Source organism: Klebsiella africana (genome assembly GCF_020526085.1).
Classification (GTDB): Bacteria; Pseudomonadota; Gammaproteobacteria; order Enterobacterales; family Enterobacteriaceae; genus Klebsiella; species Klebsiella africana.
The window spans coordinates 3125472-3239358 of the sequence record NZ_CP084874.1; the positions used below are offsets into that span (position 1 = coordinate 3125472).

The following is a 113887-nucleotide window of genomic DNA, read 5'->3' on the forward strand; positions in this document are numbered from 1 at the left end:
GACAGCACCTTCCATCCCTTCAGGAATATTATTTAGCTCTTGAATCATTGAACCTATTCTCTGTTTTCGTTGCTCAACGGCGACAGAACTAACCTCTATGTCGTATTCGTCATGAATGTCATCTGCTGCATCAGAGGTTATCTCTGATTCATGAACACCAAGCGCCAACCAATAACATGGATGAATCAACAATCTTGAGCTAGAAGTAAAATCCTTATCAGGTTCTTTACCATCATGGCAAAAAATGAATGATGACGATTGTTGATTATATAAACCAAAGAAACCAACACTATACAATCTTTTTATTACTTGGACTGGATCTTCAAACAAAAGAAGATCTTGCAATTTTAATTTATTATTAATCTCCTTAATTTCAAATGCCTGATTTATAACTTCTGATGCTTCTGAAATACTAAAATCTGATTTACTATTGGAAAATAACGAAGTGAAAATATCTAATGCTGGGAAAACATTCTCGTATTCTTTAAGTAAATCGTTCAATCTATTTTGAGATATAGTATTTGCCGTGGCTTTAATATCTTCTATTACTATCTTTGATCTTGCATGTGTCGCAGCTCTTAAAAATGCGTCATTCAGTAAAACCAAAATATCTCTAGGCCTATATAAGGTTAACTTTAATGTTTCTTTAAATCCCGTGTTGGATTGTAATTCATTAGCTGTATATGCATTCCAGACTCGCGTGTTGTTCTCTATTGTTGAACCAAAAGCAACTCGCATTCTATTACATACAAGATTAAAAAGATTATATTCATCCCAATGTAACCTTAAAATTTGACCTTCGATATTTCTTGTGAAGTCAGGGTCCATTTTAGATATTGCTCTATGAATATTATCTCGGACAAAAGCAAAAGCTATCACCTTTTCTTGTAGATTTTGTTTAATGTCAATGACAGATTGAATAAAGCCATCCACAATCGCAACGCCAAGATCATCGGGAGTATAACCTTCATCTAGCCTATCCGCAAAAATCACAAATTGATTCTTAGATTTATCAATAGCTTCAGAAATAACTTCTTCTAATAAATCTAATTCAAATTCATCAGATAAATCAGATATCCTTGTCGAAGGTTTTACATCCTTACCCATATCTAAAATTGATAAGAGTTTTTTCCTTATCTTACTACTAATGTTTTGTTTTTTTGGTCCCCAAGATAGCAAATGTTTCTCAACACTTTTATAGTCCAAATCATTTTTCATTTTATAATGATTCGCTATTTCGGATAAAATCTCCATATAAATTGCATAGCGCCAGGCTAATTTACTTCCTGCTTTTATATGTAAATAATTTTCACCAAAAAGAGATACAACATCTCTAAGACCAATAATTTGCTCTTCAATAGGACTGATAGTCATAACATAAGTCTTAGGCTTCGCCTTCCAGTGCTTTGATAACATATGTACTAAGGCGCTCTTACCTGTTCCTCTTCGACCAACTACTATGCACCTATCGTATGACTCTAAAAGAGCTTTGTAGTCAGTGGTTTGCCAAAAAGATGCTTCAAGCATTCTTTCATCATGTTCAGCACGAATATCGCCAAGCACATTACCTTTCATGTATCATCCTTACCAAGCTTTAAGGGTTAGTATCAATGTTATTGTAACAACACATCAATTAGTTAGCTAAGTAACTTTTAATCATGGCTGATAATTGATAAGGTAACATTTCCACAAAGCAAGGCAATGTGTTTAATGGTGAAGTAACACCACTTTTCTATTTCAATTACTGCTTCGCTTCAGTATGTAATCTCTTCGCAGACTTAGGTTACTGCCCCAATTTCACGTATTTTGGTACTATTTTGTCCCTTTTTTTTAATATCTAGTGGGAATTTTTATTACTCTTTGCAAATCAATGCAGCTTCTGCTTCTGATACATTGCCGAGGCGGCAATGTAATGTTCTCTGCAACCCGCAATTGCTGCGTAGCAGCATAGCTTGTTAGCTTCGTATGCTTTCCTGTGGCAACTTTTGGCCCCATAGCAATACAGCCTCATCATTAATAGTCCATTGCGGGTTCCATGTGTTGCGTGCAAAAGCTTGGGCTGAGCTTTCGTGAGAGTCATTCCTTATCCTGTCCGTGGCCTTAAGTCTTTGTTGTCGTGAATATCGTCTTAAATCTAGGATATGTCACGGGAGTTCTGTCCTTTCTGTTGATGTTTTTTTCGGCCGAATCATTGTACTCCGTACAGTTATTGACAGAACTCCAAGGGGCCGCGTCGCGGCCTTCTAAGGTCAAATTCTCGACCGACGATGGCTTATGCTTCGGTACGATTTTGTAATCGTTGGTGCGGGTATAAATGACCGATTCACTGACCGTAAAAGGACAATAGACGCCGCTGATTTTGGCGACTGTGTCACCATAATCATTGCCGTTTTCGGTGTATTCGTAATTGAGACGAACACGCAAACAATCGCGAGTTACAAACGGGCCGCCCTGGGCGTTGACGTATCCCGGCCAGTCGGGCGCATCAGCAGCAGCACGGGCAGCTTCAAGTTCCGGGTGCAAGACAAGCTCACGACTTCCTAGGCGCCTTAGCTCGCGCCATGTGGATACAGGCGCGCCGCCAATCTGTTGAAACTGGCGAATACTCCAGCGTGAAGCCCACGCCCGCACGCGCTTTGCCATCTCTTTAACGGGTTTGCCTGACTCGTGATCAAACTCGCCATCCATTCCATAACCGTCGATATTTTTTGAGATGTACTTTGCGATGTATCCCGTTGCCGATCCAAACTCTTCATCAATTGGTTTGGCAGTAAAACGATACTGAGCCGCGCCGGGTTCGCTTCCATCCACCTGGAGGGCGTACTCATGAAAAATATCAGTGGCAAGCTCCACCTCTTCCGGGCGGAGAAATAACAGCAGGTGCCAGTGCGGCGTTCCGTCGTGGTGTGGTTCGGCTACACGGAAACCAAATGTGCGGATGCCTTCCCTTCCCCATTTGGCGCGTACACGTGACCAGACGTTGCAAAGGTACTTTTGAGTTTTGCGTGGGCTGGCATTGCAGTATTTATCGTTGCGCTTGCCGGAATGCACATGTGTGGCGTGATAACGTGACGGTGCGGTCAACGTGTAGAACATGCCAACCAGTCCCATCTCGTTAGCCATATCCTCAAAACCGCGCATGCGCACCATCAATTCATGACGGGCGATCTTCGGGTTGGAAACACTGCCCATGACCTTATCGAGCAAGGAGGTACGCTCCCCAGTGTCCTGGTCTTCCAGCTCCATCGCCTGAAGGTATTCAAAGTTGGCTTTTTTTTGTGCTATCCACTCCCTGAAGCAAGGCTCAGAGCAATAGGGTGATGCCACTTTGCTGACGTAGCTAGTGGCGATCAGGAGGTGCTCGCGCCAGCGGTCATGGATTTTGCGGAGCTTACCTAGCCACCACTTTTCCTTTTGAAGTCTAGCAATGACACGTAATGCATCTTCTGCTGTCAGTACTTCATCGCAATACTGTTTCCAACCAGGGATTGCAATGTTGAGTGAGGTCGCTTTACTGGCAATGGCGCCGTAAGCGTAGATCGTGGAAAACTCCACATCTGCCGTTTTCTCGTACCGAAAATCAAACTCGCGCATAAACTCGCTTTTCATCAGGTTCGCGAGCTTATACGCCAGTCTTTTCAGGCGCTTTTTATCTGCCCATGGCAGCAGATGAAAATCATTACGTAGCGGAAAGAGAATTGCAGGCAGATTACCTTGTGGCAGATATTGTGCGTTTACCGCATCAACTCGACGCAATACATGGCGCTCAAACGTATTGAATAACCAGCGTACAGCCTCTTTCTGGTTCCTACGGTCCAGAGTTTCCAGGTGCATTGAAAAACGCTTGCGGATAAACGCAGGGAGAGCCTGGACGCGGCGCCGCAGATGACGCTCCAGTCTTGTGCGATCAAATGCCCTGCGCGCCTCCCCATCACGAGGGCGCAACGGTACCCGATAAACAACATCAACAAGATCGCTATAGGCAAGTGCCTTACGCTCGCCTTTTGGGGTGAGATACTCAATTGCAGACTCTTCGGCGTTGCTTGGATTAATAGCCCGCCGTTGGGCATTCCAGCTCCATGCCAGGGCTGTGGAATCAGGCATAGCTCACCGTCGTTATCTTATTTTGCCTGGGATACGCCACAACAAGCCGGCACGCCAAACATTTCGGCATATGTCGCATCACCCATCACCGCCCCACAGTCCGGACAACCGCCACCACCAGAACGACCGCAACCACCACACACGCGAAGAACGCCAATCACTTCACCGGCCATATCGCGGGTTTTGGCGCTAACGGAACGTCGAACTCTGAAGGCGTGGAGATTGAAAGCGGAGTAGATCTGGCGTGTTTCTGGTGTGTCGCTATTCGAGATGGCAGATCGCGTTCCATGCTGGCGATTAACGTCCAGCAACGCCGTAACCAAAGCGCGGTGATCATCCAGGGTAAATGGCTTGCCGTAAGCGGTAAAATTGGCTGTTTTGCTAGTCGGGATGTACGGTGGATCGCAGTAAATCACGGAGTCCAGGCGATTCCTGGCGACGTACGGAATGGAAGTACGAAAATCATTACAAAGAAAGAGCGCGTGAGTATCCCGCGCCTTTTCGGCAAATAGGCGCATTTCTGCTTCTGGAAAATAAGGCGCCTTATAGCTGCCAAATGGAACATTGAAACCGCCATCCCTGTTGGTGCGATAAAGCCCGTTAAAGCAGTGGCGGTTCAGGTATAAAAATGATGCAGCCCACCGTACAACGTAATCATCTGCACACTCGTCATCCCACGACAGGTGGTTGAACAACTTGCGCTCTTCGTAATAGCTATCTTCGTTATCGCCATTTCTGAATACGTTCCTGGCGATCAGTATCAATCTTTCAGGGTCTTCCCTGAGCGCGAGGAAGAAATTGATCAATGCGCGATTGCTGTCACAAAGCACATAGCGGCGGTATTCCGTATTCATAAAGACTGTGCCACTGCCTACAAAGGGCTCAATCAAGCAATCAGCTTTAGGTAAGTGCTTCAGCAGCTCCGGCAACACGCGGGTTTTACCGCCAGCCCACTTAAGAGGTGATTTAATCATTTGCGGCATTCCTGGTTATAGGTTTCATGGGTCATCAGTCGCCACTGCTTACCACCGTTTTTGCTGAGCAAACGCCAACGGAGGCCAATGCGGATCACGAGATAGGCGTGTGGCTTGACGCGGGTGTAATTACGCTGTCCACGAGCAAAGCAATTCAGGGCGGCAAGCGCCCTCTTACAAACCGGCAACGGCGCGTTACAAACCACAGATAAATGCGAATGCATGGCGGCCCTCACAGCGATCCAATGTGTGGGGAGGTTAAGCGCTGCCAGATTTCGCAGACTTGCTCCGCTTGATATCGCGCGTCAGTGAGCGTGTAACATGCCAGGGCGCTTCTCGCATGAGGCGCATAGTCTGTGGCAGCAGCAAGGTCGAGAAGTGAACGAATGCAGCGGTATTTTGTGCCTTCAGGGAAAATGCCTGACACCTCTAAGCGATCCACGGCATAACGAAGTGAAACCAGTTTTTCCGGGGCATCTTTGAACCATACGAATAACGCCGCGTTCCGGGGACAGGTATTGTCGGCGATGAAAGCAGCAAGGCTGCAAAGTGCATCTTCTTCAGCTTCGGTTGCGCTCATTACTTCGGCGCGCCAGTGAGAGTCTTTTTTCATCCAATCGAATGCCGTACTAATGCTGATACGGCCCTTCAAGCTTTCAGATTTACGAATGTCTATCGAAGAATAAAAAACCTTTCCGATCTGCCCTGTTGAGGGTTCAAAAAACACAGCTTCAATGGCACACAGATGTGATGACGGTTTCTTACTAACGTTAATCAAATCGATCATTACGTGATTCATGGTCTACTGCCCTCGCTGGTGATTGTTTCGTGGTTGGCTATCCACTGCTCAAGTGCTGAATAAATCTCTTCGGGGGTAAGGCCTTGCTCTTTCAGCAGGCCCATACGGATGCGCAGCAATCCGAGTAAGTGGGCGCGCTCGCCTTTGCGCGCATTGGTGCTGATTCCCATAAACTCTGGATCGCTTATTCCGCCTTCCGGCTTTATTGACGCAACCGACATGCAACCTCCTGAAAAAGGCAAAACGTATCCCCGGCAAAGTAAATGCCGTTATTTTTGAAACGGGTTAATTAATTGTTTTAGCGCGATTTTCTTTTAATCTGCTTGAATATCCTTTCATGCCAGTAATACATGAAATCAATAAAGGTCATTCGCGCGCGATCGTGATTACCGCGAATTGCTTTTTCGAGCCCGTAAATTATTAAATCTTTAGACGGGCTTTTTGAACTAATGGTGATACGAGCGCCATTTTTTAGATGTACAGTGAACCCCTGCTCGGCACTTTCCACTGCTTCTCGAATCAGCATTTCCTGTTCAAAGGATGTTTTTTCTTCGGTGAACATGGCGTACTCCGATGATCAGTTAAAGCGAGGGGGCTCCAGCCGCCAGGAGGCTCTAGCTCCCAGTTTCAGGTGTTCCAGGATCTCCGGTGTAACCTCTACGGTTACCTCCTGCGGCTGAACAAACTTCATAGCCTTCTTCAGTTGCTCAGCGTCCAGAGATAGCAGGTCGTATGGTTTAGGGATATCACCATCGGTGACGGAAATAATGATGTTGCGGAGTTCTTCAAGAGTGCATTCATCATTCTCGCCTTGAAGCATCGCGAAATGATAGAGGTGGGATACGCCGTGGCGTAAAAGCTGGAGAGAGTAATCATGATTCCATTCCAGAAACTCTTTATTGAAATGGAAGCATTGTAAAAGCGAGTTAATTTTTTCTGCATATTCGAGTTTCATTTTCGCCCCCAGAGATTAAAAAGCAATGAAGTGCTTTTTACTCATGATTCTGTCAATCGTTCGACATGCTTCTGATAAAGCAAAGTCGATGCCGTAATAATGGCCTGTGTGCGTAATTTGATAGCGCTGGCGGCTGTACGGTTTTTTGCGTGGGAGTTTCAGAATAGTAAAACCACAGTAGAGGCTGGTTTTGCTATTGAGCTGTGATACTGATCCGCGGCTACCGTTCTTCATGTTTCCTCTCCTGAAACCGGCTATCGACCTGGCTCACCGAGACCAAGCCACATCAACCACCCTTCCCTGATCTCCTTCGGACGACTTTCGTAGGCCAGTTTCATGCCGTTGTTCCAGGCTGGAAGGTAAACCCAGTACTCGCCCGCACGGCCAGAAGTTGACTGGGGATCGGTCATCTCGATTACAGGAAGCTTCCCTTTTTCGATCATGCCCTTCACCGCTGCAGGGGTTTTCCCGATGAGTCTGGCGAACTCCTGATAAGGCACAGCATCCGTGCTACTTACAAGCTGTTTGCTCATCTGTTACATTCTCCTTTAAGGTAATTAATTGCTCTTAATGGGTTTTAATTGCCCGTTAAGAGACTTACTCAAATGAAAATTTATTATCCATACGCGTAATATTTTCCCAAAGAGGTTTTTATGTCAATCCCTATTTCAGAGAAGTTGAAGCTTATCAGGGAGTCAGAACGGCTTAATCGTAGGCAATTCAGCGAGTTAACAGGAGTAATTTACAGCACACTTTCTGGCTATGAGGCTGGTACAAAAAGTGCGAGCCTTGAACCAATCATGAAAATCTTCCAACACCCTAGATTCGTGAAATACACACTGTGGTTTATGACCGATCAGGTTTCGCCTGAAGCCGGTCAAATCGCACCGGCCCTCGCACACTTTGGGCAAGACTTAACAACCTCGCAGCACTCAGACCAAAAGACTGGTTAACAATTAACCAGTCCTACATACATTTCAAATGTCTATTATTGGTCGAAAAGTATTCATCACATAATTGCAACGCGTTGAGGCCGAAAGGCAAACGCACCCATCGGAGGGTTTTCTTATGACTATTAAGAAACTCGATGATGGTCGATATGAAGTGGACATCAGGCCTGCTGGTCGCAATGGAAAGCGTATCCGCAGGAAGTTTGATAAGAAAAGTGAAGCGGTAGCTTTCGAGAAGCATATCCAGTTCAACCACCACACCAAAGAATGGTTATCAAAACCGACGGATAAGCGGCATCTGTCTGAACTGATACAGCTTTGGTGGAATTTGAAAGGCAAGCATGAGGAGCACGGTCGGATAAACCGCAACAAGTTAGATATTTTTTGCAGGATTACCGACGATCCTTGTGCTTTTCAGATTACAAAAGCGCTGATTAGTCAGTATTACGCGGCAAGAAGAAGCCAGGGCATCAAAGCTTCCACCATTAACCGTGATCTCAACAGCATCAGTGGTATGTTCACAGCTCTTATCGAGGCCGAGTTGTTTTCAGGTGAACATCCGATCAGAGGGCGGAAGAAGTTGAAAGAAGATGTCCCCGAAACTGGCTATCTGACAGAGGACGAAATCAAACACTTGCTCTTTAAACTGGATGGTGACAACAAGAAGATAGCTGTTCTCTGTTTAAGTACTGGTGCTCGCTGGGGCGAAGCGGCTCGACTCAAGGCGGAACACATCATACAGAACCGTGTGACGTTCGTTAAAACCAAGAGTAACAAGCAGCGGACTGTTCCTGTTTCAGCGGAAGTGGCAAAACTCATAGCTGATGGTAAGCGAGGGTTGTTATTTGGTAAGGCGTCTTATTCTGACTTCAGGCAGATACTCAGGGAAGTAAAACCTGATCTTCCGACCGGCCAGGCGACGCATGCACTACGCCACAGTTTCGCGACGCACTTTATGATTAATGGGGGAAGCATCATTACGTTACAGAGGATCCTTGGGCATGCGCGAATTGAGCAAACTATGGCCTACGCTCATTTTGCGCCGGAATACCTTCAGGACGCGATCTCACTTAACCCGCTGCGAGGTGGCGCTGATGTGCGAAATGTCCACATAATGTCCACAGATGGGTAATGTGTTATGGCTTTCAACGGTCTTGCGTGCCGCGCAATCCCGCATTGCACCGTTGAAAGCCGTTATATCTGGGATGGCTAACGCACCCGACGGGGCTTTTTTCCCACCGCGTGGACAAGTATTCCCCAGTAAGATGTGATAGATTTAAAAATATCACTGTTTATTCGACGCTGATGTCCGTTTGCAGCCCAATATGCTGGGGTGACGTTTGGCGTGCTGGAGCTGTATTATTCATGTCAGATTTTATTCTTGCCCGGGTGTCGCAAACCCTCGCTGCGGAACAGTCCCTGGAAACCCTGGTGCGCCAGCTTCTGGAGATGCTGGAGGCGGTGACGCGAATGGAGTCCACCTACCTCACCCGCATTGATACCATCGCCCAGCGGCAGCAGATCATGTTCGCCCATAACAGCAGCGAAATGCAGATCCCGGAAGGATTTTCCGTCCCGTGGAATGAATCCCTGTGCAAACGCGCCCTTGAGGATCAGTGCACGTTTTGCAATGACGTTGCCCGTCGTTGGCACTCCTGCATCGCCGCCCAGGAGCTGGGGATCGCCACCTTTTTCAGCATTCCCGTCCGCCTGGCCGACGGCTCGCTGTTCGGCACCCTCTGCGCCACCAGCCGGCAACAACAGCCTTATAACCTTGAAGGTGAACAGGTCATGGGCCTGTTCGCGAAGCTCATTTCCCACTACGTGGAAAAAGACACCCTGGTGCAACAGCTGCAGGCGGCTAACGTCGCGCTGGAGCTGCACTCGTCGACCGATGAGCTCACCCAGCTTCCTAATCGCCGTGCGCTGTTTAAGCAGCTGGCGCTACGCTTTGCCGCCGCCCGCGCCCAGCAGCAGCTGGTTACGCTCATTTTTATCGATCTTGACGGTTTCAAAGCCATTAACGATCGGTTCGGCCACCCGTGCGGCGACAGCTTCCTGGTGCAGGTCGGCGAACGGCTCACCGCCGTCGCGCGCCGTGAGGATATCGTTGGCCGCCTTGGCGGCGATGAGTTTTTGATTGTCGGTAGCGCCCAGGACTCCGCGGCGCAGCAGACGTATGTTGCCGCACTGCGCGATGCGCTGTGCGGCGTCTACTCCCTCGGTGCGCAACGGATCGACTATGCCGGAGCCAGTTTTGGGGTAATTACCTGCGATCCGCAGAGTATCGATGTTGAAGCGGCTTTGCGCGCCGCCGATGAAGCAATGTACCTGGATAAGAAGTCCCGCCGGCAGGAGAATTTCATTCATATTGACTAAAGTCGCGCGATATCCAGTATCATGCAGGGCATCACTCGTGGGTACAGGGACACTATCATGAAATTGGGTATTCTTTTTCCGGTGGCGATCTTTATTATCGCTGTCGTTTTTCTCGGCTGGTTTTTTGTCGGCGGCTATGCGGCGCCGGGTGGGGCATAATGAAAAAAAGCACCATTATTATGCTGATTGTCGCCATCGTGGCGGTGGCTGGCACTCAGCTCGGCTGGTGGTGATCGCCGCGGCGATTTTGCGGATTTATCCTATCCCATCAATAAGTTAACCCTTTACACTCACGTTATCCACTGTGGCATTTTCTGCCCCGGGGAAAGAAGAATAGCGGGAGAAGTAAGGGATGAAAAAACCGATCGTGTTACCGGTGATTATTGCGCTATGCACGCTGTTATCGGGATGCATTATTGACGACGGGTACCACTCCCATCGCCATCACCACCATCATCACTATCATGACGATGATTAATCCTTCACGCTGTTGATGGGCGAATAAGACAGGGCGAACCGCGGTTCGCCCGTTGACGCTTAATCCTGACGATCGGCGCCGAGAAAAATAAACCCAAGAGGAATAGCAAAGAGCGCGGTAAACACAATGCTGTAAACCGTCACCATCGCCCCCTGCAGGAAGAACATGGACGTTGTCCACTCCGAGTATGGCATATTGTACTCACTCACCACGCCCCCGAAGGTCGCCCGCCCCACCACCGCCAGCGCGATAGCAAACACCGCCGCAAGCGACAGACAGTATTTTTTGCAGTTTTTATTGCTGAGGAGTTTTTGCAGAATCATCCGGGCTTCCTTTTTGCTGAGCGATAAACGGCTGTATATGTAACACCAATGCAATAAAAAATGAAGGGTTTTTGTTACAGGGCAGAATAAGCGACAGCGGGCCGGTCAGCGGGTAACCGGCCCGTGGAGATCAGGACTGCAGGGTTGCCAGGCGCGCGGCGAACCCGACGAAAACCAGACCAATCAGGCTATTGCCAAGTTTGGCCAGCTTTTTGCGGGTTTTGACGTAGCGGGTGACAAACGAGCCGGAGAGGATCAAAAAGCTCATATAGCAGAAGCTAATCACCTCGAGGGTCAGCGCCAGGATAAAGAACGCCACGCCGGGCGTTTTGGCATTCACATCGATAAACTGCACGAAAAACGACACATAGAACAGAATCGCTTTCGGATTGGTCAGGCTCAGGGTCAGGGAGCGCTTAAGGATCGCGCTCGCCGGCTCCGCGCTGGCATCGGACTGGCCGTCGCGCTGAGTGAGCACCGCATAGAGCATTTTGCCCCCCAGCCACAGCAGATAAATTGCCCCGAGGTAGCGCACGACGTTAAACAGCACCGGCGTGGTTTTAATCAGCGTCGCCACGCCGGCAAAGGCCAGAAACATCAGTACCGCATCGCCAATAAAGACGCCAGCCGCCGCCAGATAGCCTTTCTTCACGCCGTGGGCAATGCCCGTCTTCAGCACAAAAAACGTATTCGGGCCAGGAACGAGGATGATAAATACCGCCCCGACCAGATAGGTCAAATAATTCAGAACACCAAACTCAGCGAACACTCTGCACTCCTTCGCGCACGACTAAAACATGATCCGGCTCACGTTACCCCAACTGTCGGGATTTTGAAAGCGCAGCCTGTGCGGGAAGGTTAATAGACGGAAGGTTCACCCAGCGGGCGGGTTTTAAAACGACGGTGCACCCACAAATACTGCTCAGGGGCGCGTAAAATTTCGCGCTCGATGACCTTGTTGATATAGCCGGCAGCGATCTGCTTATCTTCACCCGGATAATCATTCATTACTTCGCTAATATGCAGGCTGTAGCCCTTACGACCCAGCTTGCGCACCATACTGATACTCAGCATTTTCGCGCCCGATAGACGGGAAAGGACATAGGTGCCGTTGGTGGTCGCCGCCTGGGGGACGGAGAAAAACGGCGCAAAGACGCTGCCCTTGGGACCGTAGTCCTGATCCGGCGCGAACCACACCGCTTCGCCTGATTTTAAGGCATGCACCAGGCCGGTCAGGTTGTTACGATCGATCATTGCTTTGTTCGAGCGCAGGCGTCCACGGGTTTGCACCCACTCCATCAGCGGGCTGTTGTGCGGACGATAGGTGGCCATCATTGGACGGCACAGCCCCATGGCCCGCCCACCCAGCTCCAGCGACATAAAGTGCACGCCGACCACCATCACCCCTTTGCCGCCGCTAAGCGCATGATTAAGGTTGGCAAAGCCCTCGACATCAAACCATTTTTTGACCCGCTCGTCGCTCCAGAACCAGGCCATGCCGGTTTCGATAAGCCCCATTCCCAGCGACATAAAGTTTTGATCGATCAAAGTTTCGCGCGCCGCCGGCGACATGTCCGGGAAGCAGAGTTCGATATTACGCCGGGCGATATGTTCGCGGCGTTTGAGAAAGCGTCGGGAAAGACGTCCGACGCTGGTGCCGATAAAATGCAGCAGCGGATAAGGCAGTTGCACGATTAACCAGAGGATGCCGAGCCCGAACCAGGTCAGCCAGTTACGCGGATGTAAAAGTTGTTTATTAAATACGCAGGCCATGATTTTTCCTGTAAACATTAATTATGTGGTAACGCTTAAGGAAAACAGAATCCATTTATCATCATTAGGCGGTACGTACAGCAAGTTCGACAATACTAATCCGCTGAAATTCCCTCCGGCAAGTAAAAAACAGCAAGCTGACAAAAAAACATAATTGCGGCACAAATGTTACTAAATGTAAACTTAAATCTTATCTTCCGCTTAATATATTCATCATGTATATCATTTTCACGCTAATTATCAGCATTACTATCGGACATAACCGAAACCCTGCTCGAGAACGCCTTGTTTGCCGGGGTCTGAGGCCCGCTCAGCCACGCGGCCCGCCGCCTGCTCGCGTCCCTAAGATCGTCGTCTGTAGCGCAAAAGAATAAAAGCGCTCCTGCTTCAAAGAGAAGCATCTTTTATCCGTCGGTAGCAGGAATATTAAAATCGCCTTAAGGGAATAATTAAGAATAGACTTATTTAAAGATGCTTTAAAAATAAGCGCCTTGCCAGTTATTTGCACTTTAATACCGCCCTCACCCACCGTTAGAAAAATATTTCTTTACGCCTTACATGTATAAAGCACTGACTTTAGCGCGGACAGTGACCCGACGTCGGATCACTGTAGGCAAACCGCCGCGAAGGCGTGAAGGACGTTCCGGCGGCAGAAGATCAGTAGGTGTGGAAATATTGCTGGATCAGCTGCGGATCTTTAGTCTGCGTCAGCGCCGTCATCAGCAGAATACGCGCTTTCGCCGGGTTGAGGGAGTCGGCCACCAGCCCAGGCTGGCTGTCATCCGGCGGCACCACGCCGCTACCGGTACGGGAGGCGCGTACCACCACGATGCCCGCCTGCTGCGCTTTTTTGATGCCCGCAGCGCTTCGTACCGACACCGACCCCGCCCCGGTTCCCGCGTAGATAATGCCGTCAGCATGATGGGCGATCGCCGCGTCATACATATACTCCGGGTCATCCTGGTAACCATAAATGATCACCACCTTCGGCAGGGTCTTCAGCTGACGCACATCAAATACCGAGCGCAGAGTGTGAATTTTATCTACCCGCGTCTCGAACTGGGGTTTCCCGCCCACCACGACACCGAGGTAGCCCTCCTCTGGCGCCCGGAAGGTATCCAGCGAAGTGGCATTGGTTTTGGTGACAAAGCGCGCCGCGCCGATGCGGTCGTTAAGCACCACCATTACCCCGCGTCCTCGGGCATCAGGATCGGCGGCGACCGTGACCGCTTCCAGCAGGTTCATCGGCCCATCGGCGCTGATCGCTGTCGCCGGACGCATCGCCGCGGTAAAGACCACTGGCTTGTTGCTTTTCACCGTCAGATTGAGGAAATATGGGGTTTCATCCAGCGTGTCCGTGCCATGGGTGATCACTACGCCATCGACATCATCCCGTGCCAATAACGCATTCACCCGCTTCGAGAGCGCCAGGATAATGTCACTGGTCATATTCTCACTGCCGATATTCGCCACCTGCTCGCCCTCGACGTGAGCGATTTTACTCATTTCCGGCACGGCGTTAATCAGCGTCTGCACCCCAATCGCCCCGGCTTTATAGCCGGTTGTTTGGGTATTGCTCGCCGCCGAACCGGCAATCGTTCCACCGGTAGCTAAAATGACGATATGCGGTAAGCGCGTTTCGCTGAACGCCACGCTGCTTATCGTCAGTAACGCGATAGCCAGTAATGCTCTAAAATTCATACAGGTCACTCCCTTCATAGACATTAATCAAACTTACGCTTGCTTAATGCAAAGGGCTTGCCAGTATTTATTTATTTTTTGGGGGGGAAATGGTTAACTATCAGACAATAATAAGGTTCTTGCCTGCACATTGCCCAAATATGGTGCACGGCTGTCTCCAGTTCGGGCACATGACATGAATCCATACATTCCGAGTATTTACCGGTACAGCCACACATCACACAACACGCATTGCGATCAGATTATCGACACTTCCGTCACCAGGGTGGTCAGTCTTGCCGCCAGGTAACGCGTACGGAGAACAGAAATGCGTATTGCCCTGAGGTCAGCCTTGATGCTGACCACCAGAGTCATTCAGATCATTAACCCTGAACTGCACCGGCATATGCAACGAACAGCCTTAATCGCCCTGATGCTGGCGCAAAGGCTGGGACTGCCCGCCGAGCGGCAGCAAACCATTTTTTGCGCCGCGCTGCTGCACGATATCGGCGTGCTGGGAGATAAACGCCCCATTCATTCGCTGGATGCTATCGATAACATCCATGACCCGCATCAGCGCCAGGGCGTGGCGATGCTGGAGGGATTAGCGACCTTCCAGGCCATCGTCCCTTTTATTCGCGATCACCATTTTAGTTCGACCCACCGGGGCTCCCGCGAACAGCATATCGTCTATTTTGCCGATGCCTTTGAACGGCTGCTGCCGGCCGACAGCCACGTTGCGGCCTGGCCCACGCGGGCGGTGGTGGAACAGTTCGTCTCCCTGCACCGGGAGATCGACCCACCACTCTGCGATACCCTGTGCGAGGTCGCTGAAAATGCGAACTTCTGGCAGCACCTTCATCCCGGCCATATTCAGCGGCTGCTGGAGATCATTGCCCCCATCAACACGCGCTATCTGGATATTCACGGTCTGAAAGATATCTGCCTGCTGATTGCCAAAATTGTCGACACCTACAGCAGCTTTACCGCCAGCCACAGCATTATGGTAGGGGAAATCGCCCGCCAGCTTGCCGGCTGGATGCAGTTGCCGGAGCCGACCTGTCTGCAAATTGAGATTGCCGGCTATCTGCACGACATTGGTAAGATTTATGTCCCTCTTTCTATTCTGGAAAAAGAGGGCGAGCTGGATGACGACGAGCTGAATCAGGTACGCGAGCACAGCTACATGACCGGCGAACTCCTCAGCGACTACAGCGAGCTCGGCGACATTATTAACTGGGCGTCGAATCATCATGAAAAACTGGACGGCAGCGGCTACCCGCTGCATCTCGACAAATATCACCTGACGCTCGCCGACCGGATTATTTCCATCGCCGATATTTTTACCGCCCTGACCGAAGATCGCCCGTACCGAAAAGGAATGGTCTGTCAGGAAGCCTTACAGATTATGGAAGCGGATGTTATAAATGGCGCTCTGGATAGCGATGTCTTTCTCGTTTTACGCCGCCATGCGGCAACGCTACATGCCATCATTCTTCAGACCCTCGAACATCCTGGCCGTGAGAGCCGCTCCTGAAGCGGGTCGCCGTCATGGCGGGGACGGGTTCTATAATTAAAACAGCTTCATCTGCATGCAAGGAAATACAGGGTGAGAATCGCCACCATCACCAACTGGGCTTACGGGATCACCGTCGGCCTGACGCTGGCTTCCGGGAGCGCTATGCTCATGGCCTCCAGCGCCGATCGCGCCGAACGCCAGGCGGTACAGCAGCGCCAGGTCTTTGATACCCTCTCCGACGAAGTGGAAAACGACGCCTGGGAGCAGTCTGACCTCGCGCGGCTGTACGTGGTTAAGCCTACGCCAGAAACGCTGCAGCAGTATCAACAGTTGCTGCACACCGACAAGAGCATTGAACACCGGCTGGCCGGGCTGAAAGATAATGGCGCCAGCCGCGAGGAGCTGGCGCTATTGCACGACGGTCTGCAGATCGCCGATGAGCTACAGGATGAACAGCAGGCCGCCTTAGCGCATGTCGCTCGCGGCGACGCGCCAGCAGCCATTGCGGTGCTGTACGGCAAAGCGTACGAGACCGAACTGGAGCGCATGCAGACGCAGATCGATCGCTTCCGCCAGATGCTTGAGCATCGCGCCGCCGTCGCTATCGACCAGGCCACCGAGCGCTCGCGGATCTGGCGTACGCTGTCGGAAATCATGGTCGGCCTGACCGCCCTGATGTTTTTGTTCGTTCTCGGATTCATTCTCAAACGGCGGGTGCTGTACCCGGTGGTTCGCCTGAGCGACGTGGTCCAGCGTCTCGCTTCCCAGGATTATGCGGTGGAGACGCCGCACTTCACCCAGGTGGATGAGATTGGCGATATGGCCCAGGCGATCCGCATTTTTCGCGAGAACGGCCTGGCCCGCCAGCAGCTGGAACAGCAACGCGACGCCGACTGGGCGATCCGTGAACTGTTGGCGCGCATGACCCAGCGTCTGCAGGGCTGTGAAACCATTGAGGATGTGATTAAAGTGGCAGAGCGGTTTGCGCCGAACATCGCCCCGACGATCCCCGGGAAACTGTATGTTCTGGATACCGATCCGTGGCAGATGCACTGCGTGGCGCAGTGGCTGTCGCCCGCCGGGGAGACGACGTCCTTTTCCCCCGACGACTGCTGGGCAATACGCCGGGGACTCAGCCATCCGCCGGTGCAGGGTGAGCCCGATATCACCTGCTATCATCTGCCGGAGGCGCACGCCGGTCAGTCGCTCTGCGTACCGCTCATCGCCCAGGGCGAAGCCATTGGCCTGCTGACCTTCCAGAATGTCACCGCCAGTGACGCCCCTTCCCGGGCCTACCTGGAGCTGATGGCCGAAGCGCTGGGCCTGGCGCTGGCCAATCAGCGTTTGCGCAGCGCCTTGCTGGAAAAAGCGCTGTTCGACTCTCTGACCGGCCTGCGTAACCGCCATCATCTTGACGAAGCGCTGCATTCGCAGATGGCGCTGGCAGTTCATACCCACACCCCGCTGAGCTGTCTGATGATCGATATCGATCACTTTAAAGCGATCAATGACCGCTACGGTCATGAGGCCGGGGATCTGGTGATTAAAAGCGTGGCGACCATTGTGCAACGCGCGGTGCGCGATACTGGCATGGCTTTCCGCTACGGGGGCGAGGAGTTTTTAGTGCTGCTCCCCGGTATTGACGAAGCCGGGGCGCACCAGTGCGCCAGCGAGATCTATACCCAGGTACATAATATGACGCTGCGCGATGGTCTGACCGAGATAGGTCAGGTGGATGTATCGATTGGCATCGCCAGTTACCCGCAACACACCCAAAGCGACAGTCTGCTGCGCGCAGCGGACGCCGCGCTGTACCGGGCGAAAGAGCTGGGCCGTTCAAGAATTGTCAGCTTTGGCCGCCTGAAGACCGGCTAACCAGGATTATTGCTCACTGGCATTGAGCAGCGAAATAACCTTCCGTACCACCGCCGAACGGATATGGCGGTGGTAAACCATGCTCAGTTCACTCTCCGCCAGCCGGTCCTGGAGATCGATATACACCACGTTATCAAGGCGTAACGCCCGCGCCGAGACCGGAACCAGCGCTACCCCCACCCCGGCGGAGACCAGGCTAATCATCGAAGTGACGTCGTTGATGCGTTGCACCACCTGCGGCGTAAAGCCCGCCACGCGACAGGCGCCAATAAATACCTGCTCCAGCCCGGTGCCCTGCGGATCGTCAAGCGAGATCCAGTTGTCTGTTCGCAACGACGCCAGATTAAGGGCTCCCACGCCCGCCAGCGGATGCTGCTGATAGAGCGCCAGACAGAGCTTTTCCCGCACAAACGGCCTGACCACCAGCTCGTCTGGCGGCGAGGCCAGCGGCGCGCGGATAATGGCGATATCCAGGCGCAGGTCCTGCAGCGCTTCGTAGAGCATCTGGACATCGCCATGCACCAACGACAGCTCAATGCCCGGCCAGTCAGTGCGCAACGCGCGCAACAGCCCCGGCAGCTTACTGTCATACATCGCGCTGGAGACATACCCCAGATGTAATCTACCCTGTTCGCCTCGCGCGGTGCGCTGGGCGTCGAGTACCGCCTGATCGGCCATTTCCAGCGCCAGCCGCGTCTTGTGTAAAAAAGCCTCGCCCGCGGCGGTGAGGGTCAGGCGGCGGTTAGCGCGGGAGAAAAGCACCACGCCCAGGCGCTGCTCCAGTTGTTTAATCTGCTGGCTGAGGGCGGGCTGGGCAATATGTAACCGCTCCGCCGCCCGGTGCATATGTAACTCTTCGGCAACCACGACAAAATGGCGTAACGAACGAAAGGACATCGTCGTACTCCGTAGGCTTTATTGATAATAAAAAACTTATCAATAAAGCATGAATGATGCAATTGATAATACTTAGCCTGCAAAGCATACTGACGGCATTGACACGCTAAGGAGAACATCATGACCGCACCGATTCAGGATCTGCGCGACGCCATCGCGCTGCTGCAACAGCATGACAATCAGTACCTCGAAACCAATCATCCAGTTGACCCTAACGCCGAACTGGCTGGCGTCTATCGCCATATCGGCGCGGGCGGTACCGTTAAACGCCCCACCCGTATCGGTCCGGCAATGATGTTTAACAATATTAAAGGCTATCCGCACTCGCGCATTCTGGTAGGGGTACACGCCAGCCGCCAGCGCGCCGCGCTGCTGCTGGGCTGTGAAGCCTCTCAACTGGCTCTGGAAGTGGGTAAAGCGGTCAAAAAACCGGTCGCGCCGGTGGTCGTGCCGGCCAGCAGCGCCCCCTGTCAGGAGCAGGTATTTCGTGCCGACGATCCGGACTTTGATTTGCGCAAACTGATCCCAGCGCCCACTAACACCCCGATTGACGCCGGCCCCTTCTTCTGCCTGGGCCTGGCGCTGGCCAGCGATCCTGACGACGCCTCGCTGACCGACGTCACCATCCACCGTTTGTGCGTGCAGGGCCGGGATGAGCTGTCGATGTTTCTCGCCGCTGGCCGCCATATCGAAGTGTTTCGTCAAAAAGCCGAGGCCGCAGGCAAACCGCTGCCGATTACCATCAATATGGGGCTCGATCCGGCTATCTATATCGGCGCCTGCTTTGAAGCGCCAACCACACCGTTTGGCTATAATGAACTGGGCGTCGCCGGCGCGCTGCGTCAACGTCCGGTGGAGCTGGTACAGGGCGTCAGCGTCCCGGAGAAAGCCATCGCTCGCGCCGAGATCGTAATCGAGGGTGAGCTGCTGCCGGGCGTGCGCGTCAGAGAGGATCAGCACACCAACAGCGGCCACGCGATGCCGGAATTTCCTGGCTACTGCGGCGGCGCTAATCCGTCGCTGCCGGTCATTAAAGTCAAAGCGGTGACCATGCGAAACAATGCGATTCTGCAGACGCTGGTAGGGCCGGGTGAAGAGCATACCACCCTCGCCGGGCTGCCAACGGAAGCCAGTATCTGGAATGCTGTCGAGGCCGCTATCCCGGGCTTTTTACAAAATGTCTACGCCCATACCGCGGGCGGCGGTAAATTCCTGGCCATTCTGCAGGTGAAAAAACGTCAGCCTGCCGACGAGGGGCGTCAGGGACAGGCCGCGCTGCTGGCACTGGCGACCTATTCCGAGCTAAAAAATATTATTCTGGTTGATGAAGATGTCGATATCTTTGACAGCGACGATATCCTGTGGGCGATGACCACCCGCATGCAGGGGGATGTCAGCATTACGACAATCCCCGGCATTCGCGGTCATCAGCTGGATCCGTCCCAGACGCCGGAATACAGCACGTCGATTCGCGGCAAGGGCATCAGCTGCAAGACGATTTTCGACTGTACCGTGCCGTGGGATCTGAAATCGCACTTCGAGCGTGCACCGTTTGCCGAGGTTGATCCACGTCCGTTCGCGCCGGAGTATTTCGCACGGCTGGAAAAAAACCAGGGCAACGCAAAATAAGCCATAGCCGCCGGTAAACGGCGGCTTCTTCACATTCAGTGTCATCGGGGACGAATGGCTGAGACAGCGTTAGTTGATAGCGGCAGCGAGATCTTTTTTGACCTGCTCACGCTGATCAGGCGTCAGCACCTGGCTTACGTCGAAGTAGTATTTCACCCGATAATAGCGCACCTGCTGATCCAGCTGGCCAAAGGCGGCCAGCTGCTGTTTGACTTTAGCATCATCCCATTTTCCGGAGTGAATAACCTCAGCCAGAGCGCCGTCCTGATAGCCGCTGATTTTAATCTGGCTCACATTGTTTTCGAACCCCTGACGCAGCGCCTGGATTTTGGCGACCTGCGCCTCACTTAGTTTCAAATGCTGGACAACCGGATCCTGCGAGACCGAGGGTACGTCAGCCGAAGTCGACGCCTGACTGGCTGCGGTAAAGCTGGTGGTCAGAACAAGGGCGATCAGGGTGTTACGCAAGCGAGTATTCACAGTGAGTTATCCTTAAGGCAAAAAAAGAGACTGGATTATCACTGTGCTAATAAAGACTATCTGTAACAAAGGGTTAATTTAAAACTGGACAAATAAAGCGTGGCAAGTAAAAAAATCTGCTTACCGGCAACTCAGCAGTGCAAAAAGATGTATTTATCTTTCCAGTAACGACCCTGACCGATGATATTGCCGGCCGATCTGATTAGCCGTTTTTGCTTCTCGGTTTCCACCCCCTCGACAATGACATGGCGAGTCAGGCCAGAGATAGCCTGTAACAGGCCGGGCAATCTGGGGTCGTCTTCTTTATCCCAAAAATAATCTTTATCCACTTTGACACAATCGAAGCGGAATCTGTCCAGTAAGGCGAAAGAAGTGCGTCCGCGACCAAAGTCATCCAGCCAGACCGGGCAAAGCGCCGCCAGCGCGCTCAGCGTGGTCAGCTCACGCCCGGCGCTGAACTCGTGAAAATTCTCGTTGATTTCCAGCGCGATATGCTTACAGGAGCGTAAGAAATCACAGAGGTAGCGGTCCGCCAGAATCAACTGGCTTAATAAATCATCAATATTCAACGATACTGGCTTATTATCCAGCCGGGAAAAATCAAATACAGCAAGCAGCTCGATTTGGCGAGTGAATAGTGAAATCTTGTCGCGGTCGGTAAGCGTGGAGAAAGAAAACGTTGGCGATGAGGTGATATTTTGTGCCGGTGCTATAATGTCTTTAGTGAGCAATTCCCACGAGTGGTAGCCGCCATCATCGCTAATAGCCGGCTCCAGTACGAAGCGATATAAGGTATTTTTCACATTTTCTTCAAGCATTTAAAAAATACCAAAAATAAGAAAGGGTTAAAGCATGTCATATATTTCCCGGCAACAAAAATAGTTTAAAATGATCGATAAGGATCATTCAATAGACAAAATCTATCAACTTATAATTTATTGATCGGTAAATTGAATTAATATAAATTAGCCACTGCTACAACACCTGGCGAAACAGCAATTAAAATATTGTTTCAAACCAGGTAGTTACCACGAATCCCCTGTAGTAAAAACTGATATCCTGCTTTCCGCCACTACGCTAAAAAAAGCGATGCATAATAAAAATGAAAAATACAAGCCGCCAGTTTTCGCTCCCGGGTGATGCCCTGAAGCGATAAACGCATCGCCCTCTTCTCCCCGCCTGTTACTTCATGCTACCAATGGGAAAAACATTTCAGTCACTGAACCGTCATACTTTCCCATTACCCTGCTGCCAGGCAACGTGAAGTGGGTGCTGGGCAGTGAAAAGAATAAACGTGGTTACGCTGGCGCTGATGCTGTTCATGCTCATCGCCAGCACGTGGCTGGCACCCGCCCCACGGCATGCCGCCAGGGGGCGATGTGTCTGGTTTGATGGGGCAGTGGTGAATTGTCTGCAAAGACAGCGGCTGGGCGAAGGGTTGCCTCCTCATACGCTGGCCAGGCGATAAACTGGTACCCGCCGGGTGGTATTGAACAGATTGTCGCTGACCTCAACCTCTTCAGTGACAATCCGCATACCGGATCGCCGCAACTGCGCAATATCTGCCGCCACCCGCTGGCTGCCAAACCAGAACAGGGCATCGAGAGCGGTGACCGGTAAACCGGCGCGAAGCGCCCGCTCAAGTCGCTCCCGCGCCGGCTTTATCTCCCGGGCGATCTGCTGGTACGGGGAGGCCGTCAACCCAGTCGGATCGACACGACGAATGCGGTTTGACAGGCGGTAATGAAAGGCCTCCGGAATAGCCTGTAAATCTTGTTTCAGGCTGTAGACGCAGCCATAGCGCTTACCATTGAATATGGCGGCTTTACGATTGAGCTGTAATGCCTCGCGCACACTGGCGATAAGCTGCGGCGCCCGGACCAGTAGCAGGCGAAATGGCAACTCGAAGCTGGTGACATAGTCGACGTTCAATAGCGCAATACGCAGGCGCTCCTCTGCCCCGGCCTGCAGCTGGCGACACTCCTGGTATACCTCGCGCCACTGCGCCCGCAGTCGCGGTGTCTCGTCGGCTTCGGTAAACTGGTATTTTTCAATATCGTAATCAATTCTCCCGGCCACCGTTTGTTCCTTTCTCATTTAGCCCGGCGCTATTCTATCATTCTCCGGCGCCGTCCCCTATGCTCCCCGCCACGGCCCTTGCCGCTTATTTACGATACAGATAACGAGTGATGACCACATCCAGAACAAACAGCAGGAAAATAACGCAGCTTAACCATAATAATCCTGCGAATAAATCAAGTAATTGCATCATTGTTCCCTCGCCGTTGGCCATAACAAAATGACACCCCATTACCTTAAAGTAGTTAAGAACTGCCTTAACAGCCACAACATAAAATGGTATAGCGTTTTAAACGCCCGCTCTCCTTCATGGTTCATTTTATTGTCATTAATTTGTCATCATAAAATGTCTATCATCAACCGGGCCGCAGGATTGTCCCTCTCGTTCTGACCTTGCAGGGAAACGAGCGGCAACAGGTTTAACAACAGGATAATATCGCCCCACCCTAACCAGAAAGTCATTGCATAATCTTATATCAGATATGATTGTCATCCTGCTGAATAATCCGTAAAAGCGCCGTAAGCAATAAATACCCTGCTGATTGATTTACCATGGAGAAATAAGATGCCTAGCGAAAAAGCCCGCAGCCTTGATCATTTCTATGAATTACTGGCAACCGGACAGCATCAGAAAATCGAACTCGATTTTGATGTCGCCGCTGACGACTTTTTTAAAATCGCCAGCGAGTTTGGCGAGACGGGTGCGAAAATCACCCGGGTTAACGAACGGTTTATTATTAAGATCCCCTCCCCGAAGGCATAAACACCCGGCCCGAGAAGATGCAACAGATCGCCGGTTTGTCCGCGCCCCTCCCGGTCATCCCTGACCGGGAGGGGCGCGGCAAGCCGGTTACTCAGCTGCCCGCTTTTGTTGGCCTCTCAATGATAGCCTTCGCTGCCGGACACTTTGCCGCGAAAGACGTAATAGCTCCAGGCGGTATACATCAGGATTACCGGGATAATAAGCAGTGCGCCCGGTAGCATAAACACCTGGCTCGAGGGCGGCGCAGCGGCATCCCAGAGGGAGATATGCGGTGGGATGATATTCGGCCAGACGCTGATCCCCAACCCGCTGAAGCCGAGGAAAATCAGGCCCAACGTCAGAATAAACGGGCGGGCGTGGCTGGCGGGGCGCGCGCTCAGACGCCAGATCCACAGGCTCAGCGTCAGCACCAAAATTGGCACCGGCACGAACCAGAAGAAATTGGGCAGCGTAAACCAGCGTTCCGCCACATAGCGCCAGCCCAGCGGCGTCCAGACGCTGACCACCGCAATCACCACCATCAACGCCAGCAGTACCTTGCGGGTCAGCTCGCGCATCTGCTGCTGCAGCGCGCCTTCGCTTTTCATGATCAACCACGTGGTGCCAAGCAGCAGATAGGCCACCACCAGTCCCAGACCGCAGAACAGATTGAAGGGGGTGAGCCAGTCCAGCGTCGAGCCGGCGAAGCGGCGGTCAGCCACCGCAAAGCCATTGATAAACGCGCCAACGACAATCCCCTGGCTGAAGGTCGCCAGCAGCGAGCCGCCGGCGAAGGCGTAGTCCCAGAAGGTACGGTGCGAGGGGATCGCTTTGAAACGAAACTCAAACGCCACGCCGCGAAAAATCAGACCAATGAGCATCGCCGTCAGCGGGATGACCAGCGCATCGGTGATCACCGCGTAAGCCAGCGGAAAGGCGCCAAACAGCCCCGCCCCGCCGAGCACCAGCCAGGTTTCGTTACCGTCCCAGACGGGCGCCACGCTATTGACCATCACGTCGCGCTCTTCGCCATCGTGTACCACGCTGAACAACATGCCGATGCCTAAATCGAAACCGTCCATCACGATATACATCAGGGTGGCGAAGACGATGATGACAAACCAAATCACCGAGATATCGATGCTCATGATGCGTTCTCCTCATCGCGCACCGGCTCTGCCGCCGAGAGCGGACGCGCCGGCGTGCCCGCGGTGTGTGAGGTCAGCTCCGTCACCGGCTGCGGCCCTTTTTTAATCAGCCGGAAAATATAGTAATACCCCACGCCAAACACGGCGCAGTAAACCACAATAAATACCAGCAGGCTGATGGCCATCTGCAGTGTGCTGTGCAACGACACCGCATCCCGGGTGCGCAGCAAACCGTAGATCACCCACGGCTGGCGGCCCATCTCGGTGGTCACCCACCCGGCGACCAGGGCAATAAGGCCGGCGGGCCCCATGCAGAGCGCAAACCACTGGAATGCCCGCGAGTGGTACAGTCGACGTCGATAGCGCAGCCAGGCGCTGCAGACCCCTAAGGCGATCATCAATACCCCCATCCCAACCATGATGCGGAATGACCAGAAAACGACAGGCGAATAAGGCCGATCCTCTTTAGGGAAATCTTTCAGGGCCGGCACCTGTTTATGCAGGCTGTGGGTGAGGATCAAGCTGCCGAGAGCGGGGATTTCCAAACCATAACGGGTTCGTTCTTCTTCCATATCCGGCAGGCCAAACAGCAGCAGCGGCGTGGCCTCGCCAGGGCGGTTTTCCCAGTGCCCTTCGATGGCCGCGATCTTTGCCGGCTGATGCTCAAGGGTGTTAAGACCATGCATATCCCCTACCACCGCCTGGATCGGCGCGACCAGTAGCGCCATCCACATCGCCATCGACAACATTTTACGGATAGCCGGCGAGTCATTCCCGCGCAGAAGATGCCACGCCGCCGAAGCCCCGACGAACATGGCGCTGCTGAGAAAGGCGGCTATCGCCATATGGAACAAGCGATATGGGAATGAGGGATTAAAGATGATCGCCAGCCAGTCCTGCGGGATAAGATGGCCATTTTCGATGGTAAAACCCTGCGGCGTCTGCATCCAGCTATTGGAGGCCAGGATCCAGAAGGTGGAGACCAGCGTGCCAAGCGCTACCATGCAGGTGGTGAAAAAATGCAGCGCTGGCGGCACTTTGCTCCAGCCAAACAGCATCACCCCAAGGAAACCTGCTTCAAGGAAAAAGGCGGTCAGTACTTCATACAGCAGCAGTGGGCCGGTAATACTGCCGGCAAACTGCGAAAATCCGCTCCAGTTGGTGCCGAACTGATAGGACATGACTAATCCGGAGACTACGCCCATGCCAAAATTGACGGCAAAAATTTTCAGCCAGAAGTTGTAGAGTGAGCGCCAGACGTTATCCCGGGTTCGTAACCACAATCCTTCAAGCACCACCAGGTAGCTGGCAAGACCGATAGTGATAGCCGGAAACAGGATATGAAAGGAAACGGTAAAGGCGAATTGCGCTCGGGCAAGATGAAACGCGTCGAATTCAAACATATTTCACACCCATCATTGTGAAGCGCCCCGGTCGCAACCGGGGCTCATGCGAACATCACTTAGCCGATGATGAGGTGTTTTGCTTCCCGGCACCAAGTTCGGCGCCGGTCAAAGGATCACCCTGCGGGTCAGACTGTGTTCGCTTCAGCATCGCTTTGCACAGCGCTTCCTGCTCTGGTGTGAGGCTGACAGAAGCGCCGCCATCGCCACCATCCACCGCCGGCTGCGGATCCTTGACATAATCAAAGTGTTTGTCACTGTTCCAGCTGCCGCGTACTTCTCCACCTTCAGACATATTGTAGTAGGTGTTAGCGTACTCGCTAATGGGGGGCAGTTTGCCCGGTGGATAGTTATTGCGAATCGACTGCAGCGCCTTCTCAAACGAGAGCTGGTGCGCCGCTTCGCGGGTCATCAGGAATGCCAGGGCATCTTTCACCCCAGGATCGTCGGTGACGTTGATCAGGCGTTCATAGACGATCTTCGCCCTCGCCTCCGCCGCGATATTCGACCGCAGGTCGGCGGTGGGTTCGCCGATAGTATCAATGTAGGCCGCCGTCCACGGCACGCCCGCCGAGTTGGTCAGCGGAGTACCACCGCCGTACAGTAACGAGGTAATATGGCTATCATTGCCGTTGGCAGTGAGCGAACGATACAGTTCCGCCTCACTCTCGGTGCCCTCCGCCAGCTCCCCTTTTGCGCCTTTATTTAGCATGCCGACCAGCGTGCCAATGATCTCCAGGTGGCTCAGCTCCTCTGTTGCGATATCCATCAGCATGTCTTTGCGGCCAGGATCGTCATCGCTTAATCCCTGGGTGAAATAACGACACGCAGCGGCCAGCTCGCCCTGAGGGCCGCCAAACTGCTCGAGCAGTAAATTCGCGAGCCCCGGATTGGGTTCAGCAACGCGTACGGTGTACTGCAACTTTTTCACATGACGAAACATAAGCCTGCCTCCTGGGTTATTTTTTCGCTTCTACGCCGTCAGCGTCCGACCGCAGGAGAAACTGCTCCGTTGTCTGGGGTATATGTTTAATCAGCCAGTCGGCCATCTCCCGCTCTTCCGCCAGAATGGCTTCGATCGCCGGGATAGAGGCGGTATCGCCCGCTTTTTCAGCCGCCGCCAGCAGAGAGGTATAGCAGGCAATCTCAAACTGCTCGAAGACGTAGCCGCTAATCGAGCCTTTGACGATTTCATCGGAAGGAAACATCCCGCCGATGGACTGGCCAAGGGCCGCCATTTTACTCATCGAGTCCTTTATCACCGAACGCGAAATTTCGTTGCGATCGAGGATCTCTTCCAACACGGTAATTTGCCGTTTGGTCTCATTAATATGCTGTTCAATTCTGGCACGGAGATCGGGATAATTATCGATACGGCCAGCCATCGATTCCAGCATGGATTCGGCCTGCTTTTCCATGGCATGCGCATCGCGGAGCCAGTCATGATAATGTTCAACGTGATTCATCGTCTTTTCCTCGTGTCAGGGAGCGTTTATTTTTCCGCTTTTTTATTAATATTACCTACCGCCAAATCGGTTAATTTAACGTCGGTTTGTTTTTCTTCTTCCAGCGTTTCGGCCAGCAATTTGACTGCTTTTTTGTAACCCAGCTGTTCTGCGAGAGTGACCAGGGTACCGTAACTGGCAATTTCGTAATGCTCGACCTTTTGCGCAGCGGCAATTAGCGCAGCATCTCGCACCTCATTTTTTTCCGTGCTCTCAACGACTTCATTGGCCTCTTCGATTAATCCTTCCATGGCCACGCATTTCATGCGTTTGATTTTCAGGCCGGATTCCTGCTCAATAATCTGGTCAATACGTTCAATCTGGCCCTGGGTTTCTTCGAGATGAGCATTGAACGCCGCGCTGAGTTTTTCACTGGACGCCGCTCTGGCCAGTTTAGCCAGCCCGCGGGTTAATTGTTTCTCTGCGCTGTAGGTATCTGAGAGCAGGTGAATAAATACATCTTCAATGCTTTTCATATTCATAGAAATACCTTCTGGAGTCAGAAAATAACTGCGAGTCTATACAGACTCGCAGGAGATACTTTCACTTCAGGGTGCAAGGAAAAGGATAATCAGGAATTATCGGACTTGCGGCCACCGCCGTGGCTGTTTTGTCCACCTTTTTTACCCGCTTCGGACGCACGCTGCGGATCATTTTTAAAGTTCCCGCCGCTGTGCTGACCACCTTTACGACCTGCTTCAGAAGCTTTTTCACGGTCTTCAGCAAAATTACCGGAACCACCACGATGCTCTGCCATATTTCACCTCATGTATATCGGTTATGTCAGTACGATACGAAAATATTCCGTATCACTCGTCGTTCGATATTTAAATCTAGCGGGTAATGCTGGTTAGTCAAATTATTATTCCGTTTTTTCGATGCCTTTCAGCAGTAATTCGGAATAATTCTACAAGATACCTTAAAAATAACCAGGCGGTACTTTTTCCGGTAACCCACTGTGTTCAGGGAAATAATACCCGTTCCCCTCCCATTATTTATACCTGTGGAGTAGTCCGATTGAGTGATATAACGAAGCGGCACCGATACGCTTCGTCAGCCTGAAATTCAGAACTTTTCTAAAAATTATCAATAAAAAAAGCCGCTGGGGGAGCGGCTATCAAATAAAAAATGGAGCGAATATCATGCATGATTAAGGCTAGTACGCTTAATGAAAATAGGAAACTAATTTAAACAAACCAGACGTGAAATAAGCGAAGCGTAGAATACGCTCAGCGACTTGAATATCACGCAGCTACATTATTTGTGCTCTACGCTTTATTTTTTAAGGTGACTTGTCGGCGGCAAGCGCGTCGGGTCACGATACCCTGGGCCTTAGGCGATCAGTCGTACTCTTCCGGAGAATATACAATGAAAGCACTCACTTATCACGGTCCCCATCATGTCAGTGTCGACACCATGCCTGACCCGGCTCTTGAGGCACCGGACGATATTATTCTGCGCGTCACCGCAACAGCGATCTGCGGTTCCGATCTGCATCTTTATCGTGGCAAGATCCCCGGCACGCACCATGGCGATATTTTCGGCCATGAATTTATGGGTGAAGTGGTGGAAGCGGGTTCCGCGGTCACCGCGGTCCGCAAAGGCGACCGGGTGGTTATCCCGTTTGTCATCGCCTGCGGAGACTGCTTCTTTTGTCGCCTGCAGCAATATGCCGCCTGCGAAAGCACCAATAGCGGCCAGGGGGCAACGCTCAACCGCAAAGGGATCACGCCACCTGCGGCCCTGTTCGGCTACAGCGATTTGTACGGCGGGATCCCGGGCGGCCAGGCAGAATATGTTCGGGTCCCCAAAGCCAATACCGGACCGTTTAAAGTGCCGGACACCTTACCCGATGAAAAGGTGCTGTTTCTGTCAGATATTCTGCCCACCGCCTGGCAGGCAGTAAAAAACGCCGAGGTCAAACCCGGCAGCAGCGTGGCTATTTTTGGCGCCGGCCCGGTAGGCCTGCTGTGCGCCTCCTGCGCCAGGCTCAATGGCGCAGAGCAGATATTTATCATCGATCATAACGATTACCGACTCGATTTCGCACAGCAGCGCTATGGCGCGATCCCGATAAACTTCGACACCCATGACGACCCGGCGCAGTGGATTATCGATAACACGCCGGGACATCGCGGCGTCGACGCGGTGATTGACGCCGTGGGCTTCGAGGCGAAAGGCAGCCTCACGGAAACCGTCCTCAGCAACCTGAAAATCGAGGGCAGCAGCGGCAAAGCCCTGCGCCAGTGCATCGCCGCCGTGCGCCGCGGCGGTATCGTCAGCGTGCCCGGCGTGTACGCCGGTTTCATTCACGGTTTTATGTTTGGTGATGCCTTTGATAAGGGGCTGACCTTCAGGATGGGGCAAACCCACGTCCACGCCTGGTTACCGGACCTGTTGGCGCTGATTGAGCAAGGGCTGCTCACCCCTGAGGAGATCGTCACTCACCATATGCCGCTGGAGGAGGCCGCGCGCGGCTATCAGATCTTTGAGAAACGCGAAGAGGCATGCCGCAAAGTCATCCTTGTGCCGGGGATGCAGCCCGGGAAGGCAACGCTTTGAGGCGGAAGTTAATCCGCCCTCCTCGGCAGCCAGTCCGGGCCGTGATATAAAAACAGCATACGTTGACCCGCCGTCGCTGATACCGCCGTTAACCACAGGAGAAGTTAATGCTCGAGTTACGCCCGAATTGCGAATGCTGTGATAAAGATCTGCCGCCAGACTCACCCGAGGCGTTTATCTGCTCGTTCGAGTGCACCTTTTGCCGGGACTGCATGACGGCGCGGCTGCACGGTCGTTGCCCAAACTGTGGCGGCGAACTGGTGCGGCGCCCTGTGCGTCCCGCAGAGGCGCTTCGGCGACACCCCGCCTCTACCCTGCGTCGCCATGGGCAGTAGGCACGAGACAGGTATCCTGGCCGTCGTGAAAATAAATGTGAAAGGAGAGCAACAAGCCAGAAGGCGCGACCCATGGCTGACAAACGGGATCCTTTCGGCTATTGCTCTGGCCTGTTCAAACCGTAAGGCCGCAATTCGCACCAGGGCATCAAACGCTTTCTTTTTTTGCCGTTCACAAGCGCGAAAATATACTGGCAAACTGCCATTACCATCGCTTATCTGCCAACTGGCATATTTCGTTGCCCACCGAAGCTTCCTGCTCCGGCCGTCAGTAGACTGCAGGGACATTCACCACGGAGCAGACTTATGATTGCGGTACTTTTTGAGGCCGACGCCTTACCACAAGCACAGGAAAGATATCTTCAGCTGGCGGCCGGGCTGACGCCTTTGCTATCAGACACGCCGGGGTTTATTGCCATTGAGCGCTTTCAGAGCCTGAGTACGCCCGGCAAAATCCTCTCGTTATCCTGGTGGGAAGATGAAGCTTCGGTGGCCCACTGGCAGCAAAATGAGCGGCATCTGGCTGCCCAGCGCGAAGGTAAAGCATCGATTTTTTCTTTCTACAGAATACGCGTAGCCCGTGTGTTCCGGGATTATTCATCGGATCGAGGAGCACAGCCCGATGTATGATATTCATGTCATTCTCAGCAACTCGCCGGGCTCGCTTGGCGCAATGGGTAAGACGCTGGGTAACAACGGCGTGGGCCTCGAAGGCGGCGGCGTGTTCTCCACGCCTGATGCCGGACATGCGCATTTTCTGGTGGAAGACGGCGAAAAAGCCCGTAGGGTGCTGACCGAGGCTGGCTTTACGGTCAGCAATGTGTGCCGCCCTCTGATACGAAAGTTACCCCAGCAACGCCCCGGGGAACTGGGGGAAATCGCCGCGACCCTTGCCCGCAACGGCATTACTATTCTGGTACAGTACAGCGACCACCGTAACCGGCTCATTCTCATTACTGATGATGACACCCGGGCAGCGGAAGTGACCGAAAAATGGGCCATATTTTCTGAATGAATCTCCTGAAAACGCAGCAAGGCAGTGAGCCAGAGGAGGCGCTGGAAACCGCTATGGCGATGGTGGCCTCAGCCCTCTCTGACCCGTCAAGGGTCAGTATTCTCTGCGCGCTGATGGACGGGCGCGCATGGACTGCCACTGAGCTTAGCACCGTCGCCGAGGTGTCCGCCTCCACCACCAGCGGCCATCTTGCCCGGCTGCTCAACAACGGGCTGGTAGTGTGTCTCGCGCAGGGGCGTCACCGCTATTACCGCCTGGCGGGCCCGCATATCGCCGGGCTGCTGGAAAATCTTATGGGCGTCTCAATGCAGGCGTATAAGGCGCTGGCCACCAGCACGCCGGTTACGCTTCGCTACGCCCGAACCTGCTACGATCACCTGGCGGGCGAACTGGCGGTCAATATTTATGAATTTATGCTGCGGGAAAAATGGCTGGCGGCAGATGGCCTGGCCCTGACGTCAGCCGGTAAAACTCAGCTTGAACGCCTTGGCGCAGTACTGAACGCCCGCCCACGGCGTAAGCCCTGCTGCCCCTGTCTCGACTGGAGCGAAAGACGTTTTCATCTGGGAGGCGACGCCGGCTCGGCGCTAATGACGCTGTTCCTGCAAAAAGGATGGATAACGCGCGCGCCGGGATATCGGGAAGTACAAGTGACGGATAGCGGCAGAGCGGCGCTGTCCCGGCTGTTTAATCTGAAAGTGAGCAGGTAGTGAATACTGAATCTGGGCAAGGAGGGTTAACCATAGCAATCCGCTTTTTTAGTCACTTCGTGTCAGTCCAGCAGCCTTCCGGCAAGTCACGTAATTTAGTAAACAGCCGTCAGCTGTCAGGCGATTCCCACACAGGGAGTAACAGCACTATCAGCAAATTACCGGTTGACGCCGTCGCTATTTTTATCAGAACTGATAGCTATAGTTCACGCTCGCGAACCATAACCATGGATGGGTGTATTCTCCCTCAAAGGCGGTCGTTTTCACCTGAGACGTTTGCATATGGAGATATTCAATGGCAACCCCGATATTACTTGCCGGTGTAAGCTGGTATTGTGCGCCGGTAGCAAACCGCCACTCATCACCAGTAGGTAATGTGAGCGCCACGTCACGTTGTGAATGATAGGGGGTAGTGTCAAAGGCGACACCGGCGTTAATTCGCCATTGCCGATCGGGCCGATACTGTACACCAACGGCGGTATGCCAGGTATCCTTCAGACGATTAGTTTGGCTACCCGAACTGCCATTGATAGTAATTTGCGGACTGCCAAACTGACTCCAGTCCTGCCATCCAAGATCGCCCATTAAAGACCACTGCCTATCAATATCATGCACAATACTCACCATCAGCTGTTGTGGTGCGCGGATCTGCGCCGAAACAGGCAGGTCATACTCGACGTTTGGCAGATGAGGGAATCGAGCCTTACCATCAATATTAAAGTGATAATCTGTTTTACTGGTCCATGTCATTCCCATGCGCGTCTGGTCGGTCAGCGCCATCAGCAAGCCGAGGCGATAGTTCATTGCCCAGTCATGGTCGCGTTGTTTTTCGTCGTTGCCATCGACATTACGCGTTAAGGACAGCAAGCCGTAGTTCAGCCCGGCGGCTGCACCAACAGAAATTTTATTATTGATCTGCCAGGCAATCCCGGGGCTGAGCGTCATGGCAACCATAGTGCTTTTTTTAATAAGACGATCGCCTGCCCAGTCGCCAAAATCGATCCCCAGTCCATAGTTACCATAAAGGCCGAGACCAGCAGATACAGTATCGCTCAGATGCTGTGTATAAAACATGCTCGCATTGGGAAACAGCTTCATGACATTGCCAGGACTCTGGCGTCCGCCGGACTCGTTATCCAGCGTATAGGTGATATCCCCCCCCATAGCCTGTAAGCCGCCAGTGACCATATGGTCAGGTAAGCGAGTCATTCCTGCAGGATTGGTTAACAGCGTTGAGGCATCCTGAGCTCGGGCTGCTTGTCCGGCACCGGCCAGAGCCGCATCTTCCGTTGCGACCTCATAAAAATAGAGGGCGCTGGCATGAGAAAATGATGAAGCGAATATTCCCGTTAATATAATTGATTTTATTTTCATTGAAGCACCTGGATAGGTAAGCGAATGCACTCCCCGTTAAGGATAAGCAAGGGTTGGCCAACCTGGATAAGTTTCTAATCTGACTTAAAAAATAATGTGTGAGCACATCAGTGATGATATGTATCTTACTTGAATAAGATGGGTGTTATGCCACGCAGAAAGCATGGCATAACACCTGATGATTATTTCGCCGTTTCTATTTTAGGTGGCTGCCAGCTGCCATCCAGAATCGGTTTTTCACCCCAGTATGCGCGGATATAGAGCGAAAACGTGCCGTCAGGAGCCGGAAGCCAGTTGTTGATTTTGTCCTCCGCAGGACGTGTTTTGCTGACATAGAGCGTCAGAGAACCATCATCATTAAATTTAAGGTTCTTATTCTTGGTACCCAGTGAGTAGCGATTCAGTTCATTAGGGCTAAAGAGGTGCTTACTGTTATACAGCGTTAATGACCAGAACCCTTTCACTGGCGGAAGCTCACCTTTCGGGAAGGTCACAGTGTAACTATGCTCGCCGGACAGTTGCGCTCCAGCGGCATCATTATCGGTGTAGAAATACTGGGTCTCGTTGGGTTTATTATCGAACATGTTCGATTTAGCCGTGCCGGTACGATTGTAATAATCGACACCAAATTCCGCATTATTTTTCGAACGATTCCAGCCATTGCCTGCAGGCACGCCGTTATTTTTCCATTTGAAGAATTCGGCAATAACGGTTTTATCTGTCTCAATTGCCGCTTCGTCCATCCACTTGCGGATTGCCGGGTTTTTCTTTCCGGCCTCAACAAGCTGGCGATACTGAGCATACATTGCTTCTTCGCCGGGAAGCGGCGGTACATTATTTAGAACATTCACAAACTGATCGAAGAATTTCTCAGGAACAACCCATTTGGTTTCGCCCGCACTGGCATCTGGCTTATCGCCAATGGCGGGGATGTTCGCGTAATCATAGGATTTCATTTTGCCGTCAAACTGGCTGAGCGGATAGGTCATCACCTCTTTGATCGGCGCCTGAATCGCTTTTCGATCTTCGGGAGTGTCATCCATTTGTACGCGCGGGATCACGTTGGCCATTTCTGTGGATGACCGGATGACGCCGTTAAATCCTTTCGGTGTCTCACCTGTCCACTTAGGCCCAACCAAAAGATAAAAGCCTGGCTTGGTACCATAGGGCTTACCGACATTGCCGATCTGATTAGTGCGGGCATCGTAAATAGCGTAGACCCAGAAACGATCTTTAAAATCAGGAACCTGAATAACAACAGGCTCTTTATCCAGCTCAAAGAAACCCAGCCCATAGGCGACATCCTGGTTTGGGCAGGTAACAAAGGTTTCTTCCGGCTTGATGTAGTCAGTCAGCATGCTTAGCTGACCCATCGGAGCAACCGGAACCATTCCACCGTTGAGGGCTGGATAAGGCGCCTTAGTGATAGTTTCGCGCCTGTTGAACTGGTTGACCATCGGCCAACCCCAGATGTAAGCCTGCTGCGCGACAGCCTTAACATAGGCTTCAGGCATCATCACGTCAGCGGACGGTTGGGTAAGTTGATCAAACTTTGTCGGGTGAGGGATTGTCAGTGGTGCACTCTGCGCAAACACTCCTGTACTGAGGGTTATGGCTGTAAATAATGCAAGATGGCGTAATTTCACTTTGTTTCTCTCAGTTATTTATTGGTCTGGATCAGGTCATCCGGGACCCATGTCTGATCGTAGAATCCATCTTCTGTACCATAGAGGCGCAAGGCCACCAGGAAGTTACGATCGGGTACCGTTTTTATAAATGCGCTGTCCTCTACACCGTCTGGCTTACTGGGACCAAACCAAAGATCGATAGAGCCATCTTTATTTTTTGGAATGTTGTAATAACCGTTCGTTGAGGGGAGTAGCTGATCGGTTTCAGGCATGGTGCCATCGGTAATATTGTACGCAGTGACAGCCCAAAACAGCGCCGCAGGTGGATTAGGCGGCAGGTGTAACTTATAGGTATTGCTGCCATTCAGAAACTTGCCGGTATTATCTTTGGTGGCATAAGGATATTTAGAACCTGCGCCGGTAGTATGCATCACCATTGCAGCTGCACTGGAATACGCTATCTGGAAGAACGCCGCACGCTGATTGGTATCAAGCGTACCGTACTGCATCCATTCTGCAGTTGCACCTGCCCAGGAGTTCTCCCATTGCCTGTCTTTATAGTAAAGCTGTCTCTGGTCGTCACGTCCAACCTGGCGGCGGGCGAGGATCATTCGGGGAGCAGTCACGACGGCTTTGTTAAGCATTTCCTGCTGTTTCGCCGTCGGATTGAACGGTTTCCCTTTTACAATACCAATGCTTAACAGTGCACTGCGGGTTGAGTCAGGTATGGCAGTAACAGGTTCGTAATCGACAAATGCTTTCAGCTTCTGCCAGTAGCTGGCATCCGTGGGATACATCATATTGACGCGCTTACCGCTGGCATCCGGAAACTGCATCGGTTTCACATCTTTTTCCACATCCCATAACGGATAGATTCGCGTTGTTTCTGCGCTTTTCACTGCAGGAATGGGGTCTGGCTTCCCATCGCCCTTACCCATGATCGTTCTGAAAAACAGGAAAACATTGTAAGTGGAAGATTTAAAAGCATAATAGCCCTGTGGAACCGGACCATCATAATCTGGAGGTAGCAGCAGGTAGAGACCACCTCTGGCGCGATCCGGGCCAATAGCCCCCACGTCAGTGATGGTTTTCTGGAAGAAATCCGTGAACATACCGATGACGTTTGGCGGTGCTTTAATGACCAGCGGGCCCGTTTCCTTTAAATCAAGGTAGCTCATCGAGTAGATCACGTCACCGTTAGGCGTCGGAACGACGGCACGGCTATCCATTCTTTCTTTCCAGATAGGCAGAACGTTATAGCCTTTACCAAAAGCGGCCTCTGAACCGTCACGCAGCCCAATAGTGTTAAGCAAAGGAAGCGTCTGAATATATGCCTGAATGGCATCCTGGTAGTAAAGCTCATCACTGAGTGACTGAGCTTCCTGCTGCGGCAGCCAGTTACCATTATTCAGTTGCTTCATCAGCGGAGAAAGTGGTGCATCAGCGAACGATACTTGCGGTGAAAACATCAGCGTTAGTAGAATCGCTGACGACAGGATTCGTAGTTTCATTAGGTTTCCCGGTGTTCATTGTCAGATATTCTGATCGAGCGGCCTCCAGATATTCTGGAATACACATTAACCCTCAACCAAGGAAATTGGATGCCAGATAGAGTATAGTCATTGTTTGAACAAGTAATGTATAAAATTGTTTATATATAAATTTTTTCAGGGCGCGGGAATTTATAAGAAGAAGGGGCAACTTTCTCTCCCCTACACTACGGTTTTAATACATCAATCACCCTCAATACCTCGATAACATCACCAGTTTCATTTTTATTGTTCAGTAGATCACTCTCCGCATATCACCAGTGAAATCAGTATGCTGTCATCTTTTTTCAAGGGAAGGAGATTCTCATAACGACATATCCTGCTATTACCTTGCTGATTTCCATAGTGACCCAAACTGAATATGTCTTGCATCGCCACGGGTAGCGAATAAATCCGCCTGATTAAACTTCAGCGCTGGCCAGGGGCTTTCTGATTTAAATGCGGGAAGTCAATTTCCCGCAGAGATGACTTCAGGAAGCGAACTATTGAGCATATTTATTTAAGAATTTGTGGGCACCTCATATCGTAAACAAGGCAATGATCCCCCGATCCTGTTAGGTCATAAGACAATGAAAATGACGAACAGATACCGGGATGACCGTGACAAAGAGTGGATAGTCGTTGGTAAAAAAGCAGAATGATCTTCAACCAGTTTTGGGGAAAATTGTGGGGAAGCTCCGCACCCGCCCAAAAAAACGGGAGCCCATCGGCTCCCGCTTTTACTTAATCCACCAACGGGATTACATGTTCGCGATAATCGCGTCGCCAAACTCTGAGCATTTCAGCAGTTTAGCGCCTTCCATCAGACGTTCAAAGTCATAGGTCACGGTCTTGGCGGCGATAGCGCCTTCCATGCCTTTGACGATCAGGTCTGCGGCTTCGAACCACTGCATGTGGCGCAGCATCATCTCTGCGGACAGGATGATGGAGCCCGGGTTCACTTTGTCCTGGCCGGCATACTTCGGCGCAGTACCGTGAGTCGCTTCGAACAGCGCGCACTCGTCACCGATGTTGGCGCCCGGGGCGATACCGATACCGCCAACCTGCGCCGCCAGGGCGTCAGAGATATAGTCGCCGTTGAGGTTCATACAGGCGATAACGTCGTATTCCGCCGGACGCAGCAGGATCTGCTGCAGGAAGGCATCGGCGATCACGTCTTTCACCACGATCTCTTTGCCGGTGTTCGGGTTCTTGATTTTCACCCACGGACCGCCGTCGATCAGCTCGCCGCCGAACTCTTCGCGAGCCAGCTGGTAGCCCCAGTCTTTGAACGCGCCTTCGGTGAACTTCATGATGTTGCCTTTGTGCACCAGAGTGACGGAATCACGATCGTTGGTGATCGCGTATTCAATCGCGGCACGCACCAGGCGTTTGGTGCCTTCTTCAGAGCACGGCTTGATGCCGATGCCGCAATGTTCCGGGAAGCGAATTTTCTTCACACCCATCTCATCGCGCAGGAATTTGATCACTTTGTCTGCTTCCGCAGAGTCGGCTTTCCACTCGATACCCGCATAGATATCTTCGGAGTTTTCACGGAAGATGACCATGTCGGTCAGTTCCGGGTGTTTAACCGGGCTCGGGGTGCCCTGGTAGTAACGTACCGGACGCAGGCAGACGTAAAGATCCAGCTCCTGGCGCAGCGCCACGTTCAGAGAACGAATGCCGCCGCCGACTGGGGTGGTCAGAGGACCTTTGATAGCAACGCGGTAGTCACGAATCAGATCGAGGGTTTCAGCTGGCAGCCAGACGTCCTGGCCATAGACGTGGGTCGATTTCTCACCGGTGTAAACTTCCATCCAGGAAATTTTACGCTCGCCCTTATAGGCTTTCTCAACGGCGGCATCAACCACTTTCAGCATCGCTGGGGTAACGTCAACGCCGATGCCGTCACCTTCAATGAACGGGATAATCGGATTGTGAGGGACGTTCAGTTTGCCGTTTTGCAGGGTGATTTTTTGACCTTCCGCCGGAACTACTACTTTGCTTTCCATTAACCTCTCCTTCGAGCGCTTCTGGTTCTGCTCTTCCCTCTTCACGCGAGCCTGGTGTTGGCTGAGTCGGCCAGCTTCGGCGTACCGGGTCTTCCCGCTAACCGGAGCTATCGCGTCCGTGTCGCCTTCCTGCCTGTAGTGCGAATCGGTTTGAGCAATTTTTTGTTAATAATTTGTAATGAGCATGTCAATACTACCTGAATGTTTGCGTCCATGAAAGGCATTCGTAATTAGGCTATAATGCGGCAATTGATAGAGCCTGAAAATACCATGCAGAAAACTTCATTTAGAAAACATCGCGTTGAGCGATTCAGCACACAACAAGTCACCAGACAACGTAAAGAACGCCAGCCAAAAACTGTGATCTTGTTCAATAAACCCTATGATGTGTTGCCGCAATTTACCGATGAAGCCGGGCGCAGCACGCTGAAAGATTTTATCCCCGTGGCGGGCGTCTATGCCGCCGGTCGGCTCGATCGCGACAGCGAAGGCCTGCTGGTGCTGACCAACGACGGCGCGCTGCAGGCGAAGCTGACCCAGCCGGGTAAACGCACCGGCAAGATCTATTACGTTCAGGTAGAAGGCGAGCCTACGCCCGAGGCGCTGGCCGCGCTGCGTGACGGCGTCACGCTCAACGATGGCCCCACCCTGCCTGCCGGTGTTGAACTTGTTGAGGAGCCCGCGTGGCTGTGGCCGCGTAACCCGCCTATTCGCGAGCGCAAATCGATCCCCACCCGCTGGCTGAAAATCACCCTCTACGAGGGACGTAACCGCCAGGTGCGCCGGATGACCGCCCACGTTGGCTTCCCCACCCTGCGCCTGATCCGCTACGCCATGGGCGGCTATACGCTCGACGGACTGGCGAATGGCGAATGGCGTAGAGCCGAATAACCAAAAAGGAAAAGCGATGTTTAAACCTCATGTCACCGTTGCCTGCGTGGTACACGCCGAGGATAAATTCCTCATCGTCGAAGAGACCATTAACGGCAAAGCGCTGTGGAACCAGCCGGCGGGCCATCTGGAAGCCAATGAGACGCTGCTGCAGGCCGCCGAACGCGAACTGTGGGAAGAGACCGGAATCCGCGCCACGCCGCAGCACTTCATCCGCATGCATCAGTGGGTCGCTCCCGATAATACGCCGTTTCTGCGCTTCCTGTTCGCCATCGAACTTAGCGATCTGTGCGCCACTGAACCGCATGACAGTGATATCGATCGCTGCCTGTGGCTGAGTGCTGAGGAAATTCTTAACGCGCCGAACCTGCGCTCGCCGCTGGTTGCCGAAAGCATTCGCTGCTACCTGCAGGACCCGCGCCAGCCGCTGTCGCTGATCGGCGCCTTTAACTGGCCGTTCACAGGGGGTGAATGAACGGTGAGCGCGTGCTAGAATACGCCGCCTCGAAGTTCAATGTAGCGAGTATTTCCATGTCAGAAAGCCAGAAAAAAGTGATCGTCGGCATGTCCGGCGGCGTCGACTCCTCGGTCTCCGCGTACCTGCTGCTGCAGCAAGGGTATAAGGTGGAAGGCCTGTTCATGAAGAACTGGGAGGAAGACGACGGCGAGGAATACTGCACCGCCGCCGCCGACCTTGCCGATGCGCAAGCGGTCTGCGATAAGCTGGGCATTGAACTGCACACCGTTAACTTTGCCGCCGAATACTGGGATAACGTCTTTGAGCTCTTCCTGGAAGAGTACAAAGCCGGCCGCACGCCGAATCCGGATATTCTGTGCAATAAAGAGATTAAGTTTAAAGCCTTCCTCGAGTTCGCCGCGGAAGATCTCGGCGCCGACTATATCGCCACCGGGCACTATGTGCGCCGCGCCGATGTCGACGGTAAAAGCCAGCTGCTGCGCGGCCTCGACGGCAACAAAGATCAGAGCTACTTCCTCTACACCCTTAGCCACGAGCAGATTGCCCAGAGCCTGTTCCCGGTGGGTGAGCTGGAAAAACCGCAGGTGCGTAAAATCGCCGAAGAGCTGGATCTGATCACCGCAAAGAAAAAAGATTCCACCGGCATCTGCTTTATCGGCGAGCGTAAATTCCGCGATTTCCTCGGCCGCTATCTGCCGGCGCAGCCGGGCAAAATTCTCACCGTCGACGGCGAGGAGATCGGTACCCATCAGGGGCTGATGTATCACACCCTGGGCCAGCGTAAAGGGCTGGGTATCGGCGGCACCAAAGAGGGTAGCGAAGATCCGTGGTACGTGGTCGATAAAGACGTTGAGAACAATATTCTTATCGTCGCCCAGGGGCATGATCATCCGCGCCTGATGTCCGTCGGCCTGATTGCCCAACAGCTGCACTGGGTTGACCGTGAACCGCTGCAGGGCACCCTGCGCTGCACGGTGAAAACCCGCTATCGCCAGACCGATATCCCCTGTACCGTCACCGCACTGGATGAAGACCGTATCGAAGTCCGCTTTGATGAGCCGGTCGCGGCGGTCACCCCGGGGCAGTCTGCGGTATTCTATCTCGGTGAAGTGTGCCTCGGCGGCGGTATTATTGAACAACGACTGCCTCTGCAGTCCTGAACGCGCGTTATTTCCGCCGGGACGAATCGCTCCGGCGGCTGACAAGGAGTATGTGTGGCGAAGAATTACTATGACATCACCCTGGCGCTGGCGGGCGTTTGCCAGGCGGCGCGACTGGTTCAGCAGCTGGCGCACCAGGGACATTGCGACAGCGATGCCCTGCATGTGTCGCTGAACAGCATCATCGACCTCGATCCCGAGTCGACGCTGGCGGTGTTCGGTGGCAGTGAAGCCAATCTTCGCCTCGGCCTTGAAACGCTGCTCGGGGTGCTCAACACCAGCAGCCGTCAGGGCCTCAATGCGGAACTGACGCGTTATACCCTGAGCCTGATGGTGCTGGAGCGCAAGCTCGCCGCCAGTAAAGGGGCGATGGACACGCTCGGCAACCGCATCGCCGGCCTGCATCGTCAGCTGGAGCACTTTGACCTGCAGTCCGAAACGCTGCTCAGCGCCATGGCGGGCATCTATGTCGACGTGATAAGCCCGCTGGGCCCGCGTATTCAGGTGACCGGCTCGCCTGCTGTGCTGCAAAGCCCGCAGGTGCAGGCGAAAGTTCGCTCCGCGCTGCTGGCGGGTATTCGCGCCGCGGTGCTCTGGCATCAGGTGGGCGGCGGACGTCTGCAGCTTATGTTTTCCCGTAATCGTCTGGTTAACCAGGCAAAGCAAATTCTTGCTCATTTAACCCCGGAGTTGTGATCTATGGAATTATCCTCACTGACCGCCGTTTCCCCTGTCGACGGCCGCTACGGCGATAAAGTCAGCGCGCTGCGCGGTATCTTCAGCGAATTCGGTTTGCTGAAATTCCGCGTTCAGGTGGAAGTACGTTGGCTGCAAAAACTGGCCGCCCACGCAGCGATCAAGGAAGTTCCTGCTTTTGCTGCCGACGCAAACGGTTTCCTTGACAAAATCGTCGCCGATTTCAGCGTCGAAGACGCAGAGCGCATCAAAACCATCGAGCGCACCACCAACCACGACGTGAAAGCGGTCGAGTATTTCCTGAAAGAGAAAGTCGCTGACGTCGCCGAGCTGCACGCGGTGTCAGAGTTTATTCACTTCGCCTGTACGTCTGAAGACATCAATAACCTCTCCCACGCGCTGATGCTGAAAACCGCCCGCGACGAAGTGGTTCTGCCTTACTGGCGCAAATTGATTGACGCCGTGAAAGAGCTGGCGACCCAGTACCGCGATGTGCCGCTGCTCTCCCGTACCCACGGCCAGCCGGCGACGCCGTCCACCATGGGTAAAGAGATGGCGAACGTCGCCTACCGTATGGAGCGCCAGTACCGTCAGCTGAACCAGGTGGAAATCCTCGGTAAAATCAACGGCGCGGTGGGTAACTACAACGCCCACATCGCGGCCTACCCGGAAGTCGACTGGCATCAGTTCAGCGAAGAGTTCGTCACCTCGCTGGGCATTCAGTGGAACCCGTACACCACCCAGATCGAGCCGCATGACTACATCGCTGAGCTGTTTGACTGCATCGCGCGCTTCAACACCATTCTGATCGACTTCGATCGCGATGTGTGGGGCTACATTGCGCTCAACCACTTCAAACAGAAGACCATCGCGGGTGAAATCGGCTCTTCAACCATGCCGCACAAGGTGAACCCGATTGACTTCGAAAACTCCGAAGGCAACCTCGGTCTGGCCAATGCGGTCATGCAGCACCTGGCCAGCAAACTGCCGGTTTCCCGCTGGCAGCGCGACCTGACCGACTCCACCGTTCTGCGTAACCTCGGCGTGGGCATCGGCTATGCGCTGATCGCCTATCAGTCCACCCTCAAAGGGATCAGCAAGCTGGAGCTGAACCAGGATCGCCTGCTGGACGAACTGGATCACAACTGGGAAGTACTGGCTGAGCCGATCCAGACCGTGATGCGCCGTTACGGTATCGAAAAACCGTACGAGAAGCTGAAAGAGCTGACCCGCGGCAAACGCGTTGACGCGGAAGGGATGAAGCAGTTTATTGACAGCCTCGCCCTGCCGGAAGAGGAAAAAGTGCGCCTCAAAGCGATGACCCCGGCCAACTATATCGGTCGGGCTACCACTATGGTTGATGAGCTGAAGTAATCGCCCTGCCCCTCTTTCAACCGGAAAGAGGGGCGTTTTGTCGCCGGAAAGCAATCAAATCCAGACGTCGTTCACCGCCGTCCGCTCGCCCCCCTCGTGGCCGGTATTCAGCACGCCGCGCGGCTCAATCAGCATGAGCTTCGCTTCTGTCTCCGCCGAGGTCTTATGTTCCACTCCTCGTGGCACGACGATCATCTCCCCAGCCTTCACCAGCACATGTCCGTCGCGGAAGTCCACACGCAATACCCCCTCCACCACCATCAGCGTCTCATCGGTTTCCGGGTGGCTGTGCCAGATAAAGTCGCCGGCGATGCGCACGATCTTGAACTGATAGTCGTTCATTTCGGCCACCACTTTGGGCTGCCATTGTTCGCTGAACAGGGAAAATTTGTGTGCAAGATTAACGAGTTGATACATAGACTGTCTCCTTGTGATAAAGGCAGTCAGCATAGTTCGCCTCGCCGCGGTAACGCTTGAACGATTGTGCAACCTGCGCCGCGCTAACCGCGGATCGCCCGCAGCCAGCGGCCCGGAGAGAGACCAAAGCGGCTGATAAACTGGCGCGTCATGTGGCTCTGATCGGCAAAGCCCGCGTCGGCGGCAATATCCACCAGACGCTCCCCGGCGCGCATCCGCTGGCGGCAATAGTCGAGCCGGCGCATCATGACGTAACGCCACGGGCTGGTGCCGTACAGCGTTCTGAAATCCCGGCTCAGGCTCCAGCGGTCCCGGCCGCTGACCTGCGATAAGGTGTCGAGGGTCATATCCTGCATAAAACAGGCATGGATATACTCCCGGGCCTTCTCCGCCGACCGATAGTCAAACGCCTGGCGACGGGAACGCTGCCCGCCGACCACAGCCAGGATCTGCGCCAGGTCGTACAGGGCGTCCTCTTCCTCCAGCGGCTCGAAGGTGTCCGTGACCGCTTTTAATAACGGCAGCGCGGCGCACCGCAGGCGCGGATCCGCCGACAGGCCGCCGGGAATAAACGGCAGTGGCCTGCCGCCGAGTATCTTCTGGATCAGCGCCGGTTCGATATAGACCATGCGGTAGTGAAAGCCGGCCTCGGTACCCGCCTCGCCGTCATGTATTTCGTCCGGATGAAGCACCATCGTTCCGCCGGGCAGGCTGTGCTGGAGCCCACCACGATAGTGAAAACTCTGCACGCCGGCGATCGTCTGGCCGATAGCGTAGGTATCATGCCGGTGCGGCTCGTAGCCGTGGCCGCCGAAGAAGGCTTCGATGCGTTCCGTCTGGCTGGGCGACTGCGCCAGCCTGACCCAGTCCGCGCTCTGCTGCTGAGACATAATGGATAACCTGCGGCGTCATTGTGGGCTCATTCCAGCACTATTACACAAAAAATTAACATCACCAACTCGCTCATTGTCCGCGCCCTGCCGCTGGGCGTTTGCTGAAATTACGCATAGAATGAAGGAGTTCCATGCACGCAGCGCAAAGGGCATCGTCCAATGCTGGCCTGGCAGCCGGTGTTTTGCGCCCTTTTTATAAAAAGCTTTATTTAACAGCCGTTTATATTTTGCGTATATACTAAGCGTCAAACTACTATCAACACAGGAAGGGAGAACAGCCATGCGCGTACTCGTGGTTGAGGATAACGCCCTGCTGCGTCACCATCTCAAAGTTCAGCTGCAGGAGCTGGGCCATCAGGTCGATGCGGCGGAAGATGCCAGGGAAGCGGATTACTATCTGGGCGAGCATCTCCCGGATATCGCCATCGTCGACCTCGGCCTGCCGGATGAGGACGGACTATCGCTGATCCGCCGCTGGCGCAGCCACGACGTGTCGCTGCCGGTGCTGGTGCTGACCGCCCGCGAAGGATGGCAGGATAAAGTGGAAGTGCTGAGCGCCGGGGCGGATGATTACGTCACCAAGCCTTTCCATATTGAAGAGGTTGCCGCCCGCATGCAGGCGCTGCTGCGCCGCAACAGCGGCCTCGCCTCGCAGGTGATCTCCCTGCCGCCGTTCCAGGTCGACCTCTCCCGGCGTGAGCTGTCGGTCAACGACCAGCCGATCAAGCTGACCGCCTTTGAGTACACCATTATGGAAACCCTGATCCGCAACCGCGGAAAAGTGGTCAGCAAAGATTCGCTGATGCTCCAGCTCTACCCGGACGCCGAACTGCGAGAAAGCCACACCATCGACGTGCTGATGGGTCGGCTGCGCAAGAAAATTCAGGCTGAATACCCACAGGACGTCATCACCACGGTGCGCGGCCAGGGCTATCTGTTCGAACTACGCTGATGAAGGGACTGTTGCGGCATATTTTCCCACTGTCATTACGGGTTCGCTTCCTGCTGGCGACCGCCGGGGTGGTGCTGGTGCTCTCCCTGGCCTACGGCATGGTAGCCCTGGTGGGCTATAGCGTTAGCTTCGATAAAACTACCTTTCGCCTGCTGCGCGGCGAGAGCAATCTCTTTTATATGCTGGCGAGATGGGAAAACGGCACCATTGACGTCGACATCCCGGAAAATCTGAATATGGAAAGCCCGACGGTGACCCTTATCTACGATGAGCAGGGTAAACTGCTGTGGGCGCAGCGCGATGTCCCCTGGCTGGCGAAACGTATTCAACCGGAATGGCTAAAACGCAATGGTTTCCATGAGATCGAAGCCGATGTCGACAGCAGCAGCATGCTATTGCGCAACAACCACGAGATTCAGGAACAGCTGGATGCCATCCGCGAGCAGGGCGACGACTCAGAGATGACCCACTCGGTGGCGATCAACCTCTACCCGGCCACCAGCAAAATGCCCCAGCTCAGCATTGTGGTGGTTGATACCATTCCGGTGGAGCTCAAGCGCAGCTATATGGTGTGGAGCTGGTTTATCTACGTGCTGGCCGCCAACCTGCTGCTGGTGATCCCCCTGCTGTGGGTCGCCGCATGGTGGAGCCTGCGGCCCATTGAGTCGCTGGCGAAAGAGGTACGTGAGCTGGAGGAGCACCACCGCGAAAAGCTCAATCCCAACACCACCCGCGAGCTGACCCGGCTGGTCAGCAACCTTAACCGGCTAGTTCGCAGCGAGCGTGAACGCTATGACAAATACCGCACCACCCTCACCGATCTCACCCACAGCCTGAAAACGCCGCTGGCGGTGATGCAGAGCACCCTGCGCTCGCTGCGCGGCGAGAAGATCAGCGTCGACGAGGCTGAGCCGGTAATGCTGGAGCAGATAAGCCGTATCTCACAGCAGATTGGTTACTATTTGCATCGCGCCAGCATGCGCAGCGGCGGCACCCTGCTGAGCCGGGAACTGCACCCGATTGCCCCCCTGCTCGACAGCCTGACCTCCGCCCTCAACAAGGTCTATCAGCGCAAAGGGGTCAATATCTCGCTCGACATCTCGCCGGAGATCACTTTCGTCGGCGAGCAGAACGATTTTATGGAGGTGATGGGTAACGTTCTCGATAACGCCTGTAAGTACTGTCTGGAGTTCGTGGAAGTTTCCGTACGCCAGACCACCGACAGCCATCTGCACATTCTGGTGGAGGACGATGGCCCCGGGATCCCGCAGAGCCAGCGCCGCGCCGTCTTCGACCGCGGCCAACGGGCAGATACGCTGCGTCCCGGCCAGGGCGTGGGGCTCTCCGTCGCCCGCGAAATCGTCGAGCAATATGACGGGGAGATTATCGCTGGCGAAAGCCTGCTCGGCGGCGCCTGCATGGAGGTGGTGTTTGGCCGCCAGCTGATGGAAGATAAACAGGGTTAATCATTGAGTTTTTTAACGGCGCCTGCATCGCCGGGGCGCCGCATCCGTTATAATCCCTGTCAGACACCTGCAGTGGAATATCAATATGGATTATCAATTAACGCTTAACTGGCCCGACTTTATCGAACGCTATTGGCAGAAACGGCCGGTGGTATTGAAGCGCGGCTTCGCCAATTTTATCGACCCCCTAAGCCCGGACGAACTGGCTGGACTGGCCATGGAGAGCGAGGTCGATAGCCGCCTTGTCAGCCATCAGGATGGAAAATGGCAGGTCAGTCACGGTCCCTTTGAAAGCTACGATCACCTGAGTGAAAACAACTGGTCCCTGCTGGTGCAGGCGGTTAACCACTGGCATGAGCCGTCTGCGGCGCTGATGCATCCGTTCCGCGCTCTGCCGGACTGGCGTATCGACGATCTGATGATCTCCTTCTCGGTACCCGGGGGCGGCGTCGGCCCGCATCTGGATCAGTATGATGTGTTTATCATTCAGGGCACCGGCCGTCGGCGCTGGCGCGTTGGGGAAAAGGTGCCGATGAAACAGCACTGCCCGCATCCTGACCTGCTGCAGGTTGATCCCTTCGAAGCGATCATCGATGAAGAGATGGAGCCGGGCGATATTCTCTATATTCCGCCAGGATTCCCGCATGAGGGTTATTCGCTGGAAAACTCGCTTAACTATTCGGTCGGCTACCGTGCGCCGAATGCCCGCGAGCTGTTCAGCGGCTTTGCCGACTATGTCCTCCAGCGCGAACTGGGCAGCCAGCGCTACGCCGATCCGGACGTGCCGTCCCGCGATCATCCGGCCGATATTTTACCGGCCGAACTGGACCGCCTGCGCGAGATGATGCTGGGACTGATTAACCAACCGGAGCATTTTAAGCAGTGGTTCGGCGAGTTTATCACCCAGTCACGTCATGAGCTCGACGTCGCGCCGCCGGAGCCGCCGTATCAGCCAGATGAAATTTACGATTCCCTGCAGCAGGGCGACACGTTGCAACGGCTGGGCGGCCTGCGGGTGCTGCGCATTGACGGCGAGGTGTTCGTCAACGGCGAGAAGATCAACTCCCCACATCGTCCGGCACTGGATGCTTTAGCCACCCATCTGACGCTGCGCGCCGACCATTTTGGCGATGCGCTGGAGGATCCTTCTTTCCTCGCCATGCTGGCAGCGTTGGTCAACAGCGGCTACTGGTTCTTTGGCGACTGAGTCTCCATCCTGCCCGGCGGCGCTGCGCTTGCCGGGCCTACGGGTTCTGTAGCCACCGGCTGGACCGTAGGCCGGATAAGGCGAAGCCGCCATCCGGCACTTTGTGGTTTCGATGGCGGCAATGTCTTACCCGAGCATTATCGCCTCTCGCCTGCATCAAATTCGCTTACCTCACCCGCCCAAGCCGGCGGATACCATCCCCGGCGAACATCGCGATGAAAGGTCGAATACGGCCAATCCTGCACCCGACGGACATGACCGTGCTTAACGGGATTGATATAAACGTAATCCATATGCCGCCGGTAATCTTCTTCATTACGGATGGCATGTTCCCAGAATCGCGGCTGCCAGATATGGCCCTGCGCCAGCGCTCGGGTAAACATTTTTTTAATGTCCCGCCAGCGACCGGAATAATCGGTATCCCCCTCAGGCAGGGTCCAGATGCAGTGCATATGCTCTGGTAAAACCACCCAGGCGTTAATCAGAAAAGGTTTTTTGCTTTTAACAGACGCTGTAGCGGCACGCAGATGAACAATATGCCGCGTCAGGAGATCGCTGCGCCGATTTTGCAGGTTAACGGTGAAGAACCAGCAGCCGCCGGGGATATAACTGCGACGATAATCAGACATGTGAGGTTCCCTCCTCAGTATTAGCCTTATCGCTTTTGCCCGGCGGCGCTGCGCTTGTCAGGCCTACGGGTTCTGTAGCCACCGGCTGGACCGTAGGCCGGATAAGGCGAAGCCGCCATCCGACATAAAGACAGGCACCTGCTCTGCTGTTCACCGCCCGGCGGCGCTGCGCTTGCCAGGCCTACAGGTTCTGTGGCCACCGGCTGGACCGTAGGCCGGATCAGGCGAAGCCGCCATCCGGCATAAAGACAGGCACCCGCACTGCTGTTCACCGCCCGGCGGCGCTGCGCTTGCCGGGCCTACGGGTTCTGTAGCCGCCGGCTGAACCGTAGGCCGGATAAGGCGTTAGCCGCCATCCGGCATCTTGTCCGACACGGTCCGTTTGAGGAGGCTATTTCCCTTTTCGTGCCGCCGTCAGCTCGGCGATACGCACGATCACCTGCACCGCCTTCTCCATCCCTTCCAGAGTGACAAATTCATGCTTGCCGTGATAGTTATAGCCGCCGGTAAACAGATTCGGGCACGGTAATCCCATAAACGAGAGCTGCGCGCCATCGGTGCCGCCGCGGATCGGCTTCATTTGCGGTTCAATATCGCAGTCCACCATCGCCTGACGGGCAATATCGACCACGTGCGGATGAGCGATCACCTGCTCATGCATATTGTAATAACTATCCTCGATTACCAGCTCGATATAGCAGTCCGGGTGCAGCCCCTTGCCGACCTTTTTGGCGATCTCCATCATCTTGCGCTTACGCGCCTCGAAGTGCTTACGGTCAAAATCGCGGATGATGTAATGCATCTCGGCCCGATCAACGCTGCCTTTCATGCTGGTGAGGTGATAAAAACCTTCATAACCTTCGGTGGTCTCCGGCGCCTCATCGGCCGGCACTTCGGCATGAATGCGTGCGGCCAGCGACAGCGCATTCACCATCACCCCTTTCGCGGTGCCGGGATGCACGTTATTGCCGACAATTTTAATGGTCACCGAGGCGGCGTTGAAGTTTTCAAACTCCAGTTCGCCGACCCCGCCGCCGTCAACGGTATAAGCCCAGCGGGCATCAAAGGCCTCGACGTCGAAATGCTTCGCCCCTTTACCCACCTCTTCATCGGGGGTGAAGGCCACGCGGATATCGCCATGGGGGATGTTTTTCGCCTGCAGGGTCGCCAGCGCGGTCATGATTTCGGCAATACCGGCCTTGTCGTCGGCCCCGAGCAACGTTTTCCCGTCGGTGGTGATCAACGTCTGTCCCAACAGCTGATGCAGTACCGGGAACATCACCGGCGAGAGCACCTCATCGCCGATGCCCAGCGCGATATCGCCGCCGCGATAGTTTTCGACAATCTGCGGATTGACGTTTTTACCGCTGAAATCCGGCGACGTGTCGACGTGAGAGATAAAGCCGATGGCCGGGATATCGCCCTCGACGTTGGCGGGCAGGGTTCCCATTACCGTCCCTTTTTCACTCAGCGTTACCTTGACCAGTCCCATTTCTTCCAACTGCGCCTGCAACAGGCGTAACAGCTTCCACTGCCCTTCCGTGCTGGGGACCTGACGAACGCCAGGCTTTGACTGCGTGTCCAAAGAAACGTACTGCAAAAAACGCTCAAGCAATTTATCCATGTAGCCACCCTCTTCTTTTGTGACAACATTATTCATAAGCCAGAAAAGACAAATATTGCGTCAGGTCATTCTTAGTCCGTAAAGCGAAATTTAATAACAGGACCGACGTTATGGTGTAAAGGTAGACTATCCGCGCGTATCAAGGATTGGCGATTACCCTCGTTTGCCGTAGAATGCTGGCCCTTATTAAAAACGTGCAACCCCAAAGGTGGTTAATCACAAACCCCGCAGCGGTCAGCGATTTTCCGTTGCGTCTACATGGGACAGAGTCAAAAATTGAATATACAACCGCGTTCGCGTTCGCCGCTGGTGCAACTGGCGGGAATTCGCAAGAGCTTTGATGGTAAAACGGTCATCGATAACCTTAACCTGACCATCAACAATGGTGAGTTTCTCACCCTGCTTGGCCCTTCTGGCTGCGGTAAAACCACCGTTCTGCGCCTTATCGCCGGCCTGGAAAACGTCGATAGCGGACGGATCCATCTCGAAGATCACGATATTACTCATGTTCCGGCGGAAAACCGCCACGTCAATACCGTATTCCAAAGCTACGCCCTGTTTCCGCATATGACGGTGTTCGAAAACGTCGCCTTTGGCCTGCGGATGCAAAAAACGCCGGCGGCAGAAATCACCCCACGGGTAATGGATGCCTTAAAGATGGTGCAGCTGGAAACATTTGCCCAGCGCAAACCACACCAGCTCTCCGGCGGCCAGCAGCAGCGCGTGGCCATCGCCCGCGCGGTGGTTAACAAACCGCGCCTACTGCTGCTCGATGAGTCTCTTTCGGCACTGGATTACAAACTGCGCAAGCAGATGCAAAACGAACTGAAAGCGCTGCAGCGTAAGCTCGGGATCACCTTCGTCTTCGTCACTCACGATCAGGAAGAGGCCCTGACCATGTCCGATCGCATCGTGGTGATGCGCGATGGCAAAATCGAGCAGGACGGTACCCCGCGTGAGATTTACGAAGAGCCAAAAAACCTGTTTGTCGCCAGCTTTATCGGCGAGATCAATATCTTCGATGCTACCGTGATTGAGCGCCTCGACGAGCAGCGCGTACGCGCCAGCGTCGAAGGACGGGAGTGCAATATCACCGTCAACTTTGCCGTGGCGGCCGGCCAGCGTCTGCATGTCCTGCTGCGCCCGGAAGATCTGCGCGTCGACGAGATCCACCACAACAGCGACGCCGACGGCCTGATCGGCTATGTCCGCGAACGCAACTACAAGGGGATGACCCTGGAGTCAGTGGTGGAGCTGGAAAACGGCAAAATGGTGATGGTCAGCGAGTTCTTTAACGAAGACGACCCGGATTTCGACCACTCTCTTGACCAGAAAATGTCTATCAATTGGGTGGAAAGCTGGGAGGTGGTGCTGGCCGATGAAGAACACCAGTAAATTCCAGAATGTGGTGATTGCCACTATCGTCGGTTGGCTGGTGCTGTTTGTCTTCCTGCCCAACCTGATGATCATCGCCACCAGCTTCCTGACCCGCGACGACGCTAACTTCGTCAAGCTGGTCTTCACGCTGGACAACTACTCGCGGCTGCTGGATCCGCTCTATTATGACGTGCTGCTGCATTCGCTGAACATGGCGCTGCTGGCGACCCTCGCCTGCCTGGCGCTGGGCTATCCGTTTGCGTGGTTCCTTGCCCGGCTGCCGCAGAAGGTACGGCCCCTGCTGTTGTTCCTGCTGATCGTCCCTTTTTGGACCAACTCGTTGATCCGCATCTACGGGCTGAAGATTTTCCTCAGCACTAAAGGTTACCTGAACGAGTTTCTGCTGTGGCTGGGGGTGATCGACACCCCGATACGCATTATGTTCACCCCCTCGGCGGTGATCATCGGCCTGGTGTACATCCTGCTGCCGTTTATGGTGATGCCGCTCTACTCCAGCATTGAGAAACTGGATCGCCCGCTGCTGGAAGCGGCGAAAGATCTCGGCGCCAGCAAGCTGCAGACCTTTATCCGCATCATCATTCCGCTGACCATGCCGGGGATCATCGCCGGCTGTCTGCTGGTAATGCTGCCGGCAATGGGGCTGTTCTACGTTTCCGACCTGATGGGCGGCGCCAAGAACCTGCTGATCGGCAATGTGATCAAAAGCCAGTTCCTCAATATCCGCGACTGGCCGTTCGGCGCGGCAACCAGCATTACCTTAACCCTGGTGATGGGCCTGATGCTGTTGATTTACTGGCGCGCGGCGCGCCTGCTGAATAAAAAGGTGGAGCTGGAATGATCGGTCGACTGCTGCGCGGCGGCTTTATGACCGCCATCTATGCGTATCTTTACATCCCTATTATTATTCTGATCGTTAACTCGTTTAACCGGTCGCGCTTCGGCATCAACTGGCAGGGGTTCACTACCGACTGGTATAGCCTGCTGATGAACAACGATAGCCTGCTGCAGGCCGCCCAGCACTCGCTGACCATGGCGGTGCTGTCGGCGACCTTCGCCACCCTTATCGGCTCGCTGACCGCCGTGGCGCTGTACCGTTACCGCTTTCGCGGCAAACCGTTCGTTAGCGGCATGCTATTCGTAGTGATGATGTCGCCGGATATCGTAATGGCTATCTCCCTGCTGGTGCTGTTTATGCTGATCGGTATTCAGCTGGGCTTCTGGTCGCTGCTGTTTTCGCATATCACCTTCTGCCTGCCCTTCGTGGTGGTTACCGTGTTCTCCCGGCTGAAAGGCTTTGATGTACGCATGCTGGAAGCGGCGAAAGATCTCGGCGCCAGTGAGATGACCATCCTGCGCAAAATTATCCTGCCGCTGGCCCTGCCGGCGGTAGCCGCTGGGTGGCTGCTGAGCTTCACGTTGTCGATGGATGACGTGGTGGTTTCCTCGTTCGTCACCGGTCCGGGGTATGAAATTCTGCCACTGAAGATCTATTCAATGGTCAAGGTTGGCGTTTCGCCCGAGGTGAACGCCCTGGCCACGATTCTGTTGGTTCTGTCGCTGGTGATGGTCATCGCCAGTCAGTTAATTGCACGTGATAAAACTCAGGGGACGTTAAAATGAAAAAATGGTCACGCCACCTGCTCGCGGCGGGCGCTCTGGCAATCGGCATGGGCGCTGCGCACGCGGACGATAGCAAAACGCTCTATTTCTATAACTGGACCGAGTATGTGCCGCCGGGCCTGCTGGAGCAGTTCACCAAAGAGACCGGCATCAAGGTTATCTATTCGACCTACGAGTCGAACGAAACCATGTACGCCAAGCTCAAGACCTATAAAGACGGCGCGTACGATCTGGTCGTCCCGTCGACCTACTTTGTCGACAAGATGCGCAAAGAAGGCATGCTGCAAAAGATTGATAAGAGCAAGCTGAGTAACTTCAGCAACCTCGATCCGCAGATGCTGAATAAACCGTTCGATCCGAATAACGACTACTCGATTCCCTATATCTGGGGGGCGACGGCCATCGGCGTCAATAGCGATGCTATCGACCCGAAAACTATCACCAGCTGGGCCGACCTGTGGAAACCGGAATATAAAAGCAGTCTGCTGCTGACCGACGACGCGCGCGAGGTGTTCCAGATGGCGCTGCGTAAACTGGGCTATTCCGGTAACACCACCAACCCGAAAGAGATTGAAGCCGCCTATAACGAGCTGAAAAAACTGATGCCCAACGTCGCGGCGTTTAACTCCGATAACCCGGCTAACCCATATATGGAAGGCGAAGTGAACCTCGGCATGGTATGGAACGGCTCGGCTTACGTCGCCCGCCAGGCCGGTACCCCGCTGGAAGTGATCTGGCCGAAAGAAGGCGGCATCTTCTGGATGGACAGCCTGTCGATCCCGGCGAATGCCAAAAACGTCGACGGCGCGCTGAAGCTAATTAACTTCCTGTTGCGCCCTGATGTCGCGAAACAGGTAGCCGAAACTATCGGTTATCCGACGCCGAATCTGGCCGCGCGCAAAATGCTCAGCCCGGCAGTGGCCAACGATAAATCGCTCTATCCGGACGCCGCAACCATTGAGAAAGGCGAATGGCAGAATGACGTCGGCAGCGCCAGCGCCATTTATGAAGAGTATTACCAGAAGCTGAAAGCGGGCCGTTAATCCCGCAAGGCGGAACCTCGGTTCCGCCCTTTTTTTGCCCTCACCCTAGCCCCGCAGCGCGCGCCAGAGGATCGCCGGCAGCTTGCGCCAGCGCGGCCGATGGTAAAAATCCACCAGCCGCTGCGCCACCACTTCCTGCCCCCGGTGGGTGATGAACCAGGGCGGCAGGGGCATCAGCGTCAGTTCGCCATGGCACAGACTACGCGGAAACGGCCGAAACGGCGCCTCAATCACCGTGCGCTCGGTTTTCTCCAGCATAAAGCTGTTATGCACCTTCCCCCGCCCGCTCTGAATATCGTCGAGCGTGTGGCCGGGAAACGCCCCCCACGGGCAAGGGGCTAACAGGAAGGCCACCCCGCTCCAGCAGTTGATCGCCACCGTGCCGTAGCGCAGCTCGGCGATCAGCGCGTTAAAACGCTTACGCCCGATCGCTTTGCGGGTGCGCGGGTGGATCACAATATTGGCCCCCAGCGTGCCCTGCAGCCGCTGATTCGCATAGCCGATCGCCTGGCGCAGAAAGCTTTCCGCACTGTCGGCCTCAAGGTGGGTGATCGACAGCCCCGGGCCAAAGACCTCCTGCTGGCAAAACCCCGGATCATCGTCGGTATTCGCCACAATCAACGGCAGCGCGTCACCGCGGGCTATCTCCAGCGGCTGCCGGGCGCGCAGGCGAAAATCGGTCAGCCGGTTTTCAGCGCCGGGATAATAGTCCGGACGGGTGTTCGCGGCGATCAGCCGGTACAGCTGATTCAGCAAGGCCGTCGCTGGCTCCCAGCCCTGCTGCAGGATCAGCACCTGGCTGGCCACGCAGTTAAACCCGCCGTTGTTCATCTTCTGCGTCGCCAGCTGCTGCGCCTGAAATGCGATATCCGCCTCGCTCCACGGCCCGGGAACGATAATGGTGGGGCTGACGCCACCCAGCTCCGAGGTCACCCGACGCGGGTTCAACGGCGTTCCGGCGGCCCGACGCTGGCGAGCCGCTTCACCCTCGCCCCAGACGATGGCGTCATGGGTCTCACGGGAGCCGGTGATATGGATCTCATCGACAGCGGGATGGGTGGTCAGCCACGCCCCCGCCCGGCCGTCGCCGGTGACGATGCGGAGTGCATCCATGGCAATCAGCGGCGCCAGGGCCTGGGCCAGCAGATCGTGCAGATAATCATTCACCGGGTTGAGCTTCAGCAGGCAGACCTGATTCTCAATAAACAGCTTGTGTAGCACATCCAGTGGCGCAATCGAGGCCACATTGCCGGCGCCAAGCACCAGCGCCAGCTTGCCCTGCCGCACGGCAGGCGGGATGTCGTATGCCCGCGCCGCATAGCGGTCGAGGTGGGCCCGGGTGACGCCTGGCTGCATCCATATCTCAGCGCGAACACCAGACAGCAACAGTCGATCCCAGAGCGTGCCGGGCACCACCCGCAGCGCCAGGCGGCCGTCCGCCAGCGTCCGCAGCGGGAGCCGCCGCAGAAAAGTCTTCTCCTCCAGCTGCTCCAGGGTGGCGATAAGCCCGTTGCAGCCGACCATTAGCGCGCAGGGGCCCGCCAGCCACTCTTCCCCCGCCAGCGGATCGCCCGCTGGCAACCCTTTGGCCGCCGCTGCCGCGGCCACCCACGCCGGGGCAATGCCGGCCAGAGCATCCTTGATCTGGCGCAGGAGCGCCAGACGACGGTTCACTGAGGTTTCCGCCCAGCGCTGGCGCGCCGCCGACAAGGCGTGCAGGGCAGCTTCATACTGAGAACAGGTCGTCAGACCGGGTCGCGCATGGCTCATTTTCCCTCACTCATTAAAATCTCTCCGTAGGCCTGGCGCAGCTGATTTTTGAGCACCTTGCCCGTGGCGCTGACCGGCAGCGCATCGACAAATATCACCCGGTCCGGGATCTGCCATTTAGGCACCCGCTTCTCAAACCAGCTCAGTAGATCGGTCTCCTCCACTTCTCCCCCTTCCGCACGGACGCACAGCAGCACCGGCCGCTCGTCCCAGCGCGGATGGCGGGCGGCGATGGCCGCCGCGCTGCGCACCCCCGGATGCGCGATGGCGATATTCTCCAGCTCAACGGTGGAGATCCACTCGCCACCGGACTTGATAATATCCTTTGCCCGATCGCTGATCATCAGATAACCATTGGCGTCGAGCGTACCGATATCACCGGTATCAAACCAGCCTGCCGCGGTCAGGGCGCTCGCGTCCTGACCATAGTATTGCTCTACCACCCAGTGCCCTCTGACCTGCAGATAACCCTGGCTTTGACCATCCCGGGGCAACGGTTCGCCACCCACGTCCACCACCTGCAGTTCGATGCCGAAAATGGGCCGCCCCTGACCGGCGCGCTGCTTTTGCTGTTCCTGTGCCGGAAGCGCGTCATGTTTGCTCAACGGTGTGTTGATGGTGCCGATGGGCGATGTTTCGGTCATTCCCCAGGCGTGGGTCAGCGCAATGCCGTAATCACGCTGAAAGGCCTCGGCCATCGACGGCGGCAGCGCGGAGCCGCCGACCAGCGCACGTTTAAATTCAGGCAGCCGGACCTCTGTCCGGCGCATCGCCGCCAGCAAGCCGGCCCAGATCACCGGCACGCCAAACCCCACCGTCACCTTCTCGGCGGCCAGCAGCTGCAGCAGGCTGTCGCCATCGAGGTGCGGCCCCGGCAGCACCAGCCGCGCGCCGACCATGGCGGCGATAAACGGCGTCCCCCACGCGTTGACATGGAACATCGGCACCACCGGCAACAGGCTGTCCTTCGCCGATATACCGGCGGCGTCCGGCTGGTTGCCGCTCAGGGCGTGCAGGACCAGCGAACGATGGGTATTCAACACCCCTTTCGGCCGGCCGGTAGTTCCCGAGGTGTAGCAGAGCGAAGCTGGGGTCAGTTCATTGAGCTGCGGCCAGCGATAGTCTACTGTCCCCTGCTGCAACAGATCGTCATAAAACAGCAATGAGGGCAGCTGGCTGAGCGCCGCTTCGCTGCGGGACTCCATCAGCACGACGTGTTTCACCGTCGGCAGCTGCGGCAGCAGCTGCGCTACCAGCGGCAAAAAGGTCTGGTCAAAAAACAGCACTTCATCGGCAGCGTCGTTGAGGATATACCGCAGATGGTCAACCGACAGCCGCGGATTGACGGTGTGCGTCACCCAGCCGCCGGAGGCGACGGCAAAATAGATCTCCAGATGGCGGCGGTTGTTCCATGCCAGCGTGGCGCAGCGGGCACCCGGCGGCAGCCCCAGCGACGCCAGCGCCGATGCCAGCCGCTGAGCACGGCTGGCCACCTCCCCCCAGCAGCTGCGCTCCTTCTCACCGCCAGTACTCACCGAGACAATCTCGGTCTCGCTGTGATACTGCGCCGCATGGCCGAGCAGCGCGGCAGTGGTGAGATCCTGATAAATCATCGGTGACGGCATGGCGGGGTCTCCTTTACAGACGTCCGGCGGAATTGAGGGGCGCGGCGCGATCGTGCGGGCGCCTATTGAACCTGGTCTACATTTGCCGGTCTGCACAAAAAAACGTACGGAAATCAGCGGTCACGCACAAAATAGAGTGGGAAATTATTCAGGAAGGAGAAGACGAACGCATGACCGGAAGATCATTACTCAGGGAGCGTATCGCCCGACACCGGGCCGGGCGATAGCGGTGGGGATTTACAGCAGCGCTTTCGCTTTAGCGACCACGTTGTCGACGGTGAAGCCGAACTCTTCGAACAGCTGCTCAGCCGGCGCAGACTCACCGAAGGTGGTCATGCCAACGATCGCCCCGTTCAGGCCAACGTATTTGAACCAGTAGTCAGCGATACCGGCTTCCACGGCAACGCGCGCGGTCACGGCTTTCGGCAGTACGGATTCACGATAAGCCGCATCCTGCTTGTCGAACGCGTCGGTGGACGGCATGGAGACCACGCGCGCCTTCACGCCTTCGGCAGTCAGTTTGTCCCACGCGGCCACCGCCAGCTCCACTTCTGAACCAGTGGCGATGAAGATCAGCTCCGGCTGGCCGGCGCAATCTTTCAGCACGTAACCGCCGCGGGCCACGTTCGCCAGCTGCTCTGCGGTACGCTCCTGCTGCGCCAGGTTCTGACGGGACAGGATCAGCGCGGTCGGGCCGTCCTGACGCTCAACGCCATATTTCCACGCAATCGCGGATTCAACCTGGTCACACGGACGCCAGGTGGACATGTTCGGCGTGACGCGCAGGGAAGCGACCTGCTCTACCGGCTGGTGAGTCGGGCCATCTTCGCCCAGACCGATGGAGTCGTGGGTGTAGACCATCACCTGACGCTGTTTCATCAGCGCCGCCATACGTACCGCGTTACGCGCATATTCCACGAACATCAGGAAGGTGGAGGTGTACGGCAGGAAACCGCCGTGCAGCGCGATACCGTTGGCAATCGCGGTCATACCGAACTCACGCACGCCGTAGTGGATGTAGTTCCCGGCAGCGTCTTCGTTGATCGGCTTAGAGCCAGACCACAGAGTCAGGTTGGACGGCGCCAGGTCAGCGGAGCCGCCGAGGAATTCCGGCAGCAGCGGGCCAAACGCTTCGATGGCGTTCTGCGAGGCTTTACGGCTGGCGATTTTCGCCGGGTTGGCCTGCAGCTTCGCGATGAACTCGTTAGCTTTGGCGTCGAAGTCAGACGGCATCTCGCCTTTCATGCGGCGGGTGAATTCGGCTGCTTCCTGCGGGAAAGCTTTGGCGTAGGCAGCGAACTTCTCGTTCCATGCCGCTTCTTTCGCCTGGCCGGCTTCTTTGGCATCCCACTGCGCATAGATGTCAGACGGGATTTCAAACGGCGCGTATTTCCAGCCCAGCGCTTCGCGGGTCAGGGCGATTTCGGCGTCGCCCAGCGGCGCGCCGTGGGAGTCGTGGGTGCCTGCTTTGTTCGGCGAACCGAAGCCGATGATGGTTTTGCACATCAGCAGGGACGGTTTGTCGGTGACCGCGCGCGCTTCTTCTACCGCGCGTTTGATGGCGTCAGCGTCGTGCCCGTCAACGCCGCGCACCACGTGCCAGCCGTAGGCTTCAAAGCGTTTCGCGGTATCGTCGGTGAACCAGCCTTCAACGTGGCCGTCGATGGAGATGCCGTTGTCATCATAGAACGCCACCAGTTTGCCCAGTTTCAGGGTACCGGCCAGGGAGCACACTTCGTGAGAAATGCCTTCCATCATGCAGCCGTCGCCCATAAAGGCGTAGGTGTAGTGGTCGACGATGTCGTGGCCCGGACGGTTGAACTGCGCCGCCAGGGTTTTCTCGGCGATAGCCATCCCGACCGCGTTAGCGATACCCTGGCCCAGCGGACCGGTGGTGGTTTCCACGCCCGCGGTGTAGCCGACTTCCGGGTGGCCCGGGGTTTTGGCGTGCAGCTGGCGGAAGTTTTTCAGCTCGGATATCGGCAGATCGTAGCCAGTGAGGTGCAGCAGGCTGTAAATCAGCATCGAACCATGGCCATTGGACAGGACAAAGCGGTCACGGTCAGCCCACGCCGGATTGTTCGGGTTATGGTTCAGGAAATCACGCCACAGCACTTCGGCAATGTCAGCCATACCCATCGGGGCACCCGGGTGGCCGGATTTGGCTTTCTGTACAGCGTCCATGCTCAGGGCGCGCAGCGCATTGGCGCACTGGCGGCGAGTGGTATTTGTCGTCTTCATCGGTCTATTTCCCCTGCGGCCTACAGCATCTGCTGAATCTGTTGTTCCAGTTTCACCTGATCGACAGCAAACAGGCGGATCCCTTCCGCTAGTTTTTCCACTGCCATGGGATCCTGATGATGCTGCCAGAGGAATTCCGCCTGCGTCATCGGGCTGGGACGGGTTTCCGTCACGCAGCCGGGGGTCAACTGGCGGGTCAGCGCCCCTTCGCTGGCCGCCAGCTCGTCCAGCAGTGCCGGAGAGATAGTCAGGCGATCGCAGCCCGCCAGCGCCTGGATCTGCTCAATACGACGGAAGCTGGCGCCCATTACCACCGTGTCATAGCCATGGGATTTGTAATACTGATAAATCTGGCGCACAGAGACCACGCCTGGGTCGCTGTCCACCTGATAGGCTGACTGCGGCTGGTGCTTCTGATACCAGTCGTAGATGCGACCCACAAAGGGTGAAATGAGAAAGACGCCCGCTTCAGCGCACGCCCGGGCCTGAGCGAAAGAGAACAGCAGCGTCAGGTTGCAGTTTATACCGCTCTGCTCCAGCTCTTCGGCAGCGCGAATGCCTTCCCAGGTGGCGGCGAGCTTAATTAAAATCCGCTCGGGACCAATGCCATTTTTTTCATATAACTGAATGAGCTTGCGCGCCTTCGCGACGCACATCCCGCGATCCCAGGCAAAGCGGGCATCCACTTCGGTGGATATACGCCCGGGCACATGGCGCAGCACCTCGCTGCCGATATCCACTGCCACCTGATCGCAGGCGTTAATCAATTGCGTTTCTGCGCTGCCTCCCTGGCGGCGTGCCTTGCCAATCGCATCGGCAATCAGCGGCTGATACTGCGGTAGCTGCGCGGCCTTCAGCACCAGCGAGGGGTTGGTGGTCGCATCCTGTGGTGCAAACTTTTTAATCGATTCAATATCGCCGGTATCAGCAACAACCGTGGTGTATTTTTTCAGTTCGTCTAACTGGCTCATCATCTGTTCCTTATCTTACGACTGCGGAGATTAATCTCTGGCATGCTGGTGTTCGTAATAATCAATACGTTCCACTTTGGGCGCGGAGCCGCCGCCTTCATATTCGGACTCAAGCCACGCCTGAATAATTTTTTTGCCCAGCTCAGTGCCAATCACCCGCGCGCCGAGGGTAATAATCTGCGCGTTGTTACTTTTACGCGCTCGCTCGGCGGAGAAGGTATCGTGACACTGTGCGGCGCGGACCCCGGGGACTTTATTGGCCACAATACTCATCCCAATGCCGGTACCGCAGATCAGAATGCCGCGCTCGTGTTCGCCCTGTTTAATCGACATCGCCACCGCATGGGCAACATCCGGATAAACGGTACTCCCCTGGCGTTTATCGCTGCTGTAATCCGCGACGTTAATTCCCAACCCATTCAAATAAGCGACGATGGCATCGCGAAAAGCATAGGCGGCATCATCCGCACCAATAGCGATTGTTTTCATGGTTATTTCCTTAATTTAACAGTACGTCTTAATGACAATTCGGGTAAAACGAAATTTGGTCGCCGGGCTGAATAATTTGTGGTGGTTCGCCGTAAAGGTGTACCGTCCCGGGTAATTCAGCGATTTCTGCGCCATCAAAATTTAGCGTGATATGGCCAAGCTGTCGTAAATTTGCCGTTGCCACAGGGCCTACCGCGGTCACCCGATAATTTTTATCATTTAATTTCATTTGCTGACCGGGCGATAACTCGGCGGTCAGTTCGCTGGCCTGGTGTACAGCGCAATAACTCGCAATATCGTCGGGAACGGCATCGGAGAATAAAATAAGCCGCAGCTCCCGCAGAGAGCACTCAACATATTCCCCGACGGCGGTAATCCGTAATGAATACAACGGCACGCTCATACTATTTGTGTCCTTTGGCAGCAGGGGAAGATAATGTCACGCTCTCTTCACTTTTCACCTCTTTCAGCGGTTCAGCGGCTGGCGCCCGCTTTTTCAGCCGTTTATCAAACCAGGCGACCAGTATCGGCGCGGTGATCATGGTGATAATGCTCGCCGTCGCCAGCTGCGCGGTGGCGGCATCCACGTACATCGCCAGCGAAGGATCAGCCTGGGCAACCATCGCCGGCGTCAGCGCCGAGCTGGCGGCGGTGGTTCCCAGCGCGGCGCCCAGCGCGCTTTTCTTCTTCAAAAACAGGTTGTAGATAAAGTAGAACACAATCCCGGTTAGCGCGGAGATAATACCCAACAGGATCCCGGACAGCCCGGCGGTAAACACTGTATTGATGCTTGAGTTGGCGCCGATGGCGAACGACATAATAATGATCACCAGCGGCTGCGCCGCAGCGCATAACTGTTTAAAACGTTCGTCCAGATTGCCCCACAGCATGCCAATCAGCAGTGGGATCAGCATCGACAGCAGCGCGGCGAAGGGAATATTGGCCAGGCCGCTGACGCCCAGCACCATCATGGTGACAAACGGACCATCCTTGATGCAGAACACGGAGATCGCCCCGGCATCACTGGCATCGCCATAGTTGCTGCACAATGCGATATAGAGGGAACTGTTCGAGCTGGTCAGGCAGGCAATCAGCGCCAGGGTCGATATCCCGAGAAAACCGCTCGGGCCAAACAACGTTCCCGCGGCCCATACCGCCAGGGCCCCGGCCAGACATTTGAGAAACAGCAGCACGGCGCCTTTATAGAGCGGTAACCCGGCCTGACGGATATTGATCGAGGTTCCGCAAATGAGCAAAAATATGCCCATCATGGCACTGGAACCGACTTTAAATAAGGCGGTGGTCGGGCCGCCAATGCTGAGCACCTGGGGCGCGAAAGTATTAATTAATATGGCCACCAGCAGTGGAATAATAATTAACCCACCGGGCACCTTATTCATTTTCTCAAGTATATTAATATTCATAGGGTAACTCTTAAATTAAGATTTAACAGAGATAACGACGCAATACTACCCTGACGACCATTACGTCGTTTATTAGTTATTAGATGACTGGGTTATTGCTGTGCTTCTTGATAAATTCGGTCAACAATGGTGCTAATAATATCTTCCGGTCCGGTTAACCCTCCTTTTCCGACACAAATTAAGCCGGCATAATCGCCACCAATAATCCGCACCATATCGGTTTGCGGGATGACATAGTCAATCATTTCTATTCCGGTGGCACCCAGCTCTTTTAGTACATTGACCATAGTATCGCCACCGGTCATATACAATCCTTTAATTTCACCCGACGCACAGTTAAGCACCTCGCGCACAATACAGCCCAGCCCCTGGTTAATATTTTGCGCAGCCTCGCCGTGGGCCAGACCAAATCGCTGCTCCTCTTCCTGAAGGTTTAGCAACCGCCCGGTCAAGGCAGACTCAAAAACAAAGAGCGCGTTGTGCTGCGCCGGAACGCACTGCCGGGCATGCTGCACCACGCGATTGACTTCAATCTCAGCGGCGTTTTTCCGGTCAACCAACAGCTCGGCATCCACCGGGATATGGCAGACCCGGGCATCATTGGCGATCAAATACTGGAGCTGTTTTTTGGTCACTGGCGTTGCGCTGCCGGCGACGATCAGAATCGAGCCGCGCTGGCTGTCCGCTGTCAGGCTCGCGGGCGCACTGCTCCGCGCTTCGCGCATCAGGCCGCGACGAACCGCCAGCCGTTCGGTAAAGGGCCCTGGATCGACGGCCAGCACGTTCCAGTTCAGGGCCACTACCGCCCCGGCGATGGCATCGACATCGTCGACGGTTATCGCATCGACCACTATCACCCGCACGCCGCGCTGTTGTTGTTCCTGTAAATCCTGCTGGATTTGCCCTTCGCCTTTCATCACCGACGTCAGCGCGATATGCCCGACCTGATGATGGGTCTGCGCTGCCAACAGTCCCGGCACCCACGACTCGGTGACCGGAGTACGTACATCGCGAGCCACATCGGTCCGCGACAGGGCTACCGAATCAATCACCGAGTAACCGCCGACGAGAATACGCCGTGACTGCGGCATCGCCGGCACCACAACCGCCACCGTCTCCTGCGGCAGTTGTTCCAGCATGGCGTCGATTTCAAATCCGATGCCGCCGCGCAGCGTGGTATCAATCCGCTTGGTGAAATAGTGCGCGCCGCGAGCCTGCAGCTGTTTCACCGCAGCGCTCACTTTCTGCTGGGCCTCCGCTTTCGGCAATGGGCGGCTGTCGCTGCTGACCACCATCGCCGGATACTCTACCTCATTGCGGGCGAAGGATTCGGTATCGAAAAACGCGGCGGTTTTTAAACCGCTGCGCGCCAGCAGCACCCCGACGGTGGTTGCCCCGGTCAGATCGTCCGCCACGATCCCAAGCTTTCCGCCTTCCCCTTGCGGCCAGACCATCTCAATGCAGGCTGGCGTCACCCCGGAGACGTAGATCCCTTCGTGTATAAATTCCGCCAGCGGGCCGCTTTTACCGGTGGGATGCAGGTTAATGGTGGGAATTCCCCGCTTCGGATAGAGTCCGCAGCGCAACGTGCCGCCGCAGTCGATGACCATTAAACCAATCTCTTCCGCCGGCGGTTCGCCATTTTTGAATACATCAATGGAGGGCCAGCCGGTCAGTTCGCTCAGGCGGTCGACGACCGGGGGGCGGATACCCCCGGTGATGTACGCGATCTTTTTCCCCTGACCCAGCGTGATAGTCAGCGGCCCACCCCAGCCCTTACAGCCCTTGCTAATCAACAGATGTTTTTCCATTTCTCTGTCCTCGTGATTCGCATGAACCTCAGCGATTATTGATGCTTCATTTTCCAGTAACGGGCCGCCACCAGCGTCGACTCCAGCATACTGACGGTACCCGCCTTACCGGTACCGGCGATGTCAAACGCCGTCCCATGGTCAACGGAGCTGCGCATAAACGGCAGGCCGAAGGTAATGGTGATCGAACGTTCAAAGTCGAGGGTTTTGCAGGCGATATGCCCCTGATCGTGATACAGCGAGAGAATGGCGTCGTAGCGCCCCTGTTTGCCGAGATGGAAGACGGAATCGGCCGGAACTGGCCCGATAGCGTTGATCCCCATCTCCTGGGCCGCTTTCACCGCCGGGATCAGATTGTCTGCCTCTTCGTGACCAAACAGACCGTTGTCGGAACCATGCGGGTTCAGGGCAGCCACGGCAATGCGCGGATTTTTGATGTTCAGGGCGGTAAATTCATGGTGGATCTGCTGAACGCAGGCCAGCACTCGCGCTTTGTTGGCATAGTCACAGGCTGCTTTTAGCGCCATATGACGGCTCACGAAGAAGACGCGCAGGTTGTGGACGTGGAACATGGTCAGACCGTAATCAGATTGGGTTTCCACCTGATAGATTTCGGTATGGCCCGGGAGCTTACATCCTGCCAGCTTGATGGCTTCCTTATGAATTGGTGCCGTCGAGACCACATCGATCAGCCCCGCTTTGCCCAGCTCGATCGACTTCATCACATAGTCCAGTGACATTTGCCCCGCCAGCTTCTGCACCTTGCCCCATTCGATGCTGTCGCAATCGTAGTCGCCGGTTTCCAGAACATCCAACGTCCCCCAGCTGAAACGGGCCTCCTGCGGATGGGCAATTTTATGGATAGCAAAATCGCAACCCATGATTTTCATCGCCCGGCTGATAATCGGTACCGAGCCGATCAGGAACGGTTTGCACTCGTCATACACACTTTTGTCCATCATGGTGGCCACGGTGATCTCGGGGCCGATCCCTGCCGGATCGCCAATGGTAATCGCCACAACGGGTTTTTTCTCTGCTGACATCATGCGCCTCTCATTGTCTCAGTTGATTGTTCATATGTTCATTACCGAATCATATGCTCAAAACATTACCTGAGGAATGAGCCGCCATAAGTGATGAAGATCACATAAAAAAATTCATAGATTTTTTTCATCGAAAAATGTGATCTAACATATGTTCACGCACTGATAAAAAGTTCAACCTCAATACAGGGTATGGCACCCACATTTGGCAAGCGTCTGATTTTATTAACAGGAGAAGCAAAGATGACCCAGATATGGTTAGGAACCAGCTGGAAAATGAACAAGCCGCTGTCGCAGGCCATGGCGTGGTGCGAAACGCTGGCAGCGCGAATGCCTGAGGGCTGTCACCCTGCTATTCAGCCCTTCGTCATTCCCCCCTTCACCGCTATCCAACCCGTCAGCCATTTTCTGCAAACGCATCAGTTACCGCTTCTGACCGGCGCGCAGAATATGCATGAAGCGGATCAGGGCGCCTGGACCGGGGAAATCTCGGCGGCCATGTTGGCAGAAACCGGCGCCACGCTTGTTGAGCTGGGACATTCAGAACGACGCGCCGCCTTTAATGAAAGCGATGCCGCGATTAATCGAAAAGTACATAGCGCCTTAGGTCATGGCCTGCGTCCACTGGTCTGTATTGGCGATAGCGCCGAGGAGAAACGCTGGCAGGTGTCGCGTGAAAGCGTGGTGCGACAGATGAAAATCGCTCTGTATGGCCTGAGCCACCAGCAGGCGCTGCAGACCCTGATCGCTTATGAACCGGTGTGGGCCATTGGTGAACATGGCACGCCCGCCTCACCGCAGGAAGCGGGCATCATTCATCAGGCACTACGTCAGGCGCTTTGCGAGCTGTTTGGTCACGAGACGGGAACCCGTATCCCACTGCTCTATGGCGGCAGCGTTACGCTGCAAAACGCGGTGGAACTGCTGCGCCAACAGGAGATCAATGGGTTGTTTATCGGCCGCGCGGCCTGGGACGCCCAAGGCTATTGCGACATTGTTCAACGCGTTACACAGGAATTTATTTTGCAAGCGCAGTAATATAAAAGGGACACCAGAGATGGAAATTCCAGGCCATGATTGAACAAGACTCAGATTACGCCCTGCTCACTGAAATTGCGGTGGCTTATTACGATCAGGAACAAACGCAGGAAGAGATCGCCAAACGATTCGGCATTTCGCGTATCAAAGTCGGGCGCCTGCTGAAAAAAGCGCGCCAGGAAGGGATTGTTGAGATCAGCGTCAAATACCATCCGGTCTTCAGCTCCCAGATTGAGCAGCAGTTTATTTCGCACTTTGGCATTAAGCGCGCGCTGATTGCCCTGGATCACCATGATGAGGATGAACAGCGCCAGCAAGTGGCGGCCCTGGTCAGTAACTACCTGGCTGGTGTGTTAAAAAACGATATGACCGTCACCGTGGGGCAGGGACGCAATGTGGCCGCGGTGGCGAATCACGTTGGCGTGTTTCCTGAGCGCCACTGCCGCTTTATTTGCGGCATCGGCGGAACCAAGCGTGACAATCAGCTGATTGACGCCGACCACATCAGCCGGAATCTGGCGCGCAAATTTAACGGCTTCAGCGAAACACTTTACGCCCCGGCCTATGTGGAAACCCCGGAGCTGCGCGCGGCCTTTATGCAAAACCGCCTGATTAAGGCCACGCTCGAACAGGCCAGCAAGGCTGACGTGGCGATCATTGGCCTCGGCGATATGAATGAAAACAGCTTTATGGTCCAGCTCGGCTGGTTTACGCCGCAGGAAATTGCCACCGCGCGTCAGGAACAGGGGGTGGTGGGCGATCTGGCGGGGTACAGCTTTTTCAATATTCAGGGCAAGCCCGTCGATACGGTAATGAATGACCGGGTCATTGGCTTAAGTCTCGAACAGCTGCGGGCCATCCCCTGCGTGATCGCTATCGCCTCCGAAAGCACGAAAGCGACGGCGATCCTGGGGGCATTACGCACCGGGGTTATCGATGTGCTGGCTACCAGCGCCTCAAACGCCCGTTCGGTCATTAATATGCAAAAAGCGCTATAGATAAGCCACGGCGCAGGCGGCGGCTCAGCGTCGACCGCCGTCGCGCTGGTCTTTACCCTTCCTTTTTTCGGCTCGCCGCTGCATAAAATCTTCAATGATGCCGAAGATCCCGTTGAGAGGTTTCCACAGTACCACCAGCAGCAGCATGGGGCCGTATATCCGCACACCCCCTGTCGCGACCTGACCGATGCACAGCAGGGCTAAGATATCCAGCAGCAGGCACAATGCGCTGCCAGTGCCGACGAATAAACACAGCAGGAAGAGGATCGGTCGGCTATCGGCGTGTAGCGGTAAAGCGCGCTGGCTCCAGACGCCAACGATAATGGCCGCGATCAACATGATCGCTTCGATAACCAGCGGATTATGCATGGTCTGACTCCTGTCATGACGTGACATCCTTGTCAGCAGCGCTGCCGGCGGCCGTGGGCTGCGCCCTGGCTACCGGCAGGCTGCTTCAGTTTACAGCGCGTTTTCCTGCAGCAGCTTATCGATAAAGGCAGGTACCACTTCGCTTGCCAGCCCGTAGTGCTTCTCGGCAAACTCGCTGCCTACCTGGCTGGGTTCCAGGTTCAGCTCAACGGTATGGGCGCCGTGCAGCCGCGCCTCGTGCACAAAGCCAGCCGCCGGATAGACATGGCCGGAAGTGCCGATGGCGATAAACATATCCGCCTCGGCCAGCGCGCTGTAGATCTCATCCATCCCCAGCGGCATTTCGCCAAACCAGACCACGTGCGGACGCAGCGCCGCCGGGAACTGGCAGCAGTGGCACTTGTCCTCGGCGGTGACGTCGCCGGTCCACTCCAGTACCTGGCCGCTCCACGAACAGCGCACCTTCAACAGCTCGCCGTGCATATGGATCACCCGGCGGTTGCCGGCGCGCTCGTGCAGATTATCAATATTCTGGGTGACCAGCAGAAAATGGTCGCCCAACAGATCCTCCAGACGCGCCAGCGCCAGATGCGCCGCGTTCGGCGCGATCTCCGGACTCTGCAGCTGACGACGACGGGCGTTGTAGAACGCCTGCACCAGCGCCGGATCGCGGGCGAAGCCTTCCGGCGTCGCCACATCTTCTACCCGATGCTCTTCCCACAGGCCATCGGCCGCGCGGAAAGTTTTGATCCCCGACTCTGCCGAAATGCCCGCGCCGGTTAACACCACCACTCTCGGTTTTGCCATCGCTTCAGGTTTCATCCTGTCCTCTCTAAAGAAAATCCGCTGACGCAGACGGTCACGCAACCGACGTTTATTGCGACGAAAACGGCTCAATCGATGTAAACGGCGCGACTGCATAGCTACCTCTGTGGTTAATGGGTCAGATGAAGGAAAGCCGCACCGCGCATTCCCCCGGCATCGCCGTGGCGCGCGCGCTCAATGCGCGGTACCCTGGCGACCGGCAGAAGATGGCGCGGCAATCGCTGCGCCAGCCCTTCGCTAATGGCCGTAAAGTTAGATAATCCACCGCCGAGCACCAGCAAATCCGGATCGACAATGGTCAGTATATTCCCCAGACACACCGCCAGCAGATCGAGATAGCGCTCAACGTGCGCTTGGGCGCGCGGATCGCGCTGCTGCCACTGCGCCACAATCTCCGGTGAGGAGAGCGATTGCTGATAAAAATGTTCGTACAGCCAGGCGAAACCGCGACCGGAGAGATAATTTTCAATGCAGCCCAGCTGGCCGCAGCCGCAGCGCAGCAGCGGGAAATCGCGCCCGACCACCTCCAGGGCATCCACCGGCAGACGAATATGACCAAACTCGCCGGTGATATAGCTATGCCCGGTAATCGATTTACCGTTCAATACCAGGCCGCCGCCCACGCCGGTGCCGAGGATCAACCCCATCACCAGCGGGTATTGCGTAAACTCATCGTCCCATGCTTCTGACAGCGCGAAACAGTTAGCGTCATTATCGAGACGCACATCGCGCCCCAGTCGCGCGCTGAGGTCGGCGCGTAGTCGCCTGCCGCTGGCGGCTGGCACGTTAGCGGCATACAGCGTGCCGTCTGCGGTTTCCGGCATTCCCGGAATACCGATCCCGACCGAACCCTGCTGGTCGAAGCGCTCATCGGCCTCGCGGACCAGCGCCTCTACCGCCTGGAGAAAATCCTCATAACTGCTTTTCGGCGTGGCGACGCGTTTTTCCCACTGCAGTCGCCGCTCCTGATTAAATACGCCCAGCGCTATCTTGCTGCCGCCAATGTCAAATCCATAATACATTTCAGCAATTCCTCTTGTGTCGTCAGCAAAGCCGACGATGACGATAAATTACTGGCCACTCAGCACCCTCGCCGGGTCGATGCGGCTGGCGCGGCGGGCGGGATACCAGCTGGCCAGCAAACTCAGCAACAGTGCTGTCACCAGCACATAAAAGACGTCCAGCCAGTGCAGTTCTGACGGCAGGAAGTCAATAAAATAGATGTCGCCGGAGAGGAATTTATGCCCGATCAGGTATTCGATGCCGTTGATGATTGACGTCAGGTTCAACGCGCAGATCACGCCGATCACTACCCCGAACAGGCTGCCTACCGATCCGGCTAATAAACCATACCACACGAAAATCGCGCGAATTAAGCCGTCTTTTGCGCCAAGCGTGCGCAGCACCGCAATATCGCCGCTTTTGTCTTTGACCGCCATCACCAGCGTCGAGACGATGTTAAAGCAGGCCACGCCGATCACCAGCACCATCGCCAGGTACATAATGGCGCGGATCATCTGGATGTCGCGATACATATAGCCATAGGTGCCGATCCAGCTCTTGATGTAGACATAGCTGTTGGTCACCTCACCGGCGTCGCGCACCAGCTTGTTAGCATGGAAAACGTCGGTGACCTTGATGGCGATGCCGGTCACGCTGCCGCCCATCTCCAGGTACTGCTGCGCATCCTGCATCGGGATCATGGCAAAACTATGATCGAGCTGACCGCTCAGCTGTAAAATTCCGGTCACATGCAGCCTGACGCGTTTTGGCTGCAGCAGCTGATGGTCGGCGTCGGCATTAGGGATCATGATAGACACCCAGTCCCCCTGCTTCACGTGCAGGGCATCGGCGACCCCTTTGCCCAGGATCACTTGCTGTTCGCCAGCCTTGAATCCGGCCCACGCGTTATTCTGCACAAAGGTGGGCAGCGCGCTGAGCTGGCTCTCCTGCTGCGGGTCGACGCCTTTCACCTGGATGGCGCGCATATTGCTGCCGCTTTCCACCAGGCCGGTGAAGTTAATATAGGGCGCTGCCGCAACAATCCCCTTCACCTTCTGCACCTTCGCCAACGCTTCCTGCCAGTTATTCCACGGCTGATTCACGGGTTCGATTTCGCCGTGCGGTACCACCGCCAGCACGCGGTTGTTCAGCTCGCGCTCAAAGCCGTTCATCGCGCTGAGGCCGACGATCAGCACCGCCACCCCCAGCGCAATGCCGATGGTGGAGATCACCGAGATCAGCGACACCATGCCGCCGCGCCGCCGTCCACGGCTGAAACGCAATGCAATCAGTAACGATAACGGAGACGCCATTACTCGGCCCCCATCAGGGTCAGGTCGGCGGTGAGGCGGCCATCGCGCATCTCCAGCTGGCGGTTCATACGCTTCGCCAGCTGCAGGTCGTGGGTCACCACCAGAAACGCGGTGCGCTGCGCGACGTTCAGTTCGCCCAGCAGCTGGAAGATGCTGTCGGCGTTGCGAGCATCAAGGTTACCGGTCGGTTCATCCGCCAGCACCAGCCGCGGTTTATTCACCAGCGCGCGGGCAATCGCCACCCGCTGGCGTTCACCGCCGGAGAGCTCCGACGGACGGTGATGGCTGCGGTGTTCAAGCCCGACCGCCTGCAGCATCGCTTTCGCCTGGCGTTCAATATCCGCTGGCTTCTTTTTGCCAATCAGCAGCGGCATCGCCACGTTTTCCAGTGCGCTAAAGTCCGGCAGCAGATGGTGGAACTGATAGATAAAGCCCAGCTCGCGGTTACGCAGGTCGGCGCGCGCGGCGGTGGAGAGTTTACTCATCGGCTGGCCGGAGAAAATCACGTCGCCAGAGGTGGGCGTATCCAGGCCGCCGAGCAGATGCAGCAGCGTACTTTTGCCAGAGCCGGAGGTGCCGACAATGGCCATCATCTCGCCTTCACCAATGCTGAAGCTGACATTGTGCAGGACATCGGTTTGCACATTGCCTTCCTGATAGCGTTTGCACAGGTTGTCGCATTGCAGCAGGATCTTATTCATAACGTAAAGCCTCAGCGGGTTGGGTGGCGGCAGCGCGCCAGGAAGGGTACAACGTAGATAACAGGGCCAGCACCATCGCCACCAGGGCGATAATAATGACCTGCAGCGGCTCAATCGCCACCGGCAGCGCCGCGCCGTCAAGGAAGGCGCCGATGATCGGCATTAAATTATTCAGCTGGCTGGCCAACAGGGCGCCAAGCACCGCTCCCAGCAGCGCGCCGACGATCCCGGCGCTGGCCCCCTGCACCATAAAGACGGCCATAATCTGCCGCGGCGTCAGCCCCTGGGTCTGCAGGATCGCCACTTCGCCCTGTTTCTCCATCACCATCATCCCCAGCGAGGTAATAATGTTGAAGGCCGCGACGGCGACGATCAGGCTCAGCAGCAGGCCCATCATATTTTTCTCCATGCGCACCGCCTGGAACAATTCGCCCTTACGCTCGCGCCAGTCCTGCCACTGAGTTCCCGGCGGCAGCGTCTGCTGACTCAGGGTGTCGACCTGCAGCGGTTTATCCAGCCACAGGCGCCAGCCGGTGATATTCCCCAGCGGGTAGCGCATCAGACGAGAGGCGTCGTCGATATTGGTCAGCATCTGATAGCCATCGACTTCGCTGTTGGCAGCGAAGGTGCCGATGACCGTAAACAGACGCTGGCTCGGCACGCGGCCCATCGGCGTAAACTGACTGGCGGAAGGAACCATCACGCGGATTTTATCGCCGCGATTAACCCCCAGCTGGCCCGCCAGTTGCTCGCCGAGAATAACGTTATATTTGCCCGCCTGCAGATCGCTCTGTTTGACGTTCACCAGGTATGGAGTCAGGGGATCGTTCTGCGCCGGGTCGATACCCAGCATCACCCCGACCGCCACGCTGCGCGCGCTCTGCAGCACCACGTCGCCGGTGGTGATCGGCGCCACGCGGGTCACGCCCTGAAGTTTCGCCTCGCGCTCCGGCAGTTGCTGAGGGTTCACCGAACCCTGTTTGGCGCTAAGAATGGCCTGCGGCATCAGCCCCAGGATGTTGTTTTGCAGCTCGCGTTCAAAGCCGTTCATCACCGACAGGACCGTCACCAGCGCCATTACGCCAAGCGTAATACCGATAGTTGAGAGCCAGGAGACGAAACGACCGAAGCGGTCGGCTGCGCGCCCGCGCATATAGCGCAGGCCGATAAAGAGTGCGGCAGGTTGGTACATGTCATCCATCTGGTTGCTGATAGCCGATGCCCGAGTATATAAGCGATTAGGGGCAGCGTAAATGACTGATACCTGACGACTTTATTAGCAATAATCCTAAAAACCAAGCAAATACAAACGGATAGATAAGTACTTACTTATTTATCTTTACGCTTATCCACGGCGCTGACCTTTCTTCACCCAACACGCAATGGCAATTCGGGTTGGCGAATCCAGACCAATCGCGGATAATCTCACTATTGAATATCAGCGAGTTGCCCTCCATATCGGCAGAGCGAATCCCCAAGAGATCATGAAACCGTCTATGCCTGAACAATATCGATACTCATTGCCGGTCAAAGCCGGCGATCAGCGCCAGCTTGGCGAGTTGACCGGCGCAGCCTGCGCCACCCTGGTGGCGGAGATGGCCGAACGCCACAACGGCCCGGTGGTGCTGGTGGCACCTGACATGCAAAACGCGCTGCGTCTGAACGACGAAATCAGGCAGTTTACCGACAGCATGGTGATGGGGCTGGCGGACTGGGAAACGCTCCCTTACGACAGCTTCTCGCCGCATCAGGACATTATCTCCTCCCGTCTTGCCACCCTTTACCAGTTACCCACCATGCAGCGCGGCGTGCTGATCGTCCCGGTCAGCACCCTGATGCAGCGCGTCTGTCCGCACAGCTTCCTTCACGGCCACGCGCTGGTGATGAAAAAGGGCCAGCGCCTGTCGCGCGATGCGCTGCGCGATCAGCTGGAGGGGGCTGGCTACCGCCATGTCGATCAGGTGATGGAGCACGGCGAATATGCCACTCGCGGCGCGCTCCTCGACCTGTTCCCGATGGGTAGCGATCAGCCCTACCGCCTTGATTTCTTTGACGATGAAATCGACAGCCTGCGCCTGTTCGACGTCGACAGCCAGCGCACGCTGGAGGAAGTGGCGGCCATTAATCTGCTGCCGGCGCACGAGTTTCCCACCGACCAGACCGCCATCGAGCTGTTCCGCAGCCAGTGGCGCGATCGCTTTGAGGTGAAGCGCGATGCCGAGCATATCTATCAGCAGGTCAGCAAAGGGACGCTACCTGCCGGTATCGAATACTGGCAGCCGCTGTTCTTCAGCGAGCCGCTGCCGCCGCTATTTAGCTATTTCCCGGCCAGCACGCTGATCGTTAACACCGGCGATCTCGAGGCCAGCGCGGAGCGATTCCAGAATGAAGCCCGCGCCCGCTTTGAAAACCGCGGCGTTGACCCGATGCGCCCGCTCCTGCCGCCTGAGCTGCTATGGCTGCGCAGCGACGAGCTGTTCAGCGAACTGAAAAAATGGCCGCGCGTACAGCTGAAAACCGAGCGCCTGCCGGACAAAGCGGCGAATACCAATTTAGGCTACCAGACGCTGCCGGACATCGCCGTCCAGGCACAAAACAAAGCGCCGCTGGATAATCTGCGCCGCTTCCTCGAAGCGTTTACCGGCCCGGTGATCTTCTCGGTGGAAAGCGAGGGTCGCCGTGAAGCGCTGAGCGAAATGCTGGCGCGGATTAAAGTTGCGCCAAAACACGTCCTGCGTCTGGAGGAAGCCACCGGCAACGGCCGTTATCTGATGATTGGCGCCGCCGAGCACGGGTTTATCGACAGCCAGCGCGGCCTGGCGCTGATTTGCGAGAGCGACCTGCTCGGCGAGCGGGTCGCGCGCCGTCGTCAGGATTCCCGTCGCACCATTAACCCCGACACCCTGATTCGCAACCTTGCCGAACTGCATATCGGCCAGCCGGTCGTTCACCTGGAACACGGCGTGGGCCGCTACGCGGGCATGACTACCCTGGAAGCCGGCGGCATCACCGGCGAATACCTGATGCTGACCTACGCCAACGATGCCAAACTATACGTTCCGGTATCGTCCCTGCATCTTATCAGCCGCTACGCCGGTGGGGCGGAAGAAAATGCCCCCCTGCACAAGCTGGGCGGCGATGCCTGGACCCGGGCGCGACAAAAAGCGGCTGAGAAAGTACGCGACGTGGCGGCCGAGCTGCTGGATATCTACGCCCAGCGCGCGGCGAAGGCGGGTTTTGCCTTTAAACACGACCGCGAACAGTATCAGCTGTTTTGCGATGGCTTCCCGTTTGAAACTACGCCGGATCAGGCGCAGGCGATCAACGCCGTCCTCAGCGATATGTGCCAACCGCTGGCCATGGATCGCCTGGTGTGCGGCGATGTGGGCTTCGGCAAGACCGAAGTGGCCATGCGCGCCGCTTTTCTCGCCGTGGAGAACCACAAGCAGGTGGCGGTACTGGTGCCGACCACCCTGCTGGCTCAGCAGCACTATGACAACTTTCGCGATCGTTTCGCCAACTGGCCAGTGCGCATCGAAATGCTCTCCCGCTTCCGCAGCGCTAAAGAGCAGGCACAGATCCTTGAGCAGGCCGCGGAAGGCAAAATCGATATCTTAATCGGCACTCACAAGCTGTTGCAGAGCGAAGTGAAGCTGCGCGACCTCGGGCTGCTGATCGTCGACGAAGAGCACCGCTTTGGCGTTCGTCACAAAGAGCGCATCAAAGCGATGCGCGCCGATGTCGATATCCTGACCCTCACCGCCACGCCGATCCCGCGAACGCTGAACATGGCGATGAGCGGGATGCGCGATCTGTCGATCATCGCCACGCCGCCGGCGCGCCGTCTGGCGGTGAAGACCTTCGTTCGCGAATACGACGCCCTGGTGGTGCGCGAGGCGATCCTGCGCGAAACGCTGCGCGGCGGCCAGGTCTACTATCTGTTTAATGACGTTGAGAACATCCAGAAAGCCGCCGACAAGCTGGCGGAGCTGGTGCCGGAGGCGCGGATCGCCATCGGTCACGGTCAGATGCGGGAGCGCGAACTGGAGCGGGTGATGAATGACTTCCATCACCAGCGCTTCAATGTGCTGGTGTGCACCACCATCATCGAAACCGGGATCGACATTCCCACCGCCAACACCATCATCATCGAACGCGCCGACCATTTTGGCCTCGCCCAGCTGCACCAGCTGCGCGGCCGCGTTGGCCGTTCGCATCACCAGGCCTATGCCTGGCTGCTGACGCCGCATCCGAAAGCGATGACCACTGATGCGCAAAAGCGCCTCGAGGCCATTGCGTCGCTGGAAGATCTCGGCGCCGGCTTTGCGCTGGCGACCCACGATCTGGAGATTCGCGGAGCCGGGGAGCTGCTTGGGGAAGATCAGAGCGGACAGATGGAAACCATCGGTTTCTCCCTGTATATGGAGCTGCTGGAGAACGCAGTCGATGCGCTGAAAGCCGGGCGCGAACCTTCGCTGGAAGATCTGACCAGTCAGCAGACGGAGGTTGAACTGCGCATGCCTTCCCTGCTGCCTGACGATTTCATCCCCGACGTCAATACGCGTCTGTCATTCTATAAGCGCATTGCCAGCGCCAAAAACGAACAGGATCTGGAGGAGATCAAAGTCGAGCTTATCGACCGTTTTGGCCGCCTGCCCGATGCCGCCCGCAACCTGCTGGATATCGCCCGTCTGCGTCAGCAGGCGCAGAAGCTGGGGATCCGTAAGCTGGAAAGCAACGAAAAAGGCGGCGTGATCGAATTTAACGAGAAAAACAACGTCAATCCGGTGTGGTTGATCGGCCTGCTGCAGAAGCAGCCGCAGCACTTCCGCCTGGACGGGCCGACGCGCCTGAAATTCATGCAGGACCTGGAGGAGCGTAAGACGCGGATGGACTGGGTTCGCCAGTTTATGCGTCAGCTGGAAGAGAACGCCGTCGCCTGATTGACGGGAGATACGACCCCCCTGGCCGTATCTCTCTTCCTACATACCTGGCAATCTTTACAAACATTTTGCAATCTGCCTGGATTTCCCCACACAGACTCACGCCATAATCTCATTTGCTTTTCGTATAAAAATAACCAGTTATATATTTTGGAGTTATGGTAATGAGAAACCGTTTCCCCGTGACGCTCTGGCTGGCGCTGGTCGCGTTGGTCACCGCGCTGGCCCTCCCCGCGCGCGCAAACACCTGGCCTCTTCCCCCGCCGGGCAGCCGACTGGTGGGTCAGAATCAGTTCCACGTGGTGCAGGATAACGGCGGTTCGCTGGAGGCGATTGCCAAGAAGTACAATGTCGGCTTCCTGGCCCTGCTGCAGGCCAATCCCGGGGTTGACCCCTATGTTCCGCGCGCCGGCAGCGTTCTAACCATCCCCCTGCAGACGCTGCTGCCCGATGCGCCGCGCGAAGGGCTGGTGATTAACCTCGCTGAACTGCGCCTCTACTATTACCCGCCGGGTAAGAATGAAGTGACCGTCTACCCGATCGGCATCGGCCAGTTGGGCGGAACCACTATCACACCAACGATGGTCACGACCGTGTCCGACAAGCGGGCCAATCCGACCTGGACGCCAACCGCCAACATTCGCGCCCGCTACAAGGCGATGGGGATTGAGCTGCCAGCGGTGGTGCCTGCCGGTCCTGACAACCCGATGGGCCATCACGCCATCCGCCTTGCCGCCTATGGCGGAGTCTATCTCCTGCACGGCACCAATGCCGATTTCGGCATCGGCATGCGCGTCAGCTCCGGCTGCATTCGTCTGCGCGATAACGATATTAAGGCGCTGTACAACACTATCTCGCCGGGCACGAAGGTGAATATTATCAATACGCCGATCAAGGCGTCGGTAGAACCGGATGGCCGCCGTCTGGTTGAGGTCCATCAGCCGCTGTCAGAGCATATCGATGACGATCCGCAGACCCTGCCCATTACGCTTAATGCGGCCATGACTGCGTTCAAACAGGCGCCGCAGACCGACGGGACGGTGATGGAGCGCGCGATGAATTACCGCTCGGGCATGCCGATTGACGTCACCCGTCATGCAGACCCTGGACCGCAGTCGCTATAGTCTCCGCTGCAGAAAACAAAAAACCCGCCTGATGGCGGGTTTTTTGTTGGCAAGGGTCAAACAGGGGTACAACAGGGTCTTACTCATCGCTGTCCGGTGAAGGGGGCCGGGCAGCGACGCATCGGGCTTACTTGTAGATAACAGCGGTACCGTGAAGGGTATTCGGACCGGTTACCGAAGTAATACGGTATGAAGTGGCCCCCATCTCATCCGCTTTCTGCGCCAGCTGGTCTTCTAGCGAACCTAGGTTAGTCCCCGCGGAAGCAGAGATGGTGCCCACTTTATGCTGGCCGGCAGGGGTGGACTGCACCTCTACAGCGGCAAAGCTAGCGAAAGAAAGGGAGCTAAGAACGGCGGCAATAGCCAGAGTATTAACGGTTTTCATGATTATTATACCTGTGCAGATGAATTTTTTAGTAGGGTCGTAAGCATTAACTTAACGATCGATAGATAAATGATAATGTGATCTACATCACACGTCAACGCATTTTTATAACGATCGTTTAACTATTTATAAAATGCTTAAATTTCATACGCATATGAATTATTTATTTTTAAACCAACAGCGCTGGCCCCGGCGATCGTTTATTTTTATAATGGCCTTTCACCAAACCAACATAGGTACAACGGCATCATGACAACTGACGTTCAAAGTTGCGCCAAAAAAAGCCGTGGCCGACCGAAGGTGTTCGACAGGGATGCGGCGCTGGACAAAGCCATGACACTCTTCTGGCAGCACGGCTATGAGGCGACCTCGCTCGCCGATCTGGTCGAGGCGACAGGAGCAAAAGCCCCCACCCTGTATGCGGAATTTGTGAATAAAGAAGGACTATTCCGCGCAGTGTTGGATCGTTACATTTCGCGCTTTGCCGCGAAGCACGAAGCCTTGCTGTTTGCCGAGGGAAAATCCGTCGATCGGGCGTTGCGCGACTACTTCACGGCGGTCGCCACCTGCTTTACCAGCAAAGAGACACCGGCCGGCTGCTTTATCATCAATACCTCTGCCGCGCTGGCCGCCTCCTCGACGGATATCGCCAATACCATCAAATCCCGCCATGCGATGCAGGAGCAGGCGCTAACCCAGTTTCTGCAGCAGCGGCAGGCGCAGGGCGAACTGCCCGCGGGCCGCGATCTCGGGCAACTGGCGCAGTTTCTTAACTGTGTTCTGCAGGGGATGTCGATTAGCGCGCGGGAAGGCGCGGATTTCGACAAACTGATGCAAATCACCGACACCACCCTCCGTCTCTGGCCGCAGGTCCTCGAGTCCTGATGCGCCCTGCTTCCGGCGGTATTCTGCCGCCGGATCCGCTCTCCTGTAGCCGTTATCCCCACAAAATAGATTGATTTCTATTCCCTTTTCTCGCGCAAGATAAACGCAAATGATATTGATTGCGATATTCATTATGTGCAAAATCCTTTTTTGAGTTTTTCCAGATGTTTCGCATTGTAACTAATACCGGCCTGACGTCGGCCTATAACAACGACAAAGCAACTTGCTCATAAAAGGAATGGATATGAAAAAGCGCCTCTGGGTGCTCCACCCTCTGCTGCTGGTCAGCACGCTGCCTGCGCTGGCGGCTCAGTCTGATGAAGAAAGCATCATCGTTAGCGCAAACCGCACCCATCGCACCGTGGCCGAAATGGCCCAAACCACCTGGGTCATTGAGGGCCAGGAGATTGAGCAGCAGGTCCAGGGCGGGAAAGAGTTCAAAGACGTGCTGGCGCAACTGATCCCGGGCATCGACGTCAGCAGCCAGGGACGCACCAATTACGGGATGAACATGCGCGGGCGCGCCATCGTCGTGCTGATCGACGGCGTCCGGCTCAATTCCTCACGTACCGACAGCCGCCAGCTCGACGCCATCGACCCATTTAACATCGAACATATCGAAGTGATCTCCGGGGCGACCTCGCTGTACGGCGGAGGCAGTACCGGCGGGCTTATCAACATCGTCACCAAGAAAGGACAGCAGGATCGTCAGGTCGATCTTGAGGTGGGCAGCAAGAGCGGGTTTGCGAACAGCAACGATCATGATGAGCGCGTCGCGGCGGCCGTCAGCGGTGGGACAGACCACGCATCCGGGCGCTTATCGGTGGCTTATCAGCGTTTCGGCGGCTGGTACGATGGCAATAATGATGCGCTGATCCTCGATAACACCCAAACGGGGCTCCAGCATTCTGACCGCCTCGACGTGATGGGGACGGGGACGATTGAGATCGATGATAACCGCCAGCTGCAGCTGGTCACCCAGTATTATAAAAGCCAGGGCGATGATGACTATGGTCTGTGGCTTGGGAAGAACATGTCCGCGGTCACCAGCGGCGGCAAAGCCTACACCACCGATGGGCTCAATTCCGACCGTATCCCCGGTACCGAGCGGCACCTGATCAGCCTTCAGTACTCCGATGCCGACTTCTTCGGTCAGAATCTGGTGAGCCAGGTGTACTATCGTGATGAGTCCCTTACCTTCTATCCGTTCCCGACGCTTACGAAAGGCCAGGTCAGTAGCTTCTCCTCGTCGCAGCAGGATACCGATCAGTATGGGGCAAAGCTGACCCTTAACAGCCAGCCGCTGACGGGCTGGGATCTCACCTGGGGTCTCGACGCCGATCATGAAACCTTCAATGCCAACCAGATGTTCTTCGATCTGCAACAATCGCTGGCTTCCGGCGGGTTGCACAACGAATCGATCTACACCACCGGCCGCTATCCGGGATACAGCATCTCCAACGTCGCGCCGTTCCTGCAGTCCAGCTACGATCTGAACGATATCTTTACCGTCAGCGGCGGGGTACGCTACCAGTGGACCGAAAACCGGGTCGACGACTTTGTCGGCTACGCTCAGCAGCAGGATATCGCCAACGGCAAAGCGCGCTCCGCCGACGCCATCAAAGGCGGCAAAACCGATTACGATAACTTCCTGTTTAACGCCGGGATCGTGGCCCACCTGACCGACCGTCAGCAAACCTGGTTTAACTTCTCGCAGGGCGTCGAGCTGCCGGACCCCGGTAAATACTATGGCATCGGTAAATATGGCGCAGCGGTGAATGGTCATCTGCCGCTGATCTCCAGCGTCAACGTCGATGACTCGCCGCTGCAGGGGATCAAAGTTAACTCGTACGAGCTGGGATGGCGCTACACCGGCGATAACCTGCGCACCCAACTGGCGGCGTACTACTCGACTTCGGATAAGACCATTGTCGTCAACCGCACCGACATGACTATCGACGTTCAGTCCGACAAACGGCGTATTTACGGCGTTGAGGGGGCGGTCGACTACTTTATTCCGGATAGCGACTGGAGCGTCGGCGGTAACTTCAACGTGCTGAAATCCCAGGTGCAGACCGATGGCCGCTGGCAAAAATGGGACGTCACCCTCGCCTCGCCGTCTAAAGCCACTGCCTGGGTTGGCTGGGCGCCGGATCCGTGGAGCCTGCGCGTGCAGAGCCAGCAGGTGTTTGACCTCAGCGACGCCGCCGGCAACAAGCTGGAAGGCTATAACACCGTCGATTTTATCGGTAGTTACGCGCTGCCGGTGGGGAAACTGACCTTCAGTATCGAAAACCTGCTTAACGAAGACTATATCACTATCTGGGGCCAGCGCGCGCCGCTGCTCTACAGCCCAACCTACGGCAGTTCGTCGCTGTATGAATACAAGGGCCGTGGTCGCACCTTTGGTCTGAACTACGCTTTAACCTTCTGATAAAAAAAGCCCCTCAGCCTGAGCGTTTGAGGGGCTAATCAATACACAAATCTGTTTTTAGATTTTGTTGTTCAGGACCAGCTGGCCATTGTTGTCCAGCGGGATCTGGCTGCCAGGATCGTGATCCATGCGGATTTTCCCCTGCTGATCGCCTATCTTATAGGTCACATCATAGCCGAGCATTTTATCGGATTTGTCATACACCGTTTTGCAGCGCTGCTGGGTGGTGGTGTAGGTATCGTTGTCCTGCATCGCGCCCTGGATCTGGTTACCGGCATAGCCGCCGCCCAGCGCACCCACGACCGTCGCCACACTGCGTCCATGGCCACCGCCAAACTGGTGGCCAATCACCCCACCCGCCACTGCGCCCAACACGGAGCCAGCGATGCGGTTTTCATCCTGTACCGGACGACGATGGGTCACCGTGACATTGCGGCATTCCTGACGCGGGGTTTTCACGGTTTCTTTAATCGGTGTACTGGAGACCACTTGTGCATACTGCGGGCCGCGATCTAACACGTTGAGACCAGCGACAGCTGCAACGCCCAGCGCGGCAGCCACGCCTATCCCTATACCCGCCAACATAGATTTATTCACGGGAGATCCTCCTTTGTTACTGTTGATACAATTTTGCAACCGGAGCCGGGAGGGCGCAAATCAGATAGCGGATGAAAAGTGCGAGAATTCGCTGCAAATCAAAGGGATTCAGAGGATTCCGAGCGGGAGCGCCGCGGTTTCTGGGAGTGAGCCCGGAGGCGCTGTCAAGGCGCGCTCCGGGTAAAGACAGGGATTAGTGCAGCTTAAGACGCGGGCGAATGATACGGTTGATACGCCCGACCAGCATCATCAGGCCGGTCTTGAAGTAGCCATGCAGGGCAATCTGGTGCATACGGTACAGGGAAATGTACACGAAGCGCGCAATGCGCCCTTCCACCATCATCGAGCCGCGCATCAGGTTACCCATCAGGCTACCGACAGTGGAGTAATTGGACAGCGACACCAGCGAGCCATGGTCTTTATAGGTGTACGCCTTCAGCGGTTTGCCTTTCATCTGCGCCAGGATGTTGTTCAGCGCGCAGGTCGCCATCTGGTGCGCCGCCTGGGCACGCGGAGGCACAAAGCCGCCTTCCGGACGCGCACAAGAGGCGCAGTCGCCGATGGCGAAAATATCCGCATCGCGGGTGGTCTGCAGCGTCGGCTCAACCACCAGCTGATTGATACGGTTGGTTTCCAGGCCGCCGATTTCTTTCATGAAATCTGGCGCTTTGATCCCGGCCGCCCAGACCATCAGATCCGCCTCAATGTATTCGCCATCTTTAGTGTGCAGGCCGCCCGCATCCGCGCTGGTGACCATGGTCTGCGTCAGCACCCGTACGCCCAGCTTGGTCAGCTCATTATGCGCCGCTCCGGAAATGCGCGGCGGCAGGGCCGGCAGAATGCGCTCACCCGCCTCAACCAGCGTGACGTTCAGCGCTTCGTTAGTCAGCCCTTTGTAGCCGTAGCTGTGCAGCTGTTTCACCGCATTATGCAGTTCAGCGGAGAGCTCCACGCCGGTGGCGCCGCCGCCGACGATGGCAATGTTTACTTTACCGTTAGCGCCGAGGTTCGCGGAGTATTTAAGGAACAGGTTGAGCATTTCCTGATGGAAACGACGCGCCTGGTGCGGGTTGTCGAGGAAAATGCAGTTCTCTTTTACGCCAGGGGTATTGAAGTCATTCGAGGTACTGCCCAACGCCATGACCAGCGTGTCGTACGGCAGTTTACGCTCAGCCACCAGCAGCTCGCCTTTTTCATTGCGCAGCTCACCGAGGGTAATGGTCTTCCCTTCGCGATTAATATCGACCACCGAGCCCAGCTGGAACTGGAAACCGTGGTTGCGGGCATGGGCCAGATAGCTCAGCGCATCAACGCCTTCATCCAGAGAACCGGTGGCCACTTCGTGCAGCAGCGGCTTCCACAGATGGCTGTGGTTACGGTCCACCAGGGTGATTTTCGCTTTTTTATGGCGCCCTAACTTTTTCCCCAGCTGAGTAGCCAGTTCCAGTCCGCCAGCGCCGCCACCCACAATTACGATTTTTTTCAATGGCGTAGTCATGTGTACCCCTAAAATTATTAACCAATTGTTAAGTAAAAGTTATTGTAATAGCCTTTATTTAACAACAAGTTACGTCAATGAAACCATTCAGCACTGTCGAGAATACCATGAACGGTGCATTGGTCATACCAAAATTGATGTGCATCAAGTTTTGTCGCGTATTTTTTCAGCGAAACCAATAAGTGTAGACATGAAAAAACCCGCGTGGTGAACCCGACGCGGGTTTGGGAACAAGAGAAAAGCAGTTAACCGAGGGTTTTAAACGCTTTCAACCGCTGCAGATGCGGCGAGATGTTTTTAAATTTATGGGTCTGCTCTTCATCCCAGATAATTTCATAATAATGGTGCAGGAGATCGGCGGAACGCTGGCTGTTCAGCGCTTCATCCTGCCGGGAGAGCACCACCAGGCAGCGATCGCGGTTCTTCTCGCGGAAGTTGGTCACGCACTTGGTGGCGATGTCAGCATACTCTTCCGGTCGGTCGATTTTGCCTTCCATGTTCTCATGCGGAAACAGGTTTGGATTGAACACCGCCTGGCGGATATCGCACAGAAAACCAATCCGCTCCGCCCAGTAGCCGCCAAGGCCGACGCCACAGATCAGCGGCCGGTCATCGGCAGTGAGCTGCAGCATTTTATCGACCTCTTTCAGCAAATGCTGCATATCGTGCTTGGGATGACGCGTGCTGTAGCTTATCAACCGCACGTCCGGGTCGATAAACTGCAGTTGCATCACCTTCTCATGGTTACCGGGGCTGTTCGAGTCAAAACCGTGTAAATAGATAATCATCGCATCCTCACCTGACAACAACGCCCCACAGAGCGTTACGCGGACTTCGCCTCTTGCCAGCGCGCATGAAGCTGCTCCAGCTGGGCACTCACCGTTTTCCAACGGGCTGAATCCCTTAACTCCTGACGGGAAAAGGAACCTTTATGATACAATTTCGTAACACGCTCTGCTTTGATCGGCGACAGGTTATCCAGCACACTGACCGCGCCTTTACGATTATTGCAGACCAGTATCATATCGCAACCGGCGTCCAGCGACGCCTGGCCACGTTCGGCATAGCTGCCCATGATCGCTGCCCCCTCCATCGACAGATCGTCGGAGAAAATCACCCCGTCGAAGCCCAGCTCGCCGCGCAGCACCGTTTTCAGCCAGTACGCCGAGCCGCTGGCGGGACGCGGATCGAACTCCGGATAAATCACATGCGCCGGCATAATGGCATCCAGACGCTGCTCGGCGATAAGGCTTTTGAACACCGCCATATCGTGGTCGCGGATAACCGATACCGGCCGTGGATCGAACGGTGTTTCTTTGTGCGAATCAGCAGTCACCGCCCCGTGTCCCGGGAAGTGTTTGCCGGTGGTTTTCATGCCCGCGGCGTGCATACCGTCAATGAAGTGACGCGCCATCGCCAGCGCTTTTTGCGGATCTTCGTGATAAGAACGTTCGCCGATCGCGGCGCTGATATGGCCGACGTCCAGCACCGGCGCAAAGCTAATATCGATGTCCATGGCGATCATTTCGCTGGCCATCAGCCAACCGGCCTCAGCGGCCAGTTTGCCCCCCTCTTCCATCCCCAGCAGCGCGGCGAAAGACTGGGCCGCCGGTAAACGGGTAAACCCTTCGCGGAAACGCTGAACCCGCCCCCCTTCCTGATCGACCGCCACCACCAGATGGTTTCGGGAGGCGTCGCGGATCTGGCGCACCAGCTCGCGCAGCTGCGCCGGATCGTGATAATTTCGGGTAAAGAGGATCAACCCTCCCACCAGCGGATGCGCCAGAATCTCTCGCTCTTCCGCATCCAGTTCATACCCTTCGACATCCAACATCACTGGGCCCACACTGACCTCTCTTATCCTTTGCGTTCGTTGTCTAACTGACACCATGTTTCATCTGCCAGCGTGATAAATTGCCGATCCCCGCTCTGCCGCCAGCGCATTTCATACCAGCCCGCCATCAGCAGCAGTACCCACGGGCGCCAGCGCGCAACCTGCCGCCGAAGCAGCTGCGCGTCGATCGCCGCCCGCCGGGCATACGCATCCACCAGCTGACGGCGCTCGCCAGGCGCGCTCCACACCGCGGCCAGCTCCAGCGCAATATCACCATCGCCGGCATATTCCCAGTCGATCAGCCTCAGACCGGACTCATTATGGATAATATTGCCGGCATGGACGTCCATATGCAGCGGCGCCAGTCGCAGAGGACGGGGCTCGCCCTGGCGGCGCAGCCGCTGATGCCAGCGCAGCCAGCGCGGCGTGCGCCGCGCTGGATCGCACCTCTGCCAGTACTGGGCCAGCAGCGGTGTGAGGCTAACACGCCAGCCAAACCGCGGTTGCTGATGCAAATCATACAATAAGCCCGACAGCTGCGGGGAGGCTGGTAACGCGCTTTTTACCTCACCCGCGCAATACTCCACCACCATCCAGCAGGGCGAGTAAAACAACGGGGCTGGGGCCAGCCTGACGGGTAGTCGGCGGAGTGCGCGATACTGACGGCGAAAATAGCAAGTGGCGGCAGACGGATCGTGCGGCTGACGCAGCACGTGCCGCCGGTCGCCATCGCTGATAATCACACTGCCGCCGCTGAGGCCACTCTGACCCAGCGAGACGACAGGATGATAGTGGGGAAAGAAGCGCGACAAGAGTTCGTCGCGCGTTAGCTTATTGTTGCTGAACCGCACCTTTACCTGACCAGATAATCTCGCCGGTTTGCACCAGCATGAGCTGCATTTTCAGCTCAGGCGCGTTGACGTTGCCAGTGGCATTGGAGTAAAGCACATACTGCGCGCCCACGTTGCGGGCGATGCCCATGGCTTTGCTGCGGCTGCCAAGGCTGTCCTGCGGCGACAGGCCCAGTTGCTGCTTGGCGACCGCCAGCTGCTGCGCCGATACCAGGGTAAATTTACCGTTGCCCGCCAGCGCGTTGCGTAACGCGGTGGTCGCTTCCCCGGCATTCAGCGAACCATTGGTGCGGTTGTTCACGCTGTCAACCAGCAGAATACTGCCCGCATTGACCCCACTCGCCTGCAGCATCTGCCCCACCAGCGGCTGGACCGCGCCGTTCCAGTCATAATGACGCACACGCGGCGCTGGTTGACCCGACTGCTGATCCTGATGCTCAATGGGCCCCGGCTGCGATGGGACGGATGGCACCGCCGGTACCGTCGGCACCGTGGGCTGCGGCTGCGCAGGCTGCTGCGGCTGCGGTTTCGCCTCTTCGACCGGCGCGGGCTGCTCCCGCAACCCCGCACAGCCTGCGAGGAATATCGCCAGTGCTGTGATTAACGCATAGCGACACATTTTCATCATTATAATTACCCCTTACAGATAAAGATAAAGGCGGGCCTTATGCGCCCCCAGGATATTGGCGCTGCCGTACAACGTCACGGAAGAGCGGGCCGGAACCACAATGGTGCGTGGTGCCTCCAGCGGATGCATTTCGAGTCCGCGAGCGTCATACCAGAAAAAACGATAATGCACGGTGATCGGCTGCTGGCGCTCGTTATACAGCGTTGAGGAGGCGGTGGCCTGGATCTCCGTCGCCACGACCGCGGGCTCGCTCGCGCTGATCCCGGCGGCCAGTACGCTCGATTCCATCACCAACGCCTGCTGCTCAGAAACGGGGATCTCCGGATGGGAACTACATCCGGCCAGCAGCCCCGCTGCCAGACACGCGCCCAAAAGGGTCTTGAGCATGGCGTTAGCCTTTGTGCGCCAGCATCGGGCCCAGCGGACGGCCGCCCAGCAGATGCATATGGATATGGTAAACTTCCTGGCCGCCGTGGCGGTTGCAGTTGACGATCAACCGGTAGCCATCGTCGGCGAGACCTTCATCGCGGGCAATCTTCGCCGCGACGGTCATCATCCGGCCCAGGGCCAGCTCATGTTCGGTGGTGACGTCATTTACGGTAGGAATCAGAACATTCGGGACAATCAGAATGTGGGTCGGCGCCTGCGGAGAGATGTCGCGAAAAGCGGTCACCAGATCGTCCTGATAAACAATATCCGACGGGATTTCCCGGCGAATGATTTTGCTGAAAATCGTTTCTTCTGCCATGACTGATTCCTTATTAGTTTAATCCCATGCGCTGGCCTGCTTCTGCAGATAAACGCGGACGCACAGGTTCAGATAAGAGTATGAGCGACATTCTCCCCCTCTTTCAACCTGAAAGCACTTTTTCTTATTCAACTATAGACTTAGCTGATGATGGAATAAGCATTTGCCGGACAATTTTCAGGGTTATCCACCTCAAAAGCCCCGTCTGAAGACGTAAAAAAGGCAGCCATTTGGCTGCCTTAGTCTCCCCGATACTACGTCTTAACTGTTACGGATGTACTCATCCATTTCAGTTTTCAGGTTATCGGACTTGGTACCGAAGATGGCCTGTACGCCTGAACCTGCCACTACCACGCCAGCGGCGCCCAGTTTTTTCAGGCCAGCCTGGTCAACTTTCGCTACATCCGCCACGCTAACACGCAGACGAGTAATACATGCGTCAAGGTTGGTGATGTTCTCTTTACCGCCGAAAGCGGCAATCAGCGCCGGAGCCATCTCGCTGGTTGCGCCAGCTTTGTTCTCTTCGGTGGTATCTTCACGACCCGGTGTTTTCAGATCCAGCGCTTTAATCAGCACACGGAAAACGACGTAGTACACGATCGCATAGCAGATACCGACGATCGGGAACAGCCACAGCTTGCTGCTGTTACCGGACAGGACGATAAAGTCGATCAGGCCGTGAGAGAACGAGGTACCGTCACGCATACCCAGCAGGATACAGATCGGGAACGCCAGACCTGCCAGGATGGCATGGATAACGTACAGGATCGGTGCCACGAACATGAACGAGAACTCGATCGGCTCAGTGATACCGGTCAGGAACGAGGTCAGCGCAGCGGAGATCATGATACCGCCCACTTTAGCGCGGTTTTCCGGTTTAGCAGAGTGCCAAATCGCGATAGCCGCTGCCGGCAGACCGTACATTTTGAACAGGAAGCCGCCAGACAGTTTGCCCGCGGTCGGGTCGCCTGCCATGTAGCGCGGGATATCGCCGTGGAACACCTGACCAGCCGCGTTGGTGTATTCGCCGATCTGCATCTGGAAAGGAACGTTCCAGATGTGGTGCAGACCAAACGGCACCAGGCAACGCTCGATGAAACCGTAGATACCAAACGCTACCACCGGGTTCTGATAAGCAGCCCACTGGGAGAAGGTTTGGATCGCGGAACCGATCGGCGGCCAAATGAAGGAGAGGATCACGCCGGTAAAGATAGCGGCCAGACCGGAGATAATCGGTACAAAGCGCTTGCCCGCAAAGAAGCCAAGGTACTCTGGCAACTTAATGCGATAGAAGCGATTGAACATGTACGCGGCGATAGCACCGGAGATAATACCGCCAAGCACGCCGGTATCAGCCAGGTGTTTTGCCGCAATCTCGTCAGCAGGTAAATGCAGCACCAGCGGCGCAACAACCGCCATGGTTTTCACCATGATGCCGTAAGCCACGACTGCAGCCAGTGCGGATACACCGTCGTTATTGGTGAAGCCGAGGGCCACACCGATAGCGAAGATCAGCGGCATGTTGGCGAAAACTGAACCGCCTGCTTCTGCCATAACGTGGGAGACCACGGCTGGCAGCCAGCTGAAGTTTGCGGAACCGACGCCCAGCAGGATACCTGCGATAGGCAGTACGGATACCGGCAGCATCAGCGATTTACCGACCTTCTGCAGGTTAGCAAATGCATTCTTAAACATAATTGAGAGTGCTCCTGAGTATTTGGTACTTTTTTTACGTTTTCACGCATTGGCCCGGGGGGAGAACCGCGCCGTGGACAGGACATCTAAGCGCCCTTTATTTATTACACAGAGTAAAATAATTAACAGGATGATTGTTTGACGGCTATCACGTTTCAATCAGCCTTACGGTAAAAATTTACATCAGCTTACATAAGATGTATCTGGATGTTGCAAAAAAACCTTCACCGCCACTTTTGTGGCGGTGAACTTTACTCGCTTTGGCTATTAATTACGAGCCTTAAAATAATAAGCAGATCAAGCGGGTTGCAAGCGGGCGGGGTCAATGTGGAACAGAGTGGCAAAATTGTCGGTGGTCTGCTGGGCCAGCTGCTCCAGCGACACCCCCTTCAACACCGCCATGTATTCAGCAACGTCACGCACCAGCGCCGGCTGGTTCTCTTTGCCACGATGGGGTACCGGCGCCAGGTACGGCGAATCGGTCTCCACCAGCAGGCGATCCAGTGGAACATAGCGCGCCGCATCACGCAGCTGCTCCGCGTTGCGGAACGTGACGATACCGGAAAACGAAATATAGAACCCCATGTCGAGCAGTTTACCCGCAGTCTCCCTGTCCTCAGTGAAACAGTGTAGTACGCCACCGCAATCCGTCACTTTTTCTTCGCGCAAAATCGCCAGGGTGTCGGCACGCGCGTCGCGGGTGTGGACGATCACTGGTTTATTCAGCTCGCGGCCGATGCGAATGTGATCGCGGAAGGAGGTTTGCTGCTGAGTTTTGGTTTCCGGGGTATAAAAATAATCCAGACCGGTCTCCCCCATCGCCACAACGCCCTCTTCCGCTGCCAGCGCGCGCAGGGTCTCGACCTCGTAGGGCTCGTCCTGGTTTAACGGGTGCACGCCGCAGGAGAAGACGACGTTATCACGCGTCCCCACCAGCTCACGCATACTGCGGTAGCCGGGCAACGTCGTGGCGACCGCGAGGCAAAATTTCACATCGCGCGCGGCCGCTTTTGCCAGCACGTCGTCGACGTTTTTGTGCAAAGTTTGATAATCCAGACCATCAAGATGGCAGTGGGAGTCGACTAAAAACATAATGTCTCACTCAGAGGTGGGAGACGGGTAAAACCGTCCCAGGTTGCAGGTAATGTTCCCAGCGCAGCAAGCGCTCGGTAAGCAGCAGTTCGCGGTTAACGCCGACGACGTTCAGCAATTGCTCGCGGCAGGTACAGACGTCATCAGCGATCGCCTGCAGCCGGGCGGCCGGCAGGCTGTGCGCCAGCTGCTCCAGCAGCGGCCAAACGTCCGGATTACTCACCAGGGCAATCCCCTGCTGTCGTTTTTGCGCATCGACCAGCAGCGATGCCAGCCAGTGCAGGCGAACCGCCGCCTGTTCATGATTAAGTATCGCCAGTAGCGCCAGCCAGTCACCGCTCGCCAGGGTAGTCGCCAACGCCTGACACAGCTGCTGTCGCGCCGTCCACTGCGGCTCCTGTAGCACTTCGAGCGCCGCAGCCGGCGCGCCAGCGCACAGACGTAACGCCGTCAGCAGCGCTTCCTGCGGCTGGTTCACCTCCCGCGACAGCCAGGCCAGAGCATAAGATTCTGAGGGTGGCGCCAGATGGTACAGCCGACAACGGCTGCGCAAGGTGGTCAGCAGACGTGCCGGTTCCTCACAGGCGAGGAAGAACCAGGTATTCTCCGGGGGCTCCTCCAGCGTTTTCAGTAAGGCGTTAGCGGCAGCATCAGTCAGCAAGGCGGCATCGCTAATCCATACCACTTTCGCCCCACCGAGGCGCGCGCGCTCATAGAGCTTTTCATTAACATCGCGCACCGCGTCAATGCCCAGCGCGCTCTTGCCCTTCTCAGGGCTTAGCGAATAGTAATCAGGATGCGTACCGGCCTGCATCAACTGGCAACTATGGCACTGGCCGCAGCTTTTATGCCCTTCGGGCTGGCGGCACATCAGGAAGCGGCATAGTGCGTAAATTAACGCCTCGCCGCCCATCCCGCGCAGGGACTGTAACAGTAAGGCGTGGTGGCCTCGTCCGGTCTGATAGCTACCGACCAGTTGCTCGAACGAGGGGCGCAGCCACGGATACCATTTCATGCCGGCTGCTCCGCCATCCACTGGGCGATCGTGGCGCGAATGTCACGCGCTACGGCGTCCAGCGACTGAGTCGCGTCAATCGTACGGATTGAAGGATCGGCTGCGGCCAGCTCAAGATAGCGCGCACGGGTGCGATTGAAGAAGTTCATGGACTCCTGCTCAATGCGATCCAGCTCGCCGCGGGCCCGGGCGCGCTGCAGCCCGACTTCTGGCGTGACGTCGAGGTACAGCGTCAGATTGGGGCGAAAATCGCCGAGTACCGCGTCGCGCAGCGTCGCCAGCATCGTGCGGTCAATTCCCCGACCGCCGCCCTGATAGGCCTGAGTCGACAGATCGTGACGATCGCCGATCACCCACTGGCCGCGGGCCAGAGCAGGCTTAATCACGGTCTCCACCAGCTGGACGCGCGCCGCGTAAAACATCAGCACTTCTGCTTTATCATTAATGACTTCATCGCCTGTGGACTGGATATCCAGCACCAGGCTACGCAGCTTTTCGGCGAGGATGGTGCCCCCCGGCTCGCGGGTAAACACCATATCGTGAATACCTGCCGACTGCAGCGTCTCCACCACCAGTTGACGCGCGGTGGTCTTCCCGGCGCCTTCCAGCCCCTCGATGACGATATAGTTACTGCGCATTTTTTTCCTTAAGTACTTTCAGATAGTCCTGCACCGCGCGGTTATGGCTGACCAGGTTTGTGGTAAACGTATGGCCCCCTTTCCCGTCGGCGACGAAATAGAGATATGGCGTTTTCGCCGGATGGGCGGCCGCCTTCAGTGACGCTTCGCCCGGCACCGCGATAGGGCCTGGCGGCAAGCCGCTGATGGTATAAGTATTGTATGCGGTCGGCGTCTCGAGATCCTTACGCGTTAACTTACCAGTATATCCTTCGCCCATCCCGTAGATCACGGTCGGATCGGTCTGTAAGCGCATACCGATGCGCAGGCGGTTGATAAATACCGACGCGACGCGATCACGCTCTTCCGCCACCGCGGTCTCTTTCTCAATAATCGAGGCCATGGTCAACAGCTGGTTCTGATCGGCATAGGGCAGATTCTCCATCCGTCCTTCCCAGATCTTCGCCACTTCGGTGACCATTTTCTGATGCGCGCGCTTGAGGATGGCGATATCACTGGTATTAGCGGTGTACATCCAGGTATCCGGCCAAAACCAGCCCTCCACCCAGTCGGCATGCTCGAGCCCTAACGCCTTAGCCACCGTCGCGTAGCTGTCGTCATCAAGCGTGTGTTTCACGTACGGGGCATCGCGCAGCTGGCGAAGGTAGTCGCTGACGCGCATACCTTCGACAAAGCGCAACGGAAACTGCGCCTCTTTACCGCTGGCCAGCAACTGCAGCATCTCGCGCACCGTCATCTGCGGGGTGAAGCGATAGGTCCCGGCTTTGAAGTGAGACAGCTCAGGTTCCACCCGCAGCAACCACTGGAAAACGCGCGGGCGATTGATCACCTTCTCGCGATAAAGATCCTCGCCCAGCGCCAGACGCCCGGTGCCGGCATCCAGGGTGAAGATCGTCTCTTCTTTAATCAGCAGCTTGCTGTCCGCCAGCTGGCGTACTTTCCACATGCCTGCCGCCGCGGCGATGCCCAACACCACCACTAACAGCAGAATAAATCGTAACATTTTCTTCATACTAACCAGACAGCTCACACAAAGGGGCTAAAAAATGGTAAAGCTCACGCGAGGACCAGACGGTCTCTTCCCAGCGACGAACCGGCACCAGTGGCATCAGCGCATTACAGATCAGTACCTCATCGGCTTCACGCAACGCCTCGGGGCGCGCAGTGACTTCGACAACGCGAAATGTCGATGGTGCCAGCTGCGCAATACAGCGCTGCCGCATAATGCCGTTGACCCCGGCATAATCGAGTCGCGGAGTAAATACATCACGTCCCTTACGCCAGAATAAATTCGCGGCACAGCATTCCGTAAGCCACCCATCACTGTCAAGGACCAGCGCCTCATCGGCGTCCGTCTGTTCAAGATGAGAGCGGATCAGCACCTGCTCAAGGCGATTAAGATGCTTCAGGCCAGCCAGCCAGGGGTTGCGGCCCAAAGGCACCGGGCTCTGGATCAGGGAAACGCCCTCCTCCCGCCAGCGCGCATAATGCGCCGGGAACGGAGAGACGCTGAGAATGCGGGTCGGTGTCAGGCAGCCCGTCGTGCTGTATCCCCTCCCGCCGGCGCCGCGGGTCAGGGTCACCTTCAGCACACCCTGCGCATGCGGCCGCGCCAGACGCTGCATCTCATCGCTCAGCGTCAGCCAGTCATCAAATGGGATGCGTAATTTTTCGCAGATCATCTGCAAACGCTGTAGATGAGCATCCAGCAGCGCAACCTGCCCGTGCTGGATGCGGGCGGTGGTAAAACAGCCGTCGCCAAACTGGGTGGCGCGATCGTTCGCCACCAGCGTGTCCTGTGCAACGCCATTTATTAAGAACATAAAGGACTCCTTTTCACTGGTCGGTCAGTGTCTCAGGACCCAAAGCAGAGGACAAGCGGAGAAAGCTGAATAAAAAAGGCCCGACGAACGGGCCTTTTGTTAAAGCTGTACCGGGGCAAGCCCTGTCATACTTTTTTGAAGATTAACGAACCGTTAGTGCCGCCAAAACCGAAGGAGTTGCACAGGGTGTACTCCATACCGGAAACCTGACGCGCTTCGTGCGGAACGAAGTCGAGGTCGCAGCCCTCATCCGGGTTGTCGAGGTTGATCGTCGGCGGAACCGCCTGATCGCGCAGCGCCAGGATAGAGTAAATCGACTCTACCGCCCCTGCCGCACCCAGCAAATGCCCGGTCATGGATTTGGTGGAGCTCACCAGTACGCGGCTCGCTGCCTCACCGAAGACAGACTTAACCGCCTGCGCTTCCGCTTTATCACCAGCCGGCGTCGAGGTGCCGTGGGCGTTGACGTAGCCAATCTGGCCCGGTTCGATGCCCGCATCGCGAATGGCATTGACCATCGCCAGCGCAGCGCCAGCGCCATCTTCCGGCGGAGACGTCATATGGTAAGCATCGCTGCTCATACCAAAGCCGACGATCTCGGCGTAGATTTTGGCGCCGCGTTTTTTCGCATGCTCGTACTCTTCCAGCACTACCATGCCCGCGCCATCGCCCAGCACGAAGCCATCGCGATCTTTATCCCACGGACGGCTCGCCGCCTGCGGGTTGTCATTGCGCGTAGAGAGCGCACGTGCTGCACCAAAACCACCCACGCCAAGCGGGGTACTGGCTTTCTCCGCACCGCCTGCCACCATCGCATCGGCATCGCCATAGGCGATGATGCGCGCGGCCTGGCCGATGTTGTGCACACCTGAAGTACATGCAGTCGCGATAGAGATACTTGGCCCGCGCAGACCAAACATGATGGTCAGATGCCCGGCCACCATGTTAACAATTGTGGAAGGAACGAAGAATGGGCTGATCTTACGCGGTCCACCGTTAACCAGCGAACTGTGGTTTTCTTCGATCAAGCCGAGACCGCCAATACCGGAGCCGATAGCGGCGCCAATACGGGTTGCATTCTCTTCCGTCACTTCAAGGCCAGAATCCTGCATGGCCTGAACGCCAGCGACAATTCCATATTGAATGAAGGCATCCATCTTGCGCTGCTCTTTGCGCGAGATAATGTCATCACAGTTAAAATCCTTTACTAAGCCAGCAAATTTCGTTGCATAGGCGCTAGTATCGAAATGGTCGATCAGGCTGATGCCACTCTGACCGGCAAGGAGAGCTTTCCAGGTAGACTCTACGGTGTTGCCGACAGGAGACAACATGCCCAGTCCGGTCACAACTACACGACGCTTAGACACGTTTGTCCTCCAGGGAGGGAAAATAGATTCTTGTGGGACAAAAAAAAGATAAAACTCAGGCGGTCGAATGACCGCCTGGAGATGTTCACTTACGCCTGGTGGCCGTTGATGTAATCAATGGCAGCCTGAACGGTGGTGATTTTCTCAGCTTCTTCGTCCGGAATCTCAGTATCAAACTCTTCTTCCAGAGCCATTACCAGCTCAACGGTGTCAAGAGAATCAGCGCCCAGGTCTTCAACGAAGGAAGCATTGTTGGTAACTTCTTCCTGCTTAACGCCCAGCTGCTCGCCGATAATTTTCTTAACGCGTTCTTCGATAGTGCTCATACTCTTAAATTTCCTATCAAAACTCGCTTTCGCGATGGTTTTCGTAGTGTATAAAATGTTGAAAAATTTGCAACTAAATCCCGGCAGGTCTTACCACGATTTTGCGCTATTTTGAGGCCGTTTGCCCTAAGAACGCAAATCTTTTCGCACAAAACCGCACATGAAACCGTGCGAGGTGCGCGGTTCCTGAACGTTTTGCACAAATCTCGGTCAGACCATGTACATTCCGCCGTTAACGTGCAGCGTTTCACCAGTGATGTAACTTGCTTCGTCAGAGGCTAAAAATGCAACCGCGCTGGCGATTTCATTTGGGGTGCCAAGGCGCCCCGCAGGAACTGCCGCCAGCGTACCCGCACGCTGCTCATCGGTCAGCGCACGCGTCATGTCCGTTTCAATAAAGCCCGGAGCAACAACGTTTACAGTAATACCGCGGGACGCAACTTCACGTGCCAGTGATTTACTGAAGCCGATCAGACCTGCTTTCGCCGCAGCGTAGTTAGCCTGACCCGCATTTCCCATGGTACCAACCACAGAACCGATAGTGATAATACGTCCATGACGCTTTTTCATCATAGCGCGCATTACCGCTTTTGACAGACGGAAAACCGATGACAGGTTGGTTTCGATAATATCGTTCCACTCGTCATCTTTCATGCGCATTAACAGGTTGTCACGAGTGATACCGGCATTATTTACCAGGATATCAACTTCGCCAAACTCTGCGCGAACATTTTCCAGAACAGATTCAATAGATGCCGGGTCGGTCACATTCAACATCAGACCTTTACCGTTGGCGCCTAAATAGTCGCTGATGGCCTGCGCGCCGCTTTCGCTGGTCGCAGTACCGATAACTTTCGCGCCACGGGCGGCGAGCGTTTCAGCGATTGCACGGCCAATACCGCGGCTTGCACCGGTAACCAGCGCGATTTTTCCTTCAAAACTCATGGTTTTCCTCTTTTATTGCTCAAGCGCCGCAGACATCGCCGCCGGCTCGTTAAGCGCGGAAGCGGTCAGGGTGTCAACAATACGTTTGGTCAGGCCGGTGAGGACTTTACCCGGGCCAACCTCATACAGATGCGTTACGCCCTCGGCAGCCATAAACTCAACGGTCTTAGTCCACTGCACCGGACTGTACAGCTGGCGGACCAGCGCGTCGCGAATGGCGTCCGGCGCGGTTTCGCATTTCACGTCGACGTTATTCACGACAGGAATCGTCGGCGCGTTGAAGGTGATTTTCTGCAGCTCTACCGCCAGTTTTTCTGCGGCTGGCTTCATCAGCGCACAGTGGGACGGCACGCTCACCGGCAGCGGCAGCGCGCGCTTGGCGCCGGCGGCTTTACAAGCGGCGCCCGCACGTTCAACGGCCTCTTTGTGCCCAGCGATAACCACCTGGCCCGGGGAATTGTAGTTCACCGGAGAGACGACCTGCCCTTCGGCAGACTCTTCACAGGCTTTGGCGATAGAAGCGTCATCCAGACCGATAATCGCGGACATGGCGCCGGTACCTTCCGGTACGGCTTCCTGCATGAATTTCCCGCGTAGCTCAACCAGGCGAACGGCATCAGCGAAACCGATAACGCCGGCACACACCAGCGCGGAGTATTCGCCGAGGCTGTGCCCCGCCAGCAGCGCCGGCGCTTTGCCGCCCTGCTGCTGCCAGACACGATACAGCGCCACGGAGGCGGTCAGCAGCGCCGGCTGGGTCTGCCAGGTTTTATTCAGCTCTTCTGCTGGCCCCTGTTGAACCAGCGCCCACAGATCGTAACCCAACGCTGCGGAAGCTTCACCGAAGGTCTCTTCAATCACCGGCCAGGTCGCCGCCATATCGGCCAGCATACCTACGGACTGAGAGCCCTGTCCCGGGAACACAAAAGCAAATTGCGTCATGTTTAAATCCTTATACTAAAAACGAACCAGCGCGGAACCCCAGGTGAAACCGCCACCAAAGGCTTCCAGCAGAATCAGTTGACCGCGTTGAATACGGCCATCGCGAACGGCCTCATCCAGCGCGCAAGGAACTGACGCCGCGGAGGTGTTACCGTGACGGTCAAGCGTCACAACGACGTTATCCATCGACATGCCCAGTTTTTTCGCCGTCGCACTGATGATCCGCAGGTTAGCCTGATGCGGTACCAGCCAGTCCAGCGCCGAACGCTCAAGATTATTTGCCGCCAGCGTCTCATCAACGATATGCGCCAGCTCGGTGACCGCCACTTTGAACACTTCATTGCCGGCCATCGTCAGATAGATCGGATTTTCCGGATCGACGCGATCGGCGTTCGGCAGGGTCAGCAGCTCGCCATAGCTGCCGTCGGCATGCAGATGCGTTGAGATAATACCCGGCTCTTCGGAGGCGCCCAGCACCACCGCGCCGGCGCCGTCGCCGAAAATAATAATCGTTCCGCGATCCGCCGGATCGCAGGTACGCGCCAGCACATCAGCGCCGACAACCAGCGCATAGTCAACCGCGCCGTTTTTCACATACTGATCGGCAACGCTCAGCGCGTAAGTGAACCCCGCACAGGCGGCGGCGACATCAAACGCCGGGCAACCTTTAACGCCCAGCATTGACTGGATCTGGCATGCCGAACTCGGAAACGCGTGCGTACCGGAGGTGGTCGCAACAATAATCAGACCAATTTGCTCCGCGGTCACGCCGGCCATCGCCAGCGCCTGCTTTGCGGCTTCAAAGCCCATCGTAGCAACTGTTTCATGCGCTGCGGCAATACGACGCTCACGGATACCTGTGCGGGTGACAATCCACTCGTCAGAGGTCTCTACCATTTTTTCCAGGTCGGCGTTTGTACGCACTTGCTCGGGCAGATAGCTGCCGGTACCAATAATCTTCGTATACATGTACGCTCAGTCACTCTTGGGTGATATACCCGCCTCGTTCAACTTGCCGGGCGTCAATGGTGGCCATCCGTCCCGCTTTGCTGTCGGGCGTTCAGGTCACTGTCGCTTTCCGGCAGCTCGAAACCAGCTGGGTATAAAGATTCCAGGCGCGCGGCGATCCGTAGAGGAATTTGCCGCTGCACCGCCTGCACTGCCTGCTCTATTGCGACGCTAAAGGCGCGTTGATTGGCAGCACCATGACTCTTGATCACGGAACCGCGCAATCCTAACAGACAGGCGCCATTATACTGGTCGGGGTTGAGGTGACTGAATCGCCTCGCCAGGCTTTTTTGTAACCAACGTTTTAGTAACAGCAGCCACCACGACCTTTTTTTGCCCTCTCCCTGAGATTTCAGCAGTGAAAGGAACATTCTGACAACACCTTCCATGGTTTTTAATGTGACGTTGCCCGTGAATCCATCACAAACCAGCACATCGGTTTTTCCGGTCAACAATTCATTGGCTTCAAGATAGCCAATGTAGTTGAGGGAAGGCAGCGTTTTAAGTACTGCGGCAGCATCGCGAATGCTGCTGAGACCTTTCATCTCTTCTTCGCCAATATTTAGCAAGGCGACGCGAGGGCTGGCAATGCCGAGCACCTCTTCCGCCAGCACCGCGCCCATCACGGCGAACTGCACCAGCATCGTGCTGTCGCAATCAACGTTGGCGCCGAGATCCAGCACCACGGTTTTGCCTTTCTGCTGGTGTGGCAGGACCGTCACCAGCGCCGGCCGCTCAATACCTTCGATCGGTTTGAGCAGCAGTTTCGCCAGGCCCATCAGCGCGCCAGTGTTACCGGCGCTAACGCAGGCTTGCGCCCGCCCTTCTTTCACAAGCTCCAGCGCCACGCGCATTGAGCTACCGCGACTGCTGCGGATAGCCTGTGCGGGTCGCGCATCACTGGCAATAACTGACTGCGCAGGAATAACCTGCAGACGCGAACGTTGTTCGAAGTCAGCTTTGGCGAGTAATGGCGTGATGGCGTCGGGATCGCCGACTAAAAGAAGTGTGAGTTGCGAATTAGAGTTCAGTGCCTGCAGTGCTGCAGGCACTGTCACGGATGGGCCAAAATCGCCCCCCATGACATCTAACGCCAGGGTTAGACGTGTCAAGGTATCGTCGCTGCCCGGTTCGGTGATTCCCCAGTTACCCGGGGAGTCCTCACTAAGCTTCATCACGCTGGCACCCGCGAAAACTCACGCTGCAGACGCAACAACTCGGGCATTAATGCCCCTGGCGACCGGGTTAACCGGGTATCCAGGGACGCATACGCCCGCCATGGCCTGCAACGGGAAATCCTGCGAGTATCGCGTGATTACTTAGCGATAACCTTGCGACCGCGGTAGAAACCGTCGGCAGTGATGTGGTGACGCAGGTGTTTCTCACCAGAAGTTTTGTCTACAGACAGGCTGGTGACTGCGGTCAGCGCGTCATGGGAACGACGCATGCCACGTTTGGAACGGGTTGGTTTATTCTGTTGTACGGCCATGGACCTTACTCCTCAATTACTTACGCTTTAAGCTGGCTAATACGGCAAATGGGTTTGGTTTTTGTGCCTCTTCAGGCAGTTCGCCAAAGACCATGTCCGCGTCGGACACTTCACAGTGTTCAGAATCATGCACCGGAACTACGGGCAGGGAGAGGATAATTTCATCCTCGACCATTGCCTGCAGGTCGATTTCACCGAATTCGTTAACCTCAATCGGCTCATACGCTTCCGGTAGTGCTTCGGCCTGTTCGTCATTTCTGACGGGGCTAAAACAATACGTGGTGTGGACGTAATGGGAGAACGGTTTCCCGCAACGCTGGCATTCGAGGGTTACCGTCACCTTTGCATCGCCAGTGATGACGGCGAGACGCTGGTTATCGATAGCGAACGACATGCTGCATTCCACATCGCTGTCCACGCTGACTACAGAATCGGCTACACGTTCAACCTGATCGCCGGCATAGATGCCTTCGTAATCAAGGCGTTTTTGAGCCGTGCGGACCGGATCAAGAGTCAGGGGTAATTTTACCTTTTGCATAGGGCGCGCATATTAACTTTGTAATGTCATAGAGTCAAAGAAAAAGGCAGCCTCAGGTTGCCTTTTGCCATTTATTCGCACACATTGCGGCGCATAGTTTAAGATGATGCTCTGCGAAGCGCTATATGTGGATGAAAAAATATGTCTGAACTTATCCTGGCATCAACCTCTCCCTGGCGGCGCATGCTGCTGGAAAAACTGGGTTTACCGTTTGAATGTGCCGCGCCTGACGTCGACGAAACGCCCCGGCCTGATGAATCCGCGCGTCAGCTTGTTACCCGGCTGGCGCAGGCTAAAGCGCAGAGCCTGGCCTCGCGCTTCCCCAATCACCTTATTATAGGCTCCGATCAGGTTTGCGTACTGGACGGTGAAATCACCGGCAAACCGCACACCGAAGAAATTGCCCGCCGGCAGTTAAGAAAGGCCAGCGGGTCAATCATTACCTTTTATACCGGACTGGCGCTGTACAACTCTGCCAGCGGCCATCTGCAAACCGAATGCGAACCCTTTGACGTTCACTTCCGGCATCTCAGCGATAAAGAGATCGAGGGCTATGTGCGCAAAGAGAACCCACTGCAGTGCGCCGGGAGTTTCAAGAGCGAAGGATTGGGCATTACGCTATTTGAACGACTGGAAGGCCGCGACCCGAACACGCTGGTCGGTTTACCTTTAATCGCGCTCTGTCAAATGCTGCGCCGCGAAAATTACAACCCGCTGTTAGGCTGAAGCAAAAAAAACGGCGGAACTGATTCCGCCGTTGCGCTTATTTGCTTTTGCGTAGCACCTGTAAACAGTGCTTCAGCTGGTTATCCAGCGGCGCTTCAACGCGCATGACCTCCCCGCTTCCCGGGTGGGTAAACTTCAACGCCGCCGCGTGCAGGAACAGGCGATTTAAGCCGGTAGCGGACAGCTGCTTGTCGAACTCGCGGTCGCCATAGCGGTCGTCAAAGGCGATAGGATGGCCGGCATACTGGGTATGAACGCGGATCTGATGCGTCCGCCCGGTGACCGGACTGCAGCGCACCAGCGTGGCGAATTCGTAACGCTCTTCCACTTTAAAGCGCGTCTCCGACGGCTTACCTTCCTGACTGACGCGAACGATCCGCTCCCCACTCTGCAGAATATTCTTCAACAGCGGGGCCTGGACCACTTTGGTATGCGACTGCCACTGGCCGCGCACCAGCGCCAGGTAGTCTTTCTGCATGCCTTTATCGCGCAGTTGCTCGTGCAGCGAGCGCAGCGCTGAACGCTTCTTCGCTACCAGCAGAACACCGGAGGTATCCCGGTCGAGCCGATGCACCAGTTCAAGGAAACGCGCCTCGGGACGCAGCGCGCGCAGTCCTTCGATCACGCCAAAGCTCAAGCCGCTGCCGCCATGAACCGCGGTACCAGAAGGTTTATTGAGCACCAGAATATGATCGTCTTCATAGAGGATCACCTCAGAGAGCGCGGCCACTTTCTGCAGATGCGGCGATACCGCCTCTTCTTCACGCTCCGCCACGCGCACCGGCGGGATACGGACTTCATCACCCGCTTCCAGCTTATATTCAGGCTTCACGCGCTTTTTGTTTACCCGCACCTCGCCTTTACGCAGGATACGGTAAATCATGCTCTTTGGTACGCCTTTCAATTGCGTACGCAAAAAGTTGTCGATACGTTGCCCCGCTTCATCAGCAGCAATGGCAACCATTTTTACGGTTGGGGTCTCAGTTTTCATGGTGCGCGATTCTAAATAGCCGGACGCATTAGCGCCACTCATTTTTATATGCTTATATTTATCATTATCCTGTTTTCACGGTTTGCCTGACCGCCATTTTGTTTGTTATTAGAACAATCTGTATGTGCAGGTGATAAAACTGTGAGTAACCGGGTGATAAAAGGTGAAAGTCAACTTGCTATAACAAGGTTAGCAATGGAATAATGAGACCGTTTTCCGTATTGCATCTTGTTAGAACAAGACATTAGCGGAATGACCAATTTTGTCTGACCGATCGCCCACGCAGCAATGGCGTAAGACGTTGTGATCTTTCAGACAGTTAGCGGGCTGCGGGTTGCAGTCCTTACCGGTACAGGCTCTATGGATTTCTAGTCGCAGGAAGGCGTCAACTCCGGGACTCCCGGGAGCTCATCTGGATCCTTTGATCGAGGTGAGCAGGTTAAGCCATCATGCCTGCAACGCGAAAGACGACGAGTATAAATGGAATATTCTCTGGTGATACATCCCAGGCTGTTCCCCTGAATAATTGCGCTGTGTTTCCGTTTGAAACACAGGCGACCGACACTCTGCGCCTCTTAAGCGCGCGACAACCGTGAGGTTGGCGACGTGAACCAGACACGAGGCCATCGGTTTTCCCCCGGAAAGGCATTACTCTGCCCGCAGCTTAGTCGTCAATGTAAGAATAATGAGTAAGTTACGATGAAAAGAATGTTAATCAACGCAACTCAGCAGGAAGAGTTGCGCGTCGCCCTTGTTGATGGGCAGCGCCTGTACGACCTGGATATCGAAAGCCCCGGGCACGAACAGAAAAAAGCGAACATCTACAAAGGCAAGATCACCCGTATTGAACCCAGCCTTGAAGCCGCGTTTGTCGATTACGGCGCCGAGCGTCATGGTTTCCTCCCCCTCAAAGAAATCGCCCGCGAATACTTCCCCGCTAATTACAATGCGCACGGCCGTCCTAATATCAAAGACGTCCTGCGTGAAGGTCAGGAAGTTATCGTACAGATTGATAAAGAAGAACGTGGCAACAAAGGCGCTGCGCTCACTACCTTTATCAGCCTGGCAGGCAGCTATCTGGTCCTGATGCCGAACAACCCACGCGCGGGGGGAATTTCCCGCCGTATCGAGGGCGACGACCGCACTGAACTGAAAGAAGCGCTGGCGAGCCTGGAGCTTCCGGACGGTATGGGTCTTATCGTTCGCACCGCTGGCGTCGGCAAATCTGCCGAAGCCCTGCAGTGGGACCTGAGCTTCCGCCTGAAGCACTGGGAAGCGATTCAGAAAGCCGCGGAAAGCCGTCCGGCGCCGTTCCTGATCCACCAGGAAAGCAACGTCATTGTCCGCGCCTTCCGTGACTATCTGCGCCAGGATATCGGCGAAATCCTGATCGATAACCCGAAAGTGCTCGAGCTGGCGCGCCAGCATATCGCCGCGCTGGGTCGTCCGGATTTCAGCAGTAAAATCAAACTGTACACCGGTGAAATCCCGCTGTTCAGCCACTACCAGATCGAATCTCAGATTGAATCCGCCTTCCAGCGCGAAGTCCGTCTGCCGTCCGGTGGCTCTATCGTTATCGACAGCACTGAAGCGCTGACCGCGATCGATATCAACTCCGCCCGCGCCACCCGCGGCGGCGACATCGAAGAGACGGCCTTCAACACCAACCTCGAAGCGGCGGACGAGATTGCCCGCCAGCTGCGTCTGCGCGACCTCGGCGGCTTGATCGTTATCGACTTTATCGATATGACCCCGGTTCGCCACCAGCGAGCGGTGGAGAATCGTCTGCGCGAAGCCGTCCGTCAGGACCGGGCTCGCATTCAGATCAGCCATATCTCGCGCTTCGGCCTGCTGGAGATGTCCCGCCAGCGTCTGAGCCCGTCGCTGGGCGAATCCAGCCACCACGTCTGCCCGCGCTGCTCCGGCACCGGTACCGTGCGTGATAACGAATCGCTGTCGCTCTCTATTCTGCGTCTGATTGAAGAAGAAGCGCTGAAAGAGAACACCAAAGAAGTCCACGCCATCGTGCCGGTACCGATCGCCTCGTATCTGCTGAACGAAAAACGTGCCGCAGTGAGCGCAATTGAATCCCGCCAGGGCGATGTCCGCGTCATTATCGTGCCAAACGACGAAATGCAGACGCCGCACTACTCCGTCCTGCGCGTGCGCAAAGGTGAAGAGACCTCAACGCTGAGCTACCTGCTACCGAAGCTGCATGAAGAAGAGATGGCGCTGCCTGGCGAAGATGAACCGGCAGAACGCAAACGTCCGGAACAGCCTGCTCTGGCCGCCTTTGTCATGCCTGACGCGCCGCCGGCCCCGATGCCGGAAGAACCTGCTGCCGCACCTGTCGCCGCAGCCACACCGGTCGCGCCGGCCGCGCCGGCGCAGCCGGGACTGTTCTCACGCTTCTTCGGCGCCCTGAAAAACATCTTCTCTGGCGCTGAAGAAACCAAGCCGGCTGAAGTTCAGGTCGAAAAGAAAGCGGAAGAAAAACCGGAGCGTCCGCAGGAGCGCCGTAAACCGCGCACTAACAATCGCCGCGATCGCAACGACCGCCGTGATAACCGCGATAATCGTGATAACCGCGATAATCGTGATAACCGCGACACCCGTGCGGACAATGCCGAGGGTCGTGAGCCGCGCGAATCGCGTGAAGAGAATCGTCGTAACCGTCGCGAGAAACAGCCGCAGAGTGTAGAAACCCGTGACGTTCGCCAGACCGCAGGCGACGACACGGAGAAAGCGAAATCCCGTGACGAGCAGCAGCCGCGCCGCGAACGTACCCGCCGCCGTAATGACGACAAACGTCAGGCGCAGCAGGAAGTCAAAGCGCAGACTCGCGAAGAGCCGGTAGTACAGGAGACGGAGCAGGAAGAGCGTGTGCAGACTCTGCCGCGCCGTAAACCGCGCCAGCTCTCGCAGAAAGTGCGCATTGAGTCAGCTGTCGCTGAGCAGGCTGCCGAGAACGTACCAGAAGCCGTTGTGGCTGAAGTCGTCGCCCCGCGCAGCGAGCCGGTGCAAGCCGAACTGCCGGCGGTAGTGGAAAACGTGGCGGACCACGACGAAAATGGCGAATCCCGTGAAGCGAACGGTATGCCGCGTCGCTCACGTCGCTCCCCGCGTCATCTGCGCGTTAGCGGTCAGCGTCGCCGTCGCTATCGTGACGAACGCTACCCGACCCAGTCGCCGATGCCGCTGACTGTGGCCTGCGCATCGCCGGAAATGGCTTCCGGTAAAGTCTGGATCCGCTACCCGGTTGTTCGTCCGCAGGATCAGCAACCCGAAGAGGTTCAGAATCAGGATGCCAGCATCGAGGAAACCATCGCGGCCGTGGCGCCCCCGGTTGCCGCCGTTGAAACCGTTACCGCTGCGCCAGTGACCGTCGAGCCGAGCACCATGGAGCCAGTAACCGCTGAGCCGGTGGTCGTCGAGCCGGTCGCCGCCGCTGAGCCGGTGGTGGTTGATACTGCGGACGTTGCCGCGCCAGCAGCTGTCGAGCCAGCGTCGCAGGCGCCGGTGACCGAAGCCCCGGTGATGGAAGAGCCTGTGGCCATCGCGCCAGTGGCGATCGACGCCGAGCCGGTAACGGTCGAACCTGAAGTGGTTGAAACGGCACCGGTGGTTGAAACGCCAGTGGAAACCATCGCGCCGGTGGCAGAAACCACCGTGGAAGCGCCGGTCGTCGACACGGTACCTGCCGAGCCGGTAAAAGCCGAAGCCCCGGTGAGTCAGCCGGTAGTGGTGGCGGGTCATCGCCATGCCACCGCGCCAATGACCCGTGCGCCAGCGCCGGACTACGTTCCGGAAGCGCCGCGCCATAGCACCTGGGTGCGCCCGCCGTTCGCCTTTGATGGTAAAGGCGCGGCCGGGGGCCATAGCGCAACACATATCGCTACCGCTGAACCGACTCGCCCACAGCCCGTCGAATAAGCGTGCTCCATAAAAAAACCGGCCTCTGGCCGGTTTTTTTTATGCGCTTTGCGGACGCTGCATCCCGGCCAGATCCGGCATGATCTCCCGCATCAGGTCAAGGAACTTACGCAGGCGTGTCGGATAATAGCGCGCCCAGGGATAAACCAGATGAACCGGCAGCGAGGCCGGACGCCACTGCGGGAACAGCTCAATCAGCCGTCCGGCGGCAATATCCTCCACGACCGTCCAGCTGGACACCATCGCCACCCCTAGCCCTGCCAGCGCAGTGTTGCGCGCGACGTACAGGCTGTCAGTGCTCAGACAGGGAGTTATCGCCGTGGAAACAATTTGCCCACCTGGATGATGCCGGAGTCTCACCTCATGCTGATAAAAGGTGTTGATAGCGATCCACGGCAGAGCGGATAAATCATCCAGCGTGGTTAAGGGCGGGAACTTCGCCAGCAGTTCGGGGGAAGCCACCACGCACCGCGGCACTTCCGCCAACAGCACGGATACCGTGGCCGGATCCACCTCCGCCCCCACGCGGATGGCGCAGTCGATATTATCGCTGAGAAAGTCGACAGTATTATCGTTCAGCATCCACTCGACCGACAACTGCGGATGACGCTGCAGAAACGCCACCAACGGTTCCAGCAGTTGTTGCTGGCCAAAAGCGTGGGGCGCCCGGACCCGCAGCACTCCTACCGGCCGATCGTCGGCAATACGCAGGTCATCCTCCAGCGCCAGCCAGGCATCCACTACCTGACGGGCATGGCGATAACAGCGTTCGCCATCGTCGGTGAGCTTCATCGCATGGGTGGTACGCAGGATAAGCTTCACCCCCAGCAGGCTTTCCAGAGATTGCAGACGGCGGCTGACGGTCGCCTGGGTGGTATCCATCTGCCCCGCAGCGGCGGAGAGTGAGCCGGCCTCTATAATACGAATATAGGTGCGCATCAGCTCAATGCGGTCTATACGCTCCTGTCTTTTCATTTTTCTTTTGCCTATACGTGCTACGTATAACCGTTTTACCACCAGCCTGGCTACCGCACCAGCCGCATTCAGGGAAAAATAGCCCCATCGCATCTACGAGGTATTGATCATGACACCGACTTCCCTTTCCACCCGCGATGCGGGCTGGATTATCTTCATTCTCGCGCTCGGCGCTGGCTTCAGCGTCGCCTCGATCTACTACGCGCAACCGCTGCTGCCGCTGATGGGCGCTAACCTCCATCTGACGGTGGAAGGAATGGGCCTGGTCCCTACCCTGACGCAGGCCGGCTACGCGCTCGGCATTCTGTTCCTGCTCCCCCTCGGTGACCGTCACGATCGCCGCCGGCTGATCCTGCTGAAGAGCGCCATGCTGGCGATCCTGCTGCTTCTGTGCAGCCTTACCGGCCAGCTCACCTCACTGCTGGTGGTCAGTCTGCTGATCGGCATGGCGGCGACCATGGCGCAGGATATCGTTCCGGCGGCAGCGATCCTCGCCCCTGCGGGCAAGCAGGGAAAAATGGTGGGCACGGTGATGACCGGGCTGCTGCTGGGGATCCTGCTCTCACGGACGGTCAGCGGCGTGGTGGGCGCCGTATTCGGCTGGCGGGTGATGTATCAGGCGGCGGCCGTCAGCGTCGCGCTGATTGGCCTGGTAATGTGGCGGGTTCTGCCGCGCTTCGCTGTTCACTCGACGCTCAGCTATCCGCAGCTAATGGCCTCGATGGCGCATCTGTGGCGCCGTTACCCGGCATTACGCCGCGCCGCACTGGCTCAGGGCGCGCTCTCCATTGCCTTTAGCGCTTTCTGGTCGACGCTGGCGGTAATGCTTTCCGAACACTATCACATGGGCAGCGCGGTAGCGGGCGGTTTTGGTATCGCCGGGGCTGCCGGGGCGCTGGCGGCACCGCTGGCCGGCGGTCTGGCCGATAAGTTTGGCGCAGGTAAAGTGACTCAGATGGGCGCTGCGCTGGTCACCCTCTCCTTCGCCCTGATGTTTATGCTGCCACTGCTGCCTCTGCATGGCCAGCTGGCGCTGATTGCCCTCTCGGCGATTGGCTTTGACCTTGGCCTGCAGTCAAGCCTGGTGGCGCATCAGAACCTGGTTTATGGCCTGGAGCCGCAGGCCCGTGGACGTCTGAACGCCCTGCTGTTTACCGTGGTCTTTATCGGGATGTCGCTGGGGTCAGTGCTGGGCAGCAAGCTGTATGTGCTGGCCGGCTGGAACGGGGTAATCATGCTGGCCGTCGTCAGTGGGGCAATCGCCCTGGCGATCCGCCTGCTGGAAAATGCCCGTATCGTCGCTGCCGAACGCAGCACGTCCTAAAAAAAACCCGCGTCGCCTGAGGCGACGCGGGTTTACTTTTTCCCGCATAATCGCTTACGCCGTACGGCGAGCAAACTCTTTGACGCGGAAGCCCAGCACCAGCAGCGTGGCGAAATAAGCCACCACGCCGGCGACCACCACCACCAGCAGGCGCATCAGACGGAACGGCATCGTCCCCTGTGACCACTCCGGCATGATATGCATGACGCCCAGCAGCGCTGCGGCCATCACGACCACCGCCGCAATCAGGCGCAGCAGGAAGGTCAGCCAGCCGGGCTGTGGGGTAAAAATTTTCTGTTTACGCAGTTGCCAGTAGAGCAGTGCGGCATTCAGGCAGGCCGCCAGCCCGATGGATAGTGACAGGCCTGCGTGTTTGAGCGGGCCGATAAACGCCAGGTTCATCACCTGGGTCATAATCAGGGTGACAATGGCAATCTTGACCGGCGTTTTGATGTCCTGACGGGAATAGAATCCCGGCGCCAACACTTTTACCACGATAAGCCCCATCAGCCCCACGGAGTAGGCCACCAGCGCGCGCTGGGTCATCGCTGCATCAAAGGCACTGAATTTCCCATACTGGAATAGAGCCACGGTCAGCGGCTTGGCGAGGATCCCCAACGCCACCGCACTCGGCAGCGCCAGCAGGAAGCAGAGACGCAGGCCCCAGTCCATCAGGCGACAATATTCGTCATGGTTACCGCTGGCGAAGCTTTTCGACAATGACGGCAACAGGATGGTGCCGAGCGCCACACCCAGCACGCCGGACGGAAACTCCATAAGACGGTCGGCATAATACATCCACGACACCGAGCCCGACACGAGAAACGAGGCAAAGATGGTATTGATGATAAGCGAGATCTGGCTCACCGACACACCAAGGATCGCCGGCCCCATCTGCTTCACCACCCGCATCGCGCCGGCATCTTTCAGATTAATGCGCGGCAGAACCAGCATGCCAATTTTCTTCAGGTGCGGCAGCTGGTAGGCCAGCTGCAGCACGCCGCCGACCGTCACCGCCCAGGCCAGCGCCAGCACCGGCGGATGGAAGTACGGCGCGGCAAACAGCGCGAAGCTAATCATGCTGACGTTGAGAAACGTCGGGGCAAAGGCTGGCACCGAAAAGCGGTTCCAGGTATTGAGGATCGCCCCTACCAGCGAGGCCAGGGAAATCAATAAAATATAGGGGAAGGTAATGCGCAACAGCTGGGTGGTCAGCGCAAATTTATCGGCAGTATCGGCAAATCCGGGGGCGGTGATGGTGATAACCCACGGGGCCGCCAGCATCCCGATAACGGTAACGATCGCCAGGGCCAGGGTCAGCAATCCGGAGACGTAAGAGACAAACACCCGGGTAGCATCTTCACCCTGCTTGCTTTTATATTCGGCAAGGATCGGCACAAACGCCTGCGAGAAGGCGCCTTCGGCAAAAATGCGCCGCAGCAGATTAGGCAGTTTGAAGGCAACAAAAAAGGCATCGGTCGCCATCCCGGCGCCAAAAATGCGCGCCACAATCGCATCGCGGGCAAAGCCCAGCACGCGCGAAAACATGGTCATCGAACTGACTGCCGCCAGTGATTTTAAAAGGTTCATTACGCTGTTATTCCAAACCCTGGAGTAAAACGCCCGCAAATGCGGGCGCTGGAAAGTGGCGATAGTCTACCGGGTTCAACATGAATTACTACTGTCAGTTGTTACAACGGATTATTCATTAATGGCGTCGCGCCAGAGTTTTTCGACCACCCGCTGAGCCAGCAGCGCCTGTTCGCCTGCGGTTTCAGGAACCGTCTGATTTTGCACGCATTCGATAAAATGGCGCGCGCAGCCGACAAAACCGCGCTGCTCAAGGGTGGTTTGCCAGCCGGCGACCGGGCGCTGGACCACGCCATGGCCGCATTCCTCCTGCCATTCGCGCATCTCGCTCACTGCATATAACCCGCCATCCGTGACCGCCTGCACCCACTCACGCTGGCTGCCGGCGCGGCGATGCATACTGGTGGTAACCTGCAGCCGGGGCGAACTGAACTGGTGTTCGGCATAGAGCATTTCGCCCTGCGGGGTGATCTGCAGCGCGCCGCCGCGCAGACGCGCCTGACCGTCGGCCAGCCACAGCGCAGTATCCACTACATGCAGATAGTCATCGAGCAACGTAAAGCGCAGATCGTTGCCCACGCTATCACTCCGGTGCTTATCCATCCGCAGCGATGCCGCCTCGCCCAGCCGCTCCTTCAGCTCACGATAAAGCGGCGCAAAGCGGCGATTGAACCCAACCATCAGGGTCAAATGACGCCGCGCCGCCAGTTCGACCAGCGCCTCCGCCTCACTCAACTTGTCCGCCAATGGTTTATCGACACAAACATGAACCCCGGCATTCAGTAAGTGATTTACCACTTCATAATGTGAAGCCGTTGAGGTATGGACAAAAACCGCATCGCACTGTGCCGCCAGGGCATCGAGGGAATCAGCATATGGCATCCGCCAGGTTTCGCAGATCCGTAGCGCCTTCTCTTTACCCGGCGACCAGGCAGCCTGCAGCGTCCAGCTTTCCGCCGCTCCCAGCACCGGCAGCCACGCTTTCTGCGCGATGCCGCCTAACCCAACCACCCCGATGCGCAATTTGGTGCCCACATTTAATCTCCCAGATGGTGTAACAGCGAGTCGAGGCGCGCTTTTAACTCCGCTACCTCACCTTCCAGTGCTTCAACCCGGGCACGCAGATCGTCATCATCTTCCAGCGGTGCGAGTGCTTCCACCGTGGTGATCAGCGTGTCCATATCATCGCAAAACAGATGCATATAGCGGCTTTCCCGCTTCCCCGGCTCCCGAGGCAGGCGGGCGACGAAGGGGCCATCTTCGCGCGTTGCCAGCCCTTCCAGCACGCTTTCCACTTCCGCCATATCGCTGAACTCATGCATCCGCTGCGCCCGGCTGCGGAGTTCGCCCGGCGTCTGAGCACCGCGCAGCAGTAACGTCGTCACCACCGCTACCTCGCCGGCGCTGAGTTTCAGATCGCCAAACTCGGAGTTGCAAAAGCGCTGTTCATATTTGGTGACGCGATTACCGAATCCGCTGACCGTGCGCAGATAGTGCCGTTTCACCAGCGTATCCAGCAGGGCCTGGACCTCGCCTTCGCTCAGGGACATCACCGGTTCGCGGTTGGTTTTCTGATTGCAGGCGGTGACCACGGCGTTCACCGACAGCGGATACTGTTCGGGGGTGGTGACCTGTTTTTCCAGCAAACAACCAATGACGCGCGCTTCATGCGCGGTTAATTGATATTTCATCCTCTCTCCTTAACGTCCCGCAGACCAGTCCGGCGTCGTTAACGCCGTTAACACATGGTCACGCCACTGCCCGTCAATCAGCAGATAATCTTTGGCGTAACCCTCCTTTTCAAACCCCAACCGCGCCAGCAGCGCGCCGCTGCGCTGATTATGCGGCATATAGTTGGCCATAATGCGATGAATATGCTGCGTGCGCTGCATATAGCGAATTGCCGTGGTCAGCGCTTCAAACATCAGCCCCTGCCCCTGCCACTTCTCACCAATGGAGTAGCCGAGATAACAGGCATGAAACGATCCGCGCACCACGTTGGAGAAGTTCGCCACGCCGATGATCTCTTTTTCCTCTGGATCGAGCAGGGCGAAATAGAATGCTGAACCCTGCTTATGGAATTCGGCAATCATCGACAGGCGCGCCTGCCATCCGGAAGGATAGCAGTGGCTGTCATCACGTACCGGCTCCCACGGTTTTAAGAACGCTTTATTTTCGGCGTAATAATCGGCCAGACGCCATGCGTCACGATCGTGAACCAGGCGCACCACCAGCCTGTCCGTCGTCAAACGCACCTTCGGCACGTTACTGCGATAGCCAAACATTTCCTCTTCAGTCCCCCTGACTTGAATCTTGCTATCATCACTATACCTGTCCTGTGCGGCGGTGTGAAAACAGCAACATACCATTTTCTGCGCCATCTCCTCTTTTCGATGAATAGCCTCAATCGAACTTGCATTTTGATAAAAAAATATTGTCGCAAGGGTGCTGGGAAAAGCAGCAGATTGCCCGCAGAATATCCTCGCTTATCTCTCTTTTTCCCTGGAGGGGAAATGTCCCGCGTATCGCAGGCAAGGAGCCTGGGTAAATATTTCCTGTTAGTCGATAACATGCTGGTCGTGCTGGGCTTTTTTGTCGTCTTCCCGCTGATTTCCATCCGCTTTGTCGATCAGATGGGGTGGGCGGCGCTGATGGTCGGTATTGCGCTTGGCCTGCGCCAGCTGGTACAGCAGGGATTAGGCATCTTTGGCGGCGCCATCGCCGACCGCTTCGGCGCGAAACCAATGATCGTCACCGGCATGTTGATGCGTGCCGGCGGCTTCGCCGCGATGGCCGTTGCCCATGAGCCATGGGTGCTCTGGCTCTCCTGTATTTTGTCCGGGCTGGGCGGCACGCTATTCGATCCGCCGCGGGCCGCCCTGGTGGTTAAGCTGGTGCGCCCGCATCAGCGCGGCCGCTTTTTCTCCATTCTGATGATGCAGGATAGCGCCGGGGCAGTGATCGGCGCCCTGCTGGGCAGCTGGCTGCTGCAGTATGATTTTCGTCTGGTGTGCAGCGCCGGCGCCGCGCTGTTTATCGCCTGTGCGGCGTTTAATGCCTGGTATCTGCCGGCGTGGAAGTTGTCTACGGTGAAAACCCCGGTGCGAGAAGGGCTGGGCCGGGTGCTGCGGGACAAGCGCTTCGTCACCTATGTCCTGACGCTCACCGGCTATTATATGCTGGCGGTGCAGGTAATGCTGATGCTGCCGATCATGGTG

Annotated in this window: 116 protein-coding genes (2 of these 116 only partly in view); 38 read left to right on the top strand and 78 right to left on the bottom strand. The window is 56.0% G+C overall.

Features of this window, described 5'->3' with window-relative positions:
* From LGL98_RS15280 to LGL98_RS15320, 10 genes are all read right to left on the bottom strand, one after another.
* A protein-coding gene (locus LGL98_RS15280; RefSeq protein ID WP_116962648.1) for a P-loop ATPase, Sll1717 family crosses the window boundary here: on the bottom strand, positions 1-1575 show its 5' portion. The gene continues 495 nt to the left of window position 1, outside the view; only the first 1575 of its 2070 coding nucleotides appear in the window; the start codon lies at positions 1573-1575; its stop codon lies beyond the left edge, outside the window.
* Positions 1576-2100: 525 nt separating this feature from the next.
* Positions 2101-4104: a replication endonuclease gene (locus LGL98_RS15285; protein WP_136035055.1), complete on the bottom strand. Its 2004-nt coding sequence runs from the start codon at positions 4102-4104 to the stop codon at positions 2101-2103.
* 17 nt (positions 4105-4121) lie between these two features.
* Positions 4122-5078, bottom strand: a complete 957-nt coding sequence (locus tag LGL98_RS15290) for a DNA adenine methylase (RefSeq protein WP_136035056.1) — start codon at positions 5076-5078, stop codon at positions 4122-4124.
* Positions 5075-5302 (bottom strand): ParE family toxin-like protein, encoded by a 228-nt coding sequence (locus tag LGL98_RS26410; RefSeq protein WP_004131528.1) that lies wholly within the window; start codon positions 5300-5302, stop codon positions 5075-5077. Before LGL98_RS26410 ends, LGL98_RS15290 begins: the two co-directional genes overlap by 4 nt.
* Before the next feature lie 8 nt (positions 5303-5310).
* Positions 5311-5865 (bottom strand): 3'-5' exonuclease, encoded by a 555-nt coding sequence (locus LGL98_RS15295; protein ID WP_224997406.1) that lies wholly within the window; start codon positions 5863-5865, stop codon positions 5311-5313.
* Positions 5866-5873: 8 nt separating this feature from the next.
* Positions 5874-6098 carry a hypothetical protein gene (locus tag LGL98_RS15300; protein ID WP_117059463.1) on the bottom strand — a complete coding sequence of 75 codons (225 nt, stop codon included), beginning with the start codon at positions 6096-6098 and terminating at the stop codon, positions 5874-5876.
* A 77-nt stretch (positions 6099-6175) separates the two neighbouring features.
* The gene (locus LGL98_RS15305; protein ID WP_065810863.1) at positions 6176-6439 is read right to left on the bottom strand and encodes a hypothetical protein; all 264 of its coding nucleotides are present in this window, start codon (positions 6437-6439) and stop codon (positions 6176-6178) included.
* A gap of 15 nt (positions 6440-6454) precedes the next feature.
* On the bottom strand, positions 6455-6832 hold the full coding sequence (locus tag LGL98_RS15310; protein ID WP_009486498.1) for a hypothetical protein: 378 nt from the start codon (positions 6830-6832) through the stop codon (positions 6455-6457).
* 15 nt (positions 6833-6847) lie between these two features.
* On the bottom strand, positions 6848-7066 hold the full coding sequence (locus LGL98_RS15315; protein ID WP_023328080.1) for a hypothetical protein: 219 nt from the start codon (positions 7064-7066) through the stop codon (positions 6848-6850).
* A 20-nt stretch (positions 7067-7086) separates the two neighbouring features.
* On the bottom strand, positions 7087-7365 hold the full coding sequence (locus LGL98_RS15320) for a regulatory phage cox family protein (RefSeq protein WP_020806130.1): 279 nt from the start codon (positions 7363-7365) through the stop codon (positions 7087-7089).
* A gap of 120 nt (positions 7366-7485) precedes the next feature.
* On the opposite strand from LGL98_RS15320, the gene LGL98_RS15325 reads away from it, so the two are divergent.
* From LGL98_RS15325 to LGL98_RS15350, 6 genes are all read left to right on the top strand, one after another.
* A complete protein-coding gene (locus LGL98_RS15325; protein WP_004213095.1) occupies positions 7486-7785 on the top strand; it encodes a helix-turn-helix domain-containing protein in 300 nt (99 codons plus the stop codon).
* Positions 7786-7900: 115 nt separating this feature from the next.
* Entirely contained in the window at positions 7901-8914 is a 1014-nt protein-coding gene (locus LGL98_RS15330) for a phage integrase (RefSeq protein WP_065520914.1), read from the top strand.
* Between the two features lie 233 nt (positions 8915-9147).
* Positions 9148-10161, top strand: a complete 1014-nt coding sequence (locus tag LGL98_RS15335; protein ID WP_136035059.1) for a sensor domain-containing diguanylate cyclase — start codon at positions 9148-9150, stop codon at positions 10159-10161.
* Between the two features lie 57 nt (positions 10162-10218).
* Complete coding sequence (locus LGL98_RS15340) at positions 10219-10320, top strand: YoaK family small membrane protein (protein ID WP_004150782.1); 102 nt, start codon at positions 10219-10221, stop codon at positions 10318-10320.
* A gap of 20 nt (positions 10321-10340) precedes the next feature.
* Complete coding sequence (locus tag LGL98_RS26335; protein ID WP_071532068.1) at positions 10341-10394, top strand: hypothetical protein; 54 nt, start codon at positions 10341-10343, stop codon at positions 10392-10394.
* Positions 10395-10513: 119 nt separating this feature from the next.
* Complete coding sequence (locus tag LGL98_RS15350; protein ID WP_136035061.1) at positions 10514-10639, top strand: hypothetical protein; 126 nt, start codon at positions 10514-10516, stop codon at positions 10637-10639.
* Between the two features lie 59 nt (positions 10640-10698).
* On the opposite strand, the gene LGL98_RS15355 is transcribed toward LGL98_RS15350, so the two are convergent.
* From LGL98_RS15355 to fraE, 4 genes are all read right to left on the bottom strand, one after another.
* Entirely contained in the window at positions 10699-10962 is a 264-nt protein-coding gene (locus LGL98_RS15355) for a DUF2534 family protein (protein WP_004190891.1), read from the bottom strand.
* 130 nt (positions 10963-11092) lie between these two features.
* Positions 11093-11731 (bottom strand): leucine efflux protein LeuE, encoded by a 639-nt coding sequence (leuE, locus tag LGL98_RS15360; protein WP_004150783.1) that lies wholly within the window; start codon positions 11729-11731, stop codon positions 11093-11095.
* Positions 11732-11820: 89 nt separating this feature from the next.
* Positions 11821-12735: a kdo(2)-lipid IV(A) palmitoleoyltransferase gene (lpxP, locus tag LGL98_RS15365; RefSeq protein ID WP_203032799.1), complete on the bottom strand. Its 915-nt coding sequence runs from the start codon at positions 12733-12735 to the stop codon at positions 11821-11823.
* A 657-nt stretch (positions 12736-13392) separates the two neighbouring features.
* Complete coding sequence (gene fraE, locus LGL98_RS15370; protein ID WP_136035065.1) at positions 13393-14436, bottom strand: fructose-asparagine asparaginase; 1044 nt, start codon at positions 14434-14436, stop codon at positions 13393-13395.
* 307 nt (positions 14437-14743) lie between these two features.
* Between fraE and LGL98_RS15375 the strand changes: the two genes are divergently transcribed.
* Together LGL98_RS15375 and LGL98_RS15380 are read left to right on the top strand one after the other, a co-directional pair.
* A complete protein-coding gene (locus LGL98_RS15375; RefSeq protein WP_136035068.1) occupies positions 14744-15952 on the top strand; it encodes an HD-GYP domain-containing protein in 1209 nt (402 codons plus the stop codon).
* A gap of 72 nt (positions 15953-16024) precedes the next feature.
* Complete coding sequence (locus tag LGL98_RS15380) at positions 16025-17809, top strand: sensor domain-containing diguanylate cyclase (protein ID WP_136035070.1); 1785 nt, start codon at positions 16025-16027, stop codon at positions 17807-17809.
* A gap of 6 nt (positions 17810-17815) precedes the next feature.
* On the opposite strand, the gene LGL98_RS15385 is transcribed toward LGL98_RS15380, so the two are convergent.
* Complete coding sequence (locus LGL98_RS15385; RefSeq protein WP_136035072.1) at positions 17816-18706, bottom strand: LysR substrate-binding domain-containing protein; 891 nt, start codon at positions 18704-18706, stop codon at positions 17816-17818.
* A 120-nt stretch (positions 18707-18826) separates the two neighbouring features.
* Here LGL98_RS15385 and LGL98_RS15390 point away from each other — a divergent pair, with 120 nt between their 5' ends.
* Positions 18827-20335 (top strand): UbiD family decarboxylase, encoded by a 1509-nt coding sequence (locus LGL98_RS15390; protein WP_136035074.1) that lies wholly within the window; start codon positions 18827-18829, stop codon positions 20333-20335.
* Between the two features lie 69 nt (positions 20336-20404).
* On the opposite strand, the gene LGL98_RS15395 is transcribed toward LGL98_RS15390, so the two are convergent.
* The 3 genes from LGL98_RS15395 to LGL98_RS15405 form a co-directional block, all read right to left on the bottom strand.
* Entirely contained in the window at positions 20405-20815 is a 411-nt protein-coding gene (locus tag LGL98_RS15395; protein ID WP_136035075.1) for a Spy/CpxP family protein refolding chaperone, read from the bottom strand.
* A gap of 131 nt (positions 20816-20946) precedes the next feature.
* On the bottom strand, positions 20947-21633 hold the full coding sequence (locus LGL98_RS15400) for an EAL domain-containing protein (protein ID WP_136035077.1): 687 nt from the start codon (positions 21631-21633) through the stop codon (positions 20947-20949).
* A 628-nt stretch (positions 21634-22261) separates the two neighbouring features.
* Complete coding sequence (locus LGL98_RS15405; RefSeq protein ID WP_136035140.1) at positions 22262-22894, bottom strand: ECs1377 family protein; 633 nt, start codon at positions 22892-22894, stop codon at positions 22262-22264.
* Positions 22895-23459: 565 nt separating this feature from the next.
* Between LGL98_RS15405 and LGL98_RS15410 the strand changes: the two genes are divergently transcribed.
* Entirely contained in the window at positions 23460-23657 is a 198-nt protein-coding gene (locus LGL98_RS15410; RefSeq protein WP_136035079.1) for a hypothetical protein, read from the top strand.
* A gap of 116 nt (positions 23658-23773) precedes the next feature.
* Here the strand turns inward: LGL98_RS15410 and cydB are convergent, their stop codons facing one another.
* The 6 genes from cydB to LGL98_RS15440 form a co-directional block, all read right to left on the bottom strand.
* Positions 23774-24784 (bottom strand): cytochrome d ubiquinol oxidase subunit II, encoded by a 1011-nt coding sequence (cydB, locus tag LGL98_RS15415; RefSeq protein WP_136035082.1) that lies wholly within the window; start codon positions 24782-24784, stop codon positions 23774-23776.
* Positions 24781-26187 (bottom strand): cytochrome ubiquinol oxidase subunit I, encoded by a 1407-nt coding sequence (locus LGL98_RS15420; RefSeq protein WP_136035083.1) that lies wholly within the window; start codon positions 26185-26187, stop codon positions 24781-24783. The genes cydB and LGL98_RS15420 overlap by 4 nt, the downstream gene beginning before the upstream one ends.
* A 55-nt stretch (positions 26188-26242) precedes the next feature.
* Positions 26243-27130, bottom strand: coding sequence for a manganese catalase family protein (locus LGL98_RS15425; protein WP_136035085.1), 888 nt, complete (start codon positions 27128-27130; stop codon positions 26243-26245).
* 16 nt (positions 27131-27146) lie between these two features.
* Positions 27147-27653, bottom strand: a complete 507-nt coding sequence (locus LGL98_RS15430) for a ferritin-like domain-containing protein (RefSeq protein WP_136035087.1) — start codon at positions 27651-27653, stop codon at positions 27147-27149.
* A gap of 26 nt (positions 27654-27679) precedes the next feature.
* Entirely contained in the window at positions 27680-28174 is a 495-nt protein-coding gene (locus LGL98_RS15435) for a YciE/YciF ferroxidase family protein (RefSeq protein ID WP_008807707.1), read from the bottom strand.
* Between the two features lie 89 nt (positions 28175-28263).
* On the bottom strand, positions 28264-28449 hold the full coding sequence (locus LGL98_RS15440) for a con-10 family general stress protein (protein ID WP_004150795.1): 186 nt from the start codon (positions 28447-28449) through the stop codon (positions 28264-28266).
* Between the two features lie 611 nt (positions 28450-29060).
* Here LGL98_RS15440 and LGL98_RS15445 point away from each other — a divergent pair.
* The 5 genes from LGL98_RS15445 (at position 29061) to LGL98_RS15465 (ending at position 32314) form a co-directional block, all read left to right on the top strand.
* Complete coding sequence (locus LGL98_RS15445) at positions 29061-30254, top strand: zinc-dependent alcohol dehydrogenase (protein ID WP_136035089.1); 1194 nt, start codon at positions 29061-29063, stop codon at positions 30252-30254.
* Positions 30255-30361: 107 nt separating this feature from the next.
* Positions 30362-30589 (top strand): DUF1272 domain-containing protein, encoded by a 228-nt coding sequence (locus LGL98_RS15450; protein WP_136035091.1) that lies wholly within the window; start codon positions 30362-30364, stop codon positions 30587-30589.
* A gap of 306 nt (positions 30590-30895) precedes the next feature.
* Positions 30896-31219 carry an antibiotic biosynthesis monooxygenase family protein gene (locus LGL98_RS15455; protein WP_136035093.1) on the top strand — a complete coding sequence of 108 codons (324 nt, stop codon included), beginning with the start codon at positions 30896-30898 and terminating at the stop codon, positions 31217-31219.
* On the top strand, positions 31212-31604 hold the full coding sequence (locus LGL98_RS15460) for an amino acid-binding protein (RefSeq protein WP_136035095.1): 393 nt from the start codon (positions 31212-31214) through the stop codon (positions 31602-31604). The genes LGL98_RS15455 and LGL98_RS15460 overlap by 8 nt, the downstream gene beginning before the upstream one ends.
* Positions 31601-32314: an ArsR/SmtB family transcription factor gene (locus LGL98_RS15465; protein WP_136035097.1), complete on the top strand. Its 714-nt coding sequence runs from the start codon at positions 31601-31603 to the stop codon at positions 32312-32314. The genes LGL98_RS15460 and LGL98_RS15465 overlap by 4 nt, the downstream gene beginning before the upstream one ends.
* A gap of 186 nt (positions 32315-32500) precedes the next feature.
* Here LGL98_RS15465 and LGL98_RS15470 read toward each other — a convergent pair whose 3' ends face one another.
* The 4 genes from LGL98_RS15470 to icd form a co-directional block, all read right to left on the bottom strand.
* Positions 32501-33688, bottom strand: a complete 1188-nt coding sequence (locus tag LGL98_RS15470) for an OmpP1/FadL family transporter (protein ID WP_136035099.1) — start codon at positions 33686-33688, stop codon at positions 32501-32503.
* A 182-nt stretch (positions 33689-33870) separates the two neighbouring features.
* Positions 33871-35334 carry a DUF1254 domain-containing protein gene (locus LGL98_RS15475; RefSeq protein ID WP_136035101.1) on the bottom strand — a complete coding sequence of 488 codons (1464 nt, stop codon included), beginning with the start codon at positions 35332-35334 and terminating at the stop codon, positions 33871-33873.
* Between the two features lie 14 nt (positions 35335-35348).
* Positions 35349-36827, bottom strand: coding sequence for a DUF1254 domain-containing protein (locus LGL98_RS15480; protein WP_136035103.1), 1479 nt, complete (start codon positions 36825-36827; stop codon positions 35349-35351).
* Positions 36828-37606: 779 nt separating this feature from the next.
* Positions 37607-38857 carry an NADP-dependent isocitrate dehydrogenase gene (icd, locus tag LGL98_RS15490; protein ID WP_004150800.1) on the bottom strand — a complete coding sequence of 417 codons (1251 nt, stop codon included), beginning with the start codon at positions 38855-38857 and terminating at the stop codon, positions 37607-37609.
* A 240-nt stretch (positions 38858-39097) separates the two neighbouring features.
* Here icd and rluE point away from each other — a divergent pair, with 240 nt between their 5' ends.
* Genes rluE through purB form a run of 5 tightly spaced genes read left to right on the top strand, consistent with a single transcriptional unit; the run spans position 39098 to position 43456 of the window.
* A complete protein-coding gene (rluE, locus tag LGL98_RS15495) occupies positions 39098-39748 on the top strand; it encodes a 23S rRNA pseudouridine(2457) synthase RluE (RefSeq protein ID WP_136035105.1) in 651 nt (216 codons plus the stop codon).
* 16 nt (positions 39749-39764) lie between these two features.
* The gene (locus LGL98_RS15500; protein ID WP_008806030.1) at positions 39765-40223 is read left to right on the top strand and encodes an NUDIX hydrolase; all 459 of its coding nucleotides are present in this window, start codon (positions 39765-39767) and stop codon (positions 40221-40223) included.
* 56 nt (positions 40224-40279) lie between these two features.
* A complete protein-coding gene (gene mnmA / locus LGL98_RS15505) occupies positions 40280-41386 on the top strand; it encodes a tRNA 2-thiouridine(34) synthase MnmA (protein ID WP_012542211.1) in 1107 nt (368 codons plus the stop codon).
* 54 nt (positions 41387-41440) lie between these two features.
* Positions 41441-42082 carry a high frequency lysogenization protein HflD gene (hflD, locus tag LGL98_RS15510; RefSeq protein ID WP_004140557.1) on the top strand — a complete coding sequence of 214 codons (642 nt, stop codon included), beginning with the start codon at positions 41441-41443 and terminating at the stop codon, positions 42080-42082.
* Positions 42083-42085: 3 nt separating this feature from the next.
* Positions 42086-43456 (top strand): adenylosuccinate lyase, encoded by a 1371-nt coding sequence (purB, locus tag LGL98_RS15515; protein ID WP_136035106.1) that lies wholly within the window; start codon positions 42086-42088, stop codon positions 43454-43456.
* Positions 43457-43510: 54 nt separating this feature from the next.
* Here the strand turns inward: purB and LGL98_RS15520 are convergent, their stop codons facing one another.
* Positions 43511-43873: a cupin domain-containing protein gene (locus LGL98_RS15520; protein ID WP_136035108.1), complete on the bottom strand. Its 363-nt coding sequence runs from the start codon at positions 43871-43873 to the stop codon at positions 43511-43513.
* Between the two features lie 83 nt (positions 43874-43956).
* Complete coding sequence (locus LGL98_RS15525; RefSeq protein ID WP_136035110.1) at positions 43957-44763, bottom strand: AraC family transcriptional regulator; 807 nt, start codon at positions 44761-44763, stop codon at positions 43957-43959.
* Between the two features lie 283 nt (positions 44764-45046).
* Between LGL98_RS15525 and phoP the strand changes: the two genes are divergently transcribed.
* The 3 genes from phoP to LGL98_RS15540 all read left to right on the top strand — a co-directional run bounded on the left by phoP (position 45047) and on the right by LGL98_RS15540 (position 48391).
* Positions 45047-45718, top strand: a complete 672-nt coding sequence (gene phoP / locus LGL98_RS15530) for a two-component system response regulator PhoP (protein WP_004150807.1) — start codon at positions 45047-45049, stop codon at positions 45716-45718.
* Entirely contained in the window at positions 45718-47184 is a 1467-nt protein-coding gene (gene phoQ / locus LGL98_RS15535) for a two-component system sensor histidine kinase PhoQ (protein ID WP_136035112.1), read from the top strand. Before phoP ends, phoQ begins: the two co-directional genes overlap by 1 nt.
* 85 nt (positions 47185-47269) lie before the next feature.
* On the top strand, positions 47270-48391 hold the full coding sequence (locus LGL98_RS15540) for a ribosomal protein uL16 3-hydroxylase (RefSeq protein WP_136035114.1): 1122 nt from the start codon (positions 47270-47272) through the stop codon (positions 48389-48391).
* A 137-nt stretch (positions 48392-48528) separates the two neighbouring features.
* Here the strand turns inward: LGL98_RS15540 and LGL98_RS15545 are convergent, their stop codons facing one another.
* The gene (locus LGL98_RS15545) at positions 48529-49020 is read right to left on the bottom strand and encodes an REP-associated tyrosine transposase (protein WP_136035119.1); all 492 of its coding nucleotides are present in this window, start codon (positions 49018-49020) and stop codon (positions 48529-48531) included.
* 391 nt (positions 49021-49411) lie between these two features.
* Positions 49412-50644 carry a peptidase T gene (gene pepT, locus LGL98_RS15550; protein ID WP_136035121.1) on the bottom strand — a complete coding sequence of 411 codons (1233 nt, stop codon included), beginning with the start codon at positions 50642-50644 and terminating at the stop codon, positions 49412-49414.
* A 258-nt stretch (positions 50645-50902) separates the two neighbouring features.
* Between pepT and potA the strand changes: the two genes are divergently transcribed.
* Genes potA through potD form a run of 4 tightly spaced genes read left to right on the top strand, consistent with a single transcriptional unit; the run spans position 50903 to position 54705 of the window.
* The gene (gene potA, locus LGL98_RS15555) at positions 50903-52039 is read left to right on the top strand and encodes a spermidine/putrescine ABC transporter ATP-binding protein PotA (RefSeq protein ID WP_136035123.1); all 1137 of its coding nucleotides are present in this window, start codon (positions 50903-50905) and stop codon (positions 52037-52039) included.
* Entirely contained in the window at positions 52023-52880 is an 858-nt protein-coding gene (gene potB, locus LGL98_RS15560; RefSeq protein ID WP_004150812.1) for a spermidine/putrescine ABC transporter permease PotB, read from the top strand. Before potA ends, potB begins: the two co-directional genes overlap by 17 nt.
* Entirely contained in the window at positions 52877-53662 is a 786-nt protein-coding gene (gene potC / locus LGL98_RS15565; RefSeq protein ID WP_012968557.1) for a spermidine/putrescine ABC transporter permease PotC, read from the top strand. Before potB ends, potC begins: the two co-directional genes overlap by 4 nt.
* Complete coding sequence (gene potD, locus LGL98_RS15570; protein WP_136035125.1) at positions 53659-54705, top strand: spermidine/putrescine ABC transporter substrate-binding protein PotD; 1047 nt, start codon at positions 53659-53661, stop codon at positions 54703-54705. Before potC ends, potD begins: the two co-directional genes overlap by 4 nt.
* Before the next feature lie 45 nt (positions 54706-54750).
* Here potD and LGL98_RS15575 read toward each other — a convergent pair whose 3' ends face one another.
* The 9 genes from LGL98_RS15575 to pdxA form a co-directional block, all read right to left on the bottom strand.
* Positions 54751-56475, bottom strand: coding sequence for an aldehyde dehydrogenase family protein (locus LGL98_RS15575; RefSeq protein ID WP_136035127.1), 1725 nt, complete (start codon positions 56473-56475; stop codon positions 54751-54753).
* Positions 56472-58100 carry a long-chain fatty acid--CoA ligase gene (locus tag LGL98_RS15580; RefSeq protein WP_136035129.1) on the bottom strand — a complete coding sequence of 543 codons (1629 nt, stop codon included), beginning with the start codon at positions 58098-58100 and terminating at the stop codon, positions 56472-56474. Before LGL98_RS15580 ends, LGL98_RS15575 begins: the two co-directional genes overlap by 4 nt.
* Before the next feature lie 237 nt (positions 58101-58337).
* The gene (gene tkt, locus LGL98_RS15585) at positions 58338-60341 is read right to left on the bottom strand and encodes a transketolase (RefSeq protein ID WP_069134964.1); all 2004 of its coding nucleotides are present in this window, start codon (positions 60339-60341) and stop codon (positions 58338-58340) included.
* 20 nt (positions 60342-60361) lie between these two features.
* Complete coding sequence (gene tal, locus LGL98_RS15590; RefSeq protein WP_065881725.1) at positions 60362-61312, bottom strand: transaldolase; 951 nt, start codon at positions 61310-61312, stop codon at positions 60362-60364.
* Between the two features lie 30 nt (positions 61313-61342).
* Positions 61343-61801, bottom strand: coding sequence for a ribose 5-phosphate isomerase B (gene rpiB / locus LGL98_RS15595; protein ID WP_080847003.1), 459 nt, complete (start codon positions 61799-61801; stop codon positions 61343-61345).
* Positions 61802-61829: 28 nt separating this feature from the next.
* Positions 61830-62204 (bottom strand): PTS glucitol/sorbitol transporter subunit IIA, encoded by a 375-nt coding sequence (locus tag LGL98_RS15600; protein ID WP_136030725.1) that lies wholly within the window; start codon positions 62202-62204, stop codon positions 61830-61832.
* 1 nt (position 62205) lies between these two features.
* The gene (locus LGL98_RS15605; protein WP_065904849.1) at positions 62206-63225 is read right to left on the bottom strand and encodes a 2-keto-3-deoxygluconate permease; all 1020 of its coding nucleotides are present in this window, start codon (positions 63223-63225) and stop codon (positions 62206-62208) included.
* A 92-nt stretch (positions 63226-63317) separates the two neighbouring features.
* Positions 63318-65036, bottom strand: a complete 1719-nt coding sequence (locus tag LGL98_RS15610) for a four-carbon acid sugar kinase family protein (RefSeq protein ID WP_136030723.1) — start codon at positions 65034-65036, stop codon at positions 63318-63320.
* 35 nt (positions 65037-65071) lie between these two features.
* Positions 65072-66079 carry a 4-hydroxythreonine-4-phosphate dehydrogenase PdxA gene (pdxA, locus tag LGL98_RS15615; RefSeq protein WP_004179336.1) on the bottom strand — a complete coding sequence of 336 codons (1008 nt, stop codon included), beginning with the start codon at positions 66077-66079 and terminating at the stop codon, positions 65072-65074.
* 243 nt (positions 66080-66322) lie between these two features.
* On the opposite strand from pdxA, the gene LGL98_RS15620 reads away from it, so the two are divergent.
* Both LGL98_RS15620 and LGL98_RS15625 read left to right on the top strand, forming a co-directional pair.
* Positions 66323-67117, top strand: a complete 795-nt coding sequence (locus tag LGL98_RS15620) for a triose-phosphate isomerase (protein WP_136030721.1) — start codon at positions 66323-66325, stop codon at positions 67115-67117.
* 35 nt (positions 67118-67152) lie between these two features.
* A complete protein-coding gene (locus LGL98_RS15625) occupies positions 67153-68115 on the top strand; it encodes a sugar-binding transcriptional regulator (RefSeq protein ID WP_004140612.1) in 963 nt (320 codons plus the stop codon).
* Between the two features lie 24 nt (positions 68116-68139).
* On the opposite strand, the gene LGL98_RS15630 is transcribed toward LGL98_RS15625, so the two are convergent.
* The 7 genes from LGL98_RS15630 to LGL98_RS15660 form a co-directional block, all read right to left on the bottom strand.
* Positions 68140-68484: a hypothetical protein gene (locus LGL98_RS15630; RefSeq protein ID WP_136030719.1), complete on the bottom strand. Its 345-nt coding sequence runs from the start codon at positions 68482-68484 to the stop codon at positions 68140-68142.
* Positions 68485-68574: 90 nt separating this feature from the next.
* A complete protein-coding gene (gene cobB, locus LGL98_RS15635) occupies positions 68575-69405 on the bottom strand; it encodes a Sir2 family NAD+-dependent deacetylase (protein ID WP_136030717.1) in 831 nt (276 codons plus the stop codon).
* Positions 69406-69419: 14 nt separating this feature from the next.
* A complete protein-coding gene (nagK, locus tag LGL98_RS15640; RefSeq protein ID WP_136030716.1) occupies positions 69420-70331 on the bottom strand; it encodes an N-acetylglucosamine kinase in 912 nt (303 codons plus the stop codon).
* A 48-nt stretch (positions 70332-70379) separates the two neighbouring features.
* Positions 70380-71624 carry a lipoprotein-releasing ABC transporter permease subunit LolE gene (lolE, locus tag LGL98_RS15645; protein ID WP_004176565.1) on the bottom strand — a complete coding sequence of 415 codons (1245 nt, stop codon included), beginning with the start codon at positions 71622-71624 and terminating at the stop codon, positions 70380-70382.
* On the bottom strand, positions 71624-72325 hold the full coding sequence (lolD, locus tag LGL98_RS15650) for a lipoprotein-releasing ABC transporter ATP-binding protein LolD (protein ID WP_023279549.1): 702 nt from the start codon (positions 72323-72325) through the stop codon (positions 71624-71626). The genes lolE and lolD overlap by 1 nt, the downstream gene beginning before the upstream one ends.
* Positions 72318-73517: a lipoprotein-releasing ABC transporter permease subunit LolC gene (lolC, locus tag LGL98_RS15655; RefSeq protein WP_136030714.1), complete on the bottom strand. Its 1200-nt coding sequence runs from the start codon at positions 73515-73517 to the stop codon at positions 72318-72320. The genes lolD and lolC overlap by 8 nt, the downstream gene beginning before the upstream one ends.
* Before the next feature lie 133 nt (positions 73518-73650).
* Positions 73651-73782, bottom strand: coding sequence for a hypothetical protein (locus LGL98_RS15660; RefSeq protein WP_168435258.1), 132 nt, complete (start codon positions 73780-73782; stop codon positions 73651-73653).
* 39 nt (positions 73783-73821) lie between these two features.
* Here LGL98_RS15660 and mfd point away from each other — a divergent pair, with 39 nt between their 5' ends.
* Positions 73822-77268: a transcription-repair coupling factor gene (mfd, locus tag LGL98_RS15665; protein ID WP_136030710.1), complete on the top strand. Its 3447-nt coding sequence runs from the start codon at positions 73822-73824 to the stop codon at positions 77266-77268.
* A 164-nt stretch (positions 77269-77432) separates the two neighbouring features.
* Positions 77433-78392 carry a L,D-transpeptidase LdtC gene (gene ldtC, locus LGL98_RS15670; RefSeq protein WP_136030708.1) on the top strand — a complete coding sequence of 320 codons (960 nt, stop codon included), beginning with the start codon at positions 77433-77435 and terminating at the stop codon, positions 78390-78392.
* Between the two features lie 127 nt (positions 78393-78519).
* Here the strand turns inward: ldtC and bhsA are convergent, their stop codons facing one another.
* On the bottom strand, positions 78520-78777 hold the full coding sequence (gene bhsA, locus LGL98_RS15675) for a multiple stress resistance protein BhsA (RefSeq protein ID WP_002900788.1): 258 nt from the start codon (positions 78775-78777) through the stop codon (positions 78520-78522).
* Between the two features lie 133 nt (positions 78778-78910).
* On the opposite strand from bhsA, the gene LGL98_RS15680 reads away from it, so the two are divergent.
* Together LGL98_RS15680 and LGL98_RS15685 are read left to right on the top strand one after the other, a co-directional pair.
* On the top strand, positions 78911-79030 hold the full coding sequence (locus tag LGL98_RS15680) for a hypothetical protein (RefSeq protein ID WP_162677765.1): 120 nt from the start codon (positions 78911-78913) through the stop codon (positions 79028-79030).
* Positions 79027-79662, top strand: a complete 636-nt coding sequence (locus LGL98_RS15685; RefSeq protein WP_136030706.1) for a TetR/AcrR family transcriptional regulator — start codon at positions 79027-79029, stop codon at positions 79660-79662. Before LGL98_RS15680 ends, LGL98_RS15685 begins: the two co-directional genes overlap by 4 nt.
* 52 nt (positions 79663-79714) lie before the next feature.
* On the opposite strand, the gene LGL98_RS15690 is transcribed toward LGL98_RS15685, so the two are convergent.
* Positions 79715-79837, bottom strand: a complete 123-nt coding sequence (locus LGL98_RS15690; protein WP_168435257.1) for a hypothetical protein — start codon at positions 79835-79837, stop codon at positions 79715-79717.
* A gap of 69 nt (positions 79838-79906) precedes the next feature.
* Between LGL98_RS15690 and LGL98_RS15695 the strand changes: the two genes are divergently transcribed.
* On the top strand, positions 79907-82096 hold the full coding sequence (locus LGL98_RS15695) for a TonB-dependent siderophore receptor (RefSeq protein ID WP_136030704.1): 2190 nt from the start codon (positions 79907-79909) through the stop codon (positions 82094-82096).
* Positions 82097-82153: 57 nt separating this feature from the next.
* Here LGL98_RS15695 and LGL98_RS15700 read toward each other — a convergent pair whose 3' ends face one another.
* The 22 genes from LGL98_RS15700 to yceD form a co-directional block, all read right to left on the bottom strand.
* A complete protein-coding gene (locus LGL98_RS15700; RefSeq protein WP_002900781.1) occupies positions 82154-82693 on the bottom strand; it encodes a glycine zipper 2TM domain-containing protein in 540 nt (179 codons plus the stop codon).
* A gap of 193 nt (positions 82694-82886) precedes the next feature.
* The gene (locus LGL98_RS15705) at positions 82887-84191 is read right to left on the bottom strand and encodes an NAD(P)/FAD-dependent oxidoreductase (RefSeq protein ID WP_008805997.1); all 1305 of its coding nucleotides are present in this window, start codon (positions 84189-84191) and stop codon (positions 82887-82889) included.
* Between the two features lie 245 nt (positions 84192-84436).
* A complete protein-coding gene (ycfP, locus tag LGL98_RS15710; RefSeq protein WP_136030702.1) occupies positions 84437-84979 on the bottom strand; it encodes an alpha/beta hydrolase YcfP in 543 nt (180 codons plus the stop codon).
* Between the two features lie 35 nt (positions 84980-85014).
* The gene (gene nagZ / locus LGL98_RS15715; protein WP_168435256.1) at positions 85015-86025 is read right to left on the bottom strand and encodes a beta-N-acetylhexosaminidase; all 1011 of its coding nucleotides are present in this window, start codon (positions 86023-86025) and stop codon (positions 85015-85017) included.
* A 23-nt stretch (positions 86026-86048) separates the two neighbouring features.
* Positions 86049-86876, bottom strand: coding sequence for a thiamine kinase (gene thiK, locus LGL98_RS15720; RefSeq protein WP_136030699.1), 828 nt, complete (start codon positions 86874-86876; stop codon positions 86049-86051).
* Positions 86857-87495 (bottom strand): penicillin-binding protein activator LpoB, encoded by a 639-nt coding sequence (gene lpoB, locus LGL98_RS15725; protein ID WP_168435261.1) that lies wholly within the window; start codon positions 87493-87495, stop codon positions 86857-86859. Before lpoB ends, thiK begins: the two co-directional genes overlap by 20 nt.
* Before the next feature lie 21 nt (positions 87496-87516).
* Positions 87517-87891 (bottom strand): YcfL family putative periplasmic lipoprotein, encoded by a 375-nt coding sequence (locus LGL98_RS15730; RefSeq protein WP_136030695.1) that lies wholly within the window; start codon positions 87889-87891, stop codon positions 87517-87519.
* 4 nt (positions 87892-87895) lie between these two features.
* Positions 87896-88252, bottom strand: coding sequence for a purine nucleoside phosphoramidase (hinT, locus tag LGL98_RS15735; protein WP_025712386.1), 357 nt, complete (start codon positions 88250-88252; stop codon positions 87896-87898).
* 261 nt (positions 88253-88513) lie between these two features.
* Entirely contained in the window at positions 88514-89947 is a 1434-nt protein-coding gene (gene ptsG, locus LGL98_RS15740; RefSeq protein WP_136030693.1) for a PTS glucose transporter subunit IIBC, read from the bottom strand.
* Positions 89948-90244: 297 nt separating this feature from the next.
* Positions 90245-91039 carry a metal-dependent hydrolase gene (locus LGL98_RS15745; protein ID WP_136030691.1) on the bottom strand — a complete coding sequence of 265 codons (795 nt, stop codon included), beginning with the start codon at positions 91037-91039 and terminating at the stop codon, positions 90245-90247.
* Positions 91040-91049: 10 nt separating this feature from the next.
* On the bottom strand, positions 91050-92054 hold the full coding sequence (holB, locus tag LGL98_RS15750; protein ID WP_136030689.1) for a DNA polymerase III subunit delta': 1005 nt from the start codon (positions 92052-92054) through the stop codon (positions 91050-91052).
* The gene (tmk, locus tag LGL98_RS15755; RefSeq protein ID WP_136030687.1) at positions 92051-92692 is read right to left on the bottom strand and encodes a dTMP kinase; all 642 of its coding nucleotides are present in this window, start codon (positions 92690-92692) and stop codon (positions 92051-92053) included. The genes holB and tmk overlap by 4 nt, the downstream gene beginning before the upstream one ends.
* Positions 92682-93704 carry a cell division protein YceG gene (gene yceG / locus LGL98_RS15760; protein ID WP_136030685.1) on the bottom strand — a complete coding sequence of 341 codons (1023 nt, stop codon included), beginning with the start codon at positions 93702-93704 and terminating at the stop codon, positions 92682-92684. Before yceG ends, tmk begins: the two co-directional genes overlap by 11 nt.
* 1 nt (position 93705) lies before the next feature.
* Positions 93706-94515, bottom strand: coding sequence for an aminodeoxychorismate lyase (gene pabC / locus LGL98_RS15765; RefSeq protein WP_136030684.1), 810 nt, complete (start codon positions 94513-94515; stop codon positions 93706-93708).
* A gap of 125 nt (positions 94516-94640) precedes the next feature.
* Positions 94641-95882, bottom strand: coding sequence for a beta-ketoacyl-ACP synthase II (gene fabF / locus LGL98_RS15770; protein ID WP_136030682.1), 1242 nt, complete (start codon positions 95880-95882; stop codon positions 94641-94643).
* A gap of 89 nt (positions 95883-95971) precedes the next feature.
* Positions 95972-96208: an acyl carrier protein gene (gene acpP, locus LGL98_RS15775; RefSeq protein WP_000103754.1), complete on the bottom strand. Its 237-nt coding sequence runs from the start codon at positions 96206-96208 to the stop codon at positions 95972-95974.
* A gap of 210 nt (positions 96209-96418) precedes the next feature.
* Positions 96419-97153, bottom strand: coding sequence for a 3-oxoacyl-ACP reductase FabG (gene fabG, locus LGL98_RS15780; RefSeq protein WP_025712390.1), 735 nt, complete (start codon positions 97151-97153; stop codon positions 96419-96421).
* Positions 97154-97165: 12 nt separating this feature from the next.
* Positions 97166-98095 (bottom strand): ACP S-malonyltransferase, encoded by a 930-nt coding sequence (fabD, locus tag LGL98_RS15785; RefSeq protein ID WP_136030680.1) that lies wholly within the window; start codon positions 98093-98095, stop codon positions 97166-97168.
* Between the two features lie 15 nt (positions 98096-98110).
* Complete coding sequence (locus LGL98_RS15790) at positions 98111-99064, bottom strand: beta-ketoacyl-ACP synthase III (RefSeq protein WP_064167899.1); 954 nt, start codon at positions 99062-99064, stop codon at positions 98111-98113.
* A gap of 53 nt (positions 99065-99117) precedes the next feature.
* On the bottom strand, positions 99118-100215 hold the full coding sequence (plsX, locus tag LGL98_RS15795) for a phosphate acyltransferase PlsX (protein ID WP_203034299.1): 1098 nt from the start codon (positions 100213-100215) through the stop codon (positions 99118-99120).
* Positions 100216-100418: 203 nt separating this feature from the next.
* Positions 100419-100592, bottom strand: a complete 174-nt coding sequence (gene rpmF, locus LGL98_RS15800) for a 50S ribosomal protein L32 (protein WP_000290724.1) — start codon at positions 100590-100592, stop codon at positions 100419-100421.
* A 16-nt stretch (positions 100593-100608) separates the two neighbouring features.
* Positions 100609-101130 carry a 23S rRNA accumulation protein YceD gene (gene yceD / locus LGL98_RS15805; RefSeq protein WP_136030678.1) on the bottom strand — a complete coding sequence of 174 codons (522 nt, stop codon included), beginning with the start codon at positions 101128-101130 and terminating at the stop codon, positions 100609-100611.
* A 141-nt stretch (positions 101131-101271) separates the two neighbouring features.
* Here yceD and LGL98_RS15810 point away from each other — a divergent pair, with 141 nt between their 5' ends.
* The gene (locus LGL98_RS15810; RefSeq protein ID WP_136030676.1) at positions 101272-101856 is read left to right on the top strand and encodes a Maf family protein; all 585 of its coding nucleotides are present in this window, start codon (positions 101272-101274) and stop codon (positions 101854-101856) included.
* 37 nt (positions 101857-101893) lie between these two features.
* Here LGL98_RS15810 and rluC read toward each other — a convergent pair whose 3' ends face one another.
* Positions 101894-102847 carry a 23S rRNA pseudouridine(955/2504/2580) synthase RluC gene (gene rluC / locus LGL98_RS15815; RefSeq protein ID WP_002899271.1) on the bottom strand — a complete coding sequence of 318 codons (954 nt, stop codon included), beginning with the start codon at positions 102845-102847 and terminating at the stop codon, positions 101894-101896.
* A gap of 699 nt (positions 102848-103546) precedes the next feature.
* Between rluC and rne the strand changes: the two genes are divergently transcribed.
* A complete protein-coding gene (rne, locus tag LGL98_RS15820; protein WP_136030673.1) occupies positions 103547-106780 on the top strand; it encodes a ribonuclease E in 3234 nt (1077 codons plus the stop codon).
* 39 nt (positions 106781-106819) lie between these two features.
* On the opposite strand, the gene LGL98_RS15825 is transcribed toward rne, so the two are convergent.
* Positions 106820-107848: a LysR family transcriptional regulator gene (locus LGL98_RS15825; RefSeq protein ID WP_168435254.1), complete on the bottom strand. Its 1029-nt coding sequence runs from the start codon at positions 107846-107848 to the stop codon at positions 106820-106822.
* Positions 107849-107864: 16 nt separating this feature from the next.
* On the opposite strand from LGL98_RS15825, the gene LGL98_RS15830 reads away from it, so the two are divergent.
* Entirely contained in the window at positions 107865-109079 is a 1215-nt protein-coding gene (locus LGL98_RS15830) for an MFS transporter (protein ID WP_136030669.1), read from the top strand.
* Between the two features lie 54 nt (positions 109080-109133).
* Here LGL98_RS15830 and murJ read toward each other — a convergent pair whose 3' ends face one another.
* From murJ to rimJ, 4 genes are all read right to left on the bottom strand, one after another.
* Complete coding sequence (murJ, locus tag LGL98_RS15835; RefSeq protein WP_025713925.1) at positions 109134-110669, bottom strand: murein biosynthesis integral membrane protein MurJ; 1536 nt, start codon at positions 110667-110669, stop codon at positions 109134-109136.
* Between the two features lie 111 nt (positions 110670-110780).
* The gene (locus tag LGL98_RS15840) at positions 110781-111692 is read right to left on the bottom strand and encodes a Gfo/Idh/MocA family protein (RefSeq protein WP_168435260.1); all 912 of its coding nucleotides are present in this window, start codon (positions 111690-111692) and stop codon (positions 110781-110783) included.
* A gap of 14 nt (positions 111693-111706) precedes the next feature.
* Positions 111707-112360: a YceH family protein gene (locus tag LGL98_RS15845; RefSeq protein WP_136030665.1), complete on the bottom strand. Its 654-nt coding sequence runs from the start codon at positions 112358-112360 to the stop codon at positions 111707-111709.
* 9 nt (positions 112361-112369) lie between these two features.
* On the bottom strand, positions 112370-112954 hold the full coding sequence (gene rimJ / locus LGL98_RS15850; RefSeq protein ID WP_136030658.1) for a ribosomal protein S5-alanine N-acetyltransferase: 585 nt from the start codon (positions 112952-112954) through the stop codon (positions 112370-112372).
* Positions 112955-113182: 228 nt separating this feature from the next.
* Between rimJ and mdtH the strand changes: the two genes are divergently transcribed.
* Positions 113183-113887: the 5' portion of a multidrug efflux MFS transporter MdtH gene (gene mdtH / locus LGL98_RS15855; RefSeq protein WP_136030656.1), read on the top strand. Its footprint extends 504 nt past the window's final position; 705 of the gene's 1209 nt are visible here — the first part of the coding sequence; the start codon lies at positions 113183-113185; its stop codon lies off the right edge, out of view.

Coding starts and splice junctions, on each gene's coding strand:
- lpxP (WP_203032799.1), bottom strand. CDS start 12,735: ATGGCCTGCGTATTTAATAAACAACTTTTACATCCGCGTAACTGGCTG.
- LGL98_RS15290 (WP_136035056.1), bottom strand. CDS start 5,078: ATGATTAAATCACCTCTTAAGTGGGCTGGCGGTAAAACCCGCGTGTTG.
- LGL98_RS15295 (WP_224997406.1), bottom strand. CDS start 5,865: ATGATCGATTTGATTAACGTTAGTAAGAAACCGTCATCACATCTGTGT.
- LGL98_RS15575 (WP_136035127.1), bottom strand. CDS start 56,475: ATGAGCCATGCGCGACCCGGTCTGACGACCTGTTCTCAGTATGAAGCT.
- LGL98_RS15685 (WP_136030706.1), top strand. CDS start 79,027: ATGACAACTGACGTTCAAAGTTGCGCCAAAAAAAGCCGTGGCCGACCG.
- LGL98_RS15630 (WP_136030719.1), bottom strand. CDS start 68,484: ATGCATAATCCGCTGGTTATCGAAGCGATCATGTTGATCGCGGCCATT.
- LGL98_RS15830 (WP_136030669.1), top strand. CDS start 107,865: ATGACACCGACTTCCCTTTCCACCCGCGATGCGGGCTGGATTATCTTC.
- LGL98_RS15330 (WP_065520914.1), top strand. CDS start 7,901: ATGACTATTAAGAAACTCGATGATGGTCGATATGAAGTGGACATCAGG.
- fabD (WP_136030680.1), bottom strand. CDS start 98,095: ATGACGCAATTTGCTTTTGTGTTCCCGGGACAGGGCTCTCAGTCCGTA.
- phoQ (WP_136035112.1), top strand. CDS start 45,718: ATGAAGGGACTGTTGCGGCATATTTTCCCACTGTCATTACGGGTTCGC.
- LGL98_RS15500 (WP_008806030.1), top strand. CDS start 39,765: ATGTTTAAACCTCATGTCACCGTTGCCTGCGTGGTACACGCCGAGGAT.
- mfd (WP_136030710.1), top strand. CDS start 73,822: ATGCCTGAACAATATCGATACTCATTGCCGGTCAAAGCCGGCGATCAG.
- LGL98_RS15705 (WP_008805997.1), bottom strand. CDS start 84,191: ATGACTACGCCATTGAAAAAAATCGTAATTGTGGGTGGCGGCGCTGGC.
- LGL98_RS15335 (WP_136035059.1), top strand. CDS start 9,148: ATGTCAGATTTTATTCTTGCCCGGGTGTCGCAAACCCTCGCTGCGGAA.
- rpmF (WP_000290724.1), bottom strand. CDS start 100,592: ATGGCCGTACAACAGAATAAACCAACCCGTTCCAAACGTGGCATGCGT.
- LGL98_RS15545 (WP_136035119.1), bottom strand. CDS start 49,020: ATGTCTGATTATCGTCGCAGTTATATCCCCGGCGGCTGCTGGTTCTTC.
- mnmA (WP_012542211.1), top strand. CDS start 40,280: ATGTCAGAAAGCCAGAAAAAAGTGATCGTCGGCATGTCCGGCGGCGTC.
- LGL98_RS15435 (WP_008807707.1), bottom strand. CDS start 28,174: ATGAATATGAAAAGCATTGAAGATGTATTTATTCACCTGCTCTCAGAT.
- cydB (WP_136035082.1), bottom strand. CDS start 24,784: ATGAGCATCGATATCTCGGTGATTTGGTTTGTCATCATCGTCTTCGCC.
- LGL98_RS26410 (WP_004131528.1), bottom strand. CDS start 5,302: ATGCATTCGCATTTATCTGTGGTTTGTAACGCGCCGTTGCCGGTTTGT.
- LGL98_RS15465 (WP_136035097.1), top strand. CDS start 31,601: ATGAATCTCCTGAAAACGCAGCAAGGCAGTGAGCCAGAGGAGGCGCTG.
- LGL98_RS15445 (WP_136035089.1), top strand. CDS start 29,061: ATGAAAGCACTCACTTATCACGGTCCCCATCATGTCAGTGTCGACACC.
- yceD (WP_136030678.1), bottom strand. CDS start 101,130: ATGCAAAAGGTAAAATTACCCCTGACTCTTGATCCGGTCCGCACGGCT.
- LGL98_RS15340 (WP_004150782.1), top strand. CDS start 10,219: ATGAAATTGGGTATTCTTTTTCCGGTGGCGATCTTTATTATCGCTGTC.
- pdxA (WP_004179336.1), bottom strand. CDS start 66,079: ATGTCAGCAGAGAAAAAACCCGTTGTGGCGATTACCATTGGCGATCCG.
- lolE (WP_004176565.1), bottom strand. CDS start 71,624: ATGGCGTCTCCGTTATCGTTACTGATTGCATTGCGTTTCAGCCGTGGA.
- LGL98_RS15605 (WP_065904849.1), bottom strand. CDS start 63,225: ATGAATATTAATATACTTGAGAAAATGAATAAGGTGCCCGGTGGGTTA.
- LGL98_RS15305 (WP_065810863.1), bottom strand. CDS start 6,439: ATGTTCACCGAAGAAAAAACATCCTTTGAACAGGAAATGCTGATTCGA.
- LGL98_RS15300 (WP_117059463.1), bottom strand. CDS start 6,098: ATGTCGGTTGCGTCAATAAAGCCGGAAGGCGGAATAAGCGATCCAGAG.
- murJ (WP_025713925.1), bottom strand. CDS start 110,669: ATGAACCTTTTAAAATCACTGGCGGCAGTCAGTTCGATGACCATGTTT.
- LGL98_RS15310 (WP_009486498.1), bottom strand. CDS start 6,832: ATGAAACTCGAATATGCAGAAAAAATTAACTCGCTTTTACAATGCTTC.
- LGL98_RS15460 (WP_136035095.1), top strand. CDS start 31,212: ATGTATGATATTCATGTCATTCTCAGCAACTCGCCGGGCTCGCTTGGC.
- potD (WP_136035125.1), top strand. CDS start 53,659: ATGAAAAAATGGTCACGCCACCTGCTCGCGGCGGGCGCTCTGGCAATC.
- ycfP (WP_136030702.1), bottom strand. CDS start 84,979: ATGATTATCTATTTACACGGTTTTGACTCGAACAGCCCCGGTAACCAT.
- potB (WP_004150812.1), top strand. CDS start 52,023: ATGAAGAACACCAGTAAATTCCAGAATGTGGTGATTGCCACTATCGTC.
- pabC (WP_136030684.1), bottom strand. CDS start 94,515: ATGTTCTTAATAAATGGCGTTGCACAGGACACGCTGGTGGCGAACGAT.
- LGL98_RS15400 (WP_136035077.1), bottom strand. CDS start 21,633: ATGCTTGAAGAAAATGTGAAAAATACCTTATATCGCTTCGTACTGGAG.
- LGL98_RS15620 (WP_136030721.1), top strand. CDS start 66,323: ATGACCCAGATATGGTTAGGAACCAGCTGGAAAATGAACAAGCCGCTG.
- nagK (WP_136030716.1), bottom strand. CDS start 70,331: ATGTATTATGGATTTGACATTGGCGGCAGCAAGATAGCGCTGGGCGTA.
- LGL98_RS15810 (WP_136030676.1), top strand. CDS start 101,272: ATGTCTGAACTTATCCTGGCATCAACCTCTCCCTGGCGGCGCATGCTG.
- yceG (WP_136030685.1), bottom strand. CDS start 93,704: ATGAAGAAAATGTTACGATTTATTCTGCTGTTAGTGGTGGTGTTGGGC.
- LGL98_RS15285 (WP_136035055.1), bottom strand. CDS start 4,104: ATGCCTGATTCCACAGCCCTGGCATGGAGCTGGAATGCCCAACGGCGG.
- purB (WP_136035106.1), top strand. CDS start 42,086: ATGGAATTATCCTCACTGACCGCCGTTTCCCCTGTCGACGGCCGCTAC.
- rluC (WP_002899271.1), bottom strand. CDS start 102,847: ATGAAAACTGAGACCCCAACCGTAAAAATGGTTGCCATTGCTGCTGAT.
- potA (WP_136035123.1), top strand. CDS start 50,903: ATGGGACAGAGTCAAAAATTGAATATACAACCGCGTTCGCGTTCGCCG.
- LGL98_RS15350 (WP_136035061.1), top strand. CDS start 10,514: ATGAAAAAACCGATCGTGTTACCGGTGATTATTGCGCTATGCACGCTG.
- LGL98_RS15425 (WP_136035085.1), bottom strand. CDS start 27,130: ATGTTTCGTCATGTGAAAAAGTTGCAGTACACCGTACGCGTTGCTGAA.
- LGL98_RS15480 (WP_136035103.1), bottom strand. CDS start 36,827: ATGAAACTACGAATCCTGTCGTCAGCGATTCTACTAACGCTGATGTTT.
- LGL98_RS15410 (WP_136035079.1), top strand. CDS start 23,460: ATGCCTAGCGAAAAAGCCCGCAGCCTTGATCATTTCTATGAATTACTG.
- LGL98_RS15420 (WP_136035083.1), bottom strand. CDS start 26,187: ATGTTTGAATTCGACGCGTTTCATCTTGCCCGAGCGCAATTCGCCTTT.
- hinT (WP_025712386.1), bottom strand. CDS start 88,252: ATGGCAGAAGAAACGATTTTCAGCAAAATCATTCGCCGGGAAATCCCG.
- LGL98_RS15320 (WP_020806130.1), bottom strand. CDS start 7,365: ATGAGCAAACAGCTTGTAAGTAGCACGGATGCTGTGCCTTATCAGGAG.
- cobB (WP_136030717.1), bottom strand. CDS start 69,405: ATGCAGTCGCGCCGTTTACATCGATTGAGCCGTTTTCGTCGCAATAAA.
- ptsG (WP_136030693.1), bottom strand. CDS start 89,947: ATGTTTAAGAATGCATTTGCTAACCTGCAGAAGGTCGGTAAATCGCTG.
- holB (WP_136030689.1), bottom strand. CDS start 92,054: ATGAAATGGTATCCGTGGCTGCGCCCCTCGTTCGAGCAACTGGTCGGT.
- LGL98_RS15580 (WP_136035129.1), bottom strand. CDS start 58,100: ATGCCGTCACCGATGATTTATCAGGATCTCACCACTGCCGCGCTGCTC.
- LGL98_RS15695 (WP_136030704.1), top strand. CDS start 79,907: ATGAAAAAGCGCCTCTGGGTGCTCCACCCTCTGCTGCTGGTCAGCACG.
- LGL98_RS15440 (WP_004150795.1), bottom strand. CDS start 28,449: ATGGCAGAGCATCGTGGTGGTTCCGGTAATTTTGCTGAAGACCGTGAA.
- lpoB (WP_168435261.1), bottom strand. CDS start 87,495: ATGTGTCGCTATGCGTTAATCACAGCACTGGCGATATTCCTCGCAGGC.
- LGL98_RS15825 (WP_168435254.1), bottom strand. CDS start 107,848: ATGCGATGGGGCTATTTTTCCCTGAATGCGGCTGGTGCGGTAGCCAGG.
- phoP (WP_004150807.1), top strand. CDS start 45,047: ATGCGCGTACTCGTGGTTGAGGATAACGCCCTGCTGCGTCACCATCTC.
- LGL98_RS15385 (WP_136035072.1), bottom strand. CDS start 18,706: ATGTCCTTTCGTTCGTTACGCCATTTTGTCGTGGTTGCCGAAGAGTTA.
- rne (WP_136030673.1), top strand. CDS start 103,547: ATGAAAAGAATGTTAATCAACGCAACTCAGCAGGAAGAGTTGCGCGTC.
- lolD (WP_023279549.1), bottom strand. CDS start 72,325: ATGAATAAGATCCTGCTGCAATGCGACAACCTGTGCAAACGCTATCAG.
- LGL98_RS15600 (WP_136030725.1), bottom strand. CDS start 62,204: ATGAGCGTGCCGTTGTATTCATTACGGATTACCGCCGTCGGGGAATAT.
- rpiB (WP_080847003.1), bottom strand. CDS start 61,801: ATGAAAACAATCGCTATTGGTGCGGATGATGCCGCCTATGCTTTTCGC.
- LGL98_RS15660 (WP_168435258.1), bottom strand. CDS start 73,782: ATGGAGGGCAACTCGCTGATATTCAATAGTGAGATTATCCGCGATTGG.
- LGL98_RS15730 (WP_136030695.1), bottom strand. CDS start 87,891: ATGCTCAAGACCCTTTTGGGCGCGTGTCTGGCAGCGGGGCTGCTGGCC.
- LGL98_RS15625 (WP_004140612.1), top strand. CDS start 67,153: ATGATTGAACAAGACTCAGATTACGCCCTGCTCACTGAAATTGCGGTG.
- LGL98_RS15520 (WP_136035108.1), bottom strand. CDS start 43,873: ATGTATCAACTCGTTAATCTTGCACACAAATTTTCCCTGTTCAGCGAA.
- LGL98_RS15325 (WP_004213095.1), top strand. CDS start 7,486: ATGTCAATCCCTATTTCAGAGAAGTTGAAGCTTATCAGGGAGTCAGAA.
- rimJ (WP_136030658.1), bottom strand. CDS start 112,954: ATGTTTGGCTATCGCAGTAACGTGCCGAAGGTGCGTTTGACGACGGAC.
- LGL98_RS15355 (WP_004190891.1), bottom strand. CDS start 10,962: ATGATTCTGCAAAAACTCCTCAGCAATAAAAACTGCAAAAAATACTGT.
- LGL98_RS15540 (WP_136035114.1), top strand. CDS start 47,270: ATGGATTATCAATTAACGCTTAACTGGCCCGACTTTATCGAACGCTAT.
- nagZ (WP_168435256.1), bottom strand. CDS start 86,025: ATGTTGGATGTCGAAGGGTATGAACTGGATGCGGAAGAGCGAGAGATT.
- LGL98_RS15470 (WP_136035099.1), bottom strand. CDS start 33,688: ATGAAAATAAAATCAATTATATTAACGGGAATATTCGCTTCATCATTT.
- acpP (WP_000103754.1), bottom strand. CDS start 96,208: ATGAGCACTATCGAAGAACGCGTTAAGAAAATTATCGGCGAGCAGCTG.
- tkt (WP_069134964.1), bottom strand. CDS start 60,341: ATGAAGACGACAAATACCACTCGCCGCCAGTGCGCCAATGCGCTGCGC.
- tal (WP_065881725.1), bottom strand. CDS start 61,312: ATGAGCCAGTTAGACGAACTGAAAAAATACACCACGGTTGTTGCTGAT.
- LGL98_RS15390 (WP_136035074.1), top strand. CDS start 18,827: ATGACCGCACCGATTCAGGATCTGCGCGACGCCATCGCGCTGCTGCAA.
- LGL98_RS15610 (WP_136030723.1), bottom strand. CDS start 65,036: ATGGAAAAACATCTGTTGATTAGCAAGGGCTGTAAGGGCTGGGGTGGG.
- LGL98_RS15430 (WP_136035087.1), bottom strand. CDS start 27,653: ATGAATCACGTTGAACATTATCATGACTGGCTCCGCGATGCGCATGCC.
- rluE (WP_136035105.1), top strand. CDS start 39,098: ATGCGGCAATTGATAGAGCCTGAAAATACCATGCAGAAAACTTCATTT.
- LGL98_RS15790 (WP_064167899.1), bottom strand. CDS start 99,064: ATGTATACGAAGATTATTGGTACCGGCAGCTATCTGCCCGAGCAAGTG.
- fabG (WP_025712390.1), bottom strand. CDS start 97,153: ATGAGTTTTGAAGGAAAAATCGCGCTGGTTACCGGTGCAAGCCGCGGT.
- LGL98_RS15680 (WP_162677765.1), top strand. CDS start 78,911: ATGCTTAAATTTCATACGCATATGAATTATTTATTTTTAAACCAACAG.
- ldtC (WP_136030708.1), top strand. CDS start 77,433: ATGAGAAACCGTTTCCCCGTGACGCTCTGGCTGGCGCTGGTCGCGTTG.
- lolC (WP_136030714.1), bottom strand. CDS start 73,517: ATGTACCAACCTGCCGCACTCTTTATCGGCCTGCGCTATATGCGCGGG.
- tmk (WP_136030687.1), bottom strand. CDS start 92,692: ATGCGCAGTAACTATATCGTCATCGAGGGGCTGGAAGGCGCCGGGAAG.
- potC (WP_012968557.1), top strand. CDS start 52,877: ATGATCGGTCGACTGCTGCGCGGCGGCTTTATGACCGCCATCTATGCG.
- LGL98_RS15450 (WP_136035091.1), top strand. CDS start 30,362: ATGCTCGAGTTACGCCCGAATTGCGAATGCTGTGATAAAGATCTGCCG.
- LGL98_RS15375 (WP_136035068.1), top strand. CDS start 14,744: ATGCGTATTGCCCTGAGGTCAGCCTTGATGCTGACCACCAGAGTCATT.
- LGL98_RS15315 (WP_023328080.1), bottom strand. CDS start 7,066: ATGAAGAACGGTAGCCGCGGATCAGTATCACAGCTCAATAGCAAAACC.
- LGL98_RS15690 (WP_168435257.1), bottom strand. CDS start 79,837: ATGCGAAACATCTGGAAAAACTCAAAAAAGGATTTTGCACATAATGAA.
- icd (WP_004150800.1), bottom strand. CDS start 38,857: ATGGAAAGCAAAGTAGTAGTTCCGGCGGAAGGTCAAAAAATCACCCTG.
- bhsA (WP_002900788.1), bottom strand. CDS start 78,777: ATGAAAACCGTTAATACTCTGGCTATTGCCGCCGTTCTTAGCTCCCTT.
- fraE (WP_136035065.1), bottom strand. CDS start 14,436: ATGAATTTTAGAGCATTACTGGCTATCGCGTTACTGACGATAAGCAGC.
- LGL98_RS15455 (WP_136035093.1), top strand. CDS start 30,896: ATGATTGCGGTACTTTTTGAGGCCGACGCCTTACCACAAGCACAGGAA.
- LGL98_RS15845 (WP_136030665.1), bottom strand. CDS start 112,360: ATGAAATATCAATTAACCGCGCATGAAGCGCGCGTCATTGGTTGTTTG.
- pepT (WP_136035121.1), bottom strand. CDS start 50,644: ATGGATAAATTGCTTGAGCGTTTTTTGCAGTACGTTTCTTTGGACACG.
- LGL98_RS15525 (WP_136035110.1), bottom strand. CDS start 44,763: ATGTCTCAGCAGCAGAGCGCGGACTGGGTCAGGCTGGCGCAGTCGCCC.
- LGL98_RS15745 (WP_136030691.1), bottom strand. CDS start 91,039: ATGTTTTTAGTCGACTCCCACTGCCATCTTGATGGTCTGGATTATCAA.